Origin of the sequence: Superficieibacter electus (assembly GCF_002915575.1) — a bacterium.
GTDB lineage: Bacteria > Pseudomonadota > Gammaproteobacteria > Enterobacterales > Enterobacteriaceae > Superficieibacter > Superficieibacter electus.
In genome coordinates this window covers 56521-171863 of sequence record NZ_PQGD01000001.1, presented here as the reverse complement: position 1 = coordinate 171863, position 115343 = coordinate 56521, and the positions used below count along the sequence as shown (strand labels likewise).

107 protein-coding genes, 2 tRNA genes, 4 pseudogenes and 1 other annotated feature (2 of these 114 only partly in view) are annotated in these 115343 nt (G+C 51.6%); of the genes and pseudogenes, 70 read left to right on the top strand and 43 right to left on the bottom strand.

Annotated features, from left to right (window positions below):
- The 4 genes from yegD to CHU32_RS00870 all read right to left on the bottom strand — a co-directional run.
- On the bottom strand, positions 1–820 hold the 5' portion of the coding sequence (yegD, locus tag CHU32_RS00890; RefSeq protein WP_103674205.1) for a molecular chaperone. The gene continues 533 nt to the left of window position 1, outside the view; 820 of the gene's 1353 nt are visible here — the first part of the coding sequence; its start codon is at positions 818–820; its stop codon lies off the left edge, out of view.
- 87 nt (positions 821–907) lie between these two features.
- Positions 908–2125: an SGNH/GDSL hydrolase family protein gene (locus CHU32_RS00880; RefSeq protein WP_176691601.1), complete on the bottom strand. Its 1218-nt coding sequence runs from the start codon at positions 2123–2125 to the stop codon at positions 908–910.
- Positions 2112–3143 (bottom strand): SGNH/GDSL hydrolase family protein, encoded by a 1032-nt coding sequence (locus CHU32_RS00875; RefSeq protein WP_103674203.1) that lies wholly within the window; start codon positions 3141–3143, stop codon positions 2112–2114. The genes CHU32_RS00880 and CHU32_RS00875 overlap by 14 nt, the downstream gene beginning before the upstream one ends.
- Positions 3130–4530: an MBOAT family O-acyltransferase gene (locus CHU32_RS00870; protein ID WP_245880166.1), complete on the bottom strand. Its 1401-nt coding sequence runs from the start codon at positions 4528–4530 to the stop codon at positions 3130–3132. The genes CHU32_RS00875 and CHU32_RS00870 overlap by 14 nt, the downstream gene beginning before the upstream one ends.
- 173 nt (positions 4531–4703) lie before the next feature.
- Here CHU32_RS00870 and alkA point away from each other — a divergent pair.
- Positions 4704–5580 (top strand): annotated as a pseudogene (alkA, locus tag CHU32_RS00865) (DNA-3-methyladenine glycosylase 2); the annotation flags it as partial.
- On the opposite strand, the gene CHU32_RS00860 reads toward alkA, so the two are convergent.
- A complete protein-coding gene (locus CHU32_RS00860; protein ID WP_103674200.1) occupies positions 5548–8877 on the bottom strand; it encodes a diguanylate cyclase in 3330 nt (1109 codons plus the stop codon). The pseudogene alkA and the gene CHU32_RS00860 sit on opposite strands and share 33 nt — an antisense overlap.
- A 338-nt stretch (positions 8878–9215) precedes the next feature.
- Between CHU32_RS00860 and udk the strand changes: the two genes are divergently transcribed.
- The 3 genes from udk (at position 9216) to asmA (ending at position 12398) form a co-directional block, all read left to right on the top strand.
- Positions 9216–9857, top strand: coding sequence for a uridine kinase (gene udk, locus CHU32_RS00855; protein ID WP_103674199.1), 642 nt, complete (start codon positions 9216–9218; stop codon positions 9855–9857).
- Between the two features lie 89 nt (positions 9858–9946).
- A complete protein-coding gene (gene dcd / locus CHU32_RS00850; RefSeq protein WP_103674198.1) occupies positions 9947–10528 on the top strand; it encodes a dCTP deaminase in 582 nt (193 codons plus the stop codon).
- Positions 10529–10550: 22 nt separating this feature from the next.
- Entirely contained in the window at positions 10551–12398 is a 1848-nt protein-coding gene (asmA, locus tag CHU32_RS00845; RefSeq protein ID WP_103674197.1) for an outer membrane assembly protein AsmA, read from the top strand.
- A 191-nt stretch (positions 12399–12589) separates the two neighbouring features.
- Here the strand turns inward: asmA and CHU32_RS00840 are convergent, their stop codons facing one another.
- Entirely contained in the window at positions 12590–14173 is a 1584-nt protein-coding gene (locus CHU32_RS00840; RefSeq protein ID WP_103674196.1) for a TerC family protein, read from the bottom strand.
- A gap of 672 nt (positions 14174–14845) precedes the next feature.
- Here CHU32_RS00840 and CHU32_RS00835 point away from each other — a divergent pair.
- The 9 genes from CHU32_RS00835 (at position 14846) to wcaF (ending at position 24018) form a co-directional block, all read left to right on the top strand.
- On the top strand, positions 14846–15985 hold the full coding sequence (locus CHU32_RS00835; RefSeq protein WP_103674195.1) for a polysaccharide export protein: 1140 nt from the start codon (positions 14846–14848) through the stop codon (positions 15983–15985).
- 6 nt (positions 15986–15991) lie between these two features.
- Positions 15992–16435 (top strand): low molecular weight protein-tyrosine-phosphatase Wzb, encoded by a 444-nt coding sequence (gene wzb, locus CHU32_RS00830; protein WP_103674194.1) that lies wholly within the window; start codon positions 15992–15994, stop codon positions 16433–16435.
- Between the two features lie 2 nt (positions 16436–16437).
- Positions 16438–18600, top strand: a complete 2163-nt coding sequence (gene wzc, locus CHU32_RS00825) for a tyrosine-protein kinase Wzc (RefSeq protein ID WP_103750760.1) — start codon at positions 16438–16440, stop codon at positions 18598–18600.
- Between the two features lie 347 nt (positions 18601–18947).
- The gene (gene wcaA, locus CHU32_RS00820) at positions 18948–19793 is read left to right on the top strand and encodes a colanic acid biosynthesis glycosyltransferase WcaA (protein ID WP_103674470.1); all 846 of its coding nucleotides are present in this window, start codon (positions 18948–18950) and stop codon (positions 19791–19793) included.
- A 2-nt stretch (positions 19794–19795) separates the two neighbouring features.
- Positions 19796–20284 carry a colanic acid biosynthesis acetyltransferase WcaB gene (wcaB, locus tag CHU32_RS00815; protein ID WP_103674469.1) on the top strand — a complete coding sequence of 163 codons (489 nt, stop codon included), beginning with the start codon at positions 19796–19798 and terminating at the stop codon, positions 20282–20284.
- Positions 20281–21495 carry a colanic acid biosynthesis glycosyltransferase WcaC gene (gene wcaC / locus CHU32_RS00810; RefSeq protein ID WP_103674192.1) on the top strand — a complete coding sequence of 405 codons (1215 nt, stop codon included), beginning with the start codon at positions 20281–20283 and terminating at the stop codon, positions 21493–21495. Before wcaB ends, wcaC begins: the two co-directional genes overlap by 4 nt.
- Complete coding sequence (gene wcaD / locus CHU32_RS00805; RefSeq protein WP_103674191.1) at positions 21470–22693, top strand: colanic acid polymerase WcaD; 1224 nt, start codon at positions 21470–21472, stop codon at positions 22691–22693. Before wcaC ends, wcaD begins: the two co-directional genes overlap by 26 nt.
- 10 nt (positions 22694–22703) lie before the next feature.
- Positions 22704–23450, top strand: a complete 747-nt coding sequence (gene wcaE / locus CHU32_RS00800) for a colanic acid biosynthesis glycosyltransferase WcaE (RefSeq protein WP_103674190.1) — start codon at positions 22704–22706, stop codon at positions 23448–23450.
- Positions 23451–23466: 16 nt separating this feature from the next.
- Complete coding sequence (wcaF, locus tag CHU32_RS00795) at positions 23467–24018, top strand: colanic acid biosynthesis acetyltransferase WcaF (protein ID WP_103674189.1); 552 nt, start codon at positions 23467–23469, stop codon at positions 24016–24018.
- Here the strand turns inward: wcaF and CHU32_RS00790 are convergent.
- A complete protein-coding gene (locus CHU32_RS00790; RefSeq protein ID WP_103674188.1) occupies positions 24015–24200 on the bottom strand; it encodes a hypothetical protein in 186 nt (61 codons plus the stop codon). The two genes, wcaF and CHU32_RS00790, sit on opposite strands and share 4 nt — an antisense overlap.
- A 132-nt stretch (positions 24201–24332) precedes the next feature.
- Here CHU32_RS00790 and gmd point away from each other — a divergent pair, with 132 nt between their 5' ends.
- The 18 genes from gmd (at position 24333) to ugd (ending at position 47148) form a co-directional block, all read left to right on the top strand.
- Complete coding sequence (gene gmd / locus CHU32_RS00785; protein ID WP_103674187.1) at positions 24333–25454, top strand: GDP-mannose 4,6-dehydratase; 1122 nt, start codon at positions 24333–24335, stop codon at positions 25452–25454.
- Between the two features lie 2 nt (positions 25455–25456).
- On the top strand, positions 25457–26422 hold the full coding sequence (fcl, locus tag CHU32_RS00780; protein WP_103674186.1) for a GDP-L-fucose synthase: 966 nt from the start codon (positions 25457–25459) through the stop codon (positions 26420–26422).
- A 2-nt stretch (positions 26423–26424) separates the two neighbouring features.
- Entirely contained in the window at positions 26425–26964 is a 540-nt protein-coding gene (locus CHU32_RS00775) for a GDP-mannose mannosyl hydrolase (protein ID WP_103750759.1), read from the top strand.
- Between the two features lie 7 nt (positions 26965–26971).
- The gene (gene wcaI, locus CHU32_RS00770) at positions 26972–28198 is read left to right on the top strand and encodes a colanic acid biosynthesis fucosyltransferase WcaI (RefSeq protein WP_103750758.1); all 1227 of its coding nucleotides are present in this window, start codon (positions 26972–26974) and stop codon (positions 28196–28198) included.
- Position 28199: 1 nt separating this feature from the next.
- Positions 28200–29636, top strand: a complete 1437-nt coding sequence (gene cpsB, locus CHU32_RS00765; RefSeq protein WP_103674183.1) for a mannose-1-phosphate guanyltransferase — start codon at positions 28200–28202, stop codon at positions 29634–29636.
- Positions 29637–29848: 212 nt separating this feature from the next.
- Positions 29849–31219: a colanic acid biosynthesis phosphomannomutase CpsG gene (cpsG, locus tag CHU32_RS00760; protein WP_103750757.1), complete on the top strand. Its 1371-nt coding sequence runs from the start codon at positions 29849–29851 to the stop codon at positions 31217–31219.
- A 158-nt stretch (positions 31220–31377) separates the two neighbouring features.
- Positions 31378–32760, top strand: coding sequence for an undecaprenyl-phosphate glucose phosphotransferase (wcaJ, locus tag CHU32_RS00755; RefSeq protein ID WP_103674181.1), 1383 nt, complete (start codon positions 31378–31380; stop codon positions 32758–32760).
- A gap of 10 nt (positions 32761–32770) precedes the next feature.
- On the top strand, positions 32771–34249 hold the full coding sequence (locus CHU32_RS00750) for an MOP flippase family protein (RefSeq protein ID WP_103674180.1): 1479 nt from the start codon (positions 32771–32773) through the stop codon (positions 34247–34249).
- 22 nt (positions 34250–34271) lie between these two features.
- Complete coding sequence (gene wcaK, locus CHU32_RS00745) at positions 34272–35552, top strand: colanic acid biosynthesis pyruvyl transferase WcaK (protein ID WP_103674179.1); 1281 nt, start codon at positions 34272–34274, stop codon at positions 35550–35552.
- Positions 35549–36769, top strand: a complete 1221-nt coding sequence (gene wcaL / locus CHU32_RS00740; protein WP_103674178.1) for a colanic acid biosynthesis glycosyltransferase WcaL — start codon at positions 35549–35551, stop codon at positions 36767–36769. Before wcaK ends, wcaL begins: the two co-directional genes overlap by 4 nt.
- An 11-nt stretch (positions 36770–36780) precedes the next feature.
- Positions 36781–38187 (top strand): colanic acid biosynthesis protein WcaM, encoded by a 1407-nt coding sequence (gene wcaM, locus CHU32_RS00735; RefSeq protein WP_103674177.1) that lies wholly within the window; start codon positions 36781–36783, stop codon positions 38185–38187.
- 147 nt (positions 38188–38334) lie between these two features.
- Positions 38335–39231: a UTP--glucose-1-phosphate uridylyltransferase GalF gene (gene galF / locus CHU32_RS00730; protein ID WP_103674176.1), complete on the top strand. Its 897-nt coding sequence runs from the start codon at positions 38335–38337 to the stop codon at positions 39229–39231.
- A 449-nt stretch (positions 39232–39680) separates the two neighbouring features.
- The gene (locus CHU32_RS00725) at positions 39681–40922 is read left to right on the top strand and encodes an oligosaccharide flippase family protein (protein ID WP_103674175.1); all 1242 of its coding nucleotides are present in this window, start codon (positions 39681–39683) and stop codon (positions 40920–40922) included.
- Positions 40907–41803, top strand: a complete 897-nt coding sequence (locus CHU32_RS00720; protein WP_176691600.1) for a glycosyltransferase family 2 protein — start codon at positions 40907–40909, stop codon at positions 41801–41803. Before CHU32_RS00725 ends, CHU32_RS00720 begins: the two co-directional genes overlap by 16 nt.
- 6 nt (positions 41804–41809) lie before the next feature.
- The gene (locus CHU32_RS00715; protein WP_176691599.1) at positions 41810–42913 is read left to right on the top strand and encodes a glycosyltransferase family 4 protein; all 1104 of its coding nucleotides are present in this window, start codon (positions 41810–41812) and stop codon (positions 42911–42913) included.
- A 105-nt stretch (positions 42914–43018) separates the two neighbouring features.
- Positions 43019–44167, top strand: a complete 1149-nt coding sequence (locus CHU32_RS00710) for an O-antigen polymerase (protein ID WP_103674172.1) — start codon at positions 43019–43021, stop codon at positions 44165–44167.
- A gap of 146 nt (positions 44168–44313) precedes the next feature.
- Positions 44314–45720, top strand: a complete 1407-nt coding sequence (gndA, locus tag CHU32_RS00705) for an NADP-dependent phosphogluconate dehydrogenase (protein ID WP_103674171.1) — start codon at positions 44314–44316, stop codon at positions 45718–45720.
- Positions 45721–45981: 261 nt separating this feature from the next.
- Positions 45982–47148: a UDP-glucose 6-dehydrogenase gene (ugd, locus tag CHU32_RS00700; RefSeq protein ID WP_103674170.1), complete on the top strand. Its 1167-nt coding sequence runs from the start codon at positions 45982–45984 to the stop codon at positions 47146–47148.
- Between the two features lie 58 nt (positions 47149–47206).
- Here the strand turns inward: ugd and CHU32_RS00695 are convergent, their stop codons facing one another.
- The gene (locus tag CHU32_RS00695; RefSeq protein ID WP_103674169.1) at positions 47207–48211 is read right to left on the bottom strand and encodes an NAD-dependent epimerase; all 1005 of its coding nucleotides are present in this window, start codon (positions 48209–48211) and stop codon (positions 47207–47209) included.
- Between the two features lie 215 nt (positions 48212–48426).
- Here CHU32_RS00695 and CHU32_RS00690 point away from each other — a divergent pair.
- From CHU32_RS00690 to CHU32_RS00635, 12 genes and pseudogenes are all read left to right on the top strand, one after another.
- Positions 48427–48648 (top strand): annotated as a pseudogene (locus CHU32_RS00690) (UDP-glucose 6-dehydrogenase); the annotation flags it as partial.
- 661 nt (positions 48649–49309) lie between these two features.
- Positions 49310–50563, top strand: coding sequence for a flippase (locus tag CHU32_RS00685; RefSeq protein WP_103674168.1), 1254 nt, complete (start codon positions 49310–49312; stop codon positions 50561–50563).
- Positions 50564–50679: 116 nt separating this feature from the next.
- Positions 50680–51585: a glycosyltransferase family 2 protein gene (locus CHU32_RS00680; protein WP_103674167.1), complete on the top strand. Its 906-nt coding sequence runs from the start codon at positions 50680–50682 to the stop codon at positions 51583–51585.
- Positions 51578–52717, top strand: coding sequence for a glycosyltransferase (locus tag CHU32_RS00675; protein WP_103674166.1), 1140 nt, complete (start codon positions 51578–51580; stop codon positions 52715–52717). Before CHU32_RS00680 ends, CHU32_RS00675 begins: the two co-directional genes overlap by 8 nt.
- Positions 52717–53655 (top strand): glycosyltransferase family 2 protein, encoded by a 939-nt coding sequence (locus CHU32_RS00670; RefSeq protein WP_103674165.1) that lies wholly within the window; start codon positions 52717–52719, stop codon positions 53653–53655. The genes CHU32_RS00675 and CHU32_RS00670 overlap by 1 nt, the downstream gene beginning before the upstream one ends.
- 5 nt (positions 53656–53660) lie before the next feature.
- Positions 53661–55088, top strand: coding sequence for an undecaprenyl-phosphate galactose phosphotransferase WbaP (wbaP, locus tag CHU32_RS00665; protein ID WP_176691597.1), 1428 nt, complete (start codon positions 53661–53663; stop codon positions 55086–55088).
- A gap of 19 nt (positions 55089–55107) precedes the next feature.
- Positions 55108–55650, top strand: a complete 543-nt coding sequence (rfbC, locus tag CHU32_RS00660; protein ID WP_103674164.1) for a dTDP-4-dehydrorhamnose 3,5-epimerase — start codon at positions 55108–55110, stop codon at positions 55648–55650.
- 26 nt (positions 55651–55676) lie between these two features.
- Entirely contained in the window at positions 55677–56762 is a 1086-nt protein-coding gene (rfbB, locus tag CHU32_RS00655) for a dTDP-glucose 4,6-dehydratase (RefSeq protein WP_103674163.1), read from the top strand.
- Positions 56762–57658, top strand: a complete 897-nt coding sequence (gene rfbD / locus CHU32_RS00650) for a dTDP-4-dehydrorhamnose reductase (RefSeq protein WP_103674162.1) — start codon at positions 56762–56764, stop codon at positions 57656–57658. Before rfbB ends, rfbD begins: the two co-directional genes overlap by 1 nt.
- Positions 57659–57682: 24 nt before the next feature.
- Complete coding sequence (rfbA, locus tag CHU32_RS00645) at positions 57683–58561, top strand: glucose-1-phosphate thymidylyltransferase RfbA (protein ID WP_103674161.1); 879 nt, start codon at positions 57683–57685, stop codon at positions 58559–58561.
- Positions 58562–58678: 117 nt separating this feature from the next.
- A complete protein-coding gene (gene wzzB / locus CHU32_RS00640) occupies positions 58679–59659 on the top strand; it encodes an LPS O-antigen chain length determinant protein WzzB (protein ID WP_103674160.1) in 981 nt (326 codons plus the stop codon).
- Between the two features lie 197 nt (positions 59660–59856).
- Positions 59857–60960, top strand: coding sequence for a hypothetical protein (locus CHU32_RS00635; protein ID WP_133159215.1), 1104 nt, complete (start codon positions 59857–59859; stop codon positions 60958–60960).
- A 42-nt stretch (positions 60961–61002) separates the two neighbouring features.
- Here CHU32_RS00635 and hisIE read toward each other — a convergent pair whose 3' ends face one another.
- The 7 genes from hisIE to hisD are packed head-to-tail and all read right to left on the bottom strand — an operon-like array spanning position 61003 to position 67122.
- The gene (gene hisIE, locus CHU32_RS00630; RefSeq protein WP_103674158.1) at positions 61003–61614 is read right to left on the bottom strand and encodes a bifunctional phosphoribosyl-AMP cyclohydrolase/phosphoribosyl-ATP diphosphatase HisIE; all 612 of its coding nucleotides are present in this window, start codon (positions 61612–61614) and stop codon (positions 61003–61005) included.
- Positions 61608–62384 (bottom strand): imidazole glycerol phosphate synthase subunit HisF, encoded by a 777-nt coding sequence (hisF, locus tag CHU32_RS00625; protein ID WP_103674157.1) that lies wholly within the window; start codon positions 62382–62384, stop codon positions 61608–61610. Before hisF ends, hisIE begins: the two co-directional genes overlap by 7 nt.
- The gene (gene hisA / locus CHU32_RS00620) at positions 62366–63103 is read right to left on the bottom strand and encodes a 1-(5-phosphoribosyl)-5-[(5-phosphoribosylamino)methylideneamino]imidazole-4-carboxamide isomerase (protein WP_103674156.1); all 738 of its coding nucleotides are present in this window, start codon (positions 63101–63103) and stop codon (positions 62366–62368) included. Before hisA ends, hisF begins: the two co-directional genes overlap by 19 nt.
- A complete protein-coding gene (gene hisH, locus CHU32_RS00615) occupies positions 63103–63693 on the bottom strand; it encodes an imidazole glycerol phosphate synthase subunit HisH (protein ID WP_103674155.1) in 591 nt (196 codons plus the stop codon). The genes hisA and hisH overlap by 1 nt, the downstream gene beginning before the upstream one ends.
- Entirely contained in the window at positions 63693–64760 is a 1068-nt protein-coding gene (hisB, locus tag CHU32_RS00610; RefSeq protein WP_103674154.1) for a bifunctional histidinol-phosphatase/imidazoleglycerol-phosphate dehydratase HisB, read from the bottom strand. Before hisB ends, hisH begins: the two co-directional genes overlap by 1 nt.
- Positions 64757–65818: a histidinol-phosphate transaminase gene (gene hisC, locus CHU32_RS00605; RefSeq protein ID WP_103674153.1), complete on the bottom strand. Its 1062-nt coding sequence runs from the start codon at positions 65816–65818 to the stop codon at positions 64757–64759. Before hisC ends, hisB begins: the two co-directional genes overlap by 4 nt.
- The gene (gene hisD, locus CHU32_RS00600; RefSeq protein ID WP_103750756.1) at positions 65815–67122 is read right to left on the bottom strand and encodes a histidinol dehydrogenase; all 1308 of its coding nucleotides are present in this window, start codon (positions 67120–67122) and stop codon (positions 65815–65817) included. The genes hisC and hisD overlap by 4 nt, the downstream gene beginning before the upstream one ends.
- A gap of 196 nt (positions 67123–67318) precedes the next feature.
- Here hisD and CHU32_RS28185 point away from each other — a divergent pair, with 196 nt between their 5' ends.
- Entirely contained in the window at positions 67319–67558 is a 240-nt protein-coding gene (locus tag CHU32_RS28185) for a hypothetical protein (protein WP_176691596.1), read from the top strand.
- 43 nt (positions 67559–67601) lie between these two features.
- Here the strand turns inward: CHU32_RS28185 and hisG are convergent, their stop codons facing one another.
- Positions 67602–68501, bottom strand: a complete 900-nt coding sequence (hisG, locus tag CHU32_RS00590) for an ATP phosphoribosyltransferase (RefSeq protein ID WP_103674151.1) — start codon at positions 68499–68501, stop codon at positions 67602–67604.
- A gap of 35 nt (positions 68502–68536) precedes the next feature.
- Positions 68537–68660: a sequence feature (His leader region), on the bottom strand.
- A complete protein-coding gene (gene hisL / locus CHU32_RS00585) occupies positions 68636–68686 on the bottom strand; it encodes a his operon leader peptide (protein WP_101706263.1) in 51 nt (16 codons plus the stop codon). (Overlaps the previous feature by 25 nt.)
- Positions 68687–68858: 172 nt before the next feature.
- Here hisL and CHU32_RS00580 point away from each other — a divergent pair, with 172 nt between their 5' ends.
- The 5 genes from CHU32_RS00580 (at position 68859) to tsuB (ending at position 72923) form a co-directional block, all read left to right on the top strand.
- Entirely contained in the window at positions 68859–69683 is an 825-nt protein-coding gene (locus CHU32_RS00580) for an SDR family oxidoreductase (protein WP_103674150.1), read from the top strand.
- A gap of 284 nt (positions 69684–69967) precedes the next feature.
- Positions 69968–70030, top strand: coding sequence for a membrane protein YoeI (yoeI, locus tag CHU32_RS28870; protein ID WP_103674467.1), 63 nt, complete (start codon positions 69968–69970; stop codon positions 70028–70030).
- Positions 70020–71378, top strand: a complete 1359-nt coding sequence (locus CHU32_RS00570) for an APC family permease (protein ID WP_176691595.1) — start codon at positions 70020–70022, stop codon at positions 71376–71378. Before yoeI ends, CHU32_RS00570 begins: the two co-directional genes overlap by 11 nt.
- 243 nt (positions 71379–71621) lie before the next feature.
- Positions 71622–72677, top strand: coding sequence for a thiosulfate utilization transporter TsuA/YeeE (gene tsuA, locus CHU32_RS00565; RefSeq protein WP_103750755.1), 1056 nt, complete (start codon positions 71622–71624; stop codon positions 72675–72677).
- Between the two features lie 18 nt (positions 72678–72695).
- The gene (gene tsuB, locus CHU32_RS00560) at positions 72696–72923 is read left to right on the top strand and encodes a thiosulfate utilization sulfurtransferase TsuB/YeeD (RefSeq protein WP_103674147.1); all 228 of its coding nucleotides are present in this window, start codon (positions 72696–72698) and stop codon (positions 72921–72923) included.
- A 23-nt stretch (positions 72924–72946) separates the two neighbouring features.
- Here tsuB and sbcB read toward each other — a convergent pair whose 3' ends face one another.
- The gene (sbcB, locus tag CHU32_RS00555; protein WP_103674146.1) at positions 72947–74371 is read right to left on the bottom strand and encodes an exodeoxyribonuclease I; all 1425 of its coding nucleotides are present in this window, start codon (positions 74369–74371) and stop codon (positions 72947–72949) included.
- Positions 74372–74554: 183 nt separating this feature from the next.
- On the opposite strand from sbcB, the gene dacD reads away from it, so the two are divergent.
- From dacD to CHU32_RS00535, 4 genes are all read left to right on the top strand, one after another.
- Positions 74555–75727 carry a serine-type D-Ala-D-Ala carboxypeptidase DacD gene (gene dacD / locus CHU32_RS00550; protein WP_103674145.1) on the top strand — a complete coding sequence of 391 codons (1173 nt, stop codon included), beginning with the start codon at positions 74555–74557 and terminating at the stop codon, positions 75725–75727.
- Between the two features lie 98 nt (positions 75728–75825).
- Positions 75826–76293 (top strand): DNA gyrase inhibitor SbmC, encoded by a 468-nt coding sequence (gene sbmC, locus CHU32_RS00545; RefSeq protein WP_103674144.1) that lies wholly within the window; start codon positions 75826–75828, stop codon positions 76291–76293.
- Positions 76294–76395: 102 nt separating this feature from the next.
- A complete protein-coding gene (locus tag CHU32_RS00540) occupies positions 76396–77454 on the top strand; it encodes an FUSC family protein (protein ID WP_103674143.1) in 1059 nt (352 codons plus the stop codon).
- Positions 77455–77617: 163 nt separating this feature from the next.
- A complete protein-coding gene (locus CHU32_RS00535; protein ID WP_103674142.1) occupies positions 77618–77959 on the top strand; it encodes a DUF496 family protein in 342 nt (113 codons plus the stop codon).
- 57 nt (positions 77960–78016) lie between these two features.
- On the opposite strand, the gene CHU32_RS00530 is transcribed toward CHU32_RS00535, so the two are convergent.
- The 17 genes from CHU32_RS00530 to CHU32_RS00450 form a co-directional block, all read right to left on the bottom strand.
- A complete protein-coding gene (locus CHU32_RS00530; protein ID WP_103674141.1) occupies positions 78017–79945 on the bottom strand; it encodes a BglG family transcription antiterminator in 1929 nt (642 codons plus the stop codon).
- Positions 79945–80841, bottom strand: coding sequence for a DMT family transporter (locus tag CHU32_RS00525; RefSeq protein ID WP_103674140.1), 897 nt, complete (start codon positions 80839–80841; stop codon positions 79945–79947). The genes CHU32_RS00530 and CHU32_RS00525 overlap by 1 nt, the downstream gene beginning before the upstream one ends.
- Entirely contained in the window at positions 80838–82280 is a 1443-nt protein-coding gene (locus CHU32_RS00520) for a glycoside hydrolase family 1 protein (protein WP_103674139.1), read from the bottom strand. Before CHU32_RS00520 ends, CHU32_RS00525 begins: the two co-directional genes overlap by 4 nt.
- A 53-nt stretch (positions 82281–82333) precedes the next feature.
- Positions 82334–83554, bottom strand: coding sequence for a PTS sugar transporter subunit IIC (locus CHU32_RS00515; RefSeq protein ID WP_103674138.1), 1221 nt, complete (start codon positions 83552–83554; stop codon positions 82334–82336).
- A gap of 15 nt (positions 83555–83569) precedes the next feature.
- On the bottom strand, positions 83570–83887 hold the full coding sequence (locus tag CHU32_RS00510) for a PTS sugar transporter subunit IIB (RefSeq protein WP_103674137.1): 318 nt from the start codon (positions 83885–83887) through the stop codon (positions 83570–83572).
- 172 nt (positions 83888–84059) lie between these two features.
- The gene (locus CHU32_RS00505; RefSeq protein ID WP_176691594.1) at positions 84060–84797 is read right to left on the bottom strand and encodes a phosphoenolpyruvate-utilizing N-terminal domain-containing protein; all 738 of its coding nucleotides are present in this window, start codon (positions 84795–84797) and stop codon (positions 84060–84062) included.
- Between the two features lie 17 nt (positions 84798–84814).
- Complete coding sequence (locus CHU32_RS00500; protein WP_103674135.1) at positions 84815–85072, bottom strand: HPr family phosphocarrier protein; 258 nt, start codon at positions 85070–85072, stop codon at positions 84815–84817.
- Positions 85073–85126: 54 nt separating this feature from the next.
- Positions 85127–85468 carry a PTS lactose/cellobiose transporter subunit IIA gene (locus CHU32_RS00495; protein WP_103674134.1) on the bottom strand — a complete coding sequence of 114 codons (342 nt, stop codon included), beginning with the start codon at positions 85466–85468 and terminating at the stop codon, positions 85127–85129.
- A gap of 490 nt (positions 85469–85958) precedes the next feature.
- Complete coding sequence (locus tag CHU32_RS00490) at positions 85959–87395, bottom strand: NAD(P)/FAD-dependent oxidoreductase (RefSeq protein ID WP_103750754.1); 1437 nt, start codon at positions 87393–87395, stop codon at positions 85959–85961.
- Positions 87396–87511: 116 nt separating this feature from the next.
- Positions 87512–88255, bottom strand: coding sequence for a GntR family transcriptional regulator (locus tag CHU32_RS00485; RefSeq protein WP_103674132.1), 744 nt, complete (start codon positions 88253–88255; stop codon positions 87512–87514).
- A 175-nt stretch (positions 88256–88430) separates the two neighbouring features.
- Entirely contained in the window at positions 88431–89036 is a 606-nt protein-coding gene (locus tag CHU32_RS00480) for a TetR/AcrR family transcriptional regulator (protein WP_103674131.1), read from the bottom strand.
- Complete coding sequence (locus CHU32_RS00475; RefSeq protein ID WP_103674130.1) at positions 88964–89647, bottom strand: NAD(P)H-dependent oxidoreductase; 684 nt, start codon at positions 89645–89647, stop codon at positions 88964–88966. Before CHU32_RS00475 ends, CHU32_RS00480 begins: the two co-directional genes overlap by 73 nt.
- Before the next feature lie 105 nt (positions 89648–89752).
- A complete protein-coding gene (gene yddG / locus CHU32_RS00470) occupies positions 89753–90670 on the bottom strand; it encodes an aromatic amino acid DMT transporter YddG (protein WP_133159214.1) in 918 nt (305 codons plus the stop codon).
- Positions 90671–90746: 76 nt separating this feature from the next.
- Complete coding sequence (locus tag CHU32_RS00465; RefSeq protein WP_103750753.1) at positions 90747–92255, bottom strand: aldehyde dehydrogenase; 1509 nt, start codon at positions 92253–92255, stop codon at positions 90747–90749.
- Between the two features lie 102 nt (positions 92256–92357).
- Entirely contained in the window at positions 92358–93695 is a 1338-nt protein-coding gene (locus CHU32_RS00460; protein ID WP_103674128.1) for an MFS transporter, read from the bottom strand.
- Between the two features lie 56 nt (positions 93696–93751).
- Positions 93752–94927, bottom strand: coding sequence for an iron-containing alcohol dehydrogenase (locus CHU32_RS00455; protein ID WP_103750752.1), 1176 nt, complete (start codon positions 94925–94927; stop codon positions 93752–93754).
- 101 nt (positions 94928–95028) lie between these two features.
- Positions 95029–95937 carry a dihydrodipicolinate synthase family protein gene (locus CHU32_RS00450; RefSeq protein WP_103674126.1) on the bottom strand — a complete coding sequence of 303 codons (909 nt, stop codon included), beginning with the start codon at positions 95935–95937 and terminating at the stop codon, positions 95029–95031.
- Positions 95938–96249: 312 nt separating this feature from the next.
- On the opposite strand from CHU32_RS00450, the gene CHU32_RS00445 reads away from it, so the two are divergent.
- The 6 genes and pseudogenes from CHU32_RS00445 (at position 96250) to CHU32_RS00420 (ending at position 101342) form a co-directional block, all read left to right on the top strand.
- Positions 96250–97077: a response regulator transcription factor gene (locus CHU32_RS00445; protein ID WP_218113678.1), complete on the top strand. Its 828-nt coding sequence runs from the start codon at positions 96250–96252 to the stop codon at positions 97075–97077.
- A gap of 115 nt (positions 97078–97192) precedes the next feature.
- Complete coding sequence (locus CHU32_RS00440; RefSeq protein ID WP_103674125.1) at positions 97193–98218, top strand: LLM class flavin-dependent oxidoreductase; 1026 nt, start codon at positions 97193–97195, stop codon at positions 98216–98218.
- Between the two features lie 206 nt (positions 98219–98424).
- The gene (locus CHU32_RS00435) at positions 98425–99231 is read left to right on the top strand and encodes a hypothetical protein (protein WP_103674124.1); all 807 of its coding nucleotides are present in this window, start codon (positions 98425–98427) and stop codon (positions 99229–99231) included.
- 195 nt (positions 99232–99426) lie between these two features.
- A complete protein-coding gene (locus tag CHU32_RS00430; protein ID WP_103674123.1) occupies positions 99427–100386 on the top strand; it encodes a quinone oxidoreductase family protein in 960 nt (319 codons plus the stop codon).
- A 376-nt stretch (positions 100387–100762) separates the two neighbouring features.
- Complete coding sequence (locus tag CHU32_RS00425) at positions 100763–101020, top strand: AbrB/MazE/SpoVT family DNA-binding domain-containing protein (protein WP_103674122.1); 258 nt, start codon at positions 100763–100765, stop codon at positions 101018–101020.
- Positions 101021–101342: pseudogene (locus CHU32_RS00420) on the top strand (type II toxin-antitoxin system PemK/MazF family toxin).
- 393 nt (positions 101343–101735) lie between these two features.
- Here CHU32_RS00420 and CHU32_RS00415 read toward each other — a convergent pair.
- Positions 101736–102623, bottom strand: a complete 888-nt coding sequence (locus tag CHU32_RS00415; RefSeq protein ID WP_103674120.1) for an AraC family transcriptional regulator — start codon at positions 102621–102623, stop codon at positions 101736–101738.
- 136 nt (positions 102624–102759) lie between these two features.
- Between CHU32_RS00415 and CHU32_RS00410 the strand changes: the two genes are divergently transcribed.
- The 3 genes from CHU32_RS00410 (at position 102760) to CHU32_RS00400 (ending at position 104996) form a co-directional block, all read left to right on the top strand.
- On the top strand, positions 102760–103503 hold the full coding sequence (locus tag CHU32_RS00410; RefSeq protein ID WP_103674119.1) for an SDR family NAD(P)-dependent oxidoreductase: 744 nt from the start codon (positions 102760–102762) through the stop codon (positions 103501–103503).
- 13 nt (positions 103504–103516) lie between these two features.
- Positions 103517–103918: a VOC family protein gene (locus CHU32_RS00405; protein ID WP_103674118.1), complete on the top strand. Its 402-nt coding sequence runs from the start codon at positions 103517–103519 to the stop codon at positions 103916–103918.
- A gap of 82 nt (positions 103919–104000) precedes the next feature.
- Positions 104001–104996, top strand: a complete 996-nt coding sequence (locus CHU32_RS00400; RefSeq protein WP_176691593.1) for a saccharopine dehydrogenase family protein — start codon at positions 104001–104003, stop codon at positions 104994–104996.
- A 52-nt stretch (positions 104997–105048) separates the two neighbouring features.
- Here CHU32_RS00400 and CHU32_RS00395 read toward each other — a convergent pair whose 3' ends face one another.
- The 3 genes from CHU32_RS00395 to CHU32_RS00385 form a co-directional block, all read right to left on the bottom strand.
- Positions 105049–105789 carry an SDR family oxidoreductase gene (locus CHU32_RS00395; RefSeq protein WP_103674117.1) on the bottom strand — a complete coding sequence of 247 codons (741 nt, stop codon included), beginning with the start codon at positions 105787–105789 and terminating at the stop codon, positions 105049–105051.
- Positions 105786–106268, bottom strand: a complete 483-nt coding sequence (locus CHU32_RS00390) for a nuclear transport factor 2 family protein (RefSeq protein ID WP_103674116.1) — start codon at positions 106266–106268, stop codon at positions 105786–105788. The genes CHU32_RS00395 and CHU32_RS00390 overlap by 4 nt, the downstream gene beginning before the upstream one ends.
- Positions 106269–106361: 93 nt before the next feature.
- Entirely contained in the window at positions 106362–107108 is a 747-nt protein-coding gene (locus CHU32_RS00385; RefSeq protein WP_103674115.1) for an SDR family NAD(P)-dependent oxidoreductase, read from the bottom strand.
- A 136-nt stretch (positions 107109–107244) separates the two neighbouring features.
- Here CHU32_RS00385 and CHU32_RS00380 point away from each other — a divergent pair, with 136 nt between their 5' ends.
- Entirely contained in the window at positions 107245–107847 is a 603-nt protein-coding gene (locus CHU32_RS00380; RefSeq protein ID WP_103674463.1) for a TetR/AcrR family transcriptional regulator, read from the top strand.
- Between the two features lie 11 nt (positions 107848–107858).
- Positions 107859–108254 carry a VOC family protein gene (locus CHU32_RS00375; RefSeq protein ID WP_103674114.1) on the top strand — a complete coding sequence of 132 codons (396 nt, stop codon included), beginning with the start codon at positions 107859–107861 and terminating at the stop codon, positions 108252–108254.
- Between the two features lie 146 nt (positions 108255–108400).
- Here the strand turns inward: CHU32_RS00375 and CHU32_RS28495 are convergent.
- A pseudogene (locus CHU32_RS28495) lies at positions 108401–109212 on the bottom strand (tyrosine-type recombinase/integrase); the annotation flags it as partial.
- A gap of 162 nt (positions 109213–109374) precedes the next feature.
- A tRNA-Asn gene (locus tag CHU32_RS00360) sits at positions 109375–109450 on the bottom strand.
- A 179-nt stretch (positions 109451–109629) separates the two neighbouring features.
- On the opposite strand from CHU32_RS00360, the gene CHU32_RS00355 reads away from it, so the two are divergent.
- Both CHU32_RS00355 and CHU32_RS00350 read left to right on the top strand, forming a co-directional pair.
- Positions 109630–111075: an EmmdR/YeeO family multidrug/toxin efflux MATE transporter gene (locus CHU32_RS00355; protein ID WP_176691592.1), complete on the top strand. Its 1446-nt coding sequence runs from the start codon at positions 109630–109632 to the stop codon at positions 111073–111075.
- Positions 111076–111196: 121 nt separating this feature from the next.
- Positions 111197–111272, top strand: a tRNA-Asn gene (locus CHU32_RS00350).
- Between the two features lie 45 nt (positions 111273–111317).
- Here the strand turns inward: CHU32_RS00350 and CHU32_RS00345 are convergent.
- The gene (locus tag CHU32_RS00345) at positions 111318–111788 is read right to left on the bottom strand and encodes an Lrp/AsnC family transcriptional regulator (protein WP_103674111.1); all 471 of its coding nucleotides are present in this window, start codon (positions 111786–111788) and stop codon (positions 111318–111320) included.
- A gap of 141 nt (positions 111789–111929) precedes the next feature.
- Between CHU32_RS00345 and CHU32_RS00340 the strand changes: the two genes are divergently transcribed.
- Positions 111930–112352, top strand: coding sequence for a DUF2000 domain-containing protein (locus CHU32_RS00340; protein WP_103674110.1), 423 nt, complete (start codon positions 111930–111932; stop codon positions 112350–112352).
- Between the two features lie 32 nt (positions 112353–112384).
- Here the strand turns inward: CHU32_RS00340 and CHU32_RS00335 are convergent, their stop codons facing one another.
- A complete protein-coding gene (locus CHU32_RS00335) occupies positions 112385–113149 on the bottom strand; it encodes a DeoR/GlpR family DNA-binding transcription regulator (RefSeq protein ID WP_103674109.1) in 765 nt (254 codons plus the stop codon).
- Positions 113150–113348: 199 nt separating this feature from the next.
- On the opposite strand from CHU32_RS00335, the gene CHU32_RS00330 reads away from it, so the two are divergent.
- The 3 genes in view from CHU32_RS00330 to CHU32_RS00320 are tightly spaced (at most 29 nt apart) and all read left to right on the top strand, a layout consistent with a single transcriptional unit that may run on beyond the window.
- Entirely contained in the window at positions 113349–114365 is a 1017-nt protein-coding gene (locus CHU32_RS00330) for an SIS domain-containing protein (RefSeq protein ID WP_245880159.1), read from the top strand.
- A complete protein-coding gene (locus tag CHU32_RS00325) occupies positions 114362–115282 on the top strand; it encodes an ROK family protein (RefSeq protein WP_103674107.1) in 921 nt (306 codons plus the stop codon). Before CHU32_RS00330 ends, CHU32_RS00325 begins: the two co-directional genes overlap by 4 nt.
- 29 nt (positions 115283–115311) lie before the next feature.
- Positions 115312–115343 carry the 5' end (the start) of a sugar porter family MFS transporter gene (locus CHU32_RS00320; RefSeq protein WP_103674106.1) on the top strand. The gene runs 1384 nt beyond the window's last position, so only the first 32 of its 1416 coding nucleotides appear in the window; the start codon lies at positions 115312–115314; the stop codon falls past the right edge of the window.

The window sequence follows — 115343 nt, the reverse complement described above, 5'->3', positions numbered from 1 at the left end:
TTTCGCCACCCAGCCCCAGCAGAGGCATCAGGCTTTTGAAAGCCAGCGCGATGTCTAAATCGTTACCGCCCACGCGACAGCCGCTGTGGCCCAGCAGACTGGCACCACGATCCTGGCGCTGACGCCACTGTGGCCCCATCAACAGCAGCGAACAGTCGGTGGTGCCGCCGCCGATATCCACTACCAGCACCCGCTTCTCCTCCTGCAACGTGGCTTCAAAGTCCAGTCCTGCCGCCACCGGTTCATACTGGAATATCACCTCTTTAAAACCCGCACGTTGGGCGGCACGTGCCAGGATACCCTGCGCCTGGGCGTTAGCCTCTTCTCCACCCAAACCCTGAAAGTTAATCGGCCGTCCGATTACCGCCTGAGTGATGGTATCCGGCAACTGGCTTTCCGCCTGCAGACGAATATGCAGCATCATTGAGCACACCAGATCCTCAAACAGGGCAATCTGCTGTGGCTTGAGGCCGCTGGCACCCAAAAAGGATTTTGGCGATTTAACGAAGTACACTTCCTGGGGATCGTCGATGTACTGATGCAGCGAGGCGAGACCAAACTGGACGCTTGCGGGTAGTACGTCGATATCTTCATCACGATTATAGTTAATGGCGCGTCGCAGTAACGCCTGTGTTTCACCCGGCGTGGCCTGCACATCATGGTGGCGATACAGCCATTCGCTGACCGCCTCGCGCGTTGGCGCGCTGAGCATTGAGGGTAAAAGCGTACTGCCATTTTCCATTTTCAGCAGCAATGGCGCGCCATCGCGCATCACTGCTACTGAACAGTTCGCTGTGCCATAGTCAAATCCGATAAACACTCGTAAATCCCCATGCCGGTGAAGAAGGGGGGCGACTTTAGCGAAATGTCAGCATGGCTGCAAGCCCGGCTGAGCCAGGCCTGCGTCTTACTGCGCTTTTTCCAGTAAACTGATGAGCTGATCAAAGAGCGCATTGGCGCTTTTTTTATAGCCATCGGTGGAGAGGTGCACCAGATCGGGACGAGCATAGCCCGTAGCTGACCAGCGTTCCATTGAACAGGCACCGCCCATAAAGGCGCGCCAGTCCCAGAACAAAAGTTGCTGAGCCTCAGCAACCTGTTTCTGGATGTTCATCACTTTTGCCAGACTAACGGGTTCACGAGCGCTACAGGTTGTTTGCTCTTTGTTTTTAATGCTGTCCGGCGGGCCAATCAACAGGATAGCCGCGTCCGGTAACGTTTCGCGGATTTGCGCGATTCGTTTTTCAAGCTGGCGACGATAAAGCACCGGGTCAAGGTCATCATTAAATGCCTCATTAGTGCCGTACTCAAGGATCACCATATCGGGTTTAAGTGCCGCAAAGGGCATTAACCAGTCTGCTTGCCACTTATCCCATGCTGAAAGCGTTGCGCCATTAATCCCCACGGCGGAAAATATGACTCCGGGGTTGCCAGACGTAATAAACCAGCCGCCCAGTTGAAGATGATTCCCGCCACCCAAGGTTGCGTTTAACGGAAATGTCGCCTGACGAGCCGATGAAAGCTGCCAGTGATTTTGGCTATCTGGCAGCGTCTGTACGCTGCCGCGATCCAGTGCGAGCATGGCATCAGCCGAGGATTTATACAAAGCGCTTACCTGATAACGGCCACCGCTTGGGTTTTTGAGTGTTAGTGTGACGTCGGCGTTATCCTGCAAAGGCTGGGCGATGAGTCCGGTAAAAGGAAAGTCCTCACGGGGGCCTTTGCGGGTAGAGTAGAGCTGCCAGTCCCGGCCCGGTTTAGTAAACCCGACCACGGCGCTCCGCTGACCCGGAACCATCAGCGGACTGATGACGCCGGGACCGCCGTCACCAAAACGCTGTTGAAAACGCTGACGCAGCTGGCCGGTAAAGAGATCGGCGGCAGTGTGCGAATCGCCTAATTGCAGAATATGCACGCTTTGCCCTCCGGCCAGTAGCTTATCCGCCAGTTTAGTCAGCCCGGCATCGCCGAAACGAGTGAGCTGATTCTGGCTGACGGTCTCATGAGACGGGGCTGCGGCGGTTTTTGGCGTCTTACTTTTTTCGTCCTGGCATGAAAGTATGAACAGCAGGCTAAGCAGCAGCGCCAGCGGCCGACATACGGATAAAAATTTAATGTTGTTCAACAGATTTCTCCTGTTCTGCGCCTTCAACGTTAATCATTGAAAGCACCCTGGCCGCAATCAGTTTTTGCGCATAGGGGGTAAAGTGAATGCCATCACCGGTGCGGAGTTTAAGCTTTCGTCCGTCTTTATCCTGGTAGTCGGAATAGGTATCTCCCTGGTAGCCCAGGATGTCATTGGCCGGGAGATAATATTGCCCGGCTCCGGTGACGGCAGAAGCGTAGAGGGTGTCCAGCCAGGCTACCCCGTCAGAAAGGGCTTTTTTGCGCATATTAGGCGGGCCAATCCAGATCACCGGAATCTGCTTTTGCTGTGCACTTTGCAAAATGCGCTCAATCCGGCTGCGGTAAAGCTGCTCCCATTCCGGGCTCTTAAACTTCAGGTATTGCCCGCCGCCGTCTGGTTTCATCGACCACGGATCGTTAGGGCCGAGGAAAACCACCAGCAGTTCAATATCCGGTTCACTCTGTAGCGTTTCGCTGATGGTCAGTGGCCAGTCAAAAAAGCCCGGCAGCGTCAGGCCGGTACTCTGTTTACTTTTATTGATGCTTTGAATGCCGTAGCGCTTATTGAGGGCCAGCATAATATGCGGTGCGATGCCCTGCATCATTGAGTCTCCGGCAAAAAAGACTTTACCGTGCGCCGTCAAATAGATGTGTTCTTTATCATTGTGGGGGACGGGCAGGCTGGGGGCGGCTGTCGGCGGCGAGATGGCCGCAGGTGACGGTTGCAGCGGCGCGTGAGGAAAGACGATAAGCGGAATGAAAGCCGCAGTGGGTGTTTCATCCAGCGCCCCGCTAACCGCCTCTTTACCAGCATAAAACGCCGCTAAAATTTTCCCGCCTTTCAGCCATAAAGGCTGTCTGACTGCGCTCCAGGGCGCATCCTCATGAAATTCCTGCTGCCAGTAAAGCGTTAACGAGCGCTGGTTGAGCCAGACCACAAATAGCGTGCTAAGCAGCATGATATAAAGAAATTTATAGACCCTGGCAAACAGCGTAATGTTATCAAAAGTTTGCATAAATAAACCCTGGCAGACCAGCAGGTGAAAAAAAGAACACCACGGTTAAGAAAAGCGCCAGCGGAACCGGAAACCATAACCACGGAATTCGACAGGCCAGCGCGCCGAGTTTTATTTTCAACGAATCCAGTTGAGGATACATACTAAAGAAAATTAAAAAAGCAACCAGGTACGGCGTTTCTGTTGCTGTTAATAGCGAGGAGAAAGAGAGCTTGCTGATACTGGTGATAATCATCCAGGCTGTTGTTAAATCCGTCGCCCGGAAGAAAATCCACGTAAAGCAAATGAAGTGAAATGTCAGCAGTCGGCTAAGGAGCGTTCTTATTGGCCCGCAATAATGCGTCGGGAAAAAATGATTTTTATAGCTTAGCAATACTAACCCTGCACCATGCAGGGCTCCCCAAATAATAAACGTCACCCCGGTACCATGCCAGATGCCGGAGAGGACCATTGCAATAAGCAAATTAAGGTTCTTACGTAACAACCCCCGTCGATTACCGCCCAGCGGGATATAAATATAATCACGAATAAACAGGGATAAGCTGATATGCCAGCGGCCCCAAAACGCCTGTAAATTCTGCGCGCGGTAAGGGGCATTAAAATTGACCGGCAGCGAAAAGCCCAGCAGCGCTGCCAGCGCCGTAACCAGGTCAGTATAGCCAGAGAAGTTGAAATAGATTTGCCAGGCATAAGCGTAAACGGCCACCAGCAGTTGCAGTGAGGTGGCGTTTTCTGGCGAGTCAAACACCGGGGTTACAAAACGATCTGCCAACCAAGCGCTGCACAGAAATAATTTGGCAATAGCCAGTGCCAGCAAGCACAGCGGTCTTTGCACGTTGGGCAACCGACGGGGCTGTGTCGTCGAAATTTGTGGCAGAAAGTGACTGGCGCGGTTAATGGGCCCTGACACTATATTTGGAAAAAAGCTGATATACAGCAAAACGTTCAACCCTGTAGCAGGCTGAACCTCTTTTTTAGCGATAGAGACGATGTAGCTTACGGAGTGGAAAATGTAAAAGGAAAGCCCGAGAGGCACAACAATGTCCATCAGCGGCAAATCCAGCTGAATATTTGCCTGGCTTAATGCAAGTTGAAGGCTTTCACGTGATGCAGGATAATATTTGAACGCGATAAAAAACGCGATCGTGAGCAGCGTAAGCAAGGTATAGCCGGTTTTAGTTTTATTTGATGTGTGAATAAATCTACCGAGAACGTATATTAATAAACTATATGTTAACAGTATGAGCGCTGAGCTTAGTGAAAAATAGCTAACAAAAGCATAACTCACCAGTAATAACAGGCTGTTTTGTAGCCGGTGCCATGGGTTTAATAACCAGTAAAGCAAAAAAAATAGTAAGAAAAAATAACCAAAGGTGAGCGACAACATATTCATTCTTTAGCCATCCCTGCTAAATCATTTTGAGCACGCAGGAATATACGCTGGCAGACTGACGATAAGCAATGGCTTAGGGTGTAAAATTATATAATATTTTTATTATCAATAATTTTTATTTAATCATATAATTAAATGATTGATTTGCACGCCAGCATGGAGAATAAATGTATACGCTACACTGGCAACCCCCCTATGACTGGAAGTGGATGTTTACTTTTTTGCGCGCGCGTGCAGTCAGCGGTATTGAAACCTTTACTGGTGACGTTTATATCCGTAGCGTGATAGTAGAAGGGCATCGCGGTGTGATGACCCTGACTCCACGAACAGATACGCATACGCTCACGGTTGAGCTAAGTGAAGGGCTGCTGCCGGTAGCGGCATTATGTTTATCACGCATTGAACGGCTCCTGGATTTACGCTGCGATCCCCGGACCATTGCCGCCGCACTGGGCAATCTTGCCAGCGCGCGTCCCGGGCTGCGTCTGCCTGGCTCAGTCGATCCTTTTGAGCAGAGCGTACGAGCCATTCTCGGGCAACTGGTCAGTGTAGCGATGGCCGCGAAATTGACCGGGAAAGTGGTTGCTGCCTGCGGTGAACCACTGGTGGATGCGCCCGGCTATTATACCTTTCCAACGCCAGAAGCACTGGCGGCGGCCGATCCGCTGCAGCTGAAATCGCTGGGCATGCCTGTGAAGCGTGCCCAGGCAATTATTCATCTTGCTCAGGCAACTCTCGACGGTTATTTTCCACTCCACGCCCCGGTGGATGTGGAAGAAGGGGTAAAAAGGCTGCAAACGTTCCCTGGTATTGGTCGCTGGACGGCAAGTTACTTCGCGCTGCGAGGCTGGCAGGCCAAGGACATTTTCTTACCGGACGACTATGCTATCAAGCAACGTTTTAGTGGGATGACGCCAGCCCAGATCCGCCGCTACGCTGAACGCTGGCAGCCCTGGCGTTCTTACGCGTTGCTGCATATCTGGTTTACTGAAGACTGGCAGCCGGAGCAGGCTAGTTGATGGCGAAATAACTGGTGTTAAGCAACAAGTCCAGCGGCTGGTTTTGGGCAATGGTGTCGCCATAAATGAGATCAATACCAATCCCGGAGAGCGCGTCCATCATGACCGGAGTATTGGTGGGCCCGGCGATACTCTTCATTCCCAGGCGGTGCGTATGCCCCTGAATAATCGTCACCATCATCTCATCCAGCAGGTTGGTCTGGATATTCGCCACCAGCTCAGGGTCAAAGAGAATGTAATCCGCCATGTGAGGTGTGAGATGATTGAACAGCTCCAGATCCTGGTTAATATGACTGAGGATGATCTTGCACCCCGCCTGGCGGAGCTTTCTTAATCCTTCCTCAATCTGGTGACCGTTGCGCATAATGGCTTCTGAGTGAATTACCAGATGCAGCAGACGTGCTGGCATATCGCTTTGCTCAAGTTTAGCCAGTAGTTCATCCACCAGGGTCAGACTGGTCAGCCCGGCGGTGGAGAGCGGCAACGTTATACTCAGTCCCTTATTCGCAATAGCCTGTGCGTGATGTGCGAAGAATTCACTGAAAATACGCCGATCCAGAGCGTGCAGTAATTCCGGGTCGGAAAGTCCGGCACGGAATGCCTGTTCTTCAATCATTTCTCCTTCGCTGGTCCACAAGCGCAGTGACAACAGCCAGAAATGACTTGTCTCTGGTATGCGAGGTGACGCCACGCCGCGCGCCATCATTAACAGCGCATTTTCTTTTATCATTTGCCACTGCTCTTCCAGCGGCATCATGCTGCGTGAACCGTGGACCCGTTCTTGCTGAGGCTCATAGACCGTAACAATACCGCGGCCATTATGCTTCGATGCGTAACAAGCGATATCGGCCTGCGACATAATTTCTGAAGCCTGATGATTGGTTTCATCAATCAGCGTTATGCCGGCACTGGCTCCGATGCGGTGCAGGCGGCCTTCCCACATAAAGTGATAGTCATTGATCGCTTCGATGATCCGCCCGGCGATGTAACGGGCGCTTTCGATATTGCAGTCGGGCAGAAGGAGGCCAAATTCATCACCACCAAGACGGGCGAGAATATCGCTGGTGCGCAGCATACTGAGCATCAGCGATGATAACTCACGCAATAGTGCATCGCCGGCGGCGTGACCAGCGGTATCATTTACGGCTTTAAAGCGATCGAGATCGACGAATACCAGCGCGTGACGTTGATGCGTTTCATGAACGGTTTGCAGCAGTCGTTTGAGGTGGCTCTCAAAGCTTACCCGGTTTGCCAGGTGGGTCAGCGCATCGTGCGAAGCGCTATAGCTGAGCTGGCGCAGCATTTTGCGCGATTCAGTAACGTCCTGAATAACCAATACAGAACCAATGGTTTGTCCGTCCAGAGTACTCAGTGGCGTAATACTATAGTGAATATCGTAGCTGCCGCCGTTACGGCATTTTAAAATCAGATCTTGCTCAATTGCTGAGCGTGACATATCGCCGCTGTGAATATTCTCCATCAAGGGACCATCTTCTCCAAAGGAGATGCGCAGCACCTGAAGCAACGGCTGACCGATGGCCTGTTCCTGGGTCCAGCCGCTCATTTTCTCAGCAACCGGATTCATAAACGTCACGCGCATATTGTCATCGGTACAGACCACAGCCTCACCGATGGAATCCAGCGTAATATGCAAACGTTCTTTTTCCTGAAACAGCTCTTCGTTAAGCTGCTTCACTTCAGTCATATCCATATTGACCCCCAGCAGCCGCTCAACTTCTCCCTGCTTATTCAGCACGCGGCTGGCCAGCGAACGAATATGGCGTACGCCTTCTTTGACCTGAATGCGAAATTCAAGCTTGAATGGCGCACGGCTGTGCAACGCGTTGCGTACGGTTGCAGAGGCGCTGTCGCGATCTTCGGGGAGTAAACGCTGGTACCATAATTGCCAGGTCGGTTTGGTATTTGGCGGAATGTCATACAGCTCAAACATCCGCTGATCCCAGCTAATGACATCAGGCTTCAGCTCCCATTCCCAGATGCCGATACCCCCGGCTTCATTGGCGAGGGTAATACGCTCCATGAGCCGCTTGTTCACCCACTCAGTGTGTTTAAGATCGGTAATGTCTTCAATCTGCGAAATAAAATAGAGGGGTGAGCCGTCAGCATGGCGCACCAGGGATACTGCCAGTAACGCCCAGACCACATCGCCCTTACGGGTGTAATAGCGTTTTTCCAGCGAGTAACTGTTAATTTCGCCGCGTATAAGCATATTAAGCTGGTCAAGGTCAGAATTCAGATCCTCCGGCCAGGTCAATTGCTGGAAGGTGAGGCTGCGCAGTTCATCCTGACTATAACCAAGAAAATGGCACAGCGCTTTATTAACCTGCAGCCATTGCCCTTCGGTTCCTACCAGTGCCATACCAATGGCGGAATATTCCATCGCATTGCGAAAACGCTCTTCGCTTTCCGTAATGTGCTTACGCTCGGCGCGAAATGCATACATCACCATGGTCATAATGTTGGCCGGAAGGAGCATCATCAGAAAAGGCAGCCATGGCGCGTTGGTCATCGCCGCTATATGGGTAGCGGTGAGATCGCGTGGGTTGGTTGCCATCATCAGGGAGACCAGCATGACCGTCAGCAGGAAAATAAGAAAAGCTTCCATCCTCGGTAGCCGTACTGCGCTCCACATCAGCAGCACGATGATGCAGGTAAATGGCCACGGTAAATACAGCATTGCACCTGCGCTGAGGGCAAGCGTCGCAGACAGCGTAACCAACGTTTCAATGAGCAGGCGCGGTTCGCGATGACGTAATAAATAATGCGGTTTATACAGTAGTCCCAGCGGCACCAGCGCGAGGGCGGCAATCATTTCAGAGATCACCCAGACGAGAAAGATTTGTACGGTATCGCCACCGTTTGCCAGCGGCAGGATCAGCAGGCCGCCTACCAGCGGAGGAATAACAGCGCTGCCAATGGCCAGACGTACCCAGTCAGCCAACCCCTTCAGAGGATTATACTGCGGCAACAATTTGCGCAGCAGCAGCGCGCCGACGACGGCCTCAATGATATTAATGCAGGTATACCACAGATTCAGCGCCTGTAACGGATTGACAATAAGAGATGCGCCAACACTCCCCAGTGAGCAGGCTATCGCAATGCCGGGCCAGACTTTGCCTGCGTGGCGGTAAAAGGCCACCATCATAATTGCCGTGGGGAACCACAGCGGGGCGATAAGCGTACCAAAGCGGGTCAGCTCAAGCGAGAAAAGGGTAAAAATGAAGGTCAACAGCCCCAGGCTGATAAAACGCATTAATGGATGCGTAGGTGTAATCAATACTCGCTGGTACGGTTTCTTCATTACTATTCTATCCGCCAGGCTCTGCGCCAGGAGCAAGCCCGGACGTTAAGATGTCAAATTGGGATTATGCTAGTACAAACAATTTACAATTCCTATGGTGACTGCTCATAATTTGACATCATAAAGATATTAATTAATGAGTCTGGTTAAAAAAAAGCGAAACTGCATCAAAATTAAGCATAAAAATTTTACTAAAGGTGCGTAATCCGCCATTAGGCAGAGTCTGAAACCATTACGCGCATTCGACTGGTATCATCACGCACAAATCCCTATAATTGCCGCGTTTGGCGCTTCGGCGTCGCCCTCCCTTACATCCAGGTAAATCAGGTCGCTAATTTATGACTGATAAGTCTCATCAGTGCGTCATCATAGGTATCGCAGGCGCATCGGCTTCAGGTAAAAGTCTTATTGCCAGTACGCTATATCGCGAATTGCGTGAACAGGTTGGTGATGAGCATATCGGCGTTATTCCGGAAGACAGCTACTACAAAGATCAAAGCCATCTGCTTATGGAAGAGCGTGTAAAAACGAACTATGACCATCCCAGCGCGATGGATCACAGTTTATTATTCCAGCATTTACAGGCGCTCAAGAATGGCAACTCTATTGAGTTACCTGTGTACAGCTACGTTGAGCATACCCGCACGCCGGAAACCATCCGCGTGGAACCGAAGAAAGTTATTATTCTGGAAGGCATTTTATTGCTGACCGATGCCCGTCTGCGCGAGGCGATGAACTTCTCGATTTTTGTCGATACACCCCTTGATATCTGCCTGATGCGCCGCATTAAACGTGATGTTAACGAACGCGGCCGCTCAATGGATTCGGTCATGGCCCAGTACCAGAAAACGGTCCGGCCAATGTTTCTCCAGTTTATCGAACCGTCAAAACAATACGCCGACATTATTGTGCCGCGTGGCGGCAAGAACCGGATTGCCATTGATATTCTGAAAGCCAAAATTAGTCAGTTTTTTGAATAAATCACGCGAATTGTGTAACGTGCAGAGAGATTCTGTTAACCCCGGACGCCAGGTGGCGTAAGGGCACGCTGCACGAAAGGAGAAAGCGCATGCGTCTGTGTGACCGAGATATTGAAGCCTGGCTGGATGAAGGCCGCCTGTCGATTAATCCTCGTCCTCCGGTGGAGCGAATTAACGGTGCGACGGTAGATGTTCGCCTTGGCAATAAATTCCGCACTTTTAGCGGCCACACGGCGGCGTTTATCGATTTAAGCGGGCCAAAGGCGGAAGTCAGCGCAGCGCTCGATCGCGTGATGAGCGATGAAATTGTGCTGGCGGACGGTGATGCGTTCTATCTGCATCCGGGAGAGCTGGCGCTGGCGGTGACGTATGAATCGGTAACGCTACCGGCCGATTTAGTTGGCTGGCTTGACGGGCGTTCGTCGCTGGCACGTCTTGGGTTAATGGTACACGTTACCGCCCATCGCATCGATCCCGGCTGGTCAGGGTGTATCGTGCTGGAGTTCTATAATTCCGGCAAACTTCCGCTGGCGCTGCGCCCAGGAATGTTGATCGGTGCGCTAAGCTTTGAACCGCTTTCTGGTCCGGCTGCGCGGCCTTATAACCGCCGTGAAGATGCGAAATATCGCGATCAGCAGGGTGCTGTCGCCAGCCGTATCGATAAAGACTGAGTTCGGTGTTATTGAGGAAGCCATGAGACGAATACTGACGACGCTGATGATCCTGCTGGTGGTCCTGGTTGCCGGCCTTTCTGCGTTGGTAATGTTGGTGAATCCAAACGACTTCCGCGCCTATATGGTGCGTCAGGTCGCCGAGCGTAGCGGCTATCAGCTCAAGCTGGATGGCCCTCTGCGCTGGCACGTCTGGCCGCAGTTGAGCATTATCTCCGGGAGAATGTCCCTGACGGCTCCGGGGGCCAGTCAGCCGCTCATCGTGGCTGATAATATGCGCCTGGATGTTTCCTTACTGCCGCTGCTCTCACATCAACTGCAGGTTAAGCAGGTAATGTTGAAAGGCTCGGTGATCCAGTTAACGCCGCAAACCGAGGCGGTGCACGAAAAAGACGCGCCAGTGGCACCGAAAGAAAATTCGCTGCCGCAGGTGGCGGAAGATCGCGGCTGGTCGTTTGATATCGCCGGTCTGCAAGTTGCGGATAGCGTGCTGGTTTTTCAACACGACAGCGACGAGCAGGTCACTATTCGTAATATTCGCCTGAAGATGCAGCAGAATCCACAGCACCAGGCCGATGTTGATTTTTCCGGTAACATTACCCGCAACCAGCGTGATTTAGCGTTGTCGCTAAAAGCGCAGGTAGATGCGGGGGATTATCCGCATGTGCTTACTGCATCAATTGAACAACTCAACTGGAAACTGCAGGGCGCAGATTTGCCAGCCCAGGGGATTGGCGGAGAGGGGAGTCTGCGTGCGCAGTGGCAGGAAGAGCAGAAAAAAATTGCCTTCAGCCAGCTTAACCTGACCGCCAGCGACAGTGCGCTCAGCGGAGAAGGAAGCGTGGTGCTGGCCGACCATCCACTGTGGGCGCTCAATTTACAGTTCGAAAAACTTAATCTTGATAATTTGCTCCAGCGCGAGGACGCGGTAACCAGCGGCTCGGTAAGCCAGCAGGGGCAAAGTCAGAAAAGCCAGCCGCGTCCGGTCATTGCGGCCGACGGCGAGGTTGCTGATTATCGCGATCTGAAAGGGTTTGATGCGCAACTGGTATTGAAAGCCAAACAGCTTCAATGGCGCGGAATGCCATTTTCTCAGGTCAGCACTCAGGTAACTAACCAGGCCGGGTTGCTTAAATTTAACGAGTTACAGGCTAACCTCGGTAGCGGCCATCTCTCGCTTCCCGGCTCGCTGGATGCACGGACGTCCACGCCAGTGGCTGTGTTCAGACCGCAGCTTGAGAATATTGAAATTGATGCCGTTCTCAAAGCGTTCGATTATCCGATCGCCCTGACCGGCAAAACTAATCTTAGCGGCGAGTTTTCCGGCCACAAAATTGACGCGCAAGCATTTCGTCGTAACTGGCAGGGGCAGGCACAAATCCGCATCGCCGACGTACGGGCTGAGGGGCTTAACTTTCAGCAACTGGTGCAGCAGGCGGTTGAGCGCAGCACTAATGTGCGGGCGCAGGAAAACTATGAAAGCGCCACGAGGCTGGATTCTCTGAGTGGCAATATGTCGCTTGCCAGTGGGAAAGTGGCACTGGAAAGCCTCTCTGGCCGTTCGCCGCTGCTGGCGCTTGATGGTAAGGGCACGCTGGATCTGCTTCAGCAACAGGGTGATATGTTATTTAATGTCCGGGTACTTGATGGCTGGCAGGGCGATCCTGAACTGATTGAAAAGCTGAAAAGTACCGCTATTCCGCTACGGGTTTACGGTAAATGGCAGGCGCTTAATTACAGTCTGCAGATGGATCAAGCGTTACGTAAATATCTTCAGGATGAAGCCAAACGGCGGATTAATGAATGGGTTGAACGTAACAAAGACAGCCGGGACGCGCAGGACGTGAAAAAGCTGCTGGATAAGAAATAAAACGGCGCGGCGCATAACCGCTTTGCCCGGCGGTGTTGCGCTTGCGCGGGCCAGGTGTGGAGATGAACGCGGCGCGTTAGCGGCTGTAAAAGTGCCTCTTTCCCTGGTTTGGCCGGGCGGATTTTGTAGGCCGGATAAGGCGAAGCCGCATCCGGCATTAAGGGGCAGGGCCTCCCGCTGCCCTTTGTCACTCACACCTCGTAATCCGATAAATCGTCTTCCGCTGGCGCAGTGATTTTCACTTTCTGTACGCGGTGGCTCTCGACTTCCAGCGTCTTCAGCGTATAGCCCCCGACCACCACTTCTTCACCGGCTTTAGGGACTCGCTGCAAATACTCCATCAGCAGACCGGCAATAGTGTGATATTCGCGGCGCTCATCTAAGGGGAGTGGTACGTACTGTACCAAATCCTCCAGTGGCATATGTCCGTTCGCCGTCCAGCCACCGTCCGCATCTTTTTGTATATCATGACGGGCGTCTATCTCCTCCACCTCATTCGGCAGATTCCCGGCAATCGTTTCCATAACATCACTAAGCGTCACTACGCCTTCTACCGAACCGAACTCATCCACCACGAAGGCAAAATGAGTACGCGCATTGCGGAACTGCTCAAGCGCGGAAAGCAGCGGCAGCCCTTCGGGGAACACCAGTGGCTGGCGTACCAGCACGCGCAGATTCAGCGCCTCACCGTGCAGCGACTGCTGGAGCAAATCAAGAATATGCACCACGCCCAGCAAATCCTCCTCGGCTTCACCGCCGGTGATCACCAAACGGGTGTGCTGATTCTTATCCAGCAGGGCGCGAATTTCTTCTTCAGGGGCACTGAGATCGATATGCTCAATATCGTGGCGGGAAGTCATAATACTGCTTACCGTGCGCTGATTAAGGTTGAGCACTCGTTCAATCATCAACCTTTCCTGTGGGTTGAATATCTGGCGGTTATCGTGATCGGCAAGCATCGACGCCGTTTGTGCGTCCAGTTCAGCATCTTCTTTTCTGCCGCTGAGCAAGCGCATGACGGCCTCAGTAGTGCGCTGGCGCAATGTCTGATTAGCCGACAGAAAGCGACGACGGTTAAAATTCGCCAGTTGGTTAAGTGATTCAATGATCACTGAAAAACCTATTGCGGCGTACAGATAGCCCTTCGGAATATGATAGCCAAAGCCATCGGCAATCAGGCTAAAGCCAATCATCAACAGAAAACTGAGGCAGAGGATCACAATCGTCGGGTGATTATTCACAAAACGGGTCAGCGCCTTGCTGGCCAGGAGCATCAAGCTAATAGCGATAATCACCGCCGCCATCATCACCGGCAGATGATCAACCATCCCGACGGCGGTGATCACCGAATCCAGCGAAAATACCGCATCGAGAATCACGATCTGCGCCACTACCGCCCAGAATTTTGCGCCACGCCGCTGAGTAGGATTTTCACTGTCTTTCCCCTCCAGCCGTTCATTAAGCTCAACCGTGGCCTTAAACAGCAGAAACAGACCGCCGCCCAGCATAATCAGATCGCGGGCGCTAAAAGCAAAGTGGTGAAGGGTGAATAAAGGCTGCTTTAATGTGACCAGCCACGAAATTGAGGCAAGCAGAGCCAGGCGCATCACCATCGCCATGAGCAAACCCGTAATTCTGGCGCGATCACGCTCTGCGGGCGGTAATTTTTCAGCCAGAATAGCGATAAACACCAGGTTATCGATGCCAAGAACCAGTTCGATGACTACCAGCGTCACCAGACCCGCCCAGATTGAAGGATCGGCAATCCATTCCATATTGAAGCAACACCCTAAGTAACATGACATTTGTCAGGAATTGATCATGGATAAAGCGACGGCAAAATGCAATAAATTGCTGAGATTTATCCTGGCAACCAATCATTAACTGTACGAAATAACACTTTATTTTTATTTGCAAGAGGTTAACTTATTTTAAGACTTTATCTTAATATTTATTATTCATTCTAATTTGTATGTTATTGTCAATATCAATAAAATCCTAAAACGTTAAAAGTTTGCGCTTAATATTATTCTTAAAAGTCTGGATGGTCAGTATTAGCGCCTTGCCAGTATTTAGCTTAGCTGCAACAATTCTCCCTGCATAAACGAGGAGATTGATTTTTGGTCATATAGAAAGGTTATTCCTTTGGGGGTAATCGTTTCTCTTCCTGCACCGTAAATACTTTCCGCGATAGCCGTTTATGCGGAGTGGTGCCTGTAACTGAATGATTCGATAGTGAATTGGTAACTGAAAGCCAGGGGCGGTAGCGTGCCGGAAAGCCAGCCAATAAACCTCGACAATTCTGTCAATAGCCTGCGGATGAATAAACTTTTTTTCGGATATATGCCAGTTAACTTTCTTATGTTTCCCGGCATTCTTTAGCTCTCTCAGTCCCTGTTTATTTAAATCGCACAGGATAATTACTCTGCCAAAGTGATAATTAATCAATGATGAAATCCAAACTAAAATTGATGCCATTATTGGTGTCTGCAATTCTGCTTAGCGGTTGTACCGTCTTTCCCGGCAGTAATATGTCGACTATGGGCAAGGATGTGGTGAAACAACAGGACGCTGATTTCGATCTCGATCGGATGGTGAATGTTTATCCGCTGACGCCCCGGCTGATTGAGCAATTACGCCCACGTCCCAACGTGGCGCAGCCCAACATGTCGCTGGATCAGGAGCTAAGCAATTATCAGTACCGCATCGGGCCGGGCGATGTGCTTAACGTCACCGTCTGGGATCACCCGGAACTGACCACCCCGGCGGGCCAGTACCGCAGCTCCAGCGATTCCGGGAACTGGGTCCAGCCTGATGGCACCATTTTTTACCCCTACGTTGGCCGAATCAAAGTGGGCGGTAAAACGCTGGCCGAAATTCGCGCAGATATCTCTAACCGGCTGGCGAGCTATATTACCGACCCGCAGGTGGACGTGAATATTGCCGCCTTCCGCTCACAAAAAGCCTATATCTCCGGGCAGGTCAATAAATCCGGCCAGCAGGCGATTACCAACGTTCCGCTGACCATTCTTGACGCCATTAACACCGCCGGTGGCCTGACTGACTCCGCGGACTGGCGCAATGTGATCCTGACCCACAACGGCAAGGAACAGCGTATTTCTCTCCAGGCGTTGATGCAGAACGGCGACCTGAGCCAGAACCGCCTGCTGTATCCGGGCGATATTCTGTTCGTGCCGCGCAATGACGATCTGAAAGTGTTCGTGATGGGCGAAGTGAAAAAACAGAGCACCCTCAAAATGGACTTCAGCGGCATGACCCTGACCGAAGCGCTGGGACAAGCGGAAGGTATCGACCTGACCACCTCCAACGCCAGCGGCATCTTCGTGATCCGTCCGCTGAAAGGCGAGGGCACCGCGCGCGGCAAAATTGCCAATATTTATCAGCTCAACATGTCGGATGCCACCTCGCTGGTCATGGCGACCAACTTCCGTCTCCAGCCGTATGACGTGGTGTACGTCACGACCGCACCGGTAGCCCGCTGGAATCGTCTGGTGAGCCAGTTGCTGCCAACGATCAGCGGCGTGCGCTACATGACCGATACGGCGACCGACCTTCATAACTGGTAACGCGTGATGTTTAACAAAATCTTAGTGGTTTGTGTGGGGAATATTTGTCGTTCCCCCACGGCTGAGCGCCTGCTACGGCACTATTCATCCCAGCTCACCGTGACCTCTGCCGGGCTCGGCGCGCTGGCGGGGAAGGGGGCCGATGCCAGTGCGGTCAGCGCAGCCGGGGCGCATCAGCTTTCGCTTGACGGCCATATCGCCCGGCAGATCACCCGGCGCATGTGCCAGGAGCACGACCTGATCCTCGTGATGGAGAAAAAGCATATCGCCGCGCTGTGTGAAATCGTCCCGGAGATGCGCGGCAAAGTGATGCTGTTTGGTCACTGGGATAGCGAGCGTGAAATCCCCGACCCGTACCGCAAAAGCCGCGATGCGTTTGATGCGGTGTATGCCTTACTCGATCAATCTGCCCGCCAGTGGGCGCAGGCACTGAACGTTCAGCAGGGATAACAATGACTGATAAAGTACAACCTTCTGCCGCCTCCGGTGCGGCCAGCGATGAAATCGATATTGGCCGCCTCGTTGGCACTGTCATTGAGGCGAAATGGTGGGTGCTCGGCGTTACGGCGCTGTTTGCGCTGATCGCCATTATTTACACCTTGTTTGCCACGCCGATTTACAGTGCTGATGCGCTGGTGCGCATTGAGCAGAACCAGGGTAGCGCGCTGGTGCAGGATATTAACAGCGCGTTGACCAACAAGCCGCCCGCCTCAGAAGCGGAAATCAAGCTGGTGCAGTCGCGTCTGGTACTGGGACAGACGGTGGACGATCTGGACCTCGATATCGCCGTCACCAAAAATACCCTGCCGCTGATCGGCGATGGCTGGGAACGTCTGATGGGCCGCCAGAATGAGACGGTCAACGTCACGACCTTTACCTTGCCGAAGGGAATGGGGCAGGACGTCTTTACGCTGCAAGTGCTGGACAAACAGCACTATCGTCTGACCAGCGACGGCGGGGTCAGTGCTGACGGCCAGGTGGGGAAACTGCTGGAGCAGGATGGTGTAAAACTGATGGTCGACGCCATTCATGCGCGTCCTGATACGGAGTTTACGGTCACCAAATTCTCCACGCTCGGCATGATCAATACGCTGCAAAATAACCTGACCGTGACCGAAGACGGAAAGGATACTGGCGTACTCACCCTGACCTATACCGGTGAAGACCGCGAGCAGATTCGCGACATTCTGAACAGCATTACCCACAATTACGTAAAACAAAACGTGGCGCGCAAATCGGAAGAAGCGTCGAAAAGCCTTGCCTTCCTTCAGAAACAGCTACCGGAAGTGCGAGCCAACCTGGACGTGGCGGAGAATAAACTCAACGCTTTCCGCCAGACAAAAGATTCGGTCGATTTGCCGCTGGAAGCAAAATCGGTGCTGGATTCGATGGTTAACATTGATGCCCAGCTCAACGAACTGACCTTCAAAGAAGCCGAAATCTCCAAGCTCTACACCAAACGTCACCCGGCTTACCGCACGCTGATGGAAAAACGTCAGGCGCTTGAGCAGGAAAAAGCGCAGCTTAACAAACGCGTGACGGCGATGCCGAAAACTCAGCAGGAGATCCTGCGTCTGACCCGTGACGTGGAATCCGGCCAGCAGGTCTACATGCAACTGCTGAACAAGCAACAGGAGTTGAAAATCACCGAAGCCAGCACCGTTGGCGATGTGCGTATCGTCGATGACGCCATCACCCAACCGGGCGTGCTGAAACCGAAGAAAGGGCTGATTATCCTCGGCAGCATCCTGTTCGGGCTGATCGCCTCTATCGTTGGCGTGCTGCTGTTCTCCCTGCTGCGACGCGGTGTGGAAAGTCCGCAGGTCCTGGAAGAACGTGGCATTAGCGTTTACGCCAGCATCCCGCTCTCGGAATGGCAGAAAACGCGCGACCGTGTGACCACCTCCAAAGGCGTGAAGCGCTATAAACAGAGTCAGCTTCTGGCCGTGGGCAATCCGACCGACCTGGCGATTGAAGCCATTCGTAGCCTGCGCACCCGCCTGCACTTTGCCATGATGCAGGCCAGCAACAACGTAGTGATGATGACCGGGGTCAGCCCGTCAATTGGTAAAACCTTTGTCTGCGCCAATCTGGCGGCGGTGATCAGCCAGACCAACAAACGCGTGCTGCTGATCGACTGCGATATGCGTAAGGGCTACACCCATGAACTGATGGGCACCACCAACATTAACGGCCTGTCGGACATTCTGATCGAAAAAGGCGAGATTGCTTCCTGCGCCAGACCCACCTCGATCACCAACTTTGACCTCGTCCCGCGCGGCCAGGTGCCGCCAAACCCGTCAGAGCTGTTGATGAGCGATCGTTTTGGCGAATTGATTAGCTGGGCCAGCAAAAACTATGACCTGGTGTTAATTGATACCCCGCCAATCCTCGCCGTCACCGACGCCGCCGTGGTGGCACGCTATGCCGGGACCACGCTGATGGTGGTGCGCTATGCGGTGAACACCCTGCGCGAAGTTGAAACCAGTATCAGTCGCTTTGAACAAAACGGTATTCCGGTGAAAGGCGTGGTCCTGAACTCCATCTTCCGACGTGCGACGGGCTATCAGGATTACGGGTACTACGAGTACGAGTACAAGTCAGATTCTAAGTAACGCGTTACCGCCCTCACCCTAGCCCTCTCCCCCAGGGAGAGGGGACCGCCCGGCATCGATTGCAGCCAGGGATTCCGGCGCAGGCTACGCGGCCTGTTATGTGGGGTTTCTCCCTCTCTCCCAGGGAGAGGGGACCGCCCGGCATTGATTGCAGCCAGGGTTTCCGGCGCAGGCTACGCGGCCTGTTATGTGGGGTTTCTCCCTCTCCCTCAGGGAGAGGGGACCGCCCGGCATTGATTGCAGCCAGGGTTTCTGGAACAGGCTACGCGGCCTGTTATATGGGTTTTCTCCCTCTCCCTCAGGGAGAGGGCAGGGGTGAGGGTGAAACATCCTTCGGAGAATGGAAAATGAGCACGACCAATACACCACTGATCTCCATCTATATGCCAACCTGGAATCGGCAGCAGCTGGCGATCCGCGCGATAAAATCGGTGCTGCGTCAGGATTATCCGCACTGGGAAATGTTTATCGTTGACGACTGTTCCGCCAGCTTCGAGCAGCTACAACAGTTTGTCGCCGAACTGAACGACCCGCGCATGAAGTATATTCATAACGATTTTAACTCCGGAGCCTGCGCGGTGAGAAATCAGGCCATCGGGCAGGCAACAGGGCGTTTTATTACCGGTATTGATGATGACGACGAATGGACGCCGAATCGCCTCTCGTTGTTCCTTGAGCATCAGCATCAACTGGTCACCCATGCGTTTCTGTACGCCAATGACTACGTGTGCGAAGGCGAGGTTTACTCTCAACCTGCCAGCCTGCCGCTGTATCCGAAGTCGCCCTATACACGCAAACGCTTCTATAAGCGCAATATTATTGGCAATCAGGTGTTCAGCTACGCTCAGCGCTTTAAAGAGAGCCTGTTTGATATCAACCTGAAGGCAGCGCAGGACCACGATATGTTCCTGCGCATGGTGGTGGAGTACGGCGAGCCGTGGAAAGTGGAAGAGGCGACGCAAATTCTGCACGTTAATCACGGCGAAATGCGCATCACCTCATCGCCGAAAAAATTCTCAGGCTATTTCCAGTTTTACCGCAAGCACAAAGACAAATTCGACCGCGCCAGCAAAAAATATCAGCTGTTTACGCTCTATCAGATCCGTAACAAACGCATGAACTGGCGCACGCTGCTGACGCTGCTCTCGGTGCGCAACGGTAAACGTCTGGCCGACGGCCTGCGGGGGAAGTAATGCTGCTGGAAGATTTACGCGCGAATAGCTGGAGCCTGCGTCCGTGCTGCATGGTAGTGGCCTACCGCATCGCCCATTTCTGCTCGGTGTGGCGCAAGAAAAACGTGCTCAACAATCTGTGGGCCGCGCCGGTGCTGGTGCTTTATCGCTTCCTGACCGAATGTCTGTTCGGCTATGAAATTCAGGCGGGGGCGACGATTGGTCGCCGCTTCACTATTCATCATGGCTACGCGGTGGTGATAAACAAAAACGTCATCGCCGGTGATGATTTCACCCTGCGCCACGGCGTGACTATCGGCAATCGTGGCGCGGAAAGTCTCGCCTGTCCGGTGATTGGCAACGGCGTTGAACTGGGCGCGAACGTCATCATTACCGGCGATATCACCATCGGCAATAACGTCAGAGTGGGCGCGGGTAGCGTGGTGCTTGACAGCGTGCCGGATAATGCGCTGGTCGTCGGTGAGAAAGCGCGCATAAAGGTGAGCCAATGAATATTCTGCAATTTAACGTTCGTCTCGCCGAGGGCGGGGCGGCAGGGGTCGCGCTGGATCTCCATCAGCGTGCGCTGCAACAGGGGCTGTACTCGCGCTTCGTTTATGGCTACGGCAAGGGCGGCAAAAAGAGCGTCAGTCACGATGCTTACCCGAATGTCATCCGCCATACGCCACGCCTGACCTCTATGGCAAATCTGGCGCTGTTTCGCCTGTTCAATCGTGATGTGTTTGGCAATCTGGATAATTTATATCGCACCGTCACCCGCACTGAGGGGCCGGTGGTACTGCATTTTCACGTGGTACACAGCTACTGGCTGAACTTTGATCGGCTGGTGGATTTTTGCCAGCGGGTGAAAGCGCACAAGCATGACGTCAGACTGGTCTGGACGCTGCACGATCACTGGAGCGTCACCGGACGCTGCGCGTTTCTCGACGGTTGCGATGGCTGGAAATCCGGCTGCCAACAGTGCCCGACGTTGACCAACTATCCGCCGGTTAACGTCGATCGCGCTCATCAACTGGTGGATAAAAAGCGTCTGCTGATCCACGAAATGCTGGCCCTCGGCTGCCAGTTTATTTCGCCGAGTCAGCACGTTGCCGACGCGTTTAACACCCTGTACGGCAAGGGCCGCTGCCTGATCATCAACAACGGTATCGACGTTGCCACCGAGACCATTCTGGCGGGTCTGGCCCCGGTCGCCCCGGCCGGAACACCCAAAATTGCGGTGGTGGCGCACGACCTGCGCTACGACGGCAAAACGAATCAACAGCTGGTGCGTGATGTGATCGCTCTGGGCGAGGCGGTTGAGGTGCATACCTTCGGTAAATTCTCTCCTTTCGAGGGAAAGAACGTGGTGAATCACGGCTTTCTGACCGACAAGCGCCAGCTGATGACCGATCTGAATCAAATGGATGCGCTGCTGTTTACCTCCAGGGTGGATAACTATCCGCTGATCCTCTGCGAGGCGTTGTCGATTGGCGTACCGGTCATCGCCACCCACAGCGAGGCGGCGCAGGAAGTGCTGCATAAATCCGGCGGCGTGACGCTGGATGATGATGACATCTTAACGCTGGTACAGCAGGGAAGAGAGGCGATCGCCCAGGCGGTTTTCAATACCACTCACTCGGCGTTTCATCAACGCAGCCGCGTGGCCTATAGCGGACAACAGATGCTGGAGGAATATGTCTCGTTCTATCAGAATCTGTAGCTATCTGCTGCTGCCGCTGATCTACCTGCTGGTCAACGTCAAAATTGTCCAGCTGGGGGAGAGCTTTCCGGTCACCATCGTGACCTTTCTGCCGCTGCTGTTGCTGCTGTTTATTGACAAAATCAGCCTCAAAAAGCTGATGATTGCGCTGGGAGCCGGGGCAGGGTTGACGCTCTACAACTTTGTGTTTGGTCAATCACTTGACGCCAGCAAATATGTCACCTCGACCATGCTGTTCGTCTATATCGTGATTATCATTGGGATGGTGTGGAGTATCCGCTTTAAAACCATCTCGCCGCATAACCATCGCAAGATCCTGCGCTTTTTCTATCTGGTTGTTACGCTGGTGGTAATGCTGGCGGCCGTTGAAATGGCGCAGATTATTCTCAGCGGTGGCAGTAGTTTAATTGAAATAATTTCGAAATATCTTATTTACAGTAATAGCTATGTACTGAACTTTATCAAATATGGTGGTAAACGTACTACCGCACTTTATTTTGAACCAGCGTTTTTCGCTCTGGCACTAATCTCAATTTGGCTCAGCATCAAACAGTTTGGTATCAAAACACCAAAGACCGATGGTATGATCCTCGCAGGGATAGTACTTTCAGGTTCTTTTTCAGGGGTAATGACCTTTATTCTTTTTTACCTGCTGGAGTGGGCCTTTCAGTATTTAAATAAAGAGGCGATCAGAAAACGACTGCCGCTGGCGATTATCTCCCTGGCCTTTTTCCTGGTTGGCGTATTTTTCGCGATGCCCTATATCGCCGGACGTCTGGGAGAGCTGGGGACCGAAGGAACGTCATCCTATTACCGTATTGTGGGACCGCTGGTGATGGTTGGCCATTCATTAACCAGTATTGACGGCGTTGTCAGATTCGGCTCACTTTATGAATATGTCGCATCATTCGGAATCTTTAACGGTGCGGACGTCGGAAAAACAATAGACAATGGCCTGTATCTGTTAATTATTTATTTTTCATGGATCGCCGTATTTCTGACGCTATGGTATTTATTCAAAGTTGCAAAAATGGCGATACAGGCTTTTGGTAATAACCAAAACTATGGCGTTCAGCTGTATCTTTTTACGCCAGTGTCACTGTTTTTTACCGGCTCAATATTTAGCCCGGAATATGCGTTTTTAATTGTTTGTCCGTTTATTTTGCGCAAGGCGCTAAATATCGTGCAGGCCAGATGAGGAAAGTCAGATGCTGTTAAGTGTCATTACTGTTGCCTTTCGTAATTACGATGGAGTGGTAAAAACGTGGCGGTCGCTGGCGCACCTGGCGCGCGAAAAGAACATTGAGTTTGAGTGGATTGTGGTGGATGGCGGCTCCGCAGACGGCACCGCGGAGTTCCTGGAAAATCTGAACGGTGAGTACCACTTACGCTACATCAGCGAGAGAGATAACGGCCTGTATGATGCCATGAATAAAGGCATTGATATGGCGCAGGGCAAGTTTGCCATCTTCCTTAACTCCGGCGACATTTTTCACCCGGACGTGGCGCAGTTTGTTCGCCAGCTGGCGGACAAAAAAGAGAACGCCATGTATATCGGCGATGCGCTGCTGGATTTTGGTGACGGAACGAAAATTCGCCGTAGCGCCAAACGCGGCTGGTATATTTACCACAGCCTGCCCGCCAGCCATCAGGCGATCTTTTTCCCGCTGATGGGATTAAAAAATTATCCGTACGATCTGCAATATCGCGTCTCTTCCGATTATGCCTTAGCCGCAAAGCTCTATAAGAAAGGCTATAAGTTTGAGCGGATTAACGGTCTGGTTTCAGAGTTTTCGATGGGCGGCGTGTCAACGTCCAATAATCTGGAATTGTGCCGCGATGCTAAAAAAGTCCAGCGTACCATTTTGCGGGTGCCGGGCGTACTGGCGGAATTGTCTTATTTATTACGCCTGCGCACGACGGGCAAAACTAAGGCCTTATATAACAAATCCTAAAATATAAGGAAAACCAATGCAGGAATTAAACGGCTTCTCGGTGCCGCGGGGTTTTCGCGGCGGTAACGCGCTGAAAGTGCAATTATGGTGGGCGGTTCAGGCAACGCTTTTTGCCTGGTCGCCACAGGTGTTATATCGCTGGCGCGCGTTTTTATTGCGCTTATTTGGCGCGAAGATCGGTAAAGGCGTCGTAATTCGACCCTCGGTAAAAATTACCTATCCATGGAAATTAACCATTGGGGATTACGCCTGGGTAGGCGATGACGCGGTGTTATATACCCTGGGCGAGATTACCCTTGGCGAAAATTCCGTGGTGTCGCAGAAATGTTATTTATGCACCGGCAGTCACGATTATATGAGCACGCATTTTGATATTAACGCCACGCCGATTGTGGTTGGCGAGAAATGCTGGCTGGCGACGGATGTCTTTGTCGCGCCGGGCGTCACGATTGGCGACGGCACGGTCGTCGGCGCGCGCAGCAGCGTTTTTACCTCGCTGCCCGGCGGCATGATTTGTCGGGGGAACCCGGCGACGGTGGTGCGCGAGCGGACACCACCCTCACCCTAACCCTCTCCCTGAGGGAGAGGGGACAGCCCGGGGAACGTTGTCGCGATATCCCACAACGTTGAGATCGCGGTCATGTACTCCGGGGCCAGCGCCAGTGGTTTTCTCTCTCTCCCTGAGGGAGAGAGGGCAGGGGTGAGGGGAAATAGTTTAGCGATGCCCCCGACTACAGCGGTCTTGGCCATGTACTCCGGGGCCAGCGCCAGTGGTTTTCCCCCTCTCCCTCAGGGAGAGGGCAGGGGTGTGGGTGGTTCCCCATCCCCCCCAACAACGTTACATGAATCAAACGTCAACACGTTTAACAAAGGAAACTGATTATGTCTAAAGTTGCTCTCATTACCGGCGTTACCGGGCAGGACGGGTCATATCTGGCAGAATTGCTGCTGGAGAAAGGTTATGAGGTTCACGGTATTAAACGTCGCGCCTCGTCATTCAACACCGAGCGCGTGGATCACATTTATCAGGATCCGCATGCCACTAACCCGAAATTCCATCTGCACTACGGCGATCTGACCGATACCTCCAACCTGACGCGTATCCTACAGGAAGTGCAGCCGGACGAAGTCTATAACCTCGGCGCGATGAGCCACGTGGCGGTCTCGTTCGAATCGCCGGAATACACCGCCGATGTTGATGCGATGGGCACCCTGCGTCTGCTGGAAGCGATCCGCTTCCTCGGCCTGGAAAAGAAAACCCGCTTCTATCAGGCGTCCACCTCAGAGCTTTACGGCCTGGTGCAGGAAACGCCGCAGAAAGAAACCACCCCGTTCTACCCGCGCTCGCCGTATGCGGTCGCCAAACTGTACGCCTACTGGATCACCGTTAACTACCGTGAATCCTACGGCATGTACGCCTGCAACGGCATTCTGTTCAACCACGAATCCCCGCGCCGTGGCGAAACCTTCGTTACCCGCAAAATTACCCGCGCGATTGCCAACATTGCACAGGGTCTGGAGTCCTGCCTGTATCTAGGCAACATGGATTCCCTGCGCGACTGGGGCCACGCCAAAGACTACGTGAAAATGCAGTGGATGATGCTACAGCAGGAAAAACCGGAAGATTTCGTTATCGCCACCGGCGTGCAGTATTCGGTGCGCGAGTTTGTCGAAATGGCGGCGGCCCAGTTGGGCATCAAACTGCGCTTTGAAGGCAAAGGCGTGGACGAAAAAGGCATCGTGGTTTCCGTGACTGGTCATGACGCGCCGGGCGTGAAGCCAGGCGATGTGATTATTGCCGTCGACCCGCGCTACTTCCGTCCGGCGGAAGTGGAAACCCTGCTCGGCGATCCGACCAAAGCGCATCAGACGCTGGGCTGGAAACCGGAAACCACCCTACAGGAGATGGTCTCTGAAATGGTTGCCAAAGATCTGGAAGCCGCGAAGAAACACTCCCTGCTGAAGTCCCACGGTTACGAGGTTGCCATCGCGCTGGAGTCCTGAGCATGACCAGACAACGTATTTTTGTGGCCGGACATCGCGGCATGGTGGGATCGGCCATTGTTCGCCAGCTGGAACAGCGCGGCGACGTGGAGCTGATTTTACGCGGCCGTGATGAGCTGAATCTGCTGGATCCGACGGCGGTGCAGCAATTTTTCGCCGAACAACGCATCGACCAGGTGTATCTGGCGGCGGCGAAAGTCGGCGGCATTGTGGCGAATAACACTTACCCGGCGGATTTCATCTACGAAAACATGATGATCGAGAGCAACATCATTCACGCTGCGCATCTCAACGGCGTGAACAAGCTGCTGTTTCTCGGATCGTCCTGCATCTATCCGAAGCTGGCAAAACAGCCGATGGCCGAAAGCGAACTGCTCCAGGGCACCCTGGAGCCGACCAACGAGCCGTACGCCATTGCCAAAATCGCCGGGATTAAACTGTGCGAGTCTTATAACCGCCAGTACGACCGCGATTACCGCTCGGTGATGCCGACCAATCTGTACGGGCCGAACGATAACTTTCACCCGAGCAACTCGCACGTGATCCCGGCGCTGCTGCGCCGCTTCCATGAGGCGACGGAGCAAAACGCGTCGGACGTGGTGGTCTGGGGCAGCGGCACGCCGATGCGCGAGTTCCTGCACGTTGATGATATGGCGGCGGCCAGCATTCACGTGATGGAGCTGGATCGCAGCGTCTGGCAGGAAAACACCGAGCCGATGCTGTCGCACATTAACGTCGGCACCGGCGTTGACTGCACCATCCGTGAACTGGCACTGACGCTGGCGCAGGTGGTGGGCTTTAAAGGGCGGGTGGTGTTCGACGCCACCAAACCTGACGGTACGCCGCGCAAGCTGCTGGACGTCACGCGTCTGCATCAACTCGGCTGGTTCCATGAAATCACTCTGGAGGCCGGGCTTGCCAGCACCTACCAGTGGTTTCTGGAAAACCAGCAGCGGTTCCGGGGGTAACAATGTTTCTCAGCGCTGAAGATTTTGCCACTGTCGTTCGCGCCACGCCGCTGGTCTCCATCGATCTGATCGTGGAGAACGAGCGCGGCGAGTTTCTGCTCGGCCAGCGGACCAACCGTCCGGCGCAGGGATACTGGTTCGTTCCTGGCGGACGCGTACAGAAGGATGAACCGCTGGATCGGGCGTTTGCCCGTCTGACGAAAGCGGAGCTGGGCGTCAGCCTGCCAATGACGGCAGGCGAATTCTGGGGCGGCTGGCAGCATTTTTATGACGATAACTTTTCCGGCACCGGCTTCTCGACGCACTACGTGGTGCTGGCGTTCCGCCTGCGGGTAGACGCCAGCACGCTGCAACTGCCGACCGAGCAGCACAATGCGTACCGCTGGCTGACGGCGGAGGCGCTTCTGGAGAGCGACAACGTGCACGACAACAGCCGCGCCAACTTCCTTGCCGAACGCCCGGCGGGAGTGCCGGGGTTTTGCACAAAATCATTTGGTCAGCATCAAGGTGGCACGTCAGCACTGGGGCAGGCCAAAGGATGATGTGCATATGAAAATACTCGTTTACGGCATTAACTACTCGCCCGAGCTGACCGGCATCGGCAAATACACTGGCGAAATGGTCGAGTGGATGGCGCGTCAGGGCCATGAAGTACGGGTGATCACCGCGCCGCCTTACTACCCGGAGTGGAAAGTAGGCAAGGGCTATTCCGCCTGGCGCTACCGCCGCGAAGAGGGGGCCGCTACCGTCTGGCGCTGCCCGCTCTACGTGCCGAAGCAGCCCTCAACCCTGAAGCGTCTGATCCATCTCGGCAGCTTCGCGCTGAGCAGCTTTTTCCCGCTGATGGCGCAGCGCCGCTGGAAGCCGGACCGCATTATCGGCGTGGTGCCGACGCTGTTCTGCACGCCGGGCATGCGCCTGCTGGCAAAACTCTGCGGCGCACGCACCGTCCTGCATATTCAGGATTATGAAGTGGACGCCATGCTCGGACTGGGCATGGCCGGCAAGGGCAAGAGCGGCAAAGTCGCTCGCCTGGCGACCGCGTTTGAGCGCAGCAATCTGCTCGGTGTGGATGCAGTCTCCACCATCTCGCGCTCAATGATGAACAAGGCGCAGGAAAAAGGCGTCGCCGCGCATAACATCATCTTTTTCCCTAACTGGTCGGAAGTGGATCGTTTTCGCCATGTCGCTCCGGCGGACGTGAGCGCGTTGCGCAGCCGACTCGGTCTGGATGACGCGCTAAAGATCGTCCTCTACTCCGGCAACATCGGCGAGAAGCAGGGACTGGAGAATGTGATTGAAGCGGCGGACCGCCTGCGTGACCGGCCGTGGGCCGTTGTGATTGTCGGACAGGGCGGGGGCAAAGCGCGGCTGGAGAAGATGGTTGCCGATCGCAGCCTGACCAATATCCGCTTTCTGCCGCTGCAACCGTACGATGATCTGCCCGCGCTCCTCGCGCTGGGCGACTGCCATCTGGTTATCCAGAAGCGCGGCGCGGCGGACGCGGTGCTGCCTTCCAAACTGACCAACATTCTGGCGGTCGGCGGCAACGCGGTCATCACCGCCGAAGCGGAAACCGAATTAGGGCAGCTTTGCCGCACGTATCCGGGCATCGCCGTCTGCGTCGAGCCGGAAGTGGTTGACGCCCTCGTTACCGGTATTGAGCAGGCGCTGCTGATGCCGGAAAACAACACGGTGGCACGTGACTATGCCGAACGCACGCTCGAAAAAGAGAACGTGTTAAGCCAATTTATTTCAGATATTCGGGATCACTAACATGAGTCAACCCACGCTCTATCCGGTCGTCATGGCGGGCGGATCCGGTAGCCGTTTATGGCCGCTGTCCCGCGTACTCTACCCTAAACAGTTCCTCTGCCTGAAAGGGGAACTGACCATGCTACAGGCGACCATCAGCCGTCTGAACGGCGTCGAATGCGAAAGCCCGGTGGTGATCTGCAACGAGCAGCACCGCTTTATCGTCGCCGAGCAGCTGCGTCAGCTCAACAAACTGACCGAGAACATCATTCTTGAACCGGCGGGGCGCAACACCGCGCCTGCTATTGCGCTGGCGGCGCTGGCGGCCACCCGCAACTCGCCGCAGGACGACCCGCTGCTGCTGGTGCTGGCGGCGGATCACATGATTCAGGACGAAGCGGCGTTTCGTGCGGCGGTCACCGCCTCCATTCCCCATGCGCAGGCAGGCAAGCTGGTGACCTTTGGCATCGTGCCGGATCTGCCGGAAACCGGCTATGGCTACATTCGTCGCGGCGAGGTCACGCCGGGCGAACAGGACAGCGTGGCCTTTTCGGTGGCGCAGTTTGTCGAAAAACCGGATCTGGCGACCGCGCAGGCCTACGTCGCCAGCGGGGAATACTACTGGAACAGCGGTATGTTTCTGTTCCGCGCCGGACGCTATCTCGAAGAGCTGAAAAAATACCGTCCGGACATTCTGGAAGCCTGCGAAAAATCAATGGCCACCGTCGACCCGGACCTGGATTTTATTCGCGTTGACGAAGCGGCATTTCTCGCCTGCCCGGAAGAGTCCATCGACTATGCGGTGATGGAGCGCACGGCAGACGCGGTGGTGGTGCCGATGGATGCGGGCTGGAGCGACGTTGGCTCATGGTCCTCGCTGTGGGAAATCAGCGCCCACACGCCGGAGGGAAACGTCCATCACGGCGACGTCATCAGCCACAACACCGAAAACAGCTACGTGTACGCTGAATCCGGCCTGGTGACCACCGTCGGGGTGAAAGATCTGGTGGTCGTGCAGACCAAAGATGCGGTGCTGATCGCCGATCGTCATCACGTGCAGGAAGTGAAAAAGGTGGTGGAGCAGATCAAAGCGGATGGCCGCCACGAACACCATATCCATCGTGAAGTGTACCGCCCGTGGGGCAAATACGACTCCATCGACGCCGGGGATCGCTATCAGGTGAAACGCATCACCGTTAAGCCGGGCGAAGGGCTGTCGCTGCAAATGCATCATCACCGCGCCGAACACTGGGTGGTGGTGGCGGGCACCGCCAAAGTCACCATTAACGGCGAGATCAAACTGCTGGGCGAAAACGAGTCTATTTACATCCCGCTCGGCGCGGCGCACTGCCTGGAAAACCCCGGCAAGATCCCGCTCGACCTGATTGAAGTGCGCTCCGGTTCGTATCTCGAAGAGGACGACGTGGTGCGGTTTGAGGATCGCTACGGGCGCGTGTAGCCCGCCGAGCCGGCAGCGTTGGTGCTCACCCTCTCCCTCAGGGAGAGGGCAGGGGTGAGGGGGAAATGATTCAGCCGGTGCGGGAGCGTAAACCACCCTCACCCTAACCCTCTCCCTGAGGGAGAGGGAACGTAAGCCCGTAGGCCCGGTAAGCGAAGCGCCACCGGGCAAAGTGTGTAAAAGCTTCATATATCTAAAGAAGAGAAAAAAATATGACAACATTAACCTGTTTTAAAGCCTACGACATTCGCGGCAGGCTGGGCGAGGAGCTGAACGAAGACATCGCCCGGCGGATTGGACGTGCGTATGGCGAATACCTGAAACCGGACACCGTAGTGCTGGGCGGCGACGTGCGCCTGACCAGCGAGGCGCTGAAGCTGGCGCTGGCAGAGGGCCTGCGCGATGCGGGCGTTAACGTGCTGGACATCGGCCTTTCCGGCACCGAAGAGATCTACTTCGCCACTTTCCATCTCGGCGTGGACGGCGGCATTGAAGTCACCGCCAGCCATAATCCGATGGATTACAACGGCATGAAACTGGTGCGCAAGGGCGCGCGTCCTATCAGCGGCGATACCGGCCTGCGCGATGTGCAGCGTCTGGCAGAAGCCAACGACTTCCCGCCGGTTAACCCGGCGAAACGCGGCAGCTATCAGCATATCGATCTGCGTGCCGCCTATATCGACCATCTGCTCGGCTACATCAATGTACAAACCCTGACGCCGCTGAAGCTGGTCATCAACTCCGGCAACGGCGCGGCGGGTCCGGTGGTGGACGCCATTGAAGCGCGTTTTAAAGCGCTGAACGTTCCGGTGGAGTTTATCAAGGTTCACAACACCCCGGACGGCAACTTCCCCAACGGCATTCCTAACCCGCTGCTGCCGGAGTGCCGCGCCGATACCCGCAACGCGGTCATTAAACACGGCGCGGATATGGGAATTGCCTTTGACGGCGACTTCGACCGCTGCTTCCTGTTTGACGAGAGCGGGCAGTTTATCGAGGGCTACTACATCGTCGGCCTGCTGGCGGAAGCGTTCCTCGAAAAACACCCTGGCGCGAAGATCATCCACGACCCGCGTCTTTCCTGGAACACCGTAGATGTGGTGAGCGCGGCGGGCGGGGTGCCGGTGATGTCGAAAACCGGCCATGCGTTCATCAAGGAGCGGATGCGCGAAGAAGACGCCATCTACGGCGGCGAAATGAGCGCGCATCACTACTTCCGCGATTTCGCCTACTGCGACAGCGGGATGATCCCGTGGCTGCTGGTGACGGAACTGCTGTGCCTGAAAGGGCAGTCGCTGGGCGAACTGGTACGCGACCGGATGGCGGCGTTCCCGGCGAGCGGTGAGATCAACAGCAAACTGGCCGATCCGGCGACGGCCATCGCCCGGGTGGAGGCGCATTTTGCGCCGCAGGCGCTGGAGACCGACCGCACAGATGGCATCAGTCTCGCCTTTGCCGACTGGCGCTTTAACCTGCGCTCGTCCAACACCGAGCCGGTAGTGCGCCTGAACGTGGAGTCGCGCGCCGATACTGCGCTGATGCAGGCACAGACTGAGGCGATTCTGGCGCTGCTTAACCAGTAACAGGCTTTGGGCCAGGTGGTTTCCCCCTCACCCTAACCCTCTCCCTCAGGGAGAGGGAATGGCCGCTACCCCCTGGAGAGGTGGAAGTGATTTCTCCCTCTCCCTGGGGGTGAGGGGAAGCTGACCAACGCAAAGCAAGGGAAAACAAAGGAACAACGATGACGACTCTAAAAAAGCGCGAGCGAGCCAAAACGAATGCATCGTTAATCTCAATGGTGCAGCGATTTTCTGACATCACCATCATGTTCGGTGGACTATGGGTGGTTTGTCAGGTCAGCGCGCTGCCGTTTTTATATATGCATCTGCTCATGGCGCTGATCACCCTGGTCGTCTTTCAGATGATTGGTGGAATGACGGACTTCTACCGCTCGTGGCGCGGCGTCAGGATGACCACCGAACTGCTGCTGCTGATCCAGAACTGGACCCTGAGCCTGATTTTCGGCACCGGGTTAATGGCCTTCAACGACGATTTTGACCACAGCTTTATGACGCTGATGGCATGGTATCTGCTGAGCACCTTCGGCATGGTCTCGTGCCGGACGATGATCCGCTTTGGCGCGGGCTGGCTGCGCAATCTTGGCTATAACTCCCGCCGGGTAGCCGTTGCGGGAGAACTGCCTGCCGGACAGGCGCTGCTGCAAAGTTTCCGTAACCAGCCGTGGCTGGGCTATGAGGTGGTGGGGGTTTACCACGATAACGATAAAAACGAACGGGTTGGCGACATCACGCAGCTGGTTGACGATGCGCGCGACGGCAGAATTCATAATATCTACATCGCGATGGCGATGCAGGACGAAGCCTGTATCAAAAAACTGGTGCGCGATCTGGCGGACACCACCTGCTCGGTGATCCTGATCCCCGATCTTTTTACCTTCAACATCCTGCACTCACGGGTGGAAGAGGTGAATGGCGTACCGGTAGTGCCGCTGTACGACACGCCGCTGTCCGGTATTAACCGCATCCTCAAACGGCTGGAGGATATCGTGCTGGCCACGCTGATCCTGCTGCTGATTTCCCCGGCGCTGTGCTGCATCGCGCTGGCGGTAAAACTCACGTCGCCGGGGCCGGTCATTTTCCGCCAGACCCGCTACGGCATGGACGGTAAGCCGATCATGGTCTGGAAATTCCGCTCCATGCGGGTAATGGAAAACGACGCCGTAGTGACTCAGGCCACCCAGAACGATCCGCGCGTGACGCCGGTTGGCAACTTCCTGCGCCGCACCTCGCTGGATGAACTGCCGCAGTTTATCAACGTCCTCACCGGCGGTATGTCCATCGTTGGCCCGCGGCCACATGCGGTGGCGCATAACGAACAGTACCGGGCGCTGATTGAAGGCTACATGCTGCGTCACAAAGTCAAACCGGGCATCACCGGCTGGGCGCAGATCAACGGCTGGCGCGGCGAAACGGACACCCTTGAAAAGATGGAAAAACGCATTGAATTCGACCTGGAATACATCCGTGAATGGAGCCTGTGGTTCGACATCAAGATCGTTTTCCTGACGGTGTTCAAAGGCTTCGTCAATAAAGCGGCCTACTGAGGGAACGTCGATGAGTTTACGTGAAAAAACCCTTAGCGGCGCAAAATGGTCAGCCATCGCCACGGTGATCATCATCGGTCTGGGGCTGATTCAGATGACCCTTCTGGCACGCCTTTTCGACGGTCATCAGTTTGGCCTGCTGACCATCTCGCTGGTGATCATCGCCCTGGCCGATACGCTGTGTGATTTTGGCATCGCCAATTCGATCATCCAGCGTAAAGAAATCAGCTACGGCGAGTTGACAACCCTGTACTGGCTGAACGTCGGGCTGGGCGTGCTGGTGTTCGTCGCCATTTATTTACTCAGCGATATCATTGCCGGGCTGCTGCATAACCCGGATCTGGCTCCGCTGATTAAAACCCTGTCGCTGGCCTTTGTGGTGACGCCGCACGGCCAGCAGTTCCGTGCGCTGATGCAAAAAGAGCTGGAATTTAACAAGATTGGTGCCATTGAAACGCTTTCCGTGCTGGCGGGATTTACCTTCACGGTGATCAGCGCGCGCTACTGGCCTGTCGCCATGACCGCGATCCTCGGTTACCTGGTCAACAGCGCGGTGCGCACCCTGCTGTTCGGCTGGTTTGGCCGCAAGATTTACCGTCCCGGCCTGCACTTTTCCCTGCGTTCCGTCGCGCCGAACCTGCGCTTCGGCGCATGGCTGACGGCGGACAGCATCATCAACTACGTCAACACCAACCTGTCGACGCTGGCGCTGGCGCGTATTCTCGGGGCCAGCGCGGCGGGGGGCTATAACCTCGCGTGGAACGTTGCAGTGGTGCCGCCGATGAAGCTGAACCCGATCATTACCCGCGTGCTGTTTCCGGCGTTCGCCAAAATTCAGGACGACACCGCGAAGCTGCGGACTAACTTCTACAAACTGCTGTCGGTGGTGGGGATCATTAACTTTCCGGCGCTGCTGGGGCTGATGGTGGTCTCGAATAATTTCGTCCTGCTGGTGTTTGGCGAAAAGTGGATGGCCATCGTGCCCGTACTGCAACTGCTGTGCGTCGTCGGCCTGCTGCGCTCGGTGGGCAATCCCATCGGTTCGCTGCTGATGGCGCGGGCGCGGGTGGATCTGAGTTTTAAATTCAACGTCTTTAAAACCTTCCTGTTTATCCCGGCGATCCTGATCGGCGGACATCTGGCGGGCGTCATTGGCGTGACGCTGGGCTTCCTGCTGGTACAGATCCTCAACACCATTCTGAGCTATTTCGTGATGATCAAACCGGTAGTCGGGCCAAGCTATAAACAGTATTTGCAGAGTCTGTGGCTGCCGCTGCGGCTTTCATTGCCGACGCTGATCATCAGCTATGCGTTGGGCGACCTGCTGGCGGGACGTATCTCTCTGCCGCTGCTGTTTGCCGCGCAGGTCGCCGCAGGCGTTATCAGTTTTGGGCTGGTGCTGGTGCTTTCGCGCAACAGCCTGGTAGTGGAAATGAAAAAGCCGTTTTGCCGCAGCGATAAGTTAAAAACGCTGCTGCGGGCGCATTAATAAACACCTTTCAGAGGCGATAATGAAATTATTAATTTTGGGTAATCACACCTGTGGAAACCGTGGCGACAGCGCCATTATGCGTGGACTGATTGACGCTATCACTCGTCAGGAGCCTGAGGCGGAACTGGATGTGATGAGTCGCTTCCCGGTGAGTTCGTCCTGGCTACAGGGCCGCGCTATCATGGCCGATCCGCTGTATCAGCTCAGCCAGAAGCAACAGGCGGCGGCAGGCATGAGCGGACGGGTGAAAAAAGTCCTGCGTCGCCGCTACCAGCACCGCATTTTACTGGCGAAAGTCACTGGCGAAGGCCGCCTGCGTAATTTTCGCATCGCCCCGGAATTCAACCGCTTCGCCGAGTTCCTGAAAAACTACGACGCGATCATCCAGGTAGGCGGATCGAACTATGTCGATCTCTACGGCCTGACCCACTTCGAATATCCGTTCTGCGCCTTTATGGCCAACAAGCCGATCTATATGGTCGGCCACAGCGTCGGGCCGTTCCAGAACCCGGACTTTAATCAGCTGGCAAATTATGTGTTTGCCCGTACCAATGCGCTGATCCTGCGCGAAACCGTCAGCCGCGATCTGATGGAAAAGAGCAATATTGATACCAGTAAAGTCGAGCAGGGCGTGGATACCGCCTGGCTGGTGGATCGCCGCCACGACACCTTTACTCCCAGCTATGCGGTACAGCACTGGCTGGAGGTGGCGCGCCGCCAGAAAACCGTCGCCATCACCCTGCGCGATCTCGAACCGTTCGACAAACGCCTCGGCACCACCCAGCAGGCTTACGAGCAAGCCTTTGCCGAAGTGGTGAATCGCCTGATGGAAGACGGCTATCAGGTGCTGGTGCTTTCCACCTGTACCAGTATCGACCGCTATAACCGCGATGACCGGATGGTCGCGCTGCGTATGGCGCAGTACGTGAAATATCCTGAGCAACTGCATATTGCGATGGATGAACTGAACGACGTAGAGCTCGGCAAAATCCTCGCCGAATGTGTGCTGACCATCGGTACGCGCCTGCACTCGGCGATCATCTCGATGAACTTCGGCACCCCAGCTGTCGCCATCAACTACGAGCACAAATCCGCCGGGATCATGCAGCAGGTGGGGATGCCGGAGATGGCGATCGACATCCGCCATCTGCTCGATGGCTCGTTAAAGGGCGTTGTCGCCGATATCCTCAACCAGCTGCCCGCGCTCAGCGCAAAAGTGAATGAGGCAGTCACCGCCGAACGTGAAAAAGGCTTCGCCATGATTGGCTCCGTGCTGGACAGGATCCGGGAGGCCAAATGAAGGTCGGCTTCTTTCTGCTGAAATTCCCGCTGTCGTCGGAGACCTTCGTGCTCAACCAGATCGTCGCGTTTATCGACATGGGCTATGAGGTGGAGATCGTCGCGCTGCAAAAAGGCGATTTGCAGAACACGCATCCTGCCTTTCACGAGTATCGACTGGCAGAAAAAACCCACTGGTTGCAGGACGAGCCGCAGAACAAACTGGCAAAACTGCGTTACCGCGCCTTCAGTATGTTGAAAGGAGCATACAAGCCCGCCGTGTGGCGGGCGCTGAACGTCGGCCGCTACGGTGATGAAGCGCGTAACCTGATCCTGCCGGCGATCTGTGCGACGGCACCGCACACGTTTAGCGCCGACGTCTACCTCGCGCATTTCGGCCCGGCGGGGGTTACCGCCAGCCGCCTGCGCGAACTGGGCGTTATCAAAGGCAAAATTGCCACCATTTTTCACGGTATTGATATCTCCAGCCGAGAGGTCCTCGCCCGCTATACCCCGCAGTATCAGCAGCTCTTTCGCACCGGAGATGCGATGCTGCCGATCAGTGAACTGTGGGGGGAACGACTGCGCGGGATGGGATGCCCGCCGGAGAAGGTGGTGGTCTCCCGGATGGGCGTCGATATGCAGCGCTTCTCCCGTCGCCCGCTCAAAGCACCGGGCGAAACGCTGAAGATCATCTCCGTCGCGCGCCTGACCGAGAAAAAAGGGCTGCACGTCGCCATCGAGGCCTGCCGTCAGCTTAAAGCGCAGGGCGTCAGCTTCCACTACCGCATTCTCGGCCTCGGCCCGTGGGAGCGGCGGCTGCGCACGCTGATCGAACAATATCAACTGGAGGACGTGGTGGAGATGTGCGGCTTCCGTCCCGGTCATGAAGTCAAAACGCTGCTGGATGAGGCCGATGTGTTCCTTCTGCCGTCGATCACCGGCGAGGATGGCGACATGGAAGGCATTCCGGTTGCGCTGATGGAAGCAATGGCGGTTGGCATTCCGGTGGTTTCAACCGTCCACAGCGGTATCCCTGAACTTATCGATAACGGGAAATCCGGCTGGCTGGTGGCCGAGAATGACGCCGCCGCGCTGGCGTCACGGCTGGCCTTATGCACAACGCTGGACGAGGACACGCTGGCTCCCGTCCTCAACCGCGCGCGGCAAAAAGTCGAAACTGAATTCAATCAGCAGGTGATTAACCAGCGCCTCGCCAGCCTGCTGCCAACGCTTTAAAACGAGGTCCCATGGGTAAACATCCGCAAGAACTCTCCCGCCGTCATTTCCTGTCGGCAAGCTCCGCGCTAGCCGTACTTCCACTGCTTCACAGCCCGCTGGCGCGTGCCCTTGAGGGTAAGAAGGCGGTAGATATTCGTGATTTCAATACCGGCAACGACTGGATCCGCGCCTTCAGACTGGCGTTTGCGGCGGCGGACACCGTTGAAGTCCCCAAAGGCGTGGTATGCGATAACATCAATACCAGTATCACGATGCCGCCGGGTAAAACCCTGCGCGTACTGGGTGCGCTAAAGGGCAATGGTCGTGGACGGTTTAACCTTAGCGATGGCTGTCAGATCCTCGGCAAGCCCGGCTCCAGCCTGTATAACATCATGCTCGACGTGCGCGGCTCGGATTGCGTTATCCAGGGAGTAACATTGAGTGGCTACGGGCCGGTGGCGCAGATCTTCATCGGCACCAAAAAAAAGCAGACCATGCACAACCTGACGATTGATAACATCACCGTCACCAAAGCCAACTACGGCATTCTGCGCCAGGGGTTCCACGACGCGGTGGAGAATGCAAAAATCACGCGCAGCCACTTCAGCTACCTGCAGGGCGATGCGATTGAGTGGAACGTCGCCATCAACGACCGCGATATTCTGATCTCCGACCATGTGATTGAGCACATCGACTGCACCAACGGTAAAATCAACTGGGGCATCGGCATTGGCCTCGCGGGCAGCACCTACGATAACGATTATCCGGAACAGATGACGGTAAAAAACTTTGTCGTCGCTAACATCACCGGCAGCCACTGCCGCCAGCTGGTGCACGTTGAGAACGGCAAACATTTTATTATCCGCAACGTTAAAGCGCGGGATATTACCCCGAAATACAGCAAAAACGCCGGCATTGATAACGCCACGGTAGCTATTTATGGCTGTGATAATTTCGTCATTGATAATATCGATATGGAAAACAGCGCCGGAATGTTAATTGGTTACGGCGTGATTAAAGGCAATTATCTCTCCATTCCGCAGAACTTTCGCCTGAATAATATCCACATCAATAACGGCGATCTGCCGTGGAAACTGCGCGGCATTCAAATCTCTTCAGGCAACGCCACCTCGTTCGTCTCCATCACCAATCTCACCACCACCCGCGCCTCGCTGGAGTTTCATAACAAACCGCAGCACCTTTTCATGCGTAACATCAACGTCATGCAGGAGGCGCGTCGCGGCCCGGCCTTAAAGCTCAACTTCGACCTGCGTAAGGATGTCCGCGGTAAGTTTATGGCCCGCGACGACACGTTGCTCTCAATGGCAAATATCAAAGCCGTCAACGAGAAAGGGGAGAGTTCGGTTGACATCGATAGGTTGGATCAGAAGGTGGCGAGGGTGGAAGGGGTGAATTTTCATTTGCCGGGACGCTAATTTTACGACGATTCCTGGACATCAAACGCCTCGCTTCAGAATTCAACCCGGGTTTTCAGCAGCGATAAGGCGTATCATCCCAAAACTGGCTGGATAAAACATTTTTAGAGTCTATAATTCACAAATCATTTATAGGTGGAAGAAATAATGATTAATTTGAAAGCGGTTATACCGGTAGCGGGCTTAGGGATGCACATGTTGCCTGCCACGAAGGCCATTCCGAAAGAGATGCTACCGATTGTCGACAAGCCTATGATTCAGTACATCGTCGACGAGATTGTTGCTGCAGGGATCAAAGAGATCGTTCTGGTCACTCACTCTTCCAAAAACGCCGTTGAAAACCATTTTGACACGTCCTATGAGCTGGAAGCGCTCCTGGAGCAGCGCGTTAAGCGTCAGCTGCTGGCTGAAGTGCAATCCATCTGCCCTCCGGGTGTCACCATTATGAACGTGCGTCAAGCTCAGCCACTTGGCCTCGGCCATTCGATTCTTTGCGCTCAACCAATTATCGGCGATAATCCTTTCATCGTTGTGCTGCCCGATATTATCCTCGATACCGCGACCGCAGACCCATTGCGCTATAACCTGGCGGCAATGGTCGCTCGCTTTAAGGAGACGGGACGCAGCCAGGTGCTGGCGAAAAGAATGGAAGGCGATCTCTCTGAATATTCTGTTATTCAGATTAAAGAGCCTATTGATAATGCAGGTAACGTTAGCCGTATCGTTGAATTTATTGAAAAGCCGGATCAGCCGCAAACGCTGGATTCCGATCTGATGGCCGTCGGTCGCTATGTGCTTTCCGCCGACATCTGGCCAGAACTGGAGCGTACTAAAGCCGGTGCCTGGGGCCGTATCCAGCTTACTGATGCTATCGCTGAACTTGCTAAAAAGCAGTCCGTTGATGCCATGCTAATGACGGGTGACAGCTACGACTGCGGTAAAAAAATGGGGTATATGAAGGCCTTTGTTAATTATGGTCTGCGTAACCTGAATGAGGGTGCAAAATTCCGCGAAAGTATTAAAAAATTGCTTAGCGCAGGATAACAAATACCCCTTCTAGGGGCGCGGTTAATCCATACTGACAACGGCAGTGGAATTATGATGTTTGAGTTTTTACTCATATCATGATTCCACTGCCGTTTTGTTTTTGTCTTATCTATCAACAACTAAAAATGGTAGGCTTAGACACATTTTTTATTATGTAGATTAAGAATTTTCTTGTCTCTGAGTTAAATTCATATAACAATGATGTTGTCGTTGATGAAGGATTTAGTATGCATTTTGTGTGCCCGGGGATCGTGCGCGCAGATGAAACGTGAAGTGGTTACAGTGGACTGGTAGCTGTCGAGCCAGGGGCGGTAGCGTGATTTAGTATATTCTTACACTATCTCTAAAATAAATTATTTTTTTGGCTAAAAAATTTTATTTTCTTTTAATACTATTATTGTTAATAAATTAACTTGGGTAAAATAAAATAGGTATAAGATATATAAATGAGAAAATTAATTAAGGATATACCTATCAGGTCTATTTTTCACCTTTTTCTGGTTCGCGGTAGTATATATTTGTTTCCATTCATAACATTGCCTGTGATAACTAAAAGTTTGGGAGTATCAAACTTTGGCATATTATCGATATTCTTGGCTGCTCAGCAGTATATGATTATGCTTGTAGAATATGGCTTTACTTTAACGGGTTCAAGAGACATAGCAAGAGCTGAGAACAAAAAACAAGAGCAAAATGTAGTTACTGAAATCATCTATTGTAGATCTTTAATGTTTTTGTTATGTGTTATATGTGTCGGGGCGGGAGCTATTCTTACAAAATATAATGAAAATACTGTTTGTTATTTTATTATGATTGTTTCAATATTTTCAACTATATTCAATCAAAGCTATTTCTTTATCGGAAAAGAAAAAACAGGATTTATTGTTATTTCATCAACAATATCTCGTATACTTTCAATTATATTTGTGTTGTTTTTTGTAAAAAATAAAAATGATATTGACTTTGCAATGTTGGCTTATAGTTTTAATATTATTATCCCCAATATACTTTCAATATTATATATGGTTTGCAAATTAAACTTTTCATTGTTCATTAGAACTACCTCTATTGAAATTAAAAAAAGATTTAAAAGTGGTTTCGATATATTTATCTCTAATGTTTTTACTAATATCTATAGTTCATTAACATTGGTTTATTTAGGTTTTGCAAAAAATCCGATCGAATCTGGTTATTATTCTAGTGCTGATAAATTAAAAGGTGCTGCACAAGGTGTTCTCTATCCAATTGCGCAGGCATTTTTTCCGAGAATATCAAAAGTTGATTCAAAAGATTTCTTTAAATTATGGTTTAAATCTTCATGTATTTTAGTATCTTTTGCTATTGTATTAGTAATGATTTTAATACTCTTAAGTGATTATGTATATAAAATTTTTCTAGGTGCGGAATTTATTTCCGGAATAAGTGTCTATTACGCCTTGTCGTTAAGCATAATTTCTATATCATTTGGGATAGCTTTTGCACAAAATTTATATTTAGTTCGCGGTCAAACAAAAATTCTTCGAACAATTTATTTAGTAGTTTCGGTCTTACATTTAGCTTATATGCCATTACTTGTACATATTTATGGTGCTCTGGGTGCAGCTTTGTCTGTTTTGCTTACAGAAACAATGGCTTCGATATTGATGTTTATATTTAGAAAGAGATGTTATATATGCAATCAAGTGTAAAAATCACAGCATTGGTAGTTTCTTATAATCCTTCTTTAGAGTTGTTATATAAAAATATCATCTCAATAAAATCTCAGGTTGACAAAATTATTCTAGTGGATAACAGTGATTCCTTTTCTATTCAGGAAGGTGTTGCTAATTTATTTAAAAAAGACGAAGATATTATTATTATACAGCTCAAAAAAAATCTTGGCATTGCTTATGCTCAAAATCTGGCTATCATGCGAGCGATCAAAGAAAACTCAGATTTCGTCATAACGTTTGACCAAGATTCATCGGTACAAGAGGGGTTGATTAATTGTTTATATGAAGAATATAATTTAGCAAAACAATCCCTTGGAAATAAAGTGGCGTGCATTGGTCCCTCAGTTATAAATGAGAGAGATAATGTCCGTTATGAAAAATATTTCAAAAATAGTGTTTGCTTGTTACCTACTATATATAGCGTAAAATCAATCATTTCTTCGGGCACATTATATAATACAGAAATCTTTTCTATAGTTGGCCTAAATAAAGCTGAATGGTTTATAGATTCAATTGATATTGAATGGTGTTATAGGGCAAGATACCTTGGATATCATATATTAATGACGACGAAGGTAGCTATGAAACATAACCTTGGCGCTAAAGATATTAGCCTTTTTTTTGGCAAATCTATCAACGTGGGGTCCCCAATAAGATTATATTATGTTTATCGAAATTGGATCTTCTCATTAAGAGAACCCCACTTTCCATTTAAATATAAAATCAAGCTTATCTCGATGATGCCTATTAAATTTTTAATATTTTCGATGATTTCACCTAAAAGAAAAAGAATGTCTTATATATTGAAAGGGATAAGTGATGGCCTTAAAAAAAATCATTCCCTCAATGGGGAATAATGCATTATGAAAATAGCTATCACAGCTAACACTAGCTGGTATTTATATAATTTTAGAAAAAATACAATCTTAGAATTAATTAAACAAAATCATGAAGTATACGCCATCGCGCCTCTCGATGAATATAGTTCTCGATTAATGAAGCTAGGATGTAAATTTAGTGATATTAAAATAGATAGAAGTGGGAAAAATCTTTATAAAGACTTTAAAACATTTTTTGACTTCTATCGTATATTTAGAAGAGAAAACATCTCAATCGTTTTAAATTTTACCCCTAAAAATAATATATATTCAACTCTAGCAGCTTGGTTAAATAGAATAAAAATAGTTAACAATATTGCAGGACTTGGAGTAATCTTTACCAAAAATAATTTTTTCTCTAAACTTGTATCGTTGCTGTACAAAATTAGTCAATCAAAAGCAGATTTCATTTTCTTTCAAAATGAAGAAGATCGAAATTTGTTTTTAAACCTTAAAATTATAGATATTAATAAAAGTGATAGATTGCCCGGTTCTGGTGTTGATCTTTCTCGGTTTCAAGTTTCGCCTAAAAATAAATCCACCGAATTAAAGTTTATTTTAGTCGCAAGATTAATCGCAGAGAAGGGGATCTATCATTATATTGAAGCTGCAAAATTAATATTGGAAAAGTATAATTATGTAGAGTTTTACCTTTTAGGACCACTCGATTTAAATAATCCATCAGGAATTTCAAATGCTGACATAAAGGAATGGGAACGAATTAATGTTGTTAAATATCTTGGTTTCAGCGATTGCGTCGAGCACGATATTAAAGATATGGATTGCGTGGTCCTACCTTCATACTATAGAGAAGGAGTTCCAAAATCGCTTCTTGAAGCGGCTGCAATGGGAAAACCAATCATTACTACTGATAATATAGGTTGTAGAGAAGTTGTAGATGATACTATTAATGGTTTTCTTTGCGAAATGCGATCTACAAAAAGTTTATTTGATTGTATTGAAAAATTTATTGAGCTTCCCGACGATAAAAGGGCGGAAATGGGTATGCAAAGTAGAGTAAAAATTATGAATAGCTTTGATGAAAAGATAATTATTGAAAAGTATATTGATGTCATAAATAAAATATAGTTAGCTCTTGTAAAGCCTGTAACTATTATTTTGTGTATTTATTAATACTTGAAATAAAATACATCAACACGAAATTGCATCATTTCAACTACACCGGTTGCTCATATGATTTATTTAGCTATAGCATTCCTTATCGCATTGGCCATAGGTGAAAAATTAATAAGTAATGGTAAAGGTTCCCCCACCTTTGTAACACTTATATTGTGGGCAACTGTACTTTTTTTAGCAAGCTTTTATGAAACATATTTTTATACTATCTCTAATCTGACTCTTTTATGGATTTGCTCAGGATGTTTCTCATTTTTTGTCGGGGGATTATTCTCCAAAATATTTGTGGATTTTAAAGTTCCTTCAACTCAGGTCCGCCCTGTACGCCAGTTGTTTGTAATACCAATATATATTATAACGGCTTTTTTGGCTATAAATATGATTAAAGAAGGGCTTGCAGTTAATTCCAACTTTTATATTGGATTGAGAATCATAATTAATTATGGTGATCCAGATGCATTTTTTATTGCTTTTGGTTATATGTATTACTTAATTTACCCTGTTTTCTTTATTTCCGCTGCAGCATATTACAACGACTCTTTAAATAAAGAAGCGAAAAGGCGATTTATTTTTAACTTCTTATTCTCAATTGCTTATGCGATTATGGCAACAGCTAAAGTTAAACTTTTAATAATATTTATCACATGGATATGTATTAGAGCATATTATAAAAAAAATAGCACTCGGTTAATAATATTTTCCTGTTTAGGGTTTATGGCAGTTTTTTTCCTTTCTTTGCTCGCACTTAATAAATTATCAGAAGGAAATGGGATAATAGAAGTTATTTTATCAAACATAGGTAATTATACAATAGCTAATCTATATGCATTAGATAGCCTAAATTTCACGACCATATCCTCTTCCTATTGTATAAATGAGGGGCTAGATTGTATTATAATGCCATTCTATGACATTGGTTATTTTCATACAAATGTTTATACCATTATATACGACTTTTTTGATGTAGGCTACATAGCGTATATTTTAACAATGTTTGTGATTGGTTTTTTACATAATGGATTACATAAGATTGCTAAAAGACGAAAAAATTCTTTGATAATAATCTTTAGCTCAATCTTATATTTCCCATTGGTTTATCAAATTATCAATAATCAATATACATCTTCAAAATACCTTGTATACCTTTTTGGTATTACTTATCTTTTTCATTTTTTCAGAAAGCGAAAAGTAGAAACTTTAAAATAATAAGGTGATTCTTGTTTTTAAGAATCTTAACGCTATTAGTCTCAAGTGTGGTAAATTCTCTAGTGCTTCAATACATTCTTTAGTAATATAGACTATATTCTAAGCAGCACATACAAAGCTGAATATAGTCCTGACAGGAGTAAACAATGTCCAAGCAACAGATCGGCGTCGTCGGTATGGCAGTGATGGGGCGCAACCTGGCGCTCAACATCGAGAGCCGTGGTTATACCGTCTCCGTTTTCAACCGCTCCCGTGAAAAGACCGAAGAGGTTATCGCCGAGAACCCCGGTAAGAAACTGGTTCCTTACTACACGGTGCAGGAGTTCGTTGAGTCTCTTGAAACGCCGCGTCGTATCCTGTTAATGGTGAAAGCGGGCGCGGGTACTGACAGCGCCATTGATTCCCTGAAACCGTATCTGGATAAAGGCGACATCATCATTGATGGTGGCAACACTTTCTTCCAGGACACCATTCGCCGTAACCGTGAGCTGTCTGAAGAAGGCTTTAACTTTATCGGCACTGGCGTGTCCGGTGGCGAAGAGGGCGCGCTTAAAGGGCCGTCAATCATGCCCGGCGGTCAGAAAGATGCTTACGAGCTCGTTGCGCCAATCCTGACCAAAATCGCTGCCGTTGCGGAAGATGGCGAACCTTGCGTGACGTATATCGGTCCGGACGGTGCAGGTCACTATGTTAAAATGGTGCATAACGGTATCGAATATGGTGACATGCAGCTGATCGCAGAAGCCTACGCGCTGCTGAAAGGTGGGCTGAACCTGTCTAATGATGAGCTGGCGTCCATCTTTACTGAGTGGAACGAAGGCGAGTTGAGCAGCTATCTGATCGACATCACCAAAGATATCTTCACTAAGAAAGATGAAGAAGGTAAATACCTGGTTGATGTGATTCTGGATGAAGCGGCTAACAAAGGTACCGGTAAATGGACCAGCCAGAGTTCACTTGATCTGGGCGAGCCGCTGTCGCTGATCACTGAGTCTGTGTTTGCTCGCTATATATCATCTCTTAAAGAACAGCGCGTAGCCGCGTCGAAAGTGCTGAGTGGTCCTCAGGCGAAACCCGCTGCTGATAAAGCTGAGTTTGTTGAGAAAGTGCGCCGTGCGCTCTATCTGGGCAAGATTGTCTCCTATGCGCAGGGCTTCTCACAGCTTCGTGCCGCGTCTGATGAACATAACTGGGATCTCAACTACGGCGAGATCGCGAAGATCTTTCGTGCGGGCTGTATCATTCGTGCGCAGTTCCTGCAGAAGATCACCGACGCTTACGCCGAAAATGCCGGCATCGCCAACCTGCTTTTAGCGCCATACTTTAAGCAAATTGCTGATGACTACCAGCAGGCGTTGCGTGATGTGGTTGCCTATGCGGTGCAGAACGGTATCCCGGTTCCGACCTTCTCGGCTGCTGTCGCTTACTATGACAGCTATCGCTCTGCTGTACTGCCTGCCAACCTGATTCAGGCGCAGCGTGATTACTTTGGTGCGCATACTTACAAGCGTACTGATAAAGACGGTGTGTTCCACACTGAATGGCTGGATTAATCTGATTTAGAAAATCGTCAGAATAAAGCCCGGGTAAATAAAATACCGGGCTTTTTTGCTTGCATTCCTTTATACACACGCTCGATTTATAATAATTTTAAGAAAAACCTCACTGTTTCCCGTTGGTACAACTTATGCGCCCTAAAATACCCCTCTTGACAGCCCATAAGTTCCGGGGTTAAAAACTCTCACAGCTGATGAATATCGTGGTGGCTGTATAGTCATCTCCTCCACATTTAAACTCACTAAAGTTGCTCTCTAATGAAAATAACAATTTCTGGTACAGGCTACGTTGGTTTATCAAATGGCATTTTGATTGCTCAAAATCATGAGGTCGTGGCATTAGATATCGTCCCGGCTAAAGTGGATATGTTAAATCAGAAAAAGTCTCCTATTATCGATAAAGAGATCCAGCAATATTTGGCTGATAAGGACCTGAATTTTCGGGCTACGACTGATAAGCACGAAGCTTATCGCGATGCCGATTATGTCATCATCGCGACGCCAACCGACTATGATCCTAAGACCAATTACTTCAACACCTCGTCTGTAGAAAGCGTTATCCGCGATGTCACTGCAATCAATCCTTCGGCGGTGATGGTCATCAAGTCAACCATCCCGGTGGGATTTACAGAAGCGATTAAAAAAGAACTGAACGTTGATAACATTATATTCTCTCCTGAATTTTTGCGTGAGGGCAGGGCGCTCTATGACAACTTGCATCCGTCACGCATTGTGATTGGTGAACGCTCAGAACGTGCTGAACGTTTCGCGGCACTGCTTCAGGAGGGAGCTATTAAGAAAGATGTGCCAGTGCTATTTACTGACTCAACGGAAGCCGAAGCCATTAAACTCTTTGCTAATACCTACCTGGCAATGCGCGTGGCGTACTTTAACGAGCTGGACAGCTACGCTGAGAGCCTGGGCCTCAATACGAGACAAATTATCGAAGGCGTTTGTCTGGATCCACGTATCGGCAGCCACTATAACAATCCTTCCTTTGGCTATGGCGGCTACTGTCTGCCAAAAGATACTAAGCAATTACTAGCGAACTATGAAGCAGTTCCCAATAATCTCATTTCAGCCATTGTTGATGCTAACCGCACTCGTAAAGACTTCATTGCGGATTCTATTCTTGCGCGGAAACCAAAAGTGGTAGGGGTGTATCGCCTGATTATGAAAAGTGGCTCAGATAACTTCCGCGCCTCGTCCATCCAGGGGATCATGAAACGCATTAAGGCGAAGGGCGTAGAAGTTATTGTTTATGAGCCGGTAATGGCCGAAGATGAATTTTTTCATTCTCGCGTGATTCGAGATATTGAAGCTTTTAAAAAAGAGGCTGACGTTATCATCTCGAATCGTATGGCTGAAGAGCTAACAGATGTCGCGTCGAAAGTTTACACGCGCGATCTCTTTGGTGGCGATTGACTAAATAATTTATATTTGCAAAAAAAGAAACGAGCCCTCGTTCTGAGGGCTTTTATTTTTACACATTATAATATTGCTTATACCACTCTACGAAATTAGCGACGCCTTTCTTGACGCTAGTCTCAGGTTTGAATCCAATCACTTCATACAGAGCCTGAGTATCAGCGCTTGTTTCTAACACATCCCCCGCCTGAATCGGCATCATATTTTTTTCTGCTTCAATTCCAAGAGCTTCTTCGAGTGCAGTGATGTAGTCCATTAATTCAACAGGAGAACTATTACCGATATTGTAGACTCGATAAGGTGCAGAGCTTGTTGCAGGTGAGCCATTTTCGACGGTCCATTCAGCATCTTCCCGAGGGATGACATCCTGAAGGCGAACAATTGCTTCAGCTATATCATCAATATAGGTAAAGTCACGTTTCATTTTACCATAGTTATAAACATCAATACTTTTACCCGCAATCATGGCTTTAGTAAATTTGAAAAGAGCCATGTCAGGTCTTCCCCATGGACCGTAGACGGTGAAGAAGCGCAGCCCGGTGGTAGGTAACCCATACAGATGCGAATAAGTATGTGACATTAGCTCATTGGCTTTTTTTGTCGCTGCATATAAAGACACCGGATGATCAACTGAATCTTCGGTTGAAAATGGCATCTTACGGTTCAAACCATATACTGAGCTTGAGGAAGCATAAAGTAGATGTTTTACTTTGTTATGCCTGCATCCTTCAAGGATATTTAAATGCCCCATCAGATTAGACTCAGCATAGGCATGTGGGTTTTCGATTGAATAGCGAACTCCCGCTTGTGCCGCAAGATGGATGACCCGGTCGAACTTACCCTCAGAAAAGAGTTGTTCCATTGCTATCCGGTCGGCGAGATCAATTTTTTTGAAGACGAAATGTGGTGACGTTATCTGCGCCAGACGAGCTTCTTTCAGCGTAACTTCATAGTAATCATTAAGATTGTCGATCCCAGTGACTTCGTGACCTGCTTCAAGAAGGCGCTGAGATACGTGAAAGCCGATAAACCCTGCCGCACCAGTGATCAAAAACTTCATGTATTTCTCCTTATATGAGTTTTTTCTTATCTGGCTTTATCTTACCTTGATTTATATTGGTTTCTAATCATTAATTTAGGTTTGGCTTATCAACTACTAAAAAAGTATGAGTTGGCTAACTGATACACATTTTTTTGATAGGCCAAATCTTATATGTCTAGTCCAATAGCATGCTATGAGTTCACACTGCAACAGGATTCATGCTGCAAGGCATCAGCATTCTCCGTTTAATCATGAAACGCATCAAGGCAAAGGGTGTCGAGGTTATCGTTTATGAGCCAGTAATGGCGGAAGATGAATTTTTCCACTCACGCGTAGTGCGCGATCTGGCTGCGTTTAAAAACGAAGCGGATGTGATTGTCTCGAACCGTATGGCTGATGAGTTGTTGGATGTGGCGGATAAAGTTTATACGCGAGATCTGTTTGGCGGTGATTAAGCAAGACAAATATTACTATACGTCTTAATACATAAAGCACGTAATAGCCTTCAAAGCCCCAGCTAATCCCTGGGGTTTTTTTACATATGTCAGCACCGATAGGTTTTGCGAAGATTCTTAGCGCTCAGAACGCTTAAAAGGTATACCGTTGGCCCAAATCCCATGACGAAGCATGGACATTCGCTGGCGGTGTGACCGGAAGTGGCTATAATGTCACATCATATTAGATTACTTTACTCATTTTTTCAGGCGGTTAAGCGTTCCTGGATTGCCTGGCAGCGTATGAGGGAAGAAGGGCGGTATGAACACACTGGCTATGGGAAAAAGTTTGAGATGCATTCACATTCGTATCTGGTACCTGCGCTATGAATAGTATAAATATTGCCCTTACTATGGCCCTGTTCAGTTGAAATCTGACGTGTGACTACGTCTTTTTTTATATGGTTGGGTTAAATTATAACCAAAAATGCTACTTGTATCTGGTAATGATACAAACGACAATATCGCAGAATTTTGGCCTGTAGGTATCACTCCAGACCTGCGCAAGGTCAGTCTGGCCAATTGGGTTACAGATCAGTGCACTGGTAGCTGTTAAGCCAGGGGCGGTAGCGTGCCTGGCTGTTCCCACGCATCTTGCTTTTTTATCTATTACAGAAAAATTATGAGTTTAATAAAGAATAGCGTTTACAATTTGGCCGGGTTTGCGATTCCCACTTTGATCGCGGTACCAGCGCTGGGCTTCCTGGCGCGTGCAATTGGCGTTGAAGCATTCGGTATTTTTACGCTAGCTTTTGCTATTGTAGGTTATGCCAGCATATTTGATGCTGGCCTTAGTCGGGCAGTCATCAGAGAAATTTCGATGTATCGCGCTGACCAAGGGGAGCAACAAAAAATCATTTCTACTGCCAGTACCGTTGTTTTTATCCTTGGTGTTGTTGCGGCTCTCCTCCTTTATATCAGCACACCACATCTTGGTACCCTCCTGAAGGTTTCGGTGAGTAATACGCAGGAGGTGCGACAATCGTTTGCATTTCTGTCACTGGTAATACCCATATATTTGTTAAATCAGGTATGGCTGGGTTGGCTTGAAGGTCATGAAAAGTTCTTCAATATCAACATTCAAAAGACCATCAGTAACTCTGCTATTGCTGGTTTTCCCGCATTGTTTTGTCTTTTTGATGCGTCGTTAAAATCCGCTATTCTTGGGTTAGTCGTAGGGCGAGTCATTTCATTTCTTATTACGCTGGTGATATGTCGTGAAATTATCATTAGCAGCGGCGTTAAGTTTTATAAAGAAACATTCTACCGTTTGGTAAAATTTGGCGGATGGCTGACCGTTAGCAATATTATTAGTCCACTAATGGTTTATTGCGATCGTTTTATTATTTCCAATCTTCTCGGGGCAAACAAAATAGCTTACTATACTGCACCTTCCGAGGGGGTAGGGCGGTTATTAAATATTCCGGCTGCACTGTCAAGAGCGTTGTTTCCTAAGCTTAGTTACGCTAAGACACTTGAAGAAAGAACAAAACTTGAAAAGCAAAGCTTTGTACTAATGACGGTTGCATGTTTACCGGTTGTTATTGTATGCCTTCTTCTTGCACAACAACTTATGACATTATGGATGGGGGCGGAACTCGGTGAACACTCAGCAAATATTCTGCGGGTGTTGATTATCGGATTCTATATGAACTCGATAGCGCAAATACCTTATTCCTCTATTCAAGCGTTAGGTCGTGCTAAAATCACCGCATTTATTCATATGTGCGAGATTGTGCCTTACTTACTGGCGCTTTATCTTTTAACCCTTCACTATGGTTTGCTGGGTACTGCGATTGCGTGGACGGCACGTATGACATTTGATGCTTTGGTATTGATCTATTTCTCACGAAAAATAGTAAAGCTAAAATATTAGGTTTGTTTTAGTTAAAGTCTCTGTGGCTCAGTTACTGATAGTCATAACAAAATATTTCCTACAAATGATGTTATCTGATTAAGACAATTTTGCATTGTTCAAGGCCAATGAATACTATGGGTAATAGGGTTGTTGACGTCATTCTCGCCACGCACAATGGCGAAAAATATATACAAGAACAAATTGAATCTATTCTGGGGCAAACACACATTGCACTAAGGCTAATTGTCACGGATGACGGTTCTACAGATTCCACTGTAGCTATTGTAAAGCGCATTGCTGCAACGGATGCGCGGGTTAGCCTGCATATTTGTCCTGATTCAACAGGTGTGGTAAGCAATTTTAATTATGGATTGCAATATAGCGATGCAGACTACATTTTGTTTAGCGATCAAGATGATGTGTGGGAAAATAATAAAATTGAAGTGATGCTTGCACGGATATGCGAAACTGAAAACGTCAATGGCACAATGAATCCGTGTCTCGGTTTTTCCAATCTGCATGTGGTAGACGAGCATTTACACACCATTCACCATGATTTTTACCGTTTTTCGCAGCTTACGCCTGAAAACAATCTTAATATAAATTATCTACTTTGGCGTTCGTCGGTATACGGTTGTACGACAATAATGAACCGGCTTTTATTGAATATGGCTGGTAACGTCCCCGCGAACATCGCTATGCACGATCACTGGTACGCTTTCCAGGCTGCGTTACATGGTAAAATATTTTACGTACCTCAGGCATTAATAAAATATCGTCAGCACTCAGCCAATGTTGTTGGTGCTCATCAGCGCGGTTTACTGGCTCGAATTAAAAGGTTCAGGAAGACCCTGAATGGAATCAAACGATCGGTGGTATCCGCTCGTCTTATGTATCTCATGTTCCATCATAAAGATGCACAAAGTCGAATCTCGTTAAAGGATAAGGTATTATTTATTAAAAATAACATCCTGCCTTACTATAAAGAGAGAATGACGTACACTATTATTTTTTCAATATTTTGGTTGATTCATGGATAAGTTAATTGTTCTTTCAGGTGTCAATATGGTTGAGGGCGGGATTTTGACCGTGTATCGCTCCATGATTGACACTTTTAGTAAAGTACATGGTGTTAAACTCATTTGTCTGGTTCATGATATTGCACTGTTTAATGACTATGTTGGCTTACCCAACGTTGAGTTTCGTGAGTACAAAGAAATTAAAACCAGCTGGTTTAAACGCATAAAATTTGAATATGTGACCAGCTATGCGTTAAGCAAAGAGCTTAAACCTGACGCATGGATTTCTTTGCACGATATGTCAGCTCGCGTGGCAGTCCCGAATCAGTTTGTTTATTGCCATAATCCATCACCTTTTTATCAGTCCAGCAGTGTTGATTTAAAGTATGACCGCACATTTTACTTATTTACTAAGTTCTATAAGTTTTTGTATGGTATTAATATTAAAGCGAACCGCTATGTGATTGTTCAGCAACAGTGGATTGCGCGCTATTTTCAGAAAACCTACGGCATTAATAACATTATGGTTGCGCGTCCGGTGGCTAATATCAGAAAAGACGATGAGCACAGGCGTACCACTGTAGAACCCGACAGCTTCAAAAGATTACTTTATCCTGCTTTTCCCCGTACTTTTAAGAATTTTTCTGTGCTGGTTGAAGCGATGGACCTTCTTAAGCAGCAACAGCGTGAGGTTTACAATCGGATCCAGATCCGACTGACGTTTGACAAGGGAATGACTAAATTTGGTGATTACATTATTGAAGAATGCGAAAGACGTCAGCTTGATAATATTTGCTTTATCGGCCTCCAGAGTAAACAGCGGTTGGATGAGATGTATCGTAACGAAACAGATGCCCTGATCTTTCCTTCTAAACTTGAGACATGGGGGTTGCCGCTTTCTGAAGCAAAGGCGTTCAATTTGCCGATCCTTTGCGCTGAATTACCCTATGCTCATGAGACATTAGGTGATTACGGTAAGGTTGCCTTTTTCCCACCGGATGATGTAACGCACCTGGCAGAAAAGTTAACAGCTCTCTGTGAAGGAAAAAATATTTTTAGTACAACAAGTTTTGTTGATGATCCGGCATATTTAGTTAGCCATAGCTGGGATGCTTTAGTAAAAAATATTCTTGATTCTCTGGAAACAAAATAATGAGTTCTCCTGTAAAAATAGGTATTGCTGTCGTAACTTATAATGGCGGAAAAATCTGGGAGCAGGCAGCGCACGCTATTCACCAGAATTGCCAGGCCGGTATTGATGTTGTCGTGATTGATTCTCAAAGCCGGGACAACACCCAGCAGGTTGCAAAACAATACGGTTTTGCTGTCCATGAGATCGCTCAGAGTGAATTTAATCACGGCGGTACACGAAATGTGGCAATGGACATTTTCCACGATAAAGACTACGTCGTGCTGCTTACACAGGATGCAATCCTGCACACGAGTGATGCCGTTACTACTCTGGTCAATTATATGATCGAGCACGATCTCAGTGCCGCCTATGGTAAACAGCTGCCGCATTTAGATGCCAACGCGGTGGCGGCGCATGCGCGTTACTTTAACTACGGCGATCGCTCACTGGTAAATCAGCGGCAGGACATTTCATTACGCGGTATTAAAACGGTCTTCATGTCGAACTCATTTTCAGCTTACAAGGTGGCTGATTTTCAGCGTATCGGCGGCTTTCCTGTTGATACTATCCTGTGTGAAGACATGTATTTTGCCGCCAGGGCACTCCAGCAAAATTTAAAAACGGGCTATTGCGCCGATGCTGCAGCTCGTCACTCACATAACTACTCTACGACTGAGGAGTTTAAACGCTATTTTGACATCGGTGTGTTTCATTATGATGAACCCTGGATTCAAAAAGAGTTCAACGGTGTTTCTTCAGAGGGTAGTAAATTCATTAAATCAGAAATAAGCTATTTAATTAAACACAATCCATTATTATTGCCTAAAGCGTTTGCTAATAATGCTGCTAAATTACTTGGCTATAAACTTGGTTTGAAATATAAGTCTCTACCGTTCTCGCTCGTTAAGAAAATGAGTATGCACAGAAGGTACTGGGACAGTAGCGCTTACAACAGGTGAGTATAATGAGTAATAGCGTTCGTCATTTTATACCTAAATACCTTTTTGCATTAATGGATTTTGGTATCTATATTTCGTGTTTATTTGTGGCAATGTGGCTGACAAAGCAGTTTTTTGGTGGTGACCTTTCCCCATTTTTGCCGCAGGAAGATTATAATTTCCGCGTGCTTTCGCATTTTGCCCTGGGCTTTATTGCGGTAGCATGGTTTGGGATACGCTTACGACATTATACATACCGTAAGCCTTTCTGGAATGAACTTAAAGAGATACTACGTACCATTGTCATTTTTGCGATCATCGATTTGGCGATGGTGGCATTCTCAAAATGGCATTTTTCCCGTTATCTCTGGGTATTCACATGGAGCGGTATTTTTGTTTTCATACCCGTGGGCAGGAAACTTATCAAGCTGTTGCTCAACAAACTGGGCATGTGGAAGAAAAAAACCATCATTCTTGGCGGCGGTATCAATGCTTATGATGCTTATCAGGCATTAATGAGTGAAAAAAACCTGGGATATGATATTCAGTATTTTTATTCTGTTAATGGGCACGATGTCCCGATTAACGGAGACATTAAGGTACTGAGTTCCGAGGAAGAGATTTATCGCCTCAGAGATTATAAAAATATTCAGTACATACTTGCTTTCGATGAAAGCGATGCTCAGCAGCTGGAGATATGGCTTAAAAACCTGACTAAGAAAAAATGCCGTTCTATCTCCGTCATCCCGACTATTCGCGGCGTACCCCTGTACGGCACGGACATGGCATTTATTTTCAGTCACGAAGTCCTGTTATTACGCGTCAACAATAACCTGGCAAAACGCAGTTCCCGCTTTGTTAAACGCACGTTTGATATTGTGGTTTCCAGCCTGCTGCTTATCATGCTTTCGCCGCTGTTTATCTATCTTAGCCTGCAGGTGAAAAAAGATGGTGGCTATGCCATCTATGGCCATGAACGCGTAGGTCGCAAAGGCCGACTGTTTAAATGCCTTAAGTTTCGTTCAATGGTCATGAATTCTCAGGAGGTTTTGCAAAACTTACTGGAAAACGATCCGGTGGCACGGGCTGAGTGGGATAAAGACTTTAAGTTACGCGACGATCCACGTATTACTCCAATCGGTAAGTTTATCCGCCGTACCAGTCTTGATGAACTCCCGCAGCTGTTTAACGTCTTGAAAGGCGAGATGAGCCTGGTCGGGCCCAGACCGGTAATTGCCGAAGAACTGCTGCGCTATTGTGATGATGCGGACTACTACCGCATGGCTAAACCCGGTATGACCGGGCTGTGGCAGGTCAGCGGACGTAATGACGTTGATTATGAAAAACGCGTCTACTTTGATTCGTGGTACGTCAAGAACTGGTCTTTGTGGAACGATATCGTTATATTATTTAAAACTGTCGGCGTCGTTCTGAAACGTGACGGCGCATATTAAAAGTACGAAAGGAATGATGATGAACGTTATTGACACCAAAATCGCGGGTGTGAAAATTATCGAGCCCCGCGTTTTTGAAGATGCGCGCGGTTTTTTTCTGGAAACCTTTAATGCCCAGCGTTACAAGGAAATGCTGAATATCGATCTCGATTTTATTCAGGATAACCATTCTCGTTCCGTGAAGAACGTCCTGCGTGGTTTGCATCTCCAAACTAACAACCCACAGGGCAAGCTGGTCCGCGTAGTGCAGGGCGAAGTGCTGGACGTCGCGGTTGACATCCGCAAAGATTCCCCCACCTTTGGCGTATGGGAATCCGTCATTCTCAGCGAAAGCAACAAAAAGCAATTCTGGATCCCGCCGGGACTGGCGCACGGTTTTGTCGTTCTCTCCGATACCGTCGATTTCGAATACAAATGTACTAATTACTACGATCCGCAAAGTGAAAAATGCATCCTGTGGAATGATGCCGATCTGAATATCGACTGGCAGGTCACCAACCCTATTCTGTCTGAGAAAGATATGAAGGGAATGACTTTCAAAGAATACGTTGCTCAACTTTAAATAATTACGACATTAAGGCTCATTTGATGAAAATTCTGGTAACGGGTGGCGCGGGTTTTATTGGTTCTGCGGTGGTTCGTCATATTATTGAGAACACAACCGATCACGTTGTTAATGTTGATAAATTAACCTACGCCGGTAACCTTGAGTCACTGGAGAGCGTGGCAGAGAGTGAGCGCTACGCTTTTGAGAAAGCAGATATCTGTGATAAAGCAGCCATGGAGCGTATTTTTGCCGATCACCAGCCTGATCTGGTGATGCACCTGGCGGCCGAAAGTCACGTGGATCGCTCTATTACCGGGCCTGCTGATTTTATCGAAACCAACGTGGTCGGGACTTACACGCTGTTAGAAGCTGCGCGAGCTTACTGGAATCAACTGGATGCCGCACGCAAAGCGGCGTTTCGTTTCCATCATATCTCTACTGATGAAGTGTATGGTGATTTGCCGCATCCGGATGAGTGGACCGGCAATGAACCACTGCCGCTGTTTACCGAAACGACAGCTTACGCGCCGAGCAGCCCGTATTCTGCATCCAAAGCCTCCAGCGACCACCTGGTTCGCGCCTGGAAACGTACTTACGGTTTGCCAACTATTGTGACCAACTGCTCTAACAATTATGGCCCGTTCCACTTTCCGGAAAAACTGATCCCACTGGTGATCCTGAACGCGCTGGAAGGTAAGCCGCTGCCGATTTATGGTAAAGGCGATCAGATCCGCGACTGGCTGTACGTTGAAGATCACGCTCGCGCGCTTTATTGCGTACTGACCCGGGGCAAGCCGGGTGAGACGTATAATATCGGCGGCCATAACGAGAAGAAAAATATCGAAGTGGTGCATACCATTTGCGATCTGCTCAACGAATTGGCTCCATCCGCAACGTCGTATCGCGATCTCATTACCTGGGTGGCTGACCGTCCGGGCCACGATCGCCGTTATGCGATTGATGCCGATAAAATTCAGCGTGAACTTAACTGGTCACCGCAGGAAAGTTTTGAAACCGGCATCCGCAAAACGGTGCAATGGTATCTGGATAATCAGGCGTGGGTGAATAACGTGAAAAGTGGTGCCTATGCCAACTGGATCGATCAGAACTATAAGGATCGCGCGTAATGAATATTTTGTTATTCGGTAAGAGTGGTCAGGTAGGTTGGGAACTGCAGCGTGCGTTAGCGCCGCTGGGAAACCTGACGGCGCTGGATTTTAACTCTACGGATTTTTGCGGCGATTTTACCAAACCGGAAGGTGTAGCGGAAACCGTGCGCCGTTTACGCCCGGACGTGATCGTTAACGCGGCGGCGCATACCGCTGTGGATAAAGCGGAATCCGAGCCAGATCTGGCGTACCTGCTGAATGCGCAGAGCGTGGAAGCTATCGCCCGTGAAGCACAGAAGCTGGGTGCCTGGGTTGTTCACTACTCTACCGATTACGTTTTCCCTGGTGATGGTGAAACGCCGTGGAAAGAGACAGATGCGACCGGACCACTTAACGTCTATGGTGAGACAAAGCTTGCTGGTGAGCAGGCATTGCAGCAGCATTGCGATAAACATCTTATTCTCCGCACCAGTTGGGTTTATGCCGGTAAGGGAAATAACTTTGCCAAAACAATGCTGAATCTGGCGAAAACCCGCGACACGCTTTCTATTATCAGCGATCAATATGGTGCGCCGACCGGGGCAGAGCTGCTGGCTGACTGTACCGCTCATGCTATTCGTACCGCACTGGTTAAGCCTGACATCGCCGGGCTGTATCATCTTGTCGCCTCCGGTATTACCACCTGGGCTGACTATGCTGAGCTGGTTTTTGCAAAGGCGCGTGAGGCAGGTATTGAGCTTGCCGTTCAGGAAGTGAAGAAAGTGCCGACCAGCGCTTATCCGACCCCGGCTCGTCGCCCGAATAACTCCCGCTTGTCGACAGAAAAATTCCAGAGCACGTTTAATCTCCAGTTGCCGCAGTGGCAGGCTGGCGTTGAACGAATGCTGGCGGAACTGTTCACAGCTGCGCTTTAATACAAGAACAACAGAGATAAAACAATGACAACTCGTAAAGGTATTATTCTGGCTGGTGGCTCGGGCACGCGTCTTTACCCGGTCACTATGGCGGTGAGTAAACAATTGCTGCCAATTTATGACAAACCGATGATTTACTATCCACTGACCACCCTGATGCTCGCCGGTATTCGCGATATTCTGATTATCAGTACGCCGCAGGATACGCCGCGTTTTGAGCAGTTGCTCGGCGATGGCAGCCAGTGGGGCCTCAACCTGCAATATAAAGTGCAGGAAAGTCCGGACGGCCTTGCCCAGGCTTTCATTATTGGTGAGGAGTTTATCGGTAACGATAGCTGCGCTCTGGTACTGGGTGACAATATTTTCTACGGTCACGACCTGCCTAAATTGCTTTCTAATGCCGTGAACCAACCGTCTGGCGCAACCGTATTTGCATATCATGTCAACGATCCGGAGCGCTACGGCGTGGCGGAGTTTGATGAAAATGGTAAGGCTATTTCACTGGAAGAGAAGCCAGTCAAACCGAAGAGCAATTATGCTGTTACTGGTCTGTATTTCTATGACAACGAAGTTGTCTCTCTCGCAAAAAATCTGAAGCCGTCAGCGCGCGGTGAGCTTGAGATCACTGATATCAACCAGCTTTATCTGGAGCAGGGTAAGCTTTCCGTCGAGATGATGGGGCGTGGCTATGCCTGGCTGGATACGGGTACGCACCAGAGCCTGATCGAGGCCAGCAACTTTATTGCGACTATCGAAGAACGTCAGGGCCTGAAAGTAGCGTGCCCGGAAGAAATTGCTTACCGCAAGGGGTTTATTAACGCTGAACAGGTTCACAAACTGGCGGAACCGCTGGCGAAAAATAACTATGGTAAGTACCTTATCAAATTAGTGGCTACTAATTAATTTCTCAACAGCCTGGATATTTTCAGGCTGTTGTTATTACCTTCCTTTGCAGGATATATCACGTAGTAATATTTACGTTCCGATCAGTTTGAATGATTATTTCCATTTAAGGTTAATATGAATCAGTCCAGTACGCGTTACGTTAATCGCACAAAAAAGCGCCAGCAGGTTAATTTAATAGACCTTCTGGTGCAGCTTTGGCATGGTAAAAAAACAATTGCCATCTGGGTTATTATCGGCATTGTCTTATCGGTGGGTTATATTTTTATTGCGAAGGAGAAATGGACCTCTACGTCAATTATTACGGCACCTGATGCTGGTCAAATCAATGCTTATAGCAATGCAATGAATATCATGTACGGACCTGCTGCCCCAGGTCTGGCCAACATTCAGCAGGACTTTATTCAGCGCTTTAATGCTGCGTTCTCAGCACTTGCCGAGACGGTTAACGATCGGGAAGATAAAAAAATTATTGATATCGTACCGGCCGTGAAAGATCAGGGACTCCCAATAAAAGTATCTTATGTTGATCAGGGACCAGCACTGGCGCAGAGAATGTTAGCTGAGACTATTCAACAGGTCGATGATGAAGTAGCGAAAGAGCTACGCGCCGATCTCCAGATGAATATTAAAGCTCGTTCAGCAGAGCTACAACAAACCTCAACCCGCCAGGAGACTATTGCTAAGGAGCAAAAGGATCAGCGGATGGCGCAAATTAATCAGGCGCTTACCGTGGCGAATCAGGCGAATATTAAATTGCCTCAGGCACAACAAGCTGAACAAGTTTCTCAGGATACAATGTTCTTGCTCGGTAGCGATGCGTTAGCTTCTATGGTTAAAAACGAAGAGTCGCGCCCGTTAGCACTGTCAGATGATTATTATGCGACTCGTCAGACGTTGATGGCAATCAATACGCTTAAGATTGATGATTCTGAATTGCATTCTTATCGTTACGTTATGAAGCCAAAATTGCCGGTGCGCCGCGACAGTCCGAAACGTGCTTTAACAGTAGCTATTGGCTTATTCCTGGGGCTGATGATCGGTGCTGGTGTTGTATTAACCCGTAATGCATTGCGTGATTATAAAGCAAATGTATGACAGGCAGTAAGATTCCTGGTAAGTATTGCAATCATTTTATTGATGCTTGCCGGACCAGCCATTACACTACCAGGGAGGGTGGTGTAACGTATATTGTTTTCTGGCAGATACAGTTTTAACGACGTATCTTATGCCGGTAAATATTCTAATGACATTAACTATTTTCGTATAATATGACAGCACTCTTATTGTTTTTAATGCAAACAAATTCGCTGTTGATTAGTGGTCTGGAAGTGATAGACGACCGAACAGGAATGTTATTAAGAGCCACTATTGGTATAATTATAGTTATTTATTATATCAAAAACCTTGATATAGAGTTAAATCTGATCGTCGGTAGCGTGGTACTTGCCGTTTTTTTCCTCTTTAACTTTAACCAATCCTGTATCAACCTGATTTTTACACTATGGTTTATTTATCTGTTAAGGCGTAAAGGCGCGGTTAAAAGTATTGAAGTTGTTTATTATTCAACATTAATGTTTTCGCTGCTTTTCACCGCGTTAGTCATCAAAGGCATCATCCATCCCGATATCGTCTATATCCCTGAGACTGGACGCTATAGAAATAATATGGGCTTCTGGTCGGCAAACTATCCGGGGATGATTGCTTATTCCTGCTTTATGACTCTGTTTGCCTGTAAAGGATATCTTTCTGGTAGAATACCTTCCGTTATTCGCTGGTTTACTAATATACTTCTGGTATTCTTCATCTGTGTACCTTTCCTGGCAGATTCCCGTACGCCGGGTTATGCGATGATTGTTTCATTAATTTTTTACGTCGCCATTTCTATTGGCTTGTTTCGCTATTTGGTGGTTTTCTACTTGCCCCTGGTGCCTGTCACTTTACTGGCGATATCCTTGTTTTTGCCGTGGGATTACCATGGTGGCGATTTAGATTATATGTTGAGTGGAAGATTAAGTTATTTTTATGATTATCTTAGCTCGCTTAATTCCTACAATTATGTATTTGGATCGGCGCTTCCGGATTATGCTCTCGATAACTCCTATCTGATACTAATGAGTGCGCTCGGCTTATTTTTTATCATTCCTTTTACCTGGATGCTTTACCAGGCCATCCTCAATAACCCTAATAAGTACTTTATCGTGCTGGTCTTTTCGCTGATCTGTTATGGATTTACAGAGGCGATCATGGCAAGGGCAGAAACGAGCGTCGTTATCATTTTTTATCTGCTGATGTTTATCAAAACCAATGGCATTGAGTTTGATAAAACCGGTAGTCTAAGAAAGCATATCGATCTGTTTTATCGTAAACGTTACTTTTATACGCAAATGAATCGGTAAAACACTGGCGGTCAACATACGTTATGTTGACCGCTGTATTTTTTACTGATGCCTTCCCCGCAAATTCTCAATCACCGCCGTCAAATCCAGCTCCTGATCCTGCAGCAGCACCAGCAGGTGATACATCAAATCCGACGCCTCGTTAGTCAGCTCAAAGCGGTCATGCACCGTGGCAGCCAGCGCGGTTTCCACGCCTTCTTCTCCCACCTTCTGCGCAATACGCTTAGTCCCGCTGGCGTACAGTTTTGCCGTATAGGAACTCACAGGATCGGCGGTCTTTCTCTCGGCCAGCAACTGCTCAAGCTGATACAGAAACAGCCATTGATGGCTGGCCTTGCCGAAGCAGCTGGAGGTGCCTTTATGGCAGGTCGGCCCGATGGGGTTCACCAGCGCCAGCAGGGTGTCGTTATCGCAATCCGGCGTAATGCTCACCACCTTTAAAAAATGACCGGAGGTTTCGCCCTTGGTCCATAAGCGCTGCTTTGTGCGGGAGTAAAAGGTGACCTTGCCGCTTTCTTCGGTCTTTGCCAGTGCATCCTGGTTCATATAGCCCAGCATTAACACCTCGCCGGACACCGCGTGCTGTACCACCACCGGCAGCAGCCCGTCGGTTTTTTCCCAGTCCAGCGCTGCGCGTTGTTCCTCAGTTAACATACTCGTATCTCCACGCCCTGTGTCACCAGAAACGCTTTTAATTCACCAATATTAATGATCTGTTTGTGGAAGACGGACGCGGCCAGCGCGCCATCGACGTCGGCATCACGGAAGGCTTCATGGAAGTGTTCCATCGTACCCGCGCCGCCGGAGGCGATCAGTGGCACGCGGCAGACGTCACGCACCTTCTTCAGCTGTTCAAGATCGTAACCGTTACGTACGCCGTCCTGATTCATCATGTTCAGCACGATTTCGCCCGCGCCGCGCGTTTGCACTTCCTGCACCCAGTCGAGGGTCTCCCACTGGGTCATGCGGGTGCGGCTTTCGTCGCCGGTATACTGATTCACATGGTACTTGCCGGTTTTTTCATCACGCCAGGTATCAATGCCAACCACAATACACTGCACGCCAAAGCGATCCGCCAGCCGGGTAATCAATTCCGGGTCGGCCAGGGCAGGGGAGTTAATGGAAATCTTATCCGCGCCGAAGGAGAGGATCTGCGCCGCGTCTTCGGGGGATTTAATCCCGCCCGCCACGCAAAAGGGGATATCAATCACTTCTGCGACTCGGGAGACCCAGCTTTTATCGACCACGCGCCCGTCGCTGGAGGCGGTAATGTCATAGAAAACCAGTTCATCCGCGCCTTCTGCCGCATAGCGCTGGGCCAGCGGCACGATATCGCCAATGATCTCATGGTTGCGAAACTGTACGCCTTTCACCACCTGACCATCGCGCACGTCAAGACAGGGGATTATCCGTTTTGCCAGCATTTGATGGCCTCCTTCACGGTAAATTTATCTTCCAGCAGCGCGCGTCCGACAATCACGCCGCGCACGCCGGTGCCGCGTAATGCGGCAATATCGTTAAGATCGCCAATGCCGCCGGAGGACTGAAATGCCACCTGCGGATAGCGGCTGCAAATTTCCTCATACAGCGAGACGTTGGAGCCTGCCAGCGTACCGTCGCGGGAGATATCAGTACACAAGACGTGTTTTAACCCCATCGGCAGATAGGTTTCCACCAGCGCTTCAAGGGAGACGCCGGAATCTTCCTGCCAGCCGCTCACCGCCACCTGTTTGTTACCCTGCTCATTAATACGAACATCCAGCGCCAGCACCAGCGCGTCCGCGCCAAAGCGTTCAAACCAGCCTTTGACGATCTCCGGCGATTTGACTGCCGTGGAGCCAACCACTACGCGGGCGACGCCCGCCGCCAGTAGCGCTGCCACGTCTTCTTCGCTTCGCACGCCGCCGCCGACCTGCACCGGGACAGTGACGCCCGCGACCAGCGTTTTGAACAGCGAAATCTGGCGCATCGACGGATCTTTCGCCCCGGTCAAATCCACCAGATGCAGGACCTCAGCACCTTGCGTGGCATAATCCTGTAGCCGGGGCAGCGGGTCGCTACCGTAATCACGCTGCTGCGCGTAGTCGCCCTGATGTAGTCGCACAACCGTGCCGTCAATTAAATCCAAAGCCGGAATGATCATCACATCTCCAGGAAATTTTTCAGCAGTTGCGCACCCGCCGCACCGGAGCGCTCCGGATGAAATTGCACGCCGTAGAAGTTATCTTTTTGAATGGCGGCAGTAAACGGCTCACCGTAGTGGCACTGGGCTATAGTCCAGGTATTCACCGGCATGGCGTAGCTGTGTACGAAATAGAACCATTCCCCGTCTTCAATGCCGCGAAATAAACGATTGCCCGCCTGCGGATAAATCTGGTTCCAGCCCATGTGCGGCAGCGGCAGACCGAAATCGGTCATCTTCGGCACGTCCTGATCGATGATATTCAGCAGTTCGACGCCGTTATTCTCTTCGCTGCGGCTGCCGAGCAACTGCATACCCAGGCAAATCCCCAGCACCGGCTGGGTACAGGTTCTGATCAGGTCGTACAGCTCACGCTCGCGGATTTGATCCATCGCCGCCTGCGCGGTGCCGACGCCCGGCAGGAACAGTTTGTCGGCACGAAGCACCACATCCGGATCGCGGCTGACCACCGGCTCATAGCCGTGGCGCAGTATCGCGGACTTAACCGAATTCAGGTTGGCACAGCCGGTATCCAGAATCGCGACGTTCATTACAGCACCCCTTTAGAGGAGGGAAGAGTATCGCCTTCAACGCGGATCGCCTGACGCAGTGTTCGGCCAAAGGCTTTAAACAGGCTCTCGACACGATGGTGATCGTTTTTGCCCTTGGTTTTCAGGTGCAGGGTCACGCCCATGGTATAGGAGAGTGAGCGGAAGAAGTGCTCGACCATCTCAGTGCTTAAATCACCCACGCGCTGATAGGTAAACTCGGCGCGATACTCCAGATGTGGACGACCGGAAATATCCAGCGCGCAGCGGGCCAGGCATTCATCCATTGGCAAAACAAAACCAAAGCGGTTAATGCCGCGCTTGTCGCCGAGCGCCAGTTTCAGCGCTTCGCCGAGCGCCAGACCGGTATCTTCGACGGTATGGTGATCGTCGATGTATAAATCACCTTTCACCTGCACTTCCATGCGAAAGCCGCCGTGGGTGGCGATTTGATCGAGCATATGGTCGAAAAAGCCGACGCCCGTGTTCATTTTGCTGCCGCCTTCGCGGTCCAGCCAGACTTTAACGTCGATCTGCGTCTCTTTGGTGTTGCGTTCAACGTGCGCATAGCGGTCGCGGCGGGTGAGCTGTTCGCTAATCGCCGGCCAGTTCAGGGTGTCGCGGTTATAAAGCAGCCCGGTAATGCCCATGTTATCCGCCAGCTGAATGTCGGTCGCGCGATCGCCAATCACATAACTTTGCGCCTTATCCATCACGCCATCCGCCAGCCAGGCTTCCACCAGCCGGGTTTTCGGCTTGCGGCAGTCACAGTTATCGGCAGGCAGGTGCGGACAAATCAGCACCTCTTCAAACTGAACGCCCTGCGAAGAGAAAATCTGCATCATCAGATTATGCGGGCCGTCAAAGTCGGCCTGCGGCAGGCTGTCAGTTCCCAGCCCGTCCTGATTGGTGATCATCACCAGCTTAAATCCGGCTTTCTGGAGTGTTAACAGCGCCGGGATTGCCTCTGGCTCGAAGGCCAGTTTGTCGAAACGATCGACCTGAAAATCGCTGGGTGGCTCGGCAATCAGCGTTCCATCGCGATCGATAAACAGATACTTCTGTGTCATACCTTCTCCGCACTTAAGGCGTCAATGACGCGCTGAGACTCTTCCCGGGTGCCGACCGTAATACGCAGGCAGCCGCTTAAAGAGGGTTGTTTATTCTGATCCCGTAAGATAATGCCCTGATCCCACAAAGATTTAAATACCGCACTCGATGCGGTGATCCTCACCAGAATATAGTTGGTTTCTGACGGGAATACCTGCTCCACACAGGGGATATTTTGCAGCGCCTCAACCAGGCGCTGACGCTCATCAAGGATTTGCTGTACGCGCTCGCGCATGGCGAGGATACCCGGCGTGCTGAGCGCCTGGGCTGCGATATCCGCCACCGGCGTAGAAAGCGGGTAGGGGGCGATCACTTTCATCAGCAGGTTAATCACCTCTTCATTCGCCAGCGTAAAGCCGCAGCGCAGCCCGGCCAGCGCAAAGGCTTTCGACAGGGTGCGCAAAATAACCAGGTGCGGATATTCGCTCAGCCAGCCAACCAGCGAAGCCTGCGGGCAAAACTCAATATAGGCTTCGTCGGCGACGACAATTGCCTTGCCGCGCGTCATCTCCAGCAGCACGCGCAGATCCTGTGGATTAATAATTTGTCCGGTCGGGTTGTTGGGGCTACACACGTAAATCACTTTCACGCCGTCCAGCGTGTCGGCGATGCCCTGGAGATCCAGTTGCCAGTCTTCCAGTGCCGGAACAGTGCGATATTCCACGCCGATGGTCTCGGCGCTGACGCTGTACATGCCATAGGTCGGTGGGCAGAACAGCACCGCGTCCTGACCCGGTTCGCAAAACGCGCGGATCAGCAGTTCAATGCCTTCATCCGCCCCGCGGCTGACCAGCACCTGTTGTGGTGTGACGCTAGCATAACGCGCGTAGTTTTCAATCACCGCTTTCGGCTGACATTCCGGGTAACGGTTTAACGTCTGCGCGGTCAACTGGAACTCCACCGCTTGCGGATATTCATTGGCGTTCAGCCAGACGTCCCCTTTACCGCCAAGGCGGCGGGCGGACTGATAAGGAACCAGTTCACGGACGTTAGCGCGGGCTAATTCTTCAATGCTCATGCTTCTTGCTCCTTCAGCGCGTTCATGCGCAACGTGACGGCGTTTTTATGCGCGGTCAGCCTTTCAGCCGCCGCCAGCGTTTCAATGGTCGACGCCAGCGCCGCAAAGCCTTCGCGCGACAGCTCCTGGACGGTCATCCGCTTCTGAAAATCAGCCAGCCCGAGGCTTGAGCAGGTGCGGGTATAACCGTAAGTCGGTAATACGTGGTTGGTGCCGGAGGCGTAATCACCGGCGGATTCCGGCGACCAGTCGCCAAGGAAAACCGATCCCGCACTGGTGATGCTGTCGACCAGATCGCGGGCGTTGCGGGTCTGAATAATCAGGTGCTCCGGGCCGTACTGGTTGGAGATGGCGACGCACTGGGCTAAATCCTGTGCCACGATCAGGCGGCTGGCGGAGAGTGCCTGACGCGCAGTGTCTGCACGTGGCAGGGTGGTAAGCTGACGTTCAACGGCCTGCGCCACGCGACTCGCCATGTCGGCGTCCGGCGTCAGCAGGATCACCTGTGAGTCCGGGCCGTGTTCGGCCTGTGAAAGCAGGTCGGAGGCGACGAAATCCGGGGTTGCGCCGCTGTCGGCAATCACCAGCACCTCAGAGGGGCCGGCAGGCATATCGATGGCCGCGCCGTCCAGACGCTGACTGACCTGGCGTTTGGCCTCGGTGACAAACGCGTTACCGGGACCAAAAATTTTATCCACTTTGGGCACGGATTCGGTGCCGAACGCCAGCGCCGCGATGGCCTGCGCGCCGCCCACGTTGAAGATGTTCTGGACACCGCACAGTTGAGCGGCATAGAGAATTTCGTCGGCGATCGGCGGCGGCGAGCACAGTATGACGTTATGACATCCCGCGATGCGTGCCGGGGTCGCCAGCATCAGCACGGTAGAGAACAGCGGCGCTGAACCGCCGGGAATGTACAGGCCCACGGAATCTACCGGGCGAGTGACCTGCTGACAGCGCACGCCGGGCTGCGTTTCGACATCCACGGGCGGCAGGATCTGTGCATTGTGGAAGGTGGTGATGTTCTTCACCGCTACCGCCATCGCCTGTTTGATGTCATCACCCAGACGCGCGCTGGCGTCGGCGATGTCCTGCGCGGTCACTTTCAGCGCGTTGACGTCGGTTTTATCGAATCTGGCGCTGTACTCGCGTAGCGCGGCGTCGCCCCGGGTTTTAACGTTGTCGAGGATTTCCACTACCGTGCGGGTAATGCTGTCGGAGGCGGAAATCGCCGGGCGCATCAGCAGTTCACGCTGCTGCTGCGGGGTACTGCTGTTCCAGTCGATGATGGTGTTAAAGCTCATATGATTACCCTGTCTGTTTGTGCTGAACGCCAGTCTTTGCGCCTGCCTGCCGGGTGGCGCTACGCTTACCCGGCCTACGGATGGATATCCGACTTTGCGGCTGCCTGCCGGGTGGCGCTGCGCTTACCCGGCCTACGGATGAATATCCGTTTTTGCGCCTGCCTGCCGGGTGGCGCTACGCTTACCCGGCCTGTGGATGGATATACGTCTTTGCGCCTGCCTGCCGGGTGGCGCTACGCTTACCCGGCCTACGGATGGATATCCGACTATGCGGCTGTTTGCCGGGTGGCGCTTTGCTTACCCGGCCTGTGGATGGATATCCGTCTTTGCGCCTGCCTGCCGGGTGACGCTGCGCTTATCCGGCCTGTGGATGGATATCCGACTTTGCGGCTGTTTGCCGGTTTGTATGGACTACCGTTTTGCCTGCCTGTTGTAGGCCCGGTAAGCGCAGCGCCACCGGGCAGGTTTGCCGACGCCGCTTATTCCATCATCTTCTCAATCGGCAGCACCAGAATCGAACCAGCCCCCAGCGCCTTCAGTTTTTCCATCGTCTCCCAGAACAGGGTTTCGCTACTCACCATGTGCATCGCCACGCGCTGCTGATCGCCCGCCAGCGGCAGAATGGTCGGACGTTCCGCACCGGGTAGCAGGGCGACCACTTCTTCCAGACGCTCGGTTGGCGCATGCATCATGATGTATTTCGATTCACGCGCCTGGATCACGCCCTGAATTCGGGTCAGCAGTTTGTCAATCAACTGTTGTTTGCTGTCGTCCATCTCGCCGTCGCGCTGGATCAAACAGGCTTTCGAGCGGTAAATCACCTCGACTTCACGCAGGCCGTTTGCTTCAAGCGTCGCGCCGGTTGAGACCAGATCGCAAATCGCATCCGCCAGACCAGCGCGGGGAGCCACTTCAACCGAGCCGTTCAGCAGACAGGATTTAAAGGCGATGCCTTTCTGGTCGAGATAACGCTTCAGCAGGTGCGGATACGAGGTCGCAATACGTTTGCCGTTCAGCATCGCCGGGCCGTCCCAGGCTTCATCGGCCGGGGTCGCTAGCGACAGGCGGCAGCCGCCAAAATCCAGGCGTCGCAGGGTAAAGTAACGCGGATCTTCGCCCTGCGCGCGGCGGGTCAGTAGCTCTTCTTCCAGAACGTTCTCACCGATAATACCGAGGTCCACCACGCCATCCATCACCAGCCCCGGAATATCGTCATCACGCACGCGCAGAATATCGATGGGCATATTTTCCGCCAGCGCAATCAGACGCTGAGTGTGCAGGTTAATTTTAATGCCGCTGCGGGCCAGTAATTCGCGTGAATCATCGCTGAGACGGCCTGACTTCTGAATAGCTATGCGTAAACGGGTGTTATCTAACATTCTGTGGTCCTCATTATCCTGTCTGAATTCTGTCCAAAAAAAAGCCCCCGGAAGGCGATCTTCCGGGGGCTTTTTCTTGCGTTCATGCACCACTGGAAGATCTGAATGTCTTCCAGCACACATCGCCTGAAAGACTAGTCAGGATGATGGTGATGATGGTGGTGTTTAAATTGAACGCTGATCATAGTAATTCCGATGAATGCTTATTCATGTGTTGCTTTAAACCTAAACTACTTCACCTGAGAATGGCAAGCCCTTTTTTTCAACTTTAACGCATTTCATATTCATCCGCTGAATTGTCAGTTCCGTCAGGGTGGCGTAGCCTTATAAAAACCGCTTACGTTAAGGAGAGAAGCCGTGAAAAAGATCGCAATTGTCGGTTTAGGATGGCTGGGGATGCCGCTGGCGCTTTCACTCACGGTGCGAGGATGGCAGATCGCTGGCAGTAAAACCACGCCCGATGGGGTTGAGGCCGCGCGGATGTGCGGGATCGACAGTTATCTGCTGCGTCTGGAGCCGGAACTGGTCTGCGAGACTGACGATCTGGAAGCGTTAATGAACGTTGACGCGCTGGTGATCACGCTGCCAGCACGGCGCAGTGGACCGGGGGAAGATTTTTATTTCCAGGCGGTACAGGAGATCGTTGACAGCGCGCTGGCATATCAGGTGAAGCGCATTATTTTTACCAGCTCCACATCAGTCTACGGTAACGCCCAGGGATTAATGAAGGAAAATGCACCGCGCGAACCCGTCACCGCCAGCGGGCGGGTGCTGAAAGAGCTGGAGGACTGGCTGCATCATCTGCCGGGTACCTCGGTTGATATCCTTCGTCTTGCCGGGTTAGTGGGGCCGGGGCGGCATCCAGGACGTTTCTTTGCCGGGAAAACCGCGCCAGACGGGCAGCAGGGCGTAAACCTTGTGCATCTGGAAGACGTGGTCGCCGCCATTACCTTACTGCTCCAGACACCTAAAGGCGGGCATATATATAATATCTGCGCGCCGCAGCACCCGTCCCGTGCGGTGTTTTATCCGCAAATGGCCCGTGAACTGGGACTGGAGCCGCCAGTGTTTACCCCGGGGCCTGAGGAGAATAAAGGAAAACTGATTGATGGAAGCCGCATTTGCCACGAGCTGGGCTTTGACTATCAGTTCCCCGATCCGCTGATCATGCCGATGGAATAGAGTGTTTTTAGCAAATAGTGCTATTAATACTTCTAATAATGTAGTGAGGGCTTAAAAATCAGCCAGTTAATTAACGTTAATGGATGATCTGCCTCACATTCTCTTGTCATCGCGCCTTAAGTTGGGGCAAAATACGCCGCCTGCAAAAAATGAAACTAACCGACGTTAAACGCGTCGGTTATTTTTTTGCATAAAGACACTCATTCAATACCAAGAGGCCGGGCTTCGTTCCGGATAGATATTTACTAAAAACCGACAGTTGTTGTCGCTGAGGAATCCTGAAAATGGGGCAATTTTTTGTTTACGCGACGGCATTCGCCGAAAAGGGGAATGACCATGTCGCATAACGTTACTCCAAACACCTCTCGCGTGGAATTGCGTAAAACGCTTACGCTGATTCCGGTTGTTATGATGGGTCTTGCCTATATGCAGCCGATGACGCTGTTCGATACGTTCGGCATTGTCTCTGGTTTGACGGATGGTCATGTGGCGACGGCGTATGCCTTCGCGCTGGTGGCGATCCTCTTTACGGCGCTGAGCTACGGTAAACTAGTTCGTCGTTTCCCGTCCGCTGGCTCTGCCTATACTTATGCCCAGAAATCCATTAGCCCGGTCGTAGGCTTTATGGTCGGCTGGTCGTCGCTGCTGGACTATCTGTTCATGCCGATGATCAACATTCTGCTGGCAAAAATCTATTTTGAAGCGCTGGTGCCCTCCGTGCCGTCGTGGATTTTCGTTGTCGCGCTGGTGGCCTTTATGACCATCTCTAACCTGCGCAGCATCAAAACCGTTGCTAACTTCAATACCCTGATTGTGATCCTGCAAATGGGCATCGTGGCGGTGATTGTCGGGCTTATCATTTATGGCGTTGATCACGGCGAAGGCGCGGGTACCCTGACCAGCACCCGTCCGTTCTGGTCTGAAGGCGCGCACGTGGTGCCGATGATCACCGGGGCGACCATTCTGTGCTTCTCGTTCCTGGGCTTTGACGGTATTTCTTCGCTCTCAGAAGAGACCAAAGACGCCGAGCGCGTGATCCCGAAAGCGATTTTCCTTACCGCGCTGATTGGCGGGCTGGTGTTTATCGTTGCGTCATACTTCCTGCAACTCTATTTCCCGGACATCTCGCGCTTTAAAGATCCGGATGCGTCGCAGCCTGAAATCATGCTGTACGTGGCAGGGAAAACCTTCCAGTGGGGCGTGCTGATTTTCTCCAGCGTCACCGTACTGGCTTCCGGGATGGCGGCGCACGCGGGCGTGTCTCGTCTGATGTACGTGATGGGTCGTGACGGCGTGTTCCCGAGCCGTTTCTTTGGCTATGTGCACCCGAAATGGCGTACCCCGGCATGGAACGTGCTGCTGGTGGGGGCCATTGCCCTGCTGGCGATTAAATTCGACCTGGTGACGGCTACCGCGCTGATTAACTTTGGTGCGCTGGTCGCTTTTACCTTCGTTAACCTGTCGGTGATTTCCCAGTTCTGGATACGTGAAAAGCGTAATAAAACGCTGAAAGACCACGTTAACTATCTGGTTCTGCCGGTCTGTGGCGCGCTGACCGTGGGCGCACTGTGGGTCAACCTTGAAGAAAGCTCGATGATCCTTGGCCTGATTTGGGGCGCAGTGGGTCTGGTTTACCTGGCCTGCGTTACGCGTGTGTTCCGCAGCCCCGTACCGCAGTACGAAGATGTTGCCTGATCATTAGGCGTAGTGCCGGGTGACGGCTTTGCCTGACCCGGCCAACGGACGCCATGACCGTAGGCCCGTGCAAGCAGCGCAGCCGGGCAAGGCGGCACAATTCCCCGAAACCGGAGATCTCGTTCTCCGGTTTTTTTATGTCTTATAACTCATGGTTATGGTTTAGAGGCTTTGGTTATTGGTTTGCACCGGACAGGTCAGGAATAATTTACCGACTGATATCTTCCGGATAACTCACCCCTTATGCTACAGATGATTTTAAGCGGCCTGGTTTGCGGCGCGCTATTAGGATTTGTGATGCAGCGCGGTCGTTTTTGCCTGACCGGCGGCTTTCGCGACATGTATATTGCCAAAAACAACCGCATGTTTTATGCCCTGCTGATTGCCATCTCTGTTCAGAGCGTAGGCGTTTTTGCTCTTATTCAGATGGGCGTTCTGCACTATGACGCGGGCGCATTCCCGTGGCTCGGCACGGTGATCGGCGGGTTTATTTTCGGCCTCGGTATCGTCTACGCGGGCGGCTGCGCCACCGGGACCTGGTATCGCGCGGGCGAAGGGCTCATCGGCAGCTGGATTGCGCTGTTCACCTATATGCTGATGAGTGCGGTGATGCGCTCTGCGCATGCCGCCGGGCTGAACCAGTTCCTCAAAAGCCAGAGCACCGCGCATAACTCGATTGCTGAAACGCTGAACATCTCCGTCTGGCCGTTGATTGCGCTCCTGCTGGTGATTACCGCGTGGCTGGTAGTAAAAGAGCTGCGTAAACCAAAGCTGAACGTAGCGACCCTGCCGCCGCGCCGCACGGGACTGGCGCACCTGCTGTTTGAAAAACGCTGGCATCCGTTCTTCACCGCGACCCTGATCGGGCTGATTGCGCTACTGGCGTGGCCGCGCAGCGAAGCGGCCGGGCGCATGTTCGGCCTCGGCATCACTTCGCCGACGGCCAATATTTTGCAGTTCCTGGTGGCGGGCGACAGTAAATTCCTTAACTGGGGGGTATTCCTGGTGCTGGGGATTTTCCTCGGATCGTTCATCGCCGCGAAGGCCAGCCGCGAGTTTCGCGTGCGTGCTGCTGACGTGGGCACCACGCTGCGCAGCGCGTCCGGCGGCGTGTTAATGGGAGTGGGTGCCAGCATGGCGGGTGGCTGCTCAATTGGCAACGGGCTGGTCATGACCGCCATGCTCACCTGGCAGGGCTGGATTGGCCTGATATTTATGATCCTTGGCGTCTGGACCGCGTCCTGGTTCCTGTATGTTCGTCCGCAACGTAAAGCGAAGCTTGCCGCTGCGGCAGCGTAATGATTGACTGGTGTATTTATGGCTATTAAAAAACTGGACGTTGTCACTCAGGTTTGCCCGTTCCCGCTGATTGAAGCGAAAGCCGCACTGGCAGAAATGCACAGCGGTGATGAACTGGTGATCGACTTCGACTGCACGCAGGCGACAGAGGCAATCCCGCAGTGGGCCGCAGAAGAAGGGCACAGCATCACCGACTATCAGCAGGTCGGCGATGCGGCGTGGTCCATTACCGTCAAAAAAGCCTGAGGTTGAGTGAGGCAGGAGGCGGCTTACACCGTCTCCTGCGCATACTGATAGAGGGCTTTCAGCAGCGCCTGCTTCTCACTGTTTCCTTCGTACTGCCCCCACAATGCTTCCAGCTCCTGCGCGTAGGTCTGTAGAAACTCAGGCGTAAAGACATTTCGACGATGCTGCAGCCAGCGCTGTTGCTCTGCCTCATCCAGCGTACCGGGGAAATTGCGCGCCCGATAGTTGAACAGCAGCCGTTCAATACGCTTATCGGCAAAGGTAATATCCAGCGCAGGCAGGTTGCGCGGGTCGGTTTCCAGCACGATTTTCATCGCCGCGCGATCGGCATCGCTGAAAAAGCCGTTATAAAGCTGGGTATCTACATTATCCGAGGGTACAAACGGTTCGGCGTCAGCAAAAATCGCCACCACTTTCTCGCGCACCTGCGGGTTCTCACGCAGGATTTTCAGGTTATCCAGACAGCGCTGACGATTGATCCCCAGCCGGTCGGCATCTTCTGCCCGCAGCGTATTGGCCTGGGCCAGCACCGGACATTTATTAAGGTGTACCAGCTTCACTGGCACTGGCAAGGCATCGCCCAGATCGGCTTTGGCGGTATAAAGCCGTTCGCGCAGGGCATCGGCATCCAGATCCAGCAGCACCGACACATCTTCCGCCAGATCCACCATAATCACCGCGTTACGGTTTTCCGGGTGCCACGCCAGCGGCGCGACCCAACTGGTATTGCCGCGCCATGCGCCAAACATCCCGGAGACATGTACCAGTGGTTTCATTTGCGGCACGTCGATAAGTGTCATCAGCTTATTTTTACCGCGATACGTATACAGGTAATCAAACAGGCGCGGCTGTCGGGTTTTCAGCAGCTTCGCCATTGCAATGGTGGCGTGGACATCGGCCATCGCATCATGGGCATTACTGTGCTCAATGCCGTTGGCGCGGGTCAGATGCTCAAGACGAAAGCTCGGCAGACCATCGTCATTCTCCGGCCAGGTAATCCCCTCCGGACGCAGGGCGTAGCAGGCGCGCATCGCATCCAGCAGGTCCCAGCGCGAATTATCGTGCTGCCAGCTCCAGGCGTAGGGGTCATAAAAGTTGCGATAGAAAATGTTGCGCGTGACCTCGTCATCAAAGCGCACATTGTTATAGCCCACTACGCAGGTCTTCGGCACGGTAAATAGCTCGTGAATACGCCGCGCAAACGTGGCTTCGTTATCGCCTTTTGCCAGTGCCTCCTGCGGTGTGATGCCGGTGATCATCACGGCTTCCGGCTGTGGGAGGTAATCATCGGCAGGCTTGCAGTAAAACACCTCAGGTTCGCCAGTCACTGTAAAATCAGCATCGGTACGCAGGGCGGCGAACTGCGCCGGTCGGTCCAGCGCCGGGCTGGTGCCGAAGGTCTCGTAATCGTGGAACAAAAATCCTGGCTGATGCGGCGTATCTTGCATGAGTTTGGTTAATCCGTGATGGGCTGCGAGAGAGGTACGCAGGTATGGTAAACCATTTAGCCGGTCATCGTAACCGCCTGCGCCAGGTTTCTGTCCATAGCGAATGTCATATTTTCTTGCACTTTAGCCGGGCACGCTTTGCCAATCTCCCGTAAAAAGAACGCCGAATGATAAAATGAGGATATGCTGTTGAAACGCCGTTTGTTTATTGCTGTTTCTTTACTCGCTTCGGGTATTTCTTCCGCGCTGGCTGCCGATACGTTTGCCGTCTCGCCCCAGCCTCCTGCCGTTCAGGCGGGCGCGTGGGTACTTATGGATTACACCACCGGTCAGGTACTGACCGCCGGGAACGAACATCAGCAGCGCAACCCCGCCAGCCTGACCAAACTGATGACCGGTTATGTCATTGACCGCGCCATTGATAGCCATCGTATCAGCGCAGATGATGTGGTAACAGTCGGTAAAGATGCATGGGCAAAGGGCAACCCGGTATTTGACGGTTCGTCGCTGATGTTTCTCAAGCCAGGCGATCGCCTGACGGTTCACGACCTGAGTCGGGGATTGATTGTCGATTCCGGTAACGATGCCTGCGTGGCGCTGGCAGATTATGTCGCCGGCGGGCAGCCGCAGTTTGTCGCAATGATGAACAGCTATGTGCAGAAGCTCAATCTGCGCGATACCCATTTTGAAACCGTGCACGGCCTGGATGCGCCAGGTCAGCACAGTTCGGCTTACGACCTGGCGGTGCTGTCGCGCGCCATTATTCATGGCGAGCCGGAGTTCTATCACATGTACAGTGAGAAAAGCCTGACGTGGAACGGCATTACTCAGCAAAACCGTAACGGTCTGCTATGGGATAAAACGCTGAAAATCGACGGTCTGAAAACCGGGCATACCTCGGGAGCCGGGTTTAACCTCATCGCCTCTGCGGTAGAGGGGAATCAGCGGCTGATAGCGGTCATTATGGGCGCGGCCAGTTCAAAAGGGCGTGAAGATGAGGCGCGTAAACTGCTGGTCTGGGGCCAGCAGAATTTTGCCACCGTGCAGATCCTGACGGACGGTAAATCTATTGGTAATGAGCGCATTTGGTACGGCGATAAAGAACATGTTGCCGTGGGACCGGATCGCGATTTCTGGATGGCGCTACCGAAAACCGAAATTCCGCATATTAAAGCGCGCTATGTGTTGAATGGCAAAGAGCTGGATGCGCCGATTGCCGCACATCAACAAATTGGTGAAATTCAGCTTTATGATCGCGACAAGGTGGTGGCGCATATACCGCTGACGACCCTGGAAAGCGTCGGTAAAGGCGGCTTATTCTCCCGTATGAGTGATTATCTGCACCATAAATCCTGATCGCAGGCGCTCCCGTCGGGGGCGCTTTTTGCATCTCCTCACTTCAGCAGACATACTGATCCTATAAATTTCATTCTGGTCATTCATCGGGAGAGAGCATGGATTATCACATTGAACAGGTTGATACGCGTAAAGTGGCTGGTTTTCACCTCGTTGGCCCGTGGGACAAAACCGTGAAACAGGGCTTTGAACAGCTAACGCTGTGGGTCGATAGCCTCCACGTTCAGCCGCTGGAGTGGCTGGCCGTTTACTATGACAACCCGGACAACACCCCGGCTGAGAAATTACGCTGTGCAACGGTTGTGCGGGTGGATGATGATTTCACCGTGCCTGATAACAGCGCCGGTATCATCCTGACTGAAATTGAAAGCGGGGAGTATGCCATCGCCAGTGTGCGGGTCGAAAATGACGATTTTGAAACCCCGTGGCGGGAATTTTTTGACCGTTTACTCCAGGACGGTAGCCGCCAGATTGCGCCGCGCCCCTGCATTGAAATTTATCATAACGACGGCAAAGCGGACGGCTACTGGGATATTGATATGTATATTCCGCTCGCCAGTGCCTGAAAGTGTCCGCAGTAATCGCAGGTGAATTCGCACGCATAGGATGCGGACGGCCAGCAAAAAACGCTACAATCACGTTTTTGAACGTGTTGCCGGAGAGCGGGTTTGCGCGCTGATAAGTCCTTAAGTCCATTTGAGATCCGTCTGTACCGTCACTACCGGATAGTGCACGGGGTGCGTGTCGCGCTGGCGTTTATTCTGACTTTTTTGCTGGTCAGACTGTTTGATATCCCGGAAGGAACGTGGCCGCTGATTACCCTGGTGGTGATCATGGGGCCGATTTCGTTCTGGGGAAACGTGGTGCCGCGTGCCTTCGAGCGTATTGGCGGCACTATCCTCGGTTCGGCACTGGGGCTGGTGGCGCTCCAGCTTGAGCGTTACTCGCTGCCTGTGATGCTGGTCTGGTGCGCGGCGGCGATGTTTTTGTGCGCCTGGCTGACCCTCGGCAAACGGCCTTATCAGGCGCTGCTTATCGGCATTACCCTCGCGGTAGTCGTAGGGTCGCCTGCGGGCGATATGCATACCGCGCTGTGGCGAAGCGGTGACGTGATCTTCGGTTCCCTGCTGGCGATGCTGTTCACTGGCATCTGGCCGCAGCGGGCGTTTTTGCACTGGCGCATTCAAATGGCGAACTATGTCACTACGTTTAACCGTCTGTATCAGGCAGGATTCTCGCCCAACCTGGTGGAGCGTCCGCGTATTGAAAAGCATCAGCAGAAGGTGCTTAACGACGTGGTGAAAATGCGTGGATTAATCACCCCGGCCAGCAAAGAAACTCATATCCAGAAGTCGATTTTCGAAGCCATTCAGACCATTAACCGCAATCTGGTGTGTATTCTGGAACTGCAAATCAATGCCTTCTGGGCGTCGCGGGCCAGCCACTTCATCATGCTCAACGCGCATACGCTGCGTGAAACCCAGCAGATGACGCAGCAAACGCTGCTGACCATCGCGCATGCGTTGTATGAAGGAAATCCACAGCCCATTCTGGCAAACAGTGAAAAGCTTAATGAAATCGTCGCCGAGCTGCGTCAGCTCATTAAAGAATACGAGGGTGACGATCTGGCTGAGACACCGATGCACGGCTATGTATGGCTGAGTATGGAGCTGGCCCGCCAGCTTGAGCTGCTGTCGCATTTGATCTGCCGGGCGCTGCGCAAATAAGCTGCAAACGGCGGCGGTTTTGTGCCAGGTGTTTCGATTCAGCAGCATTTAGCGTTATGATGAGCAGACTAAAAATGATTGTCTTCAGCGATAGCTCTCAGTACTGTTTACCCTATGGCTGTCGCGTTAACGAATCCGAATCTCAATTATCAGAGGTATAGCAATGGAAACCACCAAACCTTCATTTCAGGATGTTCTGGAGTTTGTTCGCCTGTTCCGTCGTAAAAACAAACTGCAGCGTGAAATCCAGGACGTTGAGAAAAAGATCCGTGATAACCAGAAGCGCGTCCTGCTGCTTGATAACCTCAGCGACTATATCAAGCCGGGGATGAGCGTAGAGGCGATTCAGGGCATCATCGCCAATATGAAAAGCGACTATGAAGATCGCGTTGATGACTACATCATCAAAAATGCGGAAATCTCCAAAGAGCGCCGTGAGATTTCTAAAAAGCTTAAGGTGATGGGCGAGCTGAAAGTGCACGAGGCTGAGCCTAAAGCTGAGTAAGCGGGGCGGGCGGTGAGCATTGCGCTTACCGCCATTGTCATTTGCGCCTGCTCTGACTCAAAAACAGTCAATCATTGTTGAAACAAACGCTTCCCAGGTCCGGCACTCGCTGGCTTTTTTCAGATTCGGTGGCTCCAGCAGCAGCACGATCAGATTATCAAAGATGTCGTAGAACAGAGCCCGTTCTGCCTGATTAATGGAAAACAGCAGCACCACGTTGACCATATTATTGCCCCACGGAAACGGTTTTTCGCTAATCACCACGCACAGCCCGGTTTTGGTGGCGTTCATTTTCATCGAATGGGGCACAGCGATATTGCCAAACGTAGTGGAATAGCTGTGCTCACGCTCAAAAACATCCTCGACAAACGCAGCATCAACATAACCGTGGCGGTGCAGCGCGTCCGCCATAAAGGGGATGGCGTCATTCTCATCGACCAGCGACGGGTTATAGAAGAACAGGTTTTCATTAGAGATAAGCTGCAAATTCTCCAGCAGTCTGGCGCGTTTCTTTTTTTGTCTGATCCGCTCCATCTTATATTGCAGCGCGGAAATATCGCGGTCGGTGAGAAACGGATTGATATAAACCCATTCCATCATCGTTTGCGGGATGCGCAGGGTAGAAATAAGGAAATCGGGCGCGGGCAGATTGGCGAACTCTTCGTAAGAGGTAACAATGGCACGAATGATCAGTTGCTGACCAAACAAACTGTCGATTTGTGAAATCAGCCGGTTGGTATGATTGTGGTAATGCGGCACCAGCAGCACGCAGCTCACTTTATTCTGCTCAGCAATCTGGTTGCCGAGAATGCTGCCGATATGCAGGGCAATATAAGCGATTTCATGCTCATCAACCGTAAAGCCGGTCGCCTGGCGGATTTTCTCGGAAATGGCTACTGCACATTCAAAAATCAACGGGCAGGACGTTTTGATATGTTCGGTCAGCGGATTTCGCGTAACATGGCCATGTTGCAGGCGCACAAGTAAGTTTTTGATATGGATGGTGAAGCGAATGAGAAACTGTGTGCTGTCGCCGTCAATAAAATCATAGCGCTGCATCTCTTTGCGCAGAATGGCGACCAGCTCCATACACTTTTTACCCGCCAGCGCCTCGATATTGCCGGCGTGGATTTCATCCATGTCGATTCTGATCAAACTGCTCAGCAGAACAACAGTTAATGCTTCGGCTTCAAGCTCGTTATAAACCACCGCAAAATGTTGCTCGATATCATAAATGACTTTGCGCGCCAGCGTCGTTTCATGCTCGTCATATTTTCTTTCGCCGCAAGAGGAGGTAGCTGCGCCTGGGTGATAAGTGTGGTCATTACGAATACGGTCAATGCTGATCACCACATCCAGCACCAGGCTTAACAAGGCATATTCGTTAATAAAATAATGCCAGGCTTTGCAGGATTCCACGAGAATCGACACCAGATGATCGATGTCGTACTGCGGGAAAATCCGTCCAATTTCTGCCAGGCTGAGAATATTGGCGCTGAATTCCGCATACAGCAGGCTGGAAAACATGCGTCGTTTATCGCGCTCCAGCCCTTCAATATGCAGACAATCGTTGGTTACCGTCAGGTAGAGATTAAAATCCTTCAGTTTTTTTCTGACCAGCAATAAATCTTTTTTTACCGTTTCATAGCTGACACACAGGATGTCGCTCAGGCCATAAAGATCGGGTAACTGGTTTGCTGGCTGGCGACTGTTAAGCAGCTGTGTCAGCAGATAGTTAACCCGCTCTTCTGGTGTCTGAGGCATTTTATGCACGTGGCTTGTGAGCACGCGCATGGCGCGTGCTTTATCCACGACATAGCCGCGATGGGAAGAGAGAATAAGCCCGGGCTCTCGATTATTAATCTCGGCGATATAGTTCTTCACGCTGCGATCGCTGACGGCCATATTGGTCGCCAGAACCTGCGCGGTAAGCGCGTCAGTGCTGTCGAGAAATAGCCGCAGCAATTTCAGATGCTTACTTTGCATTATCCTTCCTTTTTGCTGACTCTGGCGGAATGCGCTACTGAAATCCGTAACCCACTGATAACCAGGAATATACCCAGCCAGGCCCAGATGCCGGGGACTTCATGAAACACAGCCATACCCAATAGCGTCGCAACTATCGGTTCAACAGAGGCCATCATCGCTGCCTGACTGGCCTCACCCAGGCTCACCGCCCGGGTATAAAGCAGATAAGGCAGCGCCGTATTCAAAAGGCCAATGATAACGATCCAAATCAGTGAGCCAGGCGAAGCACGTACCAGGCTCAGGCCGTGAGGTATATCAACTATCAACAGCGCGGCGACGGCACCAAATACCATACTCCAGGCGGTGATGGTCAGGGCATCACATTGCTGCGCCCGTTGTTTCGCCAGCACGGCATACAGCGCATACAGTAACGCGGCCAGCAGGGCAAAACCAATGCCCCGCCACGAGTAGTGCAGCGTGGCAGGAAAAAGGCCCGCTGCCAGACTACAGCCGCAAAAGGTCAACGTCAGGGCCAGCAGCTTTGGCCGTGTCAATGGCTCCTGAAAGAACGCTGCTGACAGGAGCATTACCATTGCCGGAGAGGTATAGATCAACACCGCAGTGAGCGACAGCGATATCTCCTCTACCGCGCGGACATAGCAGAGCGAATACAGAAACAGACAGCCTGCCCCCATCATCGCCAGCCACGGAAGTTGCCGCACGGGAATACGCATTCCCTTCGCGTGACGCAGAGCCAGTGTGCTGACTACGCCTGCTGCGATCAGCAGGCGCAATGTTGCGATCTCAACCGCCTCAAAGCCGTACGCGCCGAGAAAGCGCATCACCAGCCCTGAGGTTCCCCAGCATATCCCGGCGCTGATGGCCAGTAGAGCGGGGTTATTTGCCAGCCTCAAAGCTCTTCGCCATGGCTGGCGATCACCCGCTGATACCAGCCGTAGCTTTTCTTAAGGCTGCGCGCGCCGCTTCCCTGACCGTAGTCATCCAGATCGACGTAGATAAAGCCGTAACGTTTGCTCATTTCCGACGATGAACAGCTCACGATATCGATAGGGCCCCATGGGAAGTAGCCAATCATATCCACGCCGTCACGAATGGCTTCCTTCACTTGTGCCAGATGTGAGCGTAAATAATCAATACGATAATCATCCCGAACCTCACCATTTTCCTCTTTTTTGTCGAACGCCCCGATGCCGTTTTCGGCGATCATAATCGGCACCTGATAGCGATCCCAGTACAGATTTAGCTTAGTACGCAGCCCGATGGGATCGATTCCCCATCCCCAGTCGCTGGCCTGAATATGCGGATTGGCGTACGACGTTTTGTGTTTCAACACGCTCTCTGCGTCGCTAATACGGGTGTAATAGTATGAAATTGCCATAAAGTCGGCAGTATTACGCAGTGCCTCTTCATCCCCAGGGAAGAACTGCACCTGAATATTATGCTCGGCGAAATAGCGGAAGGCATACCCCGGATAGCGCCCGCGTAACAGAACGTCACCATAAAAATATTCCATCTGGTTACGACGCACGGTAGCCAATACATCTTCGGGCTTGCAGGTGGCAGGGTAACTAATACCGTCGGCGAACATCATGCCGATGCGAAATTCCGGGTTAATCCGCCGTGCAATGGCCGTCGCTTTTGCACACGCCACCATCTCATTGTGTACGCCCTGATATTTTGCCTCGTCCAGATTGGTCACTTTATCTTCCGCAATGCCGAGGTGGTTAAAGGATTCATGAATTATCAGGTTGATCTGATTAACGATGATCCAGTATTTCACTTTATGCTGATAGCGGGTAAATACGGTTTCACAATAGCGGACAAAGAAATCAACAAGCTCGCGCGAATACCAGCCGCTGTATGCGGTAGTCAAATGCAGCGGCATTTCGTAGTGGGAGAGGGTGATCACCGGCTCCATGCCGTTGGCAATGATTTCATCGATCAGGTTGTCATAAAAACGCAAACCTGCTTCATTCGGCTCCTGCTCGTCGCCATTCGGGTAAATGCGCGACCAGTTAATTGAGGTACGAAACGAATTCATCCCGGTGTCAGCTAATAACTTCAGATCTTGTTTATAGGTATGATAAAAGTCGATGGCATTGCGTTTAGGATATACGCCCTGGGTATCCTGCATCGCGCTCAGAATATCCCTGGTGGTGATTTCTTCGTTGTATTTTTTATCCAGCGCGACATCGTTGCGGAACAGGTTAATATCCGCCACGCACCAGCCTTTTCCATCCTCCTGCCATGCGCCTTCACATTGATTAGCAGCCACCGCGCCGCCCCATAAAAAACGATCGGGAAAACCATCAGGAATACGTTTACTGGTCAAAATAGTGACTCCTTTTGTTCAGTGGCCCGCAGGCCACAGTTGAGGGACAGAATTCAGACAGAGGCGGCTTCTGCGGCAACCTGCTGTTTTTCATACATTTTGAAGAAGGGATACCAAATCAGGGTGCTGACGGTGGCGACCACGGCCAGCAGGATCAGGCCATTCAGATCCTGTGAGACGATCCACGTCGAAATCGGGAACGGGCAGTACCACATGTCAAAGACCGCGGCGGGAATATTAACGGCTCCCATGCTCAGCACCACATATGTGATTAACGGTAAAATAATGCCCTGCAGCCACAGCGGCACCATTAATATGGGGTTCCATGCCACCGCACCGAAAATCACTGGCTCATTGATATTAAAAATACCGGGTATCAGGGAGGCAGAACCCAGCGCTTTCAGCCGACGGGATTTAGAGCGCACCAGCATAATAACCAGCGGCAGTGTGGCACCAATCCCGCCAATTGCCACCCATCCGGAATACAGCACTTCCGCCGTGACGATATTTTTCGCCACGCCACCTGCGGCAACCGCCGCCATATTTGCGGTGATCCCGGCGAGAAAAATCGGCTTGGTAATCGGGAATAATACCCATCCGCTGATCCCCATGGAGTAGAGGAAAACGCCGAGGAACGTTATTAATAAGAAGCCCGGTAGCGTTTGTGCGAAGGCGGTGATCGGCATGAAAATGTTAATCAGGATCTGATAGAGGTCAAGCTTCAGGATATAGACTGCCAGCCAGCCGGTGGCCGTCACCACCAGAATAGGAATAATGGCGTCAAACCATACCCGTACAAAATCCGGGATCGCGCTGTCCTGTTTAAAGAAGGAATACTTCCCGGCAATACCCATCACAAAGGCAACGTAAATTCCGGCAATGATGGCGACGAACATTCCGCCAGCACCAAAATATTTGAATTGCAGAACCGGGATTTCCTGGAGCTTAACGATGATCATAAACAGGGCGATTCCGGACATCCCCGCAATCAGGCGCATTTTATTGATTTTCTTTTTTTCCATGTAGTTAAACGGGATCAGAAAAGCAATAAAGATAGAGATTAGCCCCATGGTATAGCTGGATAACGTCGAAAGATTGGGGAACCAGGGGAGAAAATTTTTCAGGATCGACAGCACGGTGACCAGTGAACCTACCAGGATCATCGGTAATACCTGCATAATCGAGTCTTTCAGTGTCAGAACCCACACGTTGCGGTTGATCTTGTTCATGGGCGGTGCGAAATGCACCTCCATCCAGTCGATAAATTTCTGCATGATGACCAGCCCCGCTTAATCTTTATTTAATTCTGCCAGCAGATGATCCAGCGCCATGCCGCCATCCAACAGCGAGTAATAGGATTTTTCCATTAAAATGACCTTGATATTCATCGTGGCGACTTTCTCCTCAAGCTCGGGGATTAAATATTTCAGATGCGGGCCAACCATCAGGCAATCTATTTCCTGAAGATAACTTTCGACTTCCGCCTCACTACGGGCAACAACGGTGCAGTCGAGTTCCCGGCGGGCTGCCTCTTTACGAATATTGGCCGCCAGAAACCCGCTGGATGCGCCTGAGCCGCAGATTAACAAGATATTTAATTTTTTCATTTGCATGTGGACCTTTGTATTAATGTTTGTCTGTAGGGTAATTTTATTATTGCTGTTTCACACATAACATCTCAAATACACTATTTCACTGCTAAAGTGAAAATATTTACTGATATGAAGCATAAGAAAAAATAATAGATCTTCATCACAATAAAATATCTGCTTATTTCACCTATATGAGCTTAGGGTGATAACGTTTTTGTGTTTCGCTATCAGGCGACAAATAAATCTGACCCGTTTCGCCATCAACCAGCGCCTCAAGATTTTGCCACTCGGCTGATAGCGCGGGCGAGTGCAGACCCATGATAGCGACAATACCCATAGCCCGTGCGAGGATCGCACTGTGCGACAGCGCCGACCCCTGACGGGTGACCACCGCGGCAACGCGTTGCCTGTCAAGCTGTACGGTTTCACTGGGTGACAGGGCGTCGGCAAATAAAATGACCTTGCCGGCTGGTACGGGGATCGTTGTCGGAGAATGACCGCCAAGGATCGCCACCAGCCGTCCGGCCACATCCAGTACATCCGCTGCTCTGGCCTGAAAATAGACGTCTTCCATGGCTGCCATTTGCGCGGCGAATTGTTCGCCCGCCCGTTCGACAGCCCAGGCTGCATTGCAATGCTGTTGACGGATTGCCTCGCGGATTTCCTGCTGAAAATCGTCATCCTGGAGCATGAGCTGGTGCGCGAAAAACAACTGGGCCGCGTCTTCACCGGTTGCCGCTCTGACGGTGTCTTCCAGCGCCTGAAGCTGCGCGAGGGCAGTGTCACAGGCCCGTTCCAGACGGTTTAGTTCCTGCGAGGGATCAGCGACCGGAGATAAGGAAATGTCATTTTTCACCGGCTGCCAAATCCAGACGGGGCCGCAGGCATACCCTGGCGAAACAACGTTACCTGTAATAATTTGCATAGTATCTCCTCCCATGCTCAGAGATGCTGACGAAAAAAATCGTGCAGTACCGCGATGGCCTGCTGTTCGTCGTCTCCGCTGGCAATGACGGTGACGGTATCGCCACATTTCACATTCAGCCCCATCACGGTGAAAATCTTTTTCAGGCTGGCCTGACGATCGTTTTTGGCCAGTTGGAGTTCACAGTGATAACCCATGGCCAGGCGAACCAGTAACCCTGCCGGGCGTGCATGGAGACCCAGATCGTCACGAATGGTGTAGTGAAATTGTTCCATTAAAATATCCTGTCGTCGGGTAACGGTTTGGTATCGGTTAAAAGCCAGTGAGTTTTACTGCTCAAGCGCACTGATGCGCTGGTCCAGCAGGCGAAAAACCTTCAACAAATGACGGCTCATTAATAATTCACTGTTAATGGTCATCAGCGTGTCCTGGGCATGAATAAATAACAATGAAAATGGGAATGCCTCACCGTGGATTTCACTCTGAATAATATCCGTCTGATTACCGTGGGCAGCTTTTATTTTTAGCTGGGCTTGCATGATTTTTTCATCAGCCACGGTGAACTGGTTTTTTTCAATAGCAACTAAGGCATCCGTTATGAGCGACCGGGCATCTCCGGCGTCCATAATAATATTCATTGCCACGGTATTAATTTGTTCGCTTTTATCCATCGGTTATCTCGCTATACTGTGAATATCGCCATGATTACTCCGGAAACAAACTTGCTCCGGTTGGCGAAAATGAGAGCTATAAATCATTTAGTGCAGTTCACCACAAAGACAAACGGGGAAACAAATAAATAATTTCCTCCTGGTGGGGAAAGGCATTACCCCTTACTGATAACATCTAATAGCCTGTTATAAACGCCTCAGACTGCTGCCCGGTTTTTGATTTTGGTATTGCATGAAAGCGACAGAGAAATGTGACGTTTTTCACTTTTGTGGTGCAGGAGGAAAGCCGAATGATTAGGGTTAACGTTGATGATAACCGGTGAGGACGTATTGACGGGTGGCGGCTTAACCTTACCCGGCCTGCGACATATTTAATAATAAGAAGTTATGTGGACGCCAAAGGCCGTGCAAGCGAAGCGCCACCAGGCATTGTTCTGTGACGTTTGTCTGCAATCTGAAGCCTGCATTATGCAGGCTTCAGATATCCTCTTTACGCCTCAAGCCCGGCGCTGGCCATGCCCTGTCTTAAGGTAAAGTTAACGCCCATAGTCAGGAACGGGTCTGGCGGGTTAAAGCTCGGGGTTTCCATCGCCAGCAGGAAATCAATGAGCTCGTGATGTTTACCCGCCAGCCAGTCCGCCAGCAAGGTACCCATCGCCGTTCCGCGTACCGTCCCCAGGCCGTTACAGCCCAGCGAGCCGTACACATTTTTGCGCAGCTCACCAAAGAAGCTTGAGCCGTTGCGCGACATGCCCAGACCGCCGCCCCAGGTGTAGTTAAACTCCACATCCTTCAGCGTCGGGAAACGTCGTTCGAAAGAGAGACGGTGCGACTGACGGAATTTGGCGGTGGCATTAGGCTTGTGACGGCCATCCTCATTAAACGTAAAACTGTTGCGCACCAGAATGCGGTTATCGTGGGTGCGACGCAACGTGGTGCCAAACGGATCTGCCGGGATCACCCCCCAGAAATCTTTGCCACCGATACTGTCCTGCTCGGCCTTCGTTAACGGGCGGGTCAGGCTACCATAGGTAAAGATCGGGATGATACGGTGCTGCAGAAAACCAAAATGCGTACCAAAGGCGTTATTTGCCAGCACCAGCTTGCGGGCAATAATCCGCCCCGTGGGATGATGCAGCACGATTTGTGGCTCGTATTCAACGGCGGTGATCGGCGTATCTTCATACAGGGTGACGTTTTCCGGTAAATGATCCGCCAGACCTTTAACCAGCCCGGAGGGCTGAGCCAGCATGGTGCCCGGCGTGTAGAGCGCTTTGCGGTAAAATTTGGTGCCGATGTGATCGGGCAAATCTTTACCGTCAATCAGCGTGGCAGGCTGTCCCAGCTTTTGCAGACCACCGTGGTAGGCTTCCAGCACGGCAATACCGCTGTCTTCAACCGCCGCCTGGTATTTCCCCACGTGGCGTAGTTGTGCCCCGGTAATGTCGTATTGCTCAACTAAATCGTGAAGGATGCGCTGTCCGGTCTGATTCAAATGCAGAATATTGCGGGCAATTTTCTGATCGCCGATGTAATCCGGCGCACCGATATCGTGGGGGACATCAATCAGGAAACCAGCGTTGCGCCCGGAGGTACCAAAGCCGACCTGTTGAGCTTCTACCAGGATCACCTGGTCGTTCGGGAAATTCAACGCTAACTGCCGCGCGGCCGCCAGCCCGGTGAATCCGCCGCCAATCACCACCCAGGGGGCTTCGGCATCGCCGTTCAGCGGCGGCTGAGGTTGCCGTTTCTGGCTGGTGTGGAACCAGCCCGGCGTCGGATCGTCAGAGGGAAGGGCATCAATGCGTAACAACGTATCTGGATCGGACGGCAGCCCGTCGCTTAGCAGCGTCGCGCCGCCGCCAACAGCAATAACGCCTGCACCCACGCCCGTGCCAACGAGCAATTTTCTTCGTGAAATAGCCATGAGAAACCTTTTTATTAATAATGAGTTAGTTATTGCTCACCTGATTTACCGAACGAGTTATTCCTGCCAGGCACCACAGCGGTGCCTGGATGTCGGTTTACTGTGATAACTGCACCTTAAAACGAGAGAGGAATAACCACACCTTCAGGCATGACATAGTCCGCGAGACGCCGGCGTGATAATTCCCAGTGGGCACGAATCAGCTCGTCAATAGCTGCCACGTCATGGCAGGCAATGGCATCAATGATCAGATCGTGTTGATGCACCGCTTCATTCATGTCTTGTTGCATATCGTCGCTGGGCTGCGCGCGATAAAAGGTTTTCGCGATGCGCGCATGATCAATTTGCAGGCGGCGCAGGCTGGGTAGCAAATAATCATTGCGGGCAATAAGGCCAATTTCATAATGAAACTGATCGTTATAAAAGACCCGCCCCCAGGCATCGTTTTGATCCATGGCGGCCCGGAAGCGTTCCTGAATCTCTTTCAGGCGCGCAACATCGTCCGGCGTGGCATGGGTTGCCGCCAGTTGGGATGTCGCGGTGTAAATGAGTGGCGCGGCAAGAAAAAAACTCCGCAGCGAGTGATAGTTCATGGCAGAAACGCGGGCCGGGCGGTTAGCCTCCAGTTCAATATAGCCCTCCGCCGCCAGCTGGCGCATCAGTTCGCGCACTGGCGGACGCGACAGACCAAACTCGGCGCTGAGCGTGACTTCATCCACTACCGCGCCCGGGGCCAGTTCCATACTCATGATCCGCTGACGCAGGGTATCGGCGAGCAGGGTTTTGCGATCGCCTGCGATCTTACCGTCAGATTGCGGTAATTCACTGTTTTCCTGGATGTATTCTTTATGTTTTTTCATTGTCTATCTTTTGTATATTCTTTGTGAATAAAATACTCCACCACGGTAAACAGCGTCAATCGGGATTTGTGTCTAAAGCTGCGAATGTGAAGTGGATCAAGACGGAAGAGGAGGGGAAACACCAACGAGGGAAGTGCGGCTCGTTGCCAATATCACTGAGCCGCTCGTGTAAACATTACTGGCTGCGCTGGAGCATGGCCAGGATCACCGCGTACAGTTCATCGCAGGCTTGTTGCTCGCTAATGTCGCCGCTTAGTGCAACCGCTGCCAGACCGTCCGCTGCGCCGAGCATCGCCCATAATGCGGCATCCGCTAATCCTGCAGGCCCCACAAAAGGGGCAAACGCCTGGCGACATTTTTCGAGGTAGTCAAGCTGGCACTGTTTACGTAATCGCGCCAGTTCCGGCGACCCGCTTAAGGCGGCCAGTACACCGGGTATCTCACGGCCTTCCGCCAGGGCACAGGCAATGTAGCTGGTGGCAACCACGTGTGTTCTTTCCGCCAGCAGTGGTTTGCTGGCGGCGATGGCGTCATCAATCATTTTATTCTGGCGAAGGTCGAAGTCGCGGTACAGCGCTTCCAGCAGACCCTGGCGCGTCCCGAAATGCTCATACACAGTAGGCTTAGTAATGCCAGCTGCTTCAGCCAGCCTGCCAAGGCTCAGGGTGTCGGTACCTTCCTGGCGAATCAATTGCCAGGCCACCGCAATCAGCTGGGAAAATCGTGCTTCTCGTGATAAGCGATGGCGCTTACGGGGGCTGGCTCCGGGGGTGTTTGACATGCATCATCCTCTGCAGGCGACTGTTTTGCGGTGGCGATATTATTGCCTATCCGTTGTGCCACGGCCAGTTGCGATGCCGGAAAGCCCGCCTCCGGTACCAGCAGCAGTTCAGAGGTTACCACGTTGGCTCCGACGTAATCGAAGATACCATGGTCAATCTGCGTTTTCATGGCCCCAAAATAACCGTGCCGGGCGTAAGTGCGAAGGTCGGCCCCACCGATTGCCACCAGGTGTACTTTCAGACGACCCAGCTTTTTCACTACCTTACCTTGCGCATTATCATCGTAGGCCCAGCCGTTGGTAAAGACACGATCTATCCAGCCTTTGAGTATGCCCGGGAATGACCACCAGTAGACAGGATAAACCAGCACCAGCGCTTCAGCGCGGTCAATACGTTGCTGTTCCGCGATAACATCAGCAGGTACCGGAGTGCGACGGGTAAACAGCGTGTGGTCGGCCAGCTCGTAGCGTGGATCAAAGTGCTCGGCCACCAGGTCGGCCATCTCAACGCTATGATCCGCGCTGGTCGTTATTGCTTTGTTAATTTCCGCTGCGACGGCGTGGGTGAAGGAATTTTTATCCGGATGAGCAACCACAATAAGCGTATGCATAAGCGCTCCTTTCAGCAAAGAGATAATGGGCAGAAGGGCGGAGAGTTGCTCACGCCCGTCAGCTACGCTTACTATAATATACTTTTGGTATGTTGCAAATTGTTCTCAAGTAGACTGGAGGCGGCGTTTCTTTGCCCGGGTCGCCGCCCAGCACAGGATAGAGCCGCCGCAGACCATCGCCGTTCCCTGCCAGAAGGAAAGCGAGAGCGGCGCGTGCAGGATAAGCGTTGCCAGCGCGGCAGAGAGAATGGGCGTAAAGTAAGATGCTCCGGCCAGTACCGTGACGTTGCCATGTAAAATACCGATATTCCATGCGGCATAGCCGAAGCCCATCGCCGAAGCGGCGAGCACCAGCGTAACTATCGAGCTAATGCTGACGTTCATCGCGCCCCCACCGCCCAACAGGTATTTAGTCCACAGGGCGAGCGCCACCAGCATAAAGAAAAAGGTAATTCCGTTTTCGCCGCGCGCGAATTTGGCCGTTACAATCGAGTAGGTCGCCCAGATGACCGCTCCGGCAAAGGCCAGACCATAGCTCAGGGGATTGTCTTTAATATTCGCCGCCATTTCTGCGATATTGAGTCCTTTATCGCCTCCCAGGACCCAAATAATGCCCAGCATTGATACCAGTACGCCGGGAAAAATTAGAACATTGGCGCGCTGGCCGTTGAACGCGATTGCCGCGACCAGGGTGAACGTCGGCCACAGGTAATTTACCATGCTTACTTCAATCGCCTGCCGCCCGGTATGGGCATAGCCAATGGAGAGCGAAAGGCATAATTCGTAGGTCACAAACAGCAGGCTGCCCCATATCAGATAACGACGCGGAAAGGCGCTGAGGCGGGGAAAACCCACGGTAAACAGCAAGATGACGGAGGCCACGCTATAGATCAGGGCAGCCCCGCCGGTCGCGCCAAAGTTTTCGCTGACGCTGCGGATCAGGCCGACGATGGAGCCCCACAGCAGGATGGCCAACAGGCCAATAAGGGTCATTGTAGTGTGCTTGTCTTTCAGGTGTGCCATGACAATGTTTAATCCGCTAAAATGAAGTAACCCTGCGCCGACGACAGCATCGGGCAGGGCGGTAAACGTGACCGTATTATTTTCCGGCCTGCGGGTCCAGGGTATTAATCCAGATAGTTTTGATTTCAGTGTACTGATCGTGTGCCCAGAGCGACTTGTCCCGCCCGCCAAAACCGGATTCCTTATAGCCGCCAAACGGCGTGGTGGTGTCCCCTTCGCCAAATCCGTTCACCGTCACGATACCGGCGCGAATTTCCCGGCTCAGACGGAAGGCGGTATTCAGGTTTTGCGTATAGACCGAGGCGGCGAGGCCATACGGGGTATCGTTAGCCAGCGCAATCGCTTCATCAAGTGTGGTAAAGGTGGTGACCGTCAGTACCGGACCGAAGATTTCTTCGCGAAACAGCGCTGAGTCAGCCGTCACGCCATCCACCACCGTCGGTTCGACAAATGCCCCGTCGTGTGTAGCGCCGCCGAATACGATGCGTAACCCTTCGCGTTTCGCCTGCGCAATATAACGGCTCACTTTGTCAAAATGCGCACGGCTTACCAGTGCGCCGAGATTATTCACCGGATCGAGAGGATTACCCATCTTCCAGTGCGTTAACTGCTCGCCAATACGTTCCAGCAGCGCTTCTTTACAGTGTTGGTGTACGAGCAGCCGCGACGAGGCGGAGCAGTTTTCACCCATATTCCAGAAGGCACCGTTGACCAGTTGTTGTGCCACGGCATCCAGATCCCCGGCATCGTCCATCACTACCGCCGGGTTTTTACCGCCGCACTCCAGCGTCACATTTTTCAGATTGGATTCCGCCGCGTAGCGTAAGAATAGCCGTCCGGTCTCGGTAGAGCCGGTAAAGCTGATCATGCGGATATCGGGATGGCGACCAATCGGTTCGCCCACTTCTCGTCCGCTTCCTGGCAGAGCATTGCGCACCCCGGCGGGCAGGCCAGCCTGATGGGCCAGCTCAGCGACCCGCAGCGCTGTCATGCTGGTTTCCATGGCGGGCTTGACCACGAGTGAACAGCCCGCGGCCAGAGCTGGCCCAAGCTTCCATGCCAGCATCAGTAGTGGAAAGTTCCACGGCAGGACAAGCCCGACAATGCCCACCGGTTCGCGCACCACCAGTGCCGTCGCGCCGCTACCGACCGGGGCGGTGTTGTCATAAATTTTGTCGATCAGTTCCGCATGCCAGCGCAGGGTATGAATTGCCTCCGGCAGGTCAGTGTTCTGACATTCGGATACCGGCTTGCCGCTGTCGAGGCTTTCCATCACCGCCAGCGCAGTCGCATCCGCTTCCAGTAGCCGGGCAAATTGCAACAGGACCGCCTTTCGCGCCGCAGGCGGTTGATGATGCCAGCGCCCGTCCTCAAAAGCCGCTCCGGCAGCGGCTACAGCAATGTCCACATCCTCACTGTTACAGGCTGCAATATGTGCCAGCGTCTCACCGGTAGCGGGGTTAGTGGTTGGAAAGGTTTTTCCTGACACCGAGGGCCGGTAAGCACCATTAATAAATGCCTGGGTAGGTAAAACGCAGTTTTTTGCCAGTTCGGCATAATCCTGAGCGGTGAGTAAATCAGACATCAGTTCTTCTCCAGATAAAAACCGGTTGCAGGTGATATTTTCCGCAGGGAACGACGCCGCGATGCGCCGTTCTCCTGTGACGTAAGGTATGGCGGACGGTATTTAACGTTGAATCGATGCGGCGTCCTGTAAACTCATCGATCCGGTCTCAGGGGCCAGGGCGAAAGCGACTGCGCAGCCCACGACTGAAAACAGCGCGATGCCAAGCGTGGTGCCGTGCACCCCGATGGTCTGGAGTGAAACCGGCACCAGCCAGGCGGCAACAGCACCGCCCACGCGCGCCAGCGCCGAGCCAAGCCCCACCGCAAAAGCGCGAATTTCGGTGGGGAACAGCTCGTTGGGATAAACCATCTGCAACGCCTGGGTACCGCCAATCACAATGGCGTAGGCACTAAACAGAGCGACGATCAATAACGGTGAGAGACCGGAGATTAAACCCAGCGCGATCAGAACCAGCCCCGACCACAGGAAGCTGTGGATCACCATGCTGCGTCGGCCCATTGCATTGATAAGCTGCATCGCCCCGGCGCAGCCGATCACGAACATTACCGTAATCGTCACCGATCCCCACGCCAGCCAGTTACCGTTCAGCCCGTACTCCGCGAGCAGGCGTGGCGCAAAGGAGTAAATCGCCACCACGGGGGCTGCCGAACAGATCCAGAAAACATAGGTGAATAGCAGTCGCTTACCGTATCCCGCTTTGATGGCCGCGCCGAACGAGCTTTTACGCACGGCAGGCTGTTCTGGCAGATTACGCAGTGAAAACGTCGGACCGTACACCTGCTGAATGACCTGCTCAGCCTCAGCATCGCGCCCCTTACTGAGGAGCCAGCGCGGTGATTCGGGCGACCCCAGACGCAGCAGCAGAAATGCGGCACCAATGACCGCCGGGCTTGCGAGGATAAACCGCCAGCCCTCAGGCCCGGCGTGCGCCATCAGCAAATTGCCGACCACGTAAGCCAGCGCCGCGCCGAGGAAATAGACCAGCGTCAGCATTGCCAGCCGGGGGCCCCGCTGTTTTTGCGGCATGAACTCCACCAGCAGCGATGATGACACCGGATATTCAATGCCGATACCGACCCCGATCAGCAGTCGCAGGATAAACAGCGTTGTCCCTGTTTCCACCCAGAACTGCGCCAGTGAGCAGACAAGACACAACGCCGGACCGGCAAAATAAAGCTTTTTACGCCCCAGTCGGTCCGTCAGCCAGCCGCCGACCGGACTACCGATACAGATGCCGATCAGCGCAGAGATGGCGATAAGCCCCTGCCAGTAGCTGTCCAGCGCCAGGCCGGCGGCGAGCGGCGTCAGGGCCACGCCAATAATACTCAGGACATAGCCATCCATCAGCCAGCCGCCGCTTGAGCGCACGGTAAGCAATTGATGAAAGCGGTTAATGGGAACTTCTTCTATCGATACAGAGTCATAGGTGTAAGACATTCTTCCCTCTCAATAGCAATTATTGTTATAAAAATGGTGGCCATTGTGGCTGGCGGTTATCGCCAGGATTTTTCAAGGATTTCAAGCGCATCTTGTTCAGTCAGAGGGTGGTCATAGCTATCACACTCGAAGCCAACAAGGTTGGCGGCAATATCCGCTACCTTTGCCAGCCCGTCATGAGTAATGCCCTGACCGGACATCGTAAGATCCGACGCTCCGGTAGCATCCATCAGGCGGGAAAGACCGGCGAGAAACGCGCCGCCCGGACGAGCAGGATCGATTTTCTCACCCATCACCGCGCCAATGGCGTCAAACTCCTGCGGCAGCAGGGATTGCACGCGCTGGTAGTAGGCTTTGGCAATCAGCAGCAGGGTGGCACCGTGCGCTACCTGTGGGAACAGACCGCCGATCGCCTGGGCGATAATATGGTGTGAGGTACAGGACCCCAGCGCCTGGGTAAAACCACTGAGAATATTCGCCACGTAAGACACATTGCTGCGTGCTTCAAGGTCGCTACCGTCATTAAGCACCCGCGGCAGATTTTCTGCGATCGTCGCAACGGCTTCGATGGCAAAAATATCGAGAAGGCGATTCTGCCCCCGGTTATTGACGTAGCATTCGGCGGCGTGGAACAGGGCGTCAAAGCCCTGATACATCGTGAGCGAACGGGGCAGGCTAAGGGTTAGTTCAGGATCAATAAAAGCGATCTGCGGGAAAATCGCGTCCAGCGTAAAATCGAGTTTCTCGCCGGTCTGTTCATTGGTGATAACCGAAAAAGGATCGGTTTCCGTCCCGGTACCGGCGGTAGTGGAAATCGTCACAATCGGGCAGGCTCCGTTTACCTGTTTACGACCACCGCTGCCTACCGACGCGTATTCCCATAGATCGCCGCGGTTGACCATCATGATGGCAACGGCTTTTGCCGTGTCGATACTGCTGCCGCCGCCAAGACCGATTACGAAATCACCGCCCGCGGCACGCGCCACTTCCCGCGCCGCCATGACGCCTTCCCGCGTCGGGTTTGGCATGACCCGATCAAACACCACCGATTCAGTATGATTTTGTTGCAACAGCGTGATGACCCGTTGCTGAATGCCAAGCTTGTCCATCAGGCCGTCGCTGGTCACGCAGATCAACGCTTTTTTTCCCGGCAGGGGCACAGTGGCCAGTTCGTCGAGTCTGCCTGCACCAAAAACGACCCGGGTGGGAATATAATAATTGATATCTTTCATGAGATGATTTCTCCAGAGGACAGAATAAGTACCGGAGAGTGGGGATACCGCCGCCGTGCGCGACGGTAAGACAAGGCTGACTCCGGTTACGCAGGGTGAGGTTATGCCTGACGGCCCGTCACCGCTGCGACGTTACGTTTTAACTCAGCGACGATAGTATTCAGCGCCTCCTCTTCAGCCTCGTTCAGCGGCTGCAACGGTGCGCGGACGCCGCCGGGGCGCAGGCCCGCCTGTTTGCAGCCTGATTTGATACATTGCACAAACTTCCCGCCTTCGAGGAAATCCATCAGCGGCAACATGGCGGCCATGATCCGGCGTCCCTTGTCGAAGTCTTTTTCCACCACGCAGGCCTCGTACAGCGCGACATGCTCTTGCGGCACAAAGTTCGAGCCAGCGCAGACCCAGCTCCGTGCGCCCCAGGCAAAAAACTCCAGCGCCTGATCGTCCCAACCGCAGGCCAGCTGGATAGACGGGTATTCGCACGCCAGCAGATGCAGTTGTGAGGTAAGCCCGGTACTTTCTTTAATGGCGGCGATGTTCGTGGATTTTTTAGTGACGATATCGAAATACTCGCGGCCCATCTGGACGCCCATACGGCCTGGATAGTTATAAAGCATGATCGGCAGGTCAGCGGCCCGGTCAATGGTCAGCGCATGCTCCGCATTCTCTTGTTCGGTGGGCAGTGCGTAAGGCGGGGTGGTCACCAGAATGGCATCGGCTTTAATCTCTTTCGCCGCCTGAGCGTATTTCACGGAGTCTTCGGTACGCGTCGCGCCGGTACCGATCACCAGCGGCAGGCGGTTACCGATCACCTGTTTTGCCAGTGAGGCCAGTTCCAGGCGCTCCTGTGGCGTATGGGAATAATATTCGCCGGTCGAGCCGCCGATGATAATGCCGTGTACACCACCGGCAATCAGGTGCTCAAGCACCTCAGCAAACGCCGCTTTGTCGATTTCATTTGCAGCATTCAGGGGAGTAATGGCTGGGGTAAAAATACCGTCAAAGTTCATGATTTTTCCTCAAGGTACAGGGGCCATAACGGCCATTCGGATAATTAATACCAGGCACAGGCCTTTATCTCAGACACTGGCAGGTAATACATTTCTGGCGTCAGGTGCGGTATGGACTCATCAACACCGTGCTAACGTCTGCGATGGTAAAATGCCTCTTTGGGCATTTTTAGATCCCGCCCGAATAACGGGTGGCGTCTCTTTGATTATTTGATGAACCGGATACTACAATGCGCCCAGAGACCGAAAAATATCCCAAAAGTAATGTGTCCCGTGTAAGGTGGGAAAAGGGGTAAAGACAGGAGGTATAATGTGGACTGGGAATTACCTGATATTCAGGCTCTGGCATCGGTGGTCGGGCATATTGGCAAACCCACGCTGCCGGGGGCGCTCGATGATCTTCTGGCCGGTAGCGTGGCTTTCGACCTGTCGGTTATTTTTGGCTTTCCGTTTGATGCAAAGCCGATAATTCTGCACGATAATCAATATCGGCATTCTGTGACCGCTGTCGCACTTGAAAATTATTTGCAGGGTACTTACCTGTTCGATCCTTTCTATACCGCCTGCGCGGAAAACCATGCTTCCGGGCTGTGGCGAATGAGCGAGCTGGCCCCTGATGCATTTTATGATTCCGCATTTTATAGCGCCAGTGACGTCCATCCGTGCATCTCAATGCAGGTGGGTTCGATCGTTGAGGAAATTGGTTTTCTGGTCCCGCTTGAAGGGGAAGTCAACGCCATTTATTCCCTGATGCGTTTGCATGGCGACAAATTTTCCCCGCAGGAAATGGCGGCCTTAACCCGCCTCGAACCGTTCGTACGGGAAACTATACGCACCCATTGGCGCGATGTGCGGATAATTAACCGGCAAATGCGTTTCGACGATTTAATGGAAACGGCATTTGCTTCTTTCTGTCAGGAAGTCCTGACCTGGCAGCAACGTCGTATCGTGCAGCTTATTTTGCGCGGGCACAGTAATTATGCCATAGGACAGATTCTTTCGGTGACGGAAGGCACGATTAAATTACACCGGCAAAATATTTACCGGCGACTGAATATTTCCAGCCAGCGAGAATTATTTGCTTTGTTTGTTGAGCAACTTTTTCCGGTCAGGCAAAGCGAAGAGACCGCAAAACGTTAAGCCGGATCGGTCAATTTATTTGACCGTGTCTGTGAAACAAACGCTATTTATTCTTTTCCGGTGATGCGTAAAGTAGGCAACCTGCTGATGATTTACCCCAACAGGACAATCACTCATGAAAAAGATCGGCTTTTTGTCATTTGGTCACTGGACGCCATCGTCGCACTCGGCAACGCGTTCCGCCGCCGATGCACTGTTGCAATCCATCGACTTAGCGGTCGCCGCGGAAGAGCTGGGTGCCGACGGCGCGTATTTTCGTGTCCACCATTTTGCCCGCCAGCTCGCCTCGCCGTTTCCATTGCTGGCCGCCATCGGTGCGAAAACGCAACGTATTGAGATTGGCACTGGTGTTATCGACATGCGTTATGAGAACCCGCTTTACATGGCCGAAAGTGCCGGGGCGGCGGATCTGATCGCCGGGGGCCGTTTGCAGCTTGGTATCAGCCGTGGTTCGCCTGAACAGGTCATCGACGGCTGGCGTTATTTTGGCTATCAGCCTGCTGAAGGGCAGACCGATGCCGATATGGCGCTTCAGCACACTGAAGTGCTGCTGGATGTGCTGCGCGGCGAAGGTTTTGCCAAACCCAACCCCCAGCCGATGTTCCCGAACCCGCCGGGAATGCTGCGCCCGGAACCGTATTCCGACGGTTTGCGTGAGCGGATCTGGTGGGGAGCTTCCTCTGATGCAACGGCGGTCTGGGCGGCAACGCTGGGAATGCATCTGCAAAGCTCGACGCTAAAAAATGACGAAACTGGCGAGCCGTTCCATATTCAACAGGCGAAGCAGATCCGCGCGTACCGCGCCGCGTGGACCCAGGCAGGTCATACCCGTACTCCGCGCGTATCGGTCAGCCGCAGCATTTTTGCGCTGATGAACGATCGGGACCGGGCGTATTTCGGTGCCAGCGGCGATGACAGCGATAAGGTCGGTTTTATCGACGACCAGACCCGCGCTATCTTCGGGAGGAGCTACGCCGCCGAACCGGACAAGCTGATTGCACAGTTAAAACAGGATGAAGCCATTGCCGAAGCGGACACGCTGCTGCTGACCGTGCCAAACCAACTTGGCGTGGAGTACAACGTGCATGTCATTGAGTCGATTTTGAAGTACGTGGCTCCTGAGATGGGGTGGCGGGCGTAGCGGAAGTAATCCAGTGAAGCGGGCGGGTTGATTTTTCGCGCCATCGTCCGCAAACGCGAAAGAAAGCCTGCCGAACAAGCGGGCTCTGGTATTCAATGGGTCCAGAATAGCGGGGCCCCTCTCTCATCCTGACTTGCCGCTAAAGTTTCTCCTTTGCCTTTCCGATAACTACTGCATCCTTTTTAAACGACCACAAGGACACTTGCATGAGCAGCGTGAGCGTGACGGAACGTAATCAAACGCCAACCGATGTGTTTAAAAAAAGCAGTTATCTTCCCACCTCGATCCCCCTCTCTCAGGATAAAATTAATCGCCTGCTGGCAGGAGAGGAACCGGCAGCCTCGACACAACTGAGCCAGCAAGCGATGGAGCAAAGCCAGAAGGAAGTGCTGCAGGCAAGAAACAGCATTATCGAACTCAATCAAAATAAAACTAACGCTGTCGTTAACGATATTGATACTTATTTTTCCGGCATGCTTTCGCACTCTTCTCTGTCTTCACTCGACATGGGCGGGCTTATTTCTGAAGCGCTCCAGACGCCAGGCGGACAAGGGAATTCAACCACCATGTCCATGGATCTTTCTCTGACTCAGGCAAAACTGAATTATCTGGTGCAAAAATTCACTCCTGCCGAACAGCAGGCAGCGGGATTTAGTGAGATCAACAATTATATCGCGCAAAAAGCCAGTGCCCAGGATGCGGTATTAAAGGATCTCACCAGCGCGTCACTGGCCATCGCCAAACAGACGGGCGACAAAGAGGGGGAGACGGGCTTCAGTCAGCAGCTGGATTTGCTCAACGCAGGCCAGCATGCCAGCCAGAATGAAAGACGCGATATGCTCTCTCTGACCAGAAGCACCAGCGACAGCGCGGCCTGGTTTTCAGGCTTGCGGCAGATGAGCCGCACCAGCGACGATGCGGACTTTTTTAAGGATATCACCTCGTCCCATGTGGCGGCGCTTCAGCAGCAATGGAATACCTTTATGCAAAGCGTCGCTGCGATCGCGGCATAGCGTTTAATCGCTTCGCGGTGTGGAATGTGTCACGATGGAGGCGTTATAAAAGCAAAACGCCCGCGCTTAAGAAGGTGATTGCCAGCTCGCCCGCGCGGCCTGTAGAGGTAACAGAGAAATTTCTGACGTACTAAGTGCCGGATTGGGATGGTTTGTAGACTGGTCCGGATTGACTGATGAGACAGAGGAAAATTTATGAAAGCAGCGGTTTATGACGTGGAAGGCGCACCCGACGTCCTGAAATATGTCGATATGCCCGATCCGGTCACAGGGCCTGATGACATCCTGATTGCTGTCGAGGCTATCTCGATTGAAGGGGGTGATCTGATCAATCGTCGTTCTACACCGCCGCCTCGTCCTTTATGGATCGTCGGCTACGCGGCCGCGGGCACGGTTGTCGCAGTCGGATCGAACGTCCGTAGCCGTGCAGTTGGGGACAGAGTCACTGCTTTTAGCATGCAGGGTTCACACGCAGAACGCTGGGGTGTGCCAGCGGAACGAACCTGGCTTATACCCGATGGGGTGGATACGGCAGAAGCGGCGGCGTTACCGATTTCCTTTGGAACCGCACACCATTGCCTTTTCACTCGAGGCATGCTCCGGCGCGGAGAAACCGTCCTTATTCAGGCAGCCGCCGGTGGCGTGGGACTGGCGGCCGTTCAGCTTGCCTCACAAGCTGGCGCGACGGTCATCGCCGTGGCAAGCGGAACGCAGCGAAGAAGCCGGTTGCTGGAGCTTGGTGCCGATCATGTCGTGGATCGTACCGGGAATAACGTTGTGGACAGTGTCCGCCAGTACACTCATGGCACCGGGGTTGATCTCGTCATCGATCCGGTGGGGACAACGTTGCCTGCTTCGCTTTCTGCACTCGCTCCGCAAGGACGTCTTGTCTTCGTCGGTAATGCGGGTGGTGGCAGCCTGACTGTCGACTTGTGGCCGCCAATGCAGTCTAACCAGACACTCATGGGGGTATTCATGGGACCCCTTTTTGAAAAGCCTGAAGTCCGGGCTAGTGTGGACGACATGTTGCAGGCTGTAGCCGCAGGGCGCATCAGGGTGGTCATTGACCGCATCTTCCCCCTGGCCAACGCTGCCAAAGCCCACGAATTCGCCGAGACAGCGAAACCGCTTGGCCGCATCGTTATGAAGCCATAAAGTGCGTTTGACCACTATGATTGCGCCGGGCTAATTACCTGGTGGCATCCCCCGGCGCAGCCCGGATATGGAAGCTGCGCCGCATTTCGTTTATCTGATCCGTCACAATCCTTTGAACTGCAAAAACAGTTTTCTATTATCGGCTTTCTTACCACGAATTAAGCTCCTGCCTGCACAAATGCTTCATGACCTGAAAGAAGCGCCTGATGTATCAGGATGGTCGCTGTTTTACTGGCAATGCCGCCTTTGAAAACTGCCGGATCTGTTATTAAGGCTTTCTTCCCGCTACGCTAAGGGAATCACAGTGAATCTGATGAATAATTGTGCATCGCCTGCCGTAAATATTATATTAAAATATAATATCCGGAGGTGTTCTATGTTTACAACACGCCTGAAAAAGGTTGGAGGGTCGGTCATGCTGGCGGTTCCTCCCGCCGTGTTGAAAACGCTGGCGCTGTCGACGGACAGCGAAGTGGGTATGACCATTGATAATGGCTGCCTGATTATTGAACCGCAGAAACGGCCCCGTTATTCGCTTGAGGAACTGCTGGCGCAATGCGATCCGAACGCCGAAATGAGCGAGGAAGATCGGGAATGGATTGATGCGCCTGCGGTGGGCAAGGAGCTGCTGTAAATGGACAGAGGAGAAATTTGGCGACCCGATTACCGGCCACGAGCAAAGTGGAAAACGTCCGGTGCTTATCGTATCGAAGGCATCGTTTAACAAGCTGACCCGGCTACCCATTGTCGTTCCCGTTACCAGCGGCGGAAACTTTGCCCGTGCAGCGGGTTTTACCGTATCACTGAACGACGCGGGAACCAAAACAACGGGCGTTATTCGCTGTGACCAGCCCAGAACCATTAATATGCGAGCCCGGAACGGTAAGCGGCTGAAACGTATACCTGATGCTGTTGTGAATGAAGTGCTGGCGAGACTGGACGCCATTCTGAGCTAAACTCAACGGACACAAAAGCAAAAAGCCCGCTAAAAAGCGGGCTTTTTTAAATCTGGCTCCTCTGACTGGGATCACCTTTACCAGTAACTGGCTAATAAGTAAGCTAAACCTGAATTCTCTTTCTGTCAAGACCACCAGAGTGACCACCAATATTTGTGGGGTTCGCAAAACTGATTTGAGCACTCTACTATAGGTGATGATCGTTACATGAAAGGAAAACGTAGTTAGAGCGGGCATCGAAGAGTCTGCCTAAGTTAAACTATGTTCAAAGAGATCTAAAAGTCAGCTCAGTGTCAGAAGCGGAAGTTACTGCCAATTGAGTTGGCTTGTAAACAGAGTGCTGTAGAGGTCTGGTGCTTTTTATTTCATAAAACGTCCTGGGCACCGGCAGGTTTATATGTTTCTGAGCAGTGTAATATTTTTTTGATCTGATGAAGGCGAGAGGCCGAAATGGCGTCCATATTCCCGACTGAATTGCGTATGGCTTTGGTAGCCAACAGCATGTGCTATGGCCGTGATGCTGTCGCCAGTCGTGGCTAACTTCAACCGTGCCTGCATCAGGCGAAGACGTTTTTGGTACTGGACTGGGCTGAGCGCGGTGATCGCCTGAAAGTGGCGATGAAATGCGGAAACGCTTAATGCCGCCATGGCGGCCAGCTCTTCTACCCGCACGGCTTGCATATAGTGTTGTTTCAGCCAGTTAATCACCTTATAGATGCGGGCAAGATGCGATTCCGGCGTGGCAATATCACGCAACATCCAGCCCTGCGGCCCCTGAAGAACCCGGAATAAAATCTCTCGTTCATACGCAGGAGCTAAAGCAGAAATTTCCTCTGGCTTACTGAGCAGTCGCAGCATTCTCAGCCAGGCATCGAGCAATTCGGACGTAACCGGGGCGACAGAAAATCCGGCGTTATAAAGATGTGTTTTACCTGAACCCGGCATGCCATCCAGTAATTCAGCAATAATCTCAGGCTTCGGTGTCAGACTCACCGCAAGATAGGGCGCCCCGGTTCGCTCATCGGCAAAGACTTTGCCGGCTGCGGGCAGATCCACCGACATCACAAAATAAGTGGCAGGATTGTATTGCCAGGTTTTATCTCCCACCGTCATGCTCTTGGAGCCCGTGAGTATCAGATTAATCATCGGCTCATAGACAGCAGTAAGCCGGTGCTCAGGAATTTCCCCCTGTACCATCGCGACACGCGGTATAACGGTTTCGGTGATTTTATTCCCGGCTTTTGAAGCCAACAGGCGCAGTTCAGCTAATTTTTTTTCCATCCTGTTTAAATAACACGGCATGGGATCGGCTACAAGATTAAAGCAGGATTAGGCAAATATCAGAGAGGATTACAGGAGTCAGGAGCCGACGCAATGCGTAACCTTGAATAGGTTATTATTTCTGTCAGGAGTTTTTATGGAGCATGTTCTGATTACCGGCGGAAGCCGCGGCATTGGGGCCAGCACGGCGATTGAGTGTGCGCGTCGTGGATTTGGCGTTATCCTTACCTGGAACAGCAAGCCGGAAGCCGCCAGCCAGGTGGTTGAGCGTATTCAGGCCGACGGGGGGCATGCGTTAGCGTTGCAGCTAAACGTAGAAGATACTAGTAGTTTTAGTCACTTTCGTTCAAATCTCGAAGACGCAATGGAATCACACTGGGGAGCCAGAGGACTTCACGGGCTGGTCAACAATGCAGGATATGGTCTTTATAATCCCATAGAGACAGTCACTGAAGCACAGTTCGACAGCTTAATGAACGTCCATTTGAAAGGGCCTTTCTTCCTTACCCAGACGCTGCTACCACTTCTACAACCGAATGCTGCAATTGTTAATCTCACCAGCGCCACCACCCGCGTGGCAACCGCCGGTGTAGCGCCGTATGCAACATTTAAAGGTGGCCTTGAGGTATTGACGCGCTATATGGCGAAAGAGTTTGGTGAAAGGAAGATCCGGGTCAATGCCGTGTCACCTGGTCCAATTCGTACTGAGCTGGGTGGCGGTTTAAGTGATGAATTCGAAGCATTGCTGGCCGGGCAAACAGCCCTTGGCCGAATTGGCGAGCCTGACGAAGTTGCTCGTGTTATCGCCGGTTTACTGTCTGCCGACTATGGCTGGATTAATGCCCAGACGATAGAAGTCGCGGGTGGTTATAACATCTAATCGGGGAGCTTTCATGCTGGATCATATCTTTATTACCGTAAGCGATACTGAGCGTTCAATCGTTTTTTATGAGCGTGTTCTGCCTCTTCTTGGCATCACCAGTCGTCACGATTATGACGGCAGCAATGGCCCATCAGGCCATCCTGACCTCAAGGGATTTGGTGCCAATGGACGCGTATTTTTCTGGCTAAGATCGGGCACGCCTTCTCCTCAGGCCGTACATGTCGGGTTTGTGGCAGATTCCGAAATCATGGTTAACCAGGCTTATGCTGAGGCCATCGCCGCGGGTGCCACGGAGATTCACTCGCCAGGGGCGCAACTGCATTATGATCCGCGCTATTACGCCGCTCAGGTCAGAGACCCGGATGGATACAGTCTGGAGTTTGTCTATAAAAGTTGGCAGCACGGACGCTGAAAACATGCTGCTGCAAGGTCAGAGCTGGGGTGTGACCCTGGCAATGCCAACGTTCATTACCTTTTAAAGATGCAATACCTTTATGAAAAAACTCATGATTTACGGTGCGTCAGGCTATACCGGGGCGATGATTACACATCACGCGCAGGAAGCTGGCCTGCAGATAATCGTTGCCGGTCGCGATCGGGAAAAACTGGCAGCGATGGCTTTGAAAATGGATGTCGCTTTTCGGGCTTTCAGCCTGGATGATCCTGACACAATTGATAGTGCCCTGGAGGATATTGACGTACTCATAAATTGCGCCGGTCCGTTTATGTATACCGCAAGACCGCTAATAAGTGCGGCAATCCGCCAGAAGGTCCATTACCTTGATGTGGCCGCTGAACTGGACAGTTACCAGCTTGCTGAAGTCTTCGACGAAACCGCCGCAGCGGCGGGGGTGATGTTGCTGCCAGGCTGTGGCGGAAGCGTGGCAATGCTTGGATGTCTGGCAGCCCACGCTGCTGCGGAGATCAAAAATCCGGCCCGTATCTCGCTGGCACTGCATGTCACCGGAACTATGTCGCGTGGCTCAGCGGTAAGCGCAAGTGAGAATTTATCAACTGTATGTCTGCTGCGCCGTAACGGTCAGTTGATGCAGCGTGAGTCAACTGATTTGCAAAACTTTGATTTTGGCAAAGGGCCGCAAGCCTGTTTTCCCGTAACGCTTCCCGATGTCATTACCATCTGGAAAGCAATGGAGATACCTGATATCGAGACTTTCGTATATGTTTCCGGCGAAGGGTTTCCGCAGGGTGATTTGGCTGATCTGCCCGATGGCCCGACAGATCAGGAGCGTGAAGCCAGCCGTTATCAGGCCGTTGCGGAAGTCGTGAATGCAGATGGCGATACCCTGCGTATGTTGCTGGATACGGTGAATGGATACAGCTTTACCGCGCAGGCGGCAGCGGAAGCCGGGCGCAGAGTACTGGCGGGAGAGTGCCTTCCAGGCTTCCAGACCCCGGCGACAATATTCGGCAAACACTTCGCCGAAACCATCGCCGACACACGGATTACGGTAGCTGACAATTCGCGTTGAATAAAAAATAATAAGCTCCACTCGCTTACAGGAGGGAGCTTACAAATATTCCTTACCAGGGTTGTTGGCCTTGCGGGCCAAAGAATTTTCCCGTTGGGCCATCGGCTTCAGCCAGCGCCATTCTGATCGCCGGCATCGCACCCTCTTCTGGCGTAAGATGGCCGGTATTGCCATTGAGATCGGTTTTCACGTGCCCCGGTTCGACCACATTAACCTTAATGCCCTGCGCCGCTAACTCCTTTGCAAAACACACCGTAACCGCACTAAGGGCCACTTTCGAGGCACTGTAGCTGAGCAGATTTACGCTTGAATAGATTGATGACTCATCCGTAATCAGCGCCAGCGATCCCACACCGCTCCCCAACATAACAACCCTGGCCTGTTTTGCTGCCCGAAGCAGTGGAAGAAACGCCTGGGTTACCCGTACCGGGCCGAACAGATTAACTTCAAACGTCGCTTTCATATCGGATAAGCGTGTCTGAGTCGGAGTCGCTGAGACATCAAGTAGCACGCCCGCGTTGTTGACCAGTACATCCAGCCTGTCGGTGGCCGCAGATAACGCGGCCGCTGCCTGCTGTACGCTCACGTCGTCTGCCACATCCATTATCAGCAATTGTACGGAGAACCCTTCCGCCTGTAATTGCTTAACAGCCTCTTCACCGCGCAGCTGATTACGAGCAGTGATCCAGACATGAAATCCCCGTTGCGCCAGACCTTTTGCGATCGCAAGGCCAATACCTTTATTTGCTCCTGTGACCAGCGCCGTGCGGTTACCCGATGTGTTCACCGTCATAGGTTCGCCTCTGCATTCGTGCCGCTGACATGAAAACGGAGATCCCCGATCAGATGAGGTACAACGGCACGATGTACAAACTGCCATTCACCGTCAATCAGCGCAAAGCGGTCTTTGTAATGGCCCGTGCATATCGGTTGCAGGGGGAAGCCAGGCAGCTCCTGATGAACGATAAAATAACTGCTCGTTGAAGCCTCACCGCTGAGCGGATACCCTTCAATAAGAATATTGCTGACAGCATGCCAGGTTCGAGGCGTGCCGTCCTGGTGGCGCTGAATACCTGAGGTCAGAAATTTTTTAATCTCGTCCCTGCCCGTGACCTGATGACCAGGCGCTTCCAGCGTGGCATAACGTAACAGTTCTGCGACTTTCTCGAATTTCCCACTGTCGAGCAAATAAGGGTAAGAGTTGATGAGACGGATAATGTCACGTTCAGCCTGTAGTATACGGACCAGCTCTGTTTCATTTTGCGAATGCATAGCAGCGTTTCCTGTTGTTTAACGGAGAAATACAGGGATGGCAACAGTAGTATTGTGCTCCCGTACCAACGAAGTAATATCTGGCTGGGCCTGTCAGGTCTGGGAGGCGCCACCATCGGCGAACAACTCAATGCCGTTTACATATCCCGACTCATCACCGGCCAGGAATGCCACAGCAGCCGCAATTTCTTCAGGCTCGCCAATACGTCCCAGTGGGCATTTTGCAGTAAGTAAGGCAAGCCCTTCCTCAGCCTTATCGCCAAAAGCGGTCCGCAAAGAGGCCGTGTTGGTCGGCCCCGGACTGACAATATTGAGCCGAATACCCGAGCCATGCAGTTCAGCCACCCAGCTCCTGACCATGTTGCGCACTGCGGCTTTGGTTGCACCGTAGATACTCATTGCCGGGCCGGGATCAACCGAAGCGGTAGAACCGATAATGACTACACTGGAACCGTTTTGAAGTAAAGGCAGGGCTTGCTGAACGGTCAGCACCACACCTTTCACATTGGTCGCAAACTGCTCATCGATTTGCTGTTCTGTTATCTGGCCGAGAGGCGCATGAACACCGCCACCGGCATTAGCTACCAGGATATCGATATGCCCGGTTGCTGTTTTGATCTGCTGGTAGAGATCATCAAGACTCGCTCTGCAGCTGACGTCCGTCACAATTCCACTTGCGCTATCGCCCAGCGCTATCACTGCCTGGTTCAGTTTTTCTGTATTTCTGCCGGTGATCACCACGTTCGCACCGTCATTAATCAGGCGTTTTGCTATAGCCAGGCCGATACCACTACTGCCGCCGGTAACCACAGCGACTTTATCCTTGAGTAGCTTATTCATGTACATACTCCTCACTCTATTGTAGTGGTCACTATAAATAAGGGTGATTAATTTGTCACGATACAATATAGCGATCACTATATACATGACGTAGAATAGTCATCAGGATTTAATGACACGCCAGGTTTATAAGCATATGAGTAAGGCACAAGATAATGTCAGAACGCGCAGGCCAGCCTTTGACCGTGAGGCGGGAATTGAGATTGCTCAGGCCCTGTTTCATCAGCGGGGTTATGATGCAGTAGGAATCTCGGAGCTGACAAAGGCATTGAATATCAATCCGCCCAGTCTTTACGCCGCCTATGGCAGCAAAGCGGGTCTGTTTGGTCGCTGCCTTGCCCGCTATGTTGATGAAGGTAATCTGCCTGCTGACAGAATCCTTACCCCCGGGCGCCCTCTTGCCAAAGCGATTGAGGAATTATTTATCACAGCAGCACGGCTATATGTGAAATCAACACTGCGGCGCGGCTGTCTGGCCGCAGAGGGAATGCGCGCGAATGATGAACAGGCGCGGGAACTGGCAAACCAGTACGCAAAACCAGGAATGCAGTTTATAGAGGATTACATTCGTCAGTCAGAACCTGAAAGAGCGAAAGAACTGGGCGATTTCGTCGTCACAACCTTACGCGGGTTTTCAGCTGCGGCTGTAACGGGCTTATCGCGTCCCCGTTTGTTGAAAGTGGCACGTATGAACGGGCAGGCTTTTGCTGCATTACTGAGTCTGAATTCTGACACATAACGGGAGCTTTTATGACTGTCATCGACCACCTTGAGATTTCAGTGAAAAATGCGCCGTTATCGCTGCGCTTCTATCTGCAGGCACTTGAGCCATTGGGCTTCAGACTGGTTATTACTCAGGAACCAGCCAAAACGCGAACCGGTGGTTTTCGTTATGGACTTGGGCCACAGGGCTATCCCCGGCTGTGGCTGCATGACAATGAGGAAAACGGTGCGCCGTTGCATCTGGCTTTTTCTGCTGATGAGCGCCGCATAGTGGATGAATTCTGGAAACGGGCTATTCAGGCGGGTGGAAAAGATAACGGAGCACCGGGAGTTCGTAAGCAATATCATTCACAATACTATGCTGCGTATGTTTTTGATCCTGATGGCAATAATCTGGAAGTCGTCTGTCAGCGAAGCACGTAAGGTAATCAGATATGCGTATTATCTTAATCAAACGCTTAATTTCAGCGTGAATTACAATCGTAAATTTTTATCTGGATTAGCTGGCTTAGTGGTTAGTCATTTCCGTTGCTTAACGCCACGATGTTCAGCTTTTCACTCACAGCGGACCTAATTCCGGGGATCGACTTTCGTGTGGCGGGGATAGTCCAGATTTTGTTTTTGAAACTTATTTCCGTCCAGCGGGCAAACCTCAGTTCGCTGGAGCGAATAAAGACATGCAAGGTAAGAGAAACAGCCAGCCGGGTTAATTTCCATCCCTGACGATTACCATCAATTCGGCTCAACAGTTCGGGTAGTCGTTCAAGGGGAAGGGCGGGATAGTGTCTTTTAACCGGTGCTGCGATGATACCTTCGAGATTCGATGCCGGATTGCTCTCAATCATTCCCTGATGTACGGCATGCCGCATGATGTTGCACATATGCTGCCGGGTACGTGCTGCGACTTCCAACAGACCTTTTTGCTCAATGCCTTTCAGCGGGTCGATAAAGTGACGAGGTTTCAGTTCAGCTACTGGAAAATGTCCAATCACGGGAAATATATGATTGTTCATGCAGGCAAGCAGGCGGGCAGAGTGGTTCTCTGACCAGTTTCGATTGCTTTTATGCCAGCTCAATGCAACGTGCTTAAACGTTTTTTCCGGTTAGCGGGCAGCTTTATCTGCGGTACATTGCTGTGCTGGATTGATATTCTGCGTCAGTAGCTTGCGTATGCCATCACGTTGCTGTCAGGCGTAAGCCAGAGAAACATCGGGATATGCACCTAAGCCGAGGCGGGATTCTTTACCATTGATACGATATTTGAGATACCAGAGACGTGAACCGCTGGATTGACTAAAAGGTACAGGCCATGAGAACCGGAAACTTTGTAAGGTCTGGCGGATGGTTTTAAGCTGCGGATTTTAGTGTCGTTCAGAGACATATGGGGGGGCACTCCATTATCGAACTAACCTGACCCCAGATTTGACCACCAATTTTTCCCGATGCGGAGGGTAAAATCAAAATGCACCGGGAAGAGTTTTCACGCTAACCTGTTGAATCATAATTAGATAAGGATTCGCAAGGATGTATGAAAGCAGGAAATTGGCTCCTCTGACTGGACTCGAACCAGTGACATACGGATTAACAGTCCGCCGTTCTACCGACTGAACTACAGAGGAATCGGTTGGAGGCTTATCTTAGCGGCGTAAAAAATTTTGTCAAACCCCAATCCTGACCTTTCAGTCCAGGTGGCTCTTTTTGCAACAAATTGATGTATTTGCCGACAAATTTTTGTGGGAAAATACTTTGCAGGTTTGGTTTTTCTCCCCCATCATTTGAAATGTAGTTTCAACATTCTTTGTTAAGGTCAATTTTGGACGTTACTGCTTCTCTGCGCCGGGTCGTTACTCGCACGCCCTGGTACGCAAAACGAAAGAGTTACCGGGTTCTCTTCTGGCGTGAGATCACTCCACTTGCCATTCCTATCTTTCTGGAAAATACCTGCGTCCTGTTGATGGGGGTGCTCAGCACGTTCCTCGTCAGTTGGTTGGGCAAAGAGGCGATGGCAGGTGTGGGGCTGGCCGACAGTTTTAATATGGTCATCATGGCCTTTTTCGCCGCGGTCGATCTGGGTACCACGGTGGTGGTGGCCTTTAGCCTCGGAAAGCTTGATCCGAATCGGGCGAGGGCGGCGGCGCGACAGTCGCTGGTGATCATGACGCTGTTTGCCATTGCGCTGACGGTGTTGATTCATGCGTTCGGCAGCCAGATTATTGATTTCGTTGCCGGAGAAGCCACGCCGCAGGTGAAAGCACTGGCGCTAACCTATCTTGAGTTGACCGCGCTGAGCTATCCGGCGGCAGCAATTACTCTCATCGGCAGCGGTGCGCTACGCGGTGCGGGAAATACTAAAATTCCGCTGATGATCAACGGCGGGATGAACATCCTCAATATTATTATCAGCAGCGCACTGATTTATGGCGTGTTCTCCTGGGACGGGCTGGGTTTTGTGGGTGCGGGGCTGGGGTTGACCATTGCGCGTTATATCGGCGCGGTGGCGATTATTGTGGTGCTGATGATCGGCTTTAACCCGGCGCTGCGTATCTCATTGAAGAGTTACTTTGCGCCACTTAATTTCAGTATTCTGTGGGAAGTACTGGGGATTGGTATTCCGGCGAGTATTGAATCGGTGCTGTTTAACGGCGGTAAGCTGCTGACCCAGATGTTTGTGGCCGGAATGGGCACTGATGTGATTGCCGGTAACTTCATTGCCTTTTCTATCGCCTCGCTGATTAACCTGCCTGGTAACGCCCTCGGTTCCGCGTCAACGATTATCACCGGGAAACGGCTGGGGAAAGGGCAGATTGCCCAGGCCGAGCGTCAGTTGCGCCATGTTTTCTGGCTTTCAACGATTGGTCTGACGATTATCGCCTGGCTTAGTGCGCCGTTTGCCGGGCTGATGGCCTCGTTCTATACCCGAGAGGAGGACGTGAAGGAGGTGGTTAAAATTCTTATCTGGCTGAACGCCGCCTTTATGCCTATCTGGGCTGCGTCGTGGGTGCTGCCTGCCGGGCAAAAGGGCGCACGCGATGCACGCTTTTCAATGTGGGTGTCAATGCTCAGTATGTGGGGTTGTCGTGTAGTGGCAGGTTACGTACTGGGCATCATGCTAGGTATGGGCGTGGTGGGTGTCTGGTTGGGAATGTTCTTCGACTGGGCCGTACGTGGTGCCTGTTTCTACTGGCGAATGATCAGCGGTCGCTGGCTATGGAAGTATCCCCGACAGAAGAAAATTGTTGATTAATTAAACGCTATTGCGCTGTTTCTGCGCATTACGAAGAATAAATCAGCAAACGGTTGAATTTGTACAAACAGGCTTTGACAAGGGGCGAGTGGCCCGTTAATATTCGCCCCGTTCAAACGATTCCTCTGTAGTTCAGTCGGTAGAACGGCGGACTGTTAATCCGTATGTCACTGGTTCGAGTCCAGTCAGAGGAGCCAGATTTAAAGAAGCCCGCTTTTTAGCGGGCTTTTTGCTTTTTGCCATCAGACCTGCTTTTTGACCGGGTAAGCGGTCAACGGTTTAATCTCTTTTAGCACAAACATACTTTGCATCTCTTTTATGCCCGGTAGCCTGCGCACCACGGACATCGCAAAGTCAGCATAGGTATCCAGACTGGATGCTACCACCTGTAGCAGAAAATCAGCATCGCCGCCGATACTGTAGCAGGCTACCACATCTTCCAGCGCCGTAACCTCCTCTTCAAATTTTCTCGCTTCCGCTTCACTGTGGCTATCAATGGTTACCCGAATAAACACCATTACTCCCAGCCCAATTTTTTTCCGGTTCAGAACGGCGCGATAGCCCTGAATAACATTATCATCTTCCAGCCTGCGAACTTTACGCCAGCAAGGCGAGGCGGACATCCCTGCCTTATCGGCAAGCTGCTGGTTGGTGACCCGGCCATCATCCTGTAACAGCCTGAGTAATTTGATTTCAGTCGTATCAAGCGGCATTTAAGGTTATTCCTTTCTTTATTTGCGTATTCCGGGGATATTTTTACCGAATAATGACGTGCAGGTAAACAAAACAGAAAGCTCATTTCTGTTCCATGGCGGCATAATATTTATCTCACCAACGACTTTTAAGGACGCCAGATGAAATTTGATGCCAGCCAGCATCGCTGTACGATCATTATTGATAACGCTCTCCCTGCGGGTCTTGCCATCAATGCGGCAAGCGTCATTGGCATTAGTTTTGGCCGCACTATCGCCGGGCTGGTGGGACCCGACAGGCAAAGCCTGGACGCGGTGAATTACCCCGGGGTGATCTCCGCACCGCTACCGGTTCTGCGCGCGTCAGGCGAGGCGCTGCGGCACTTTTTGTCTGTGGCTGAAGCCGACAACGAGATGTATGTCATGCCTTTCAGTGCGCTGGCACAGTCGTGCAAAACCTATGATGAGTACGGCGAAAGAATATCCGCTGTGAACAGTGATGCCATCGCGCTGGTGGCTATTGGGCTGGCAGGGCCGAAAAAGAAAGTCACAAAAATGACAGGGGATCTTCCGCTTTACAAATAACGAGCAAAAACGCCCGCGAGACGCGGGCTTACCTATTCGTGACGGGCAAAACGCAGCTTGTCGTCATAGCCTGTAGAAGATTTATCATTTTTCTTCTTATCGGTGATGATCATATCGATATCAGCAATATCGCAGACATGAGAAAGCGCCCGGTACCCCAGCTTCGACGTATCCGCCAGCACCACTCGCGTTTTTGCAGATTTCAGAATTTCTTTTTTGGTCGGTAATTCAATAGCATTAACATTCGTGATGCCGGCCTGCGGATGCACACCTTCTGCGCCAAGAAATGCCCAGTCGGCATAAACTTCAGTGAATTTGCGCGTCGCATCCGGACCGACCAGAGTTAATGAATTGCCGATAACCACGCCGCCGGTAATGTTGAGATTAATTGCCGGATACTGACTCAGCAGCAGGGCAATGTTGAGATCGTTGGTGATAACAGTCAGGTCTTTTTTGCTGGCAAGCTGTACCGCCAGTTCATAGACGGTTGAGCCGTTATCCAGGATCACCGAGTCACCATCAGCGATTAATGAGGCGGCGTATTGCCCGATCGCGACTTTTTGCTCGTGATTGCGACTTTTACGGATGGTATAGGGGGTGTCCTGCCTTTCCGTCGTCAGCACAGGCAGCACGCCACCGTGCGTTCTGACGATCTGCTGCGTTTTTTCGAGATGAATGAGATCTCTTCTAATTGTTGAGCTGTCTACCTCAAACGCTTCAGCGAGTTGATTAGCATTCAGATAACCCGTTGAAACGAGCATGGAAAGGATCTTTTTCCTTCTCTCATGTGCCAGCATATTTCGCCTCCTCATCCTTCACTCCGGCTGATAGTACCATGCTTTAAAACAGAAAAAATCATAAACGCATAACTTTCAAACGCTTAAATTCACGCGCCGAAAAAAAGTGTCGAACTCATCACATAAGCGGATTCGTGCAATTGAATGCACGAATTCGTGCATATATCGTGTAAGCATCTTCACAACAACTATCGAGGAAATGATGTTGACTCCCTATGAGAACGATATTGCAATGCAACCAGCTGCGATCGCAGCGCAACTGAATACACCGTTACCGGAAAATCTGGCTACCGTACAGCTGGAAAGCTATGACCGGATTATCCTGACCGGGATGGGGTCATCTGATTATGCGCTGATCCCGGTGGAACGCGCACTGGTTGCCAGAGGTTATCCGGTCTGGCGGGTGGATGCCGGACGTTTACTGGATATGCCGTCACTTATCACTGCTAACACGCTACTATGGGCGACGTCACAATCGGGCATGAGCGGGGAGGTTGTGGCGTTACTTAAAAAAGGGACACGTCCGCGTACGCTTATTGGCATGACTAACGATCGGCAGAGCGTGCTGGCGCAAGAAGCCGATATCATGATTGCCCTGGAAAGCGGTGAAGAAGCGACAGTTAGTTCGAAAAGCTACCTCAATACACTGATTGCCAGCCAGCGGACGCTGGCCGTTTTACTGGCAGAAGATGAAAGTGCTATTGGCCGGGCGCTGGAAAATAATCTTCCGGAAATCCGTCGCCTGATAAACGATACCCCGTTTGCCTCCAGGCTGGCCGGGCATCTTTTTTCCGATTCCCGCCCACGCGTTGCCTGGATTGGTACCGGTGCATTTGCTGCAAATGCCATGACCGCAGCATTGATTACGAAAGAAGCGTCTAAAGTCAGCGCGGAAGGGTTTATTGGCGGTGAGTTTCGGCATGGGCCAATGGAAACCTCTGGCAAAGGGATGCTGGCTTTTCTTTGCGGCAAACCTGGGGATGAAACGCTGGAAAGGCTGGCAGCGGAACTGCTGGCGAATGGCACGGATGTCGTCACCATTGGTGAAATCCCATATGCAGATTCTGCGCTACTTGCCGTGCCGTCTGGCGATGAACTTTGCCAGCTATTATGCGGGTTTATTTATATCGAACATTTGACGGTAGCGTTCGCGAGGAAAAATGGTTTTGTTCCGGGTCAGTTTCTTTACGGGCAAAAAATAACGGTGGCGATATGACAGGCTCATCAACGCTGGTAAGAGCGGGTATTGATTTAGGCGGGACCGGAACCCGGATCATTATCACCGGAAAGGGCGGAGTCATTAACTCAATAACCCTTGCCACAGCCGAGTTTTGTCGTGTTGATCAAAACGAACGTGCAAAATTACTGGCATTTCATGTACGCGCTCTCATCCCGCAAGGGATGGAGCTTGTGAGCCTGGGAATTGGGGCCAGCGGCCCGGTAGATACGGTGTCGGGAATAATTAAAAATAAAGACACGCTGGAATGTTTTTCTTTTTTCTCACTTGCCGATGAATTAAAGGAGATTCTCGGCGTTGACGTCGCTATAGATAACGATGCTGTCGCTGCGGTACTCGGGGAATATCATTTTGGCGCAGGTAAAAACAGTAAGCGGCTACTGATGGTAACGTTAGGAACCGGAATTGGAGTAGCGCTATTAAATGAGGGCATTCCTTTTCGTACCAGCGATAACCAGCATCCGGAAGCGGGTCATATTCCCATCTCTGGTAATCCTGCGATCTGTTATTGCGGACTCAGAGGTTGCTGGGAAATGCTGGCCTCAAGGAGCTGGTTACAGCAAAATCTTGAGGCGCTGCTACCTCAAACGCCTTTCGAAAAGCAGGATTTACGCTTTTATCAGACGATGGTAACCGAGCGGGAGGAGGTAGCTGCATTATTTCATCGCTATGGTAATTATCTTGGTCGTGGTCTGGTGACCTTACTGACATTATATGGCCCTGACCTGACTATTCTTAGCGGCAGTGCAGCTCATTATTATCCGCTATTTAAAAATGGCCTTAATGAATCGCTGATGCGCGCCGATGCTTATGCCATTAATAATCGGATTGTACCGTCTGAATTAGGCGATATTGCTGGTGCTCTGGGGGCTACGGTAATTCCAGAGTTAAATTAACGATAATATTTTAACGGCAGGTTAATATAATGGTGAATGCAGAGCACAGAAACGGGCAGGG

What these genes read in the sequence shown, in the direction of transcription:
- CHU32_RS00875 (WP_103674203.1), bottom strand. Translation starts at nt 3,143, where the DNA reads ATGCAAACTTTTGATAACATTACGCTGTTTGCCAGGGTCTATAAATTT.
- CHU32_RS00870 (WP_245880166.1), bottom strand. Translation starts at nt 4,530, where the DNA reads ATGTTGTCGCTCACCTTTGGTTATTTTTTCTTACTATTTTTTTTGCTT.
- CHU32_RS00860 (WP_103674200.1), bottom strand. Translation starts at nt 8,877, where the DNA reads ATGAAGAAACCGTACCAGCGAGTATTGATTACACCTACGCATCCATTA.
- udk (WP_103674199.1), top strand. Translation starts at nt 9,216, where the DNA reads ATGACTGATAAGTCTCATCAGTGCGTCATCATAGGTATCGCAGGCGCA.
- dcd (WP_103674198.1), top strand. Translation starts at nt 9,947, where the DNA reads ATGCGTCTGTGTGACCGAGATATTGAAGCCTGGCTGGATGAAGGCCGC.
- asmA (WP_103674197.1), top strand. Translation starts at nt 10,551, where the DNA reads ATGAGACGAATACTGACGACGCTGATGATCCTGCTGGTGGTCCTGGTT.
- CHU32_RS00840 (WP_103674196.1), bottom strand. Translation starts at nt 14,173, where the DNA reads ATGGAATGGATTGCCGATCCTTCAATCTGGGCGGGTCTGGTGACGCTG.
- CHU32_RS00835 (WP_103674195.1), top strand. Translation starts at nt 14,846, where the DNA reads ATGATGAAATCCAAACTAAAATTGATGCCATTATTGGTGTCTGCAATT.
- wzb (WP_103674194.1), top strand. Translation starts at nt 15,992, where the DNA reads ATGTTTAACAAAATCTTAGTGGTTTGTGTGGGGAATATTTGTCGTTCC.
- wzc (WP_103750760.1), top strand. Translation starts at nt 16,438, where the DNA reads ATGACTGATAAAGTACAACCTTCTGCCGCCTCCGGTGCGGCCAGCGAT.
- wcaA (WP_103674470.1), top strand. Translation starts at nt 18,948, where the DNA reads ATGAGCACGACCAATACACCACTGATCTCCATCTATATGCCAACCTGG.
- wcaC (WP_103674192.1), top strand. Translation starts at nt 20,281, where the DNA reads ATGAATATTCTGCAATTTAACGTTCGTCTCGCCGAGGGCGGGGCGGCA.
- wcaD (WP_103674191.1), top strand. Translation starts at nt 21,470, where the DNA reads ATGTCTCGTTCTATCAGAATCTGTAGCTATCTGCTGCTGCCGCTGATC.
- wcaE (WP_103674190.1), top strand. Translation starts at nt 22,704, where the DNA reads ATGCTGTTAAGTGTCATTACTGTTGCCTTTCGTAATTACGATGGAGTG.
- wcaF (WP_103674189.1), top strand. Translation starts at nt 23,467, where the DNA reads ATGCAGGAATTAAACGGCTTCTCGGTGCCGCGGGGTTTTCGCGGCGGT.
- CHU32_RS00790 (WP_103674188.1), bottom strand. Translation starts at nt 24,200, where the DNA reads ATGGCCAAGACCGCTGTAGTCGGGGGCATCGCTAAACTATTTCCCCTC.
- gmd (WP_103674187.1), top strand. Translation starts at nt 24,333, where the DNA reads ATGTCTAAAGTTGCTCTCATTACCGGCGTTACCGGGCAGGACGGGTCA.
- fcl (WP_103674186.1), top strand. Translation starts at nt 25,457, where the DNA reads ATGACCAGACAACGTATTTTTGTGGCCGGACATCGCGGCATGGTGGGA.
- CHU32_RS00775 (WP_103750759.1), top strand. Translation starts at nt 26,425, where the DNA reads ATGTTTCTCAGCGCTGAAGATTTTGCCACTGTCGTTCGCGCCACGCCG.
- wcaI (WP_103750758.1), top strand. Translation starts at nt 26,972, where the DNA reads ATGAAAATACTCGTTTACGGCATTAACTACTCGCCCGAGCTGACCGGC.
- cpsB (WP_103674183.1), top strand. Translation starts at nt 28,200, where the DNA reads ATGAGTCAACCCACGCTCTATCCGGTCGTCATGGCGGGCGGATCCGGT.
- cpsG (WP_103750757.1), top strand. Translation starts at nt 29,849, where the DNA reads ATGACAACATTAACCTGTTTTAAAGCCTACGACATTCGCGGCAGGCTG.
- wcaJ (WP_103674181.1), top strand. Translation starts at nt 31,378, where the DNA reads ATGACGACTCTAAAAAAGCGCGAGCGAGCCAAAACGAATGCATCGTTA.
- CHU32_RS00750 (WP_103674180.1), top strand. Translation starts at nt 32,771, where the DNA reads ATGAGTTTACGTGAAAAAACCCTTAGCGGCGCAAAATGGTCAGCCATC.
- wcaK (WP_103674179.1), top strand. Translation starts at nt 34,272, where the DNA reads ATGAAATTATTAATTTTGGGTAATCACACCTGTGGAAACCGTGGCGAC.
- wcaL (WP_103674178.1), top strand. Translation starts at nt 35,549, where the DNA reads ATGAAGGTCGGCTTCTTTCTGCTGAAATTCCCGCTGTCGTCGGAGACC.
- wcaM (WP_103674177.1), top strand. Translation starts at nt 36,781, where the DNA reads ATGGGTAAACATCCGCAAGAACTCTCCCGCCGTCATTTCCTGTCGGCA.
- galF (WP_103674176.1), top strand. Translation starts at nt 38,335, where the DNA reads ATGATTAATTTGAAAGCGGTTATACCGGTAGCGGGCTTAGGGATGCAC.
- CHU32_RS00725 (WP_103674175.1), top strand. Translation starts at nt 39,681, where the DNA reads ATGAGAAAATTAATTAAGGATATACCTATCAGGTCTATTTTTCACCTT.
- CHU32_RS00720 (WP_176691600.1), top strand. Translation starts at nt 40,907, where the DNA reads ATGCAATCAAGTGTAAAAATCACAGCATTGGTAGTTTCTTATAATCCT.
- CHU32_RS00715 (WP_176691599.1), top strand. Translation starts at nt 41,810, where the DNA reads ATGAAAATAGCTATCACAGCTAACACTAGCTGGTATTTATATAATTTT.
- CHU32_RS00710 (WP_103674172.1), top strand. Translation starts at nt 43,019, where the DNA reads ATGATTTATTTAGCTATAGCATTCCTTATCGCATTGGCCATAGGTGAA.
- gndA (WP_103674171.1), top strand. Translation starts at nt 44,314, where the DNA reads ATGTCCAAGCAACAGATCGGCGTCGTCGGTATGGCAGTGATGGGGCGC.
- ugd (WP_103674170.1), top strand. Translation starts at nt 45,982, where the DNA reads ATGAAAATAACAATTTCTGGTACAGGCTACGTTGGTTTATCAAATGGC.
- CHU32_RS00695 (WP_103674169.1), bottom strand. Translation starts at nt 48,211, where the DNA reads ATGAAGTTTTTGATCACTGGTGCGGCAGGGTTTATCGGCTTTCACGTA.
- CHU32_RS00685 (WP_103674168.1), top strand. Translation starts at nt 49,310, where the DNA reads ATGAGTTTAATAAAGAATAGCGTTTACAATTTGGCCGGGTTTGCGATT.
- CHU32_RS00680 (WP_103674167.1), top strand. Translation starts at nt 50,680, where the DNA reads ATGGGTAATAGGGTTGTTGACGTCATTCTCGCCACGCACAATGGCGAA.
- CHU32_RS00675 (WP_103674166.1), top strand. Translation starts at nt 51,578, where the DNA reads ATGGATAAGTTAATTGTTCTTTCAGGTGTCAATATGGTTGAGGGCGGG.
- CHU32_RS00670 (WP_103674165.1), top strand. Translation starts at nt 52,717, where the DNA reads ATGAGTTCTCCTGTAAAAATAGGTATTGCTGTCGTAACTTATAATGGC.
- wbaP (WP_176691597.1), top strand. Translation starts at nt 53,661, where the DNA reads ATGAGTAATAGCGTTCGTCATTTTATACCTAAATACCTTTTTGCATTA.
- rfbC (WP_103674164.1), top strand. Translation starts at nt 55,108, where the DNA reads ATGAACGTTATTGACACCAAAATCGCGGGTGTGAAAATTATCGAGCCC.
- rfbB (WP_103674163.1), top strand. Translation starts at nt 55,677, where the DNA reads ATGAAAATTCTGGTAACGGGTGGCGCGGGTTTTATTGGTTCTGCGGTG.
- rfbD (WP_103674162.1), top strand. Translation starts at nt 56,762, where the DNA reads ATGAATATTTTGTTATTCGGTAAGAGTGGTCAGGTAGGTTGGGAACTG.
- rfbA (WP_103674161.1), top strand. Translation starts at nt 57,683, where the DNA reads ATGACAACTCGTAAAGGTATTATTCTGGCTGGTGGCTCGGGCACGCGT.
- wzzB (WP_103674160.1), top strand. Translation starts at nt 58,679, where the DNA reads ATGAATCAGTCCAGTACGCGTTACGTTAATCGCACAAAAAAGCGCCAG.
- CHU32_RS00635 (WP_133159215.1), top strand. Translation starts at nt 59,857, where the DNA reads ATGCAAACAAATTCGCTGTTGATTAGTGGTCTGGAAGTGATAGACGAC.
- hisIE (WP_103674158.1), bottom strand. Translation starts at nt 61,614, where the DNA reads ATGTTAACTGAGGAACAACGCGCAGCGCTGGACTGGGAAAAAACCGAC.
- hisF (WP_103674157.1), bottom strand. Translation starts at nt 62,384, where the DNA reads ATGCTGGCAAAACGGATAATCCCCTGTCTTGACGTGCGCGATGGTCAG.
- hisA (WP_103674156.1), bottom strand. Translation starts at nt 63,103, where the DNA reads ATGATCATTCCGGCTTTGGATTTAATTGACGGCACGGTTGTGCGACTA.
- hisH (WP_103674155.1), bottom strand. Translation starts at nt 63,693, where the DNA reads ATGAACGTCGCGATTCTGGATACCGGCTGTGCCAACCTGAATTCGGTT.
- hisB (WP_103674154.1), bottom strand. Translation starts at nt 64,760, where the DNA reads ATGACACAGAAGTATCTGTTTATCGATCGCGATGGAACGCTGATTGCC.
- hisC (WP_103674153.1), bottom strand. Translation starts at nt 65,818, where the DNA reads ATGAGCATTGAAGAATTAGCCCGCGCTAACGTCCGTGAACTGGTTCCT.
- hisD (WP_103750756.1), bottom strand. Translation starts at nt 67,122, where the DNA reads ATGAGCTTTAACACCATCATCGACTGGAACAGCAGTACCCCGCAGCAG.
- CHU32_RS28185 (WP_176691596.1), top strand. Translation starts at nt 67,319, where the DNA reads ATGGATATACGTCTTTGCGCCTGCCTGCCGGGTGGCGCTACGCTTACC.
- hisG (WP_103674151.1), bottom strand. Translation starts at nt 68,501, where the DNA reads ATGTTAGATAACACCCGTTTACGCATAGCTATTCAGAAGTCAGGCCGT.
- CHU32_RS00570 (WP_176691595.1), top strand. Translation starts at nt 70,020, where the DNA reads ATGTCGCATAACGTTACTCCAAACACCTCTCGCGTGGAATTGCGTAAA.
- tsuA (WP_103750755.1), top strand. Translation starts at nt 71,622, where the DNA reads ATGCTACAGATGATTTTAAGCGGCCTGGTTTGCGGCGCGCTATTAGGA.
- tsuB (WP_103674147.1), top strand. Translation starts at nt 72,696, where the DNA reads ATGGCTATTAAAAAACTGGACGTTGTCACTCAGGTTTGCCCGTTCCCG.
- sbcB (WP_103674146.1), bottom strand. Translation starts at nt 74,371, where the DNA reads ATGCAAGATACGCCGCATCAGCCAGGATTTTTGTTCCACGATTACGAG.
- dacD (WP_103674145.1), top strand. Translation starts at nt 74,555, where the DNA reads ATGCTGTTGAAACGCCGTTTGTTTATTGCTGTTTCTTTACTCGCTTCG.
- sbmC (WP_103674144.1), top strand. Translation starts at nt 75,826, where the DNA reads ATGGATTATCACATTGAACAGGTTGATACGCGTAAAGTGGCTGGTTTT.
- CHU32_RS00535 (WP_103674142.1), top strand. Translation starts at nt 77,618, where the DNA reads ATGGAAACCACCAAACCTTCATTTCAGGATGTTCTGGAGTTTGTTCGC.
- CHU32_RS00530 (WP_103674141.1), bottom strand. Translation starts at nt 79,945, where the DNA reads ATGCAAAGTAAGCATCTGAAATTGCTGCGGCTATTTCTCGACAGCACT.
- CHU32_RS00515 (WP_103674138.1), bottom strand. Translation starts at nt 83,554, where the DNA reads ATGCAGAAATTTATCGACTGGATGGAGGTGCATTTCGCACCGCCCATG.
- CHU32_RS00510 (WP_103674137.1), bottom strand. Translation starts at nt 83,887, where the DNA reads ATGAAAAAATTAAATATCTTGTTAATCTGCGGCTCAGGCGCATCCAGC.
- CHU32_RS00505 (WP_176691594.1), bottom strand. Translation starts at nt 84,797, where the DNA reads ATGCAAATTATTACAGGTAACGTTGTTTCGCCAGGGTATGCCTGCGGC.
- CHU32_RS00500 (WP_103674135.1), bottom strand. Translation starts at nt 85,072, where the DNA reads ATGGAACAATTTCACTACACCATTCGTGACGATCTGGGTCTCCATGCA.
- CHU32_RS00495 (WP_103674134.1), bottom strand. Translation starts at nt 85,468, where the DNA reads ATGGATAAAAGCGAACAAATTAATACCGTGGCAATGAATATTATTATG.
- CHU32_RS00490 (WP_103750754.1), bottom strand. Translation starts at nt 87,395, where the DNA reads ATGGCTATTTCACGAAGAAAATTGCTCGTTGGCACGGGCGTGGGTGCA.
- CHU32_RS00485 (WP_103674132.1), bottom strand. Translation starts at nt 88,255, where the DNA reads ATGAAAAAACATAAAGAATACATCCAGGAAAACAGTGAATTACCGCAA.
- CHU32_RS00480 (WP_103674131.1), bottom strand. Translation starts at nt 89,036, where the DNA reads ATGTCAAACACCCCCGGAGCCAGCCCCCGTAAGCGCCATCGCTTATCA.
- CHU32_RS00475 (WP_103674130.1), bottom strand. Translation starts at nt 89,647, where the DNA reads ATGCATACGCTTATTGTGGTTGCTCATCCGGATAAAAATTCCTTCACC.
- yddG (WP_133159214.1), bottom strand. Translation starts at nt 90,670, where the DNA reads ATGGCACACCTGAAAGACAAGCACACTACAATGACCCTTATTGGCCTG.
- CHU32_RS00465 (WP_103750753.1), bottom strand. Translation starts at nt 92,255, where the DNA reads ATGTCTGATTTACTCACCGCTCAGGATTATGCCGAACTGGCAAAAAAC.
- CHU32_RS00460 (WP_103674128.1), bottom strand. Translation starts at nt 93,695, where the DNA reads ATGTCTTACACCTATGACTCTGTATCGATAGAAGAAGTTCCCATTAAC.
- CHU32_RS00455 (WP_103750752.1), bottom strand. Translation starts at nt 94,927, where the DNA reads ATGAAAGATATCAATTATTATATTCCCACCCGGGTCGTTTTTGGTGCA.
- CHU32_RS00450 (WP_103674126.1), bottom strand. Translation starts at nt 95,937, where the DNA reads ATGAACTTTGACGGTATTTTTACCCCAGCCATTACTCCCCTGAATGCT.
- CHU32_RS00440 (WP_103674125.1), top strand. Translation starts at nt 97,193, where the DNA reads ATGAAAAAGATCGGCTTTTTGTCATTTGGTCACTGGACGCCATCGTCG.
- CHU32_RS00435 (WP_103674124.1), top strand. Translation starts at nt 98,425, where the DNA reads ATGAGCAGCGTGAGCGTGACGGAACGTAATCAAACGCCAACCGATGTG.
- CHU32_RS00430 (WP_103674123.1), top strand. Translation starts at nt 99,427, where the DNA reads ATGAAAGCAGCGGTTTATGACGTGGAAGGCGCACCCGACGTCCTGAAA.
- CHU32_RS00425 (WP_103674122.1), top strand. Translation starts at nt 100,763, where the DNA reads ATGTTTACAACACGCCTGAAAAAGGTTGGAGGGTCGGTCATGCTGGCG.
- CHU32_RS00415 (WP_103674120.1), bottom strand. Translation starts at nt 102,623, where the DNA reads ATGGAAAAAAAATTAGCTGAACTGCGCCTGTTGGCTTCAAAAGCCGGG.
- CHU32_RS00410 (WP_103674119.1), top strand. Translation starts at nt 102,760, where the DNA reads ATGGAGCATGTTCTGATTACCGGCGGAAGCCGCGGCATTGGGGCCAGC.
- CHU32_RS00405 (WP_103674118.1), top strand. Translation starts at nt 103,517, where the DNA reads ATGCTGGATCATATCTTTATTACCGTAAGCGATACTGAGCGTTCAATC.
- CHU32_RS00400 (WP_176691593.1), top strand. Translation starts at nt 104,001, where the DNA reads ATGAAAAAACTCATGATTTACGGTGCGTCAGGCTATACCGGGGCGATG.
- CHU32_RS00395 (WP_103674117.1), bottom strand. Translation starts at nt 105,789, where the DNA reads ATGACGGTGAACACATCGGGTAACCGCACGGCGCTGGTCACAGGAGCA.
- CHU32_RS00390 (WP_103674116.1), bottom strand. Translation starts at nt 106,268, where the DNA reads ATGCATTCGCAAAATGAAACAGAGCTGGTCCGTATACTACAGGCTGAA.
- CHU32_RS00385 (WP_103674115.1), bottom strand. Translation starts at nt 107,108, where the DNA reads ATGAATAAGCTACTCAAGGATAAAGTCGCTGTGGTTACCGGCGGCAGT.
- CHU32_RS00380 (WP_103674463.1), top strand. Translation starts at nt 107,245, where the DNA reads ATGAGTAAGGCACAAGATAATGTCAGAACGCGCAGGCCAGCCTTTGAC.
- CHU32_RS00375 (WP_103674114.1), top strand. Translation starts at nt 107,859, where the DNA reads ATGACTGTCATCGACCACCTTGAGATTTCAGTGAAAAATGCGCCGTTA.
- CHU32_RS00345 (WP_103674111.1), bottom strand. Translation starts at nt 111,788, where the DNA reads ATGCCGCTTGATACGACTGAAATCAAATTACTCAGGCTGTTACAGGAT.
- CHU32_RS00340 (WP_103674110.1), top strand. Translation starts at nt 111,930, where the DNA reads ATGAAATTTGATGCCAGCCAGCATCGCTGTACGATCATTATTGATAAC.
- CHU32_RS00335 (WP_103674109.1), bottom strand. Translation starts at nt 113,149, where the DNA reads ATGCTGGCACATGAGAGAAGGAAAAAGATCCTTTCCATGCTCGTTTCA.
- CHU32_RS00330 (WP_245880159.1), top strand. Translation starts at nt 113,349, where the DNA reads ATGATGTTGACTCCCTATGAGAACGATATTGCAATGCAACCAGCTGCG.
- CHU32_RS00325 (WP_103674107.1), top strand. Translation starts at nt 114,362, where the DNA reads ATGACAGGCTCATCAACGCTGGTAAGAGCGGGTATTGATTTAGGCGGG.